The organism is Komagataeibacter oboediens (genome assembly GCF_018491655.1).
GTDB lineage: Bacteria > Pseudomonadota > Alphaproteobacteria > Acetobacterales > Acetobacteraceae > Komagataeibacter > Komagataeibacter oboediens.
The window spans coordinates 285,533-400,875 of sequence record NZ_JABLUU010000001.1 but is presented as its reverse complement, the minus strand read 5'-3'; the positions used below and the strand labels follow the sequence as shown (position 1 = coordinate 400,875).

Sequence of the window (115,343 nt, the reverse complement as noted above, 5' to 3'; positions counted from 1 at the left end):
AGAAGCTGCTGCCCGTGTGCGATATTCACGCCAACGCGGACGGCGACCTCAGCCAGACGGTCCAGAAGATGTTCATGCTGGGGTGAAAGAACCATGCGTCATCATATCCTGTTAATGTTGGCCGGTGCGCCGCATGCCTGCGACAGGGCGCATGCACGATAGACGACGCACCCCATTCACGTAAGATGGTAACTGCGCAGCAGGGGGGAAGGCATGGAGTCAATGAAACAGGCGTTACCGGGTTCCCGTCCCCTGTGCACGTTATCCGCCGCGCGTGAGGCGCCCCAGCGGGTCATGTGCGATGGCCGGGCGCTGGTGGTGTGGATGGTGGATGACGTGCTTCCCGCCGTGATCGATGACCGCTGCCCCCATGGCAATGCCCGCCTGTCCGCTGGTTACGTGCTGTATGGCCGCATTGTCTGTCCGCTACATATGTGGACCTTCGGTCCCGACGGGCGCGCGCAGGCCCCCGGTGGCCGGGTGGAGGCCGCAGGCCCGATGCCGCGTTCGTATGAATGCTGGATCAGCGGGGATCAGGTCTGGGCGCGGATTGCGGCGTAGCGGCCGCATCGCGCCGTATCCATTCCTGTATGACCGACAGGATATAGGCCTGCTGTGTTGCATCGAGCGGCTGGCCTGCAGGCATGGCGTGCCATTTGGCAACGCAGCCACGACAGCAGGTGCCCGTGGCATGCTGGGCGATGAAAACCGGGTGTCCCCGCCACGGGGTCTGCCGCCCGTCCTTTTCCGGGTGGGCGGGGGCGAGTCGGGTGGCGATGAAATCCGCCGCGTGCGTCATGACTTCAGGCAGGCCCCGCGTGGCCAGGTACTCCCGTTCCTTTGCCCCAAGGTGGAAGCGCGCGCGGAAACGTGAATAGGCCAGCCGTTCCCACAGTTCCGGCGGCACGGCAGGCAGCGGTGGCAGGCTGGCGGGCGCGGCGCGTGGGGATTCGGATGCGGGGGTGGAGGCAGGCGCTGCTGGCGCGAACAGGTCGGGCTGCTGTGCCTGCGCCCTGTCACGGCCTGCCTGCCTGCGTGTCATGGCCGTGTCCTTCAGGCCGGCTGGACCAGGATATGGCGCTTGCGGCCCGATGACAGCTTGAGCGCGCCGTCAATCAGGTCCCTGTCGGATACGACCTGCGCCTCGTCCCGGATCACCACGTCATTCACCCGTGCGCCGCCGCCACGGATCAGGCGACGGGCCTCCCCGTTGCTTGCGGCAAGGCCGGCTTCCACAAACACGCGGAAGGCGGGCATGCCTTCGGCCAGCAGTGCGGCGGGCAGGGACACGGTGGGCAGGGCGGCGGCGGTGACGGCCCCTTCCTCGAACGTGCGGCGTGCGGCCTCGGCGGCTTCCTCGGCGGCGGCGCGGCCGTGGCACAGGGCCGTGGCCTCGGTGGCGAGGACCTTCTTCGCTTCATTGATTTCCGCGCCGCCAAGGGCCGCGAGACGGTCACATTCCGCAATGGGCAGCTCGGTAAACAGCTTGAGGAAGCGGCCAACATCCGCATCCTCCACATTACGCCAGAACTGCCAGTATTCGAAAACCGGCAGCCGCTGCGCCGAAAGCCAGACGGCGCCCTGCGCCGTCTTGCCCATCTTCGCGCCGGAACTTGTGGTCAGCAATGGCGTTGTCAGGCCGAAGACCTGGGCGCCGTTCATCCTGCGGACAAGATCAATGCCCGAGACGATGTTGCCCCACTGGTCCGATCCCCCCATCTGCAGGGTCACGCCATGACGGCTGTTCAGTTCCCGGAAATCATAGGACTGGAGAATGGAGTAATTGAACTCCAGGAACGTCAGGCCCTGCTCACGTTCCAGCCGCGACCGCACCGAGTCGAAGGACAGCATGCGGTTGACGGAAAAATGGATGCCCACATCGCGCAGCAGGTCGATGTAGGACAGACGGTCCAGCCAGTCGGCATTGTTGGTCAGCAGCGGGTCGGCCGGCCCGGTGCCCAGCGGCAGGAACTGCCGCAGGCAGCCTTCCACCCCGCGCATGTTGGTGGCGATGGTTTCCGCCGTCATGAGCTTGCGCGCTTCCTCCCGGAAGGACGGATCGCCAATTTTCGCGGTGCCGCCACCCACCAGCGCCACGGCGCGGTGGCCATGGCGGTGCAGCAGGCGCAGCATCATGATCTGGATCAGGCTGCCCACGTGCAGGCTGTCCGCCGTGGGATCGAAACCGATATAGCCCCCCACCGGACCGGCCTGCATGGCCGCGTCAAGCGCGTCCATGTCGGTGCACTGGAAAATGAAGCCGCGTGCTTCGGCTTCCCGGAGGAATTCACTCTTGGGCATGATCTGTTCCGCGCTGTGATAGGCATCGCTGGCCGGGCCGCCCCGGCGCGGACCAGCCTCTAGCATGTTCACGGCCCATCATGGAACAGCCCGGCCCGACCGGGGTGGGTTGGGGGGATCAGTCGGCGGCCAGCGCCAGCGCCTTGCGGTTCATGACCGTGCTGACATGGTCTTCCAGCGCCTCGGCCACCTGGTCGGCATGGTTGGCGAAGACGTGGTCCGCGCCCTTGAATATGCGGTAGTCCACTGTCACGCCCTTCTGGGTGTTCAGCTTGTCCACCAGCTTGCGCACGGCGGGTTCGGGCACCAGTTCGTCATTCTCGCCCGCGATCATCAGCCCACCGCACGGGCAGGGGGCAAGAAAGCCGAAATCATAGTGGTTGGCCGGGGGGGCCACACTGATCCAGCCCGTGATCTCGGGGCGGCGCATGAGCAGCTGCATGCCGACGAACGCACCGAACGAATAGCCCGCGATCCACAGGCCGCTGGCGTTCGGGTTGACCATCTGCATCCAGTCAAGGGCGGCGGCGGCGTCCGAAATCTCGCCAATGCCGCCGTCATAGCGCCCCTGCGAGCGCCCGACCCCACGTGAATTGTAGCGCATGACCGAGAAGCCCATTTTCTCGAACGCGCGGTACATCGCATAGGTGATGCGGTTGTTCATGGTTCCGCCATGCAGCGGGTGGGGATGGAGTACCAGCGCAAGCGGCGCGTTGGGCGCGCTTGAATGATGGTATCGACCTTCCAGACGGCCATCAGGGCCGGCAAACATGACCTCAGGCATAGGTGTCCCGCATTTGCGTTTTCCCGCGCATTCCAGGCATTGCGGCAGGAAATGTTGCTGTTGCAGCCCGCCCGACCGGCGATGCCCCGTCAGGTCGGCAGGCAGAGAAAATGCTGTCTTTCGGTGTCAACTGTGCCGGAAGCTGGAATACACCGTGTATTCACCCGCTGGCGGTCACACGAAAAACAGAATTGATCCGGTCTGGTATGTCAGGCCGAAAGTATACCAACCCGCCTGATAATGGGCCTGTTGCCTACCGGACAAAAGTGCGTCTTCGGCAGGCGTGCCCTGCGCGGGGGGCAGATATGGTCATGCATCGTGTCCACCCGGCATGGGGATCAGGCTTTTTTCGGTGGCGGGCCGGGTGTGTCGTATCGGTTTGCTCTCCTTGCCATGCCCGGATGGCGGGCGGGCGACATTGAGGCAGCGGTATGGAAATGGTGTGTGCACCAGCCATAACACGTTGCAATAAATATTATGTTGCGCTGCCTTATAGCGGTGTGGATTCACAAAATGCCAGATAAATCGTAATCCATGTCGCAAAACGACTTGGCGTAACCATATGGCTGGATAGCATGAACACCCGACGCGACAGTTTTAGCTACCTCGACGCGAATGCGTCCGAACCCGTCCGGCCCGAGGCTCTGGCCGCCATGGTTGCGGCGGCGGACGTAGTGGGGAATCCCGCATCCGTTCACCGTGCGGGGCGTGCCGCGCGTGCCGTTCTGGAAACCGCGCGCGAGGGGCTGGCCGCCCTGTTCGGGGTGATGGCGGAAAACTGTGTCCTGACATCGGGCGGGACAGAGGCGAACGTGCTGGCCATTACCGGTCAGGCCCATGGCAGGCGGGTGCTGGTGGGGGCCAGCGAACATGACGCGGTCAGGGCGGCGGCACGGGCGCAGGTGGTGCCCGTTGGTCGCGATGGTGTGCTGGATACCGGCGCGCTGGAACGCATGCTGGCAGCCGATGGCGGCACGCCAGCGCTGGTCTGTGTCATGCTGGCCAATAACGAAACCGGTGTCATCAATCCCGTACGCGACATTGCTGCGCTGTGCCATGCCCATGGTGCGCTGGTGCATGTGGATGCGGTGCAGGCGGCGGGTCGCATTCCCTTCACCATGGATGGGCTGGGGGCGGACAGTATCGCCATTTCAGGCCATAAATTTGGCGGCCCGAAGGGGGCTGGTGCGCTGCTGCTGGCGGGTGCGCGGTTCCACGCCATCACCCCGCTGCTGGCAGGTGGGGGGCAGGAACAGGGTCGGCGTGGCGGCACGCCCGCGCTGCCCGCCATTGCCGGCATGACGGCTGCCGCCACGGTGGCGGTGGCGGATATGGCGCAGCAGGCCACCCGGCTGGCCGCATTGCGCGACCGGATCGAGGCGGCGGCGGTGGCGGCGGGTGCGCAGATCTGCGGCGCGGATGCCCCGCGCCTGGCCAATACGAGCAGCCTGCTGCTGTCCGGACGGCGGGCGCAGACGCAGCTGATCGCGCTGGACATGGCGGGGTGCTGCGTTTCGGCCGGGTCAGCCTGCTCATCGGGCAAGGTCACGCGTTCGCACGTGCTGGACGCCATGGGATTTGGGGAGGACGCGGGCTGCGCCATCCGTGTGTCCCTGCCATGGTCGGTGACACAGGCGCAGGTCGATGGCTTCATAGCCGCCTACACGGCCATGGCCGGGCGCCTGCCCGCGGTGCAGGCAGGTGCGGCATGAATGCGTATCCTGACCTGATCTACCTTGACTATCAGGCCACCACGCCATGCGATCCCCGCGTAATGGCGGAAATGATGCCGTGGTTTACCGAAAGCTTCGCCAATCCCCACAGCCTGGACCATGCGGCGGGGCGCGCGGCCCATGACGCGGTGGAACAGGCCCGGGCCGACGTTGCGGCGATACTGGGGGCAGACGCGCGTGAGATCGTGCTGACCTCCGGTGCGACGGAAGCCAACAACATCGCCATCAAGGGCGCGGTGCGTCACCTGCTGGAGCGTGGCGATCCGCGCAGGCGTGTCATCACGCTGGCGACCGAACATAAATGCGTGCTGGAATCGGTGCGTGACCTGGGCCGTGAGGGGTGCGAGCCGGTGATCCTGCCGGTCCGGCCAGACGGCACGCTGGACCCGGCCGTGCTGGAGGAGGCGCTGCATGTCCCGACGCTGCTGGTCAGCATCATGGCAGCCAATAACGAAACCGGGGTGATGCAAGATCTCGCGCACCTCGCCCCGCTGGTCCGCAAGGCGGGCGCCCTGCTGCACAGCGACCTGGCGCAGGCCGTGGGCAAGGTGGATGTGGACGTGCGGGCATGGGATCTCGACCTTGCATCCGTGTCCGGGCACAAGCTGTATGGCCCCAAGGGGGTGGGCGCACTGTTCGTGCGCCGCAGGCCGCGCGTGCGGCTGGCTCCGCTATTTTCAGGCGGCGGGCAGGAACGCGGTCTGCGGTCGGGTACGCTGCCTGCCCCGCTGGTGATCGGATTCGGGGCCGCGTGCCGGATCGCACGCAGCGAAGGGGCGGCGGAGCGCGCGCGGCTGGCGGGCCTGCGGGACCGGTTTCTGGCGGCGCTGCGGGCGGGATGTGAGGGCGTGCATGTCCATGGCAGCATGTCGGGACGGCTGGCGGGCAATCTCAACCTGCGCTTTGACGGGGTGCGGGCGCTGGACCTTCTGCGGGCTGCGCCGCAGCTGTGCCTGTCCACCGGGTCGGCCTGTTCCTCGGCCGAGGTGACGCCATCCTATGTGCTGACGGCCATGGGGCTGGACGGTGTTCAGGCCGCCGGAGGCTTGCGTCTGGCCGTCGGACGCTATACCTCAGCCGCCGATGTGGATCGCGCGGCGGCAATCATGTGTCAGGCTGTGGCACGGTGCCGCGCGACAGGCAGTTCTTCGCCATAGATCGGGCGAATGGTAGCAGGCAGGATGGAAAGATGGCGCATATAGTATTCATCGAGCGTGACGGCACCCGCCGTGAAGTTGCGGCCCCGCTGGGCCTGTCAGTTCTGGAAATCGCCCACAAGAACGGGATCGACCTGGAAGGCGCGTGCGAGGGCTCGCTGGCCTGCGCCACCTGCCACGTGGTGGTCGACCCCGAATGGGCGCCGAAGCTGACGCCACCGACCGAGGATGAGGAAGACATGCTCGACCTTGCCTTCGGTCTGGAAAAAACGTCCCGTCTGGGCTGCCAGATCGTGATGACCGAGGCACTGGACGGTCTGGTGGTGCGTCTGCCGCGCACGTCCTGACCGGCGCCTGTTATACACCGCGCGGAATGATACGCGCGCAACATGATGTTTGACGTGCGATGCCCGGGGGCGGATAGTCCTGCGGGCATTGCCTGTCATCGGGAAGTGGAACCAAGCCATGCGCATTCTTGTGGCCATGTCCGGCGGGGTGGACAGTTCCGTCGTTGCCGCCCGTCTGGTGGACGAGGGGCACGAGGTGATCGGCGCGACCCTCCAGCTCTATGACTCACGCGAGAGTACGAAAAAGGGCGCGTGCTGCGCGGGCCGTGACATTCATGACGCCCGTCGCGTGGCCGACAGGCTGGGCATTCCCCATTACGTTATCGATGCCGAACGCCGTTTCCATGACAGCGTGATCGGCACGTTCGCCGATGCGTATGCCGCGGGCGAAACCCCGGTGCCCTGCGTTGCGTGCAATCAGGGCGTGAAGTTTACCGACCTGCTGGGCATGGCCCGTGACCTTGGTGTGGACGCCATGGCGACCGGCCATTACGTCCGCCGCGTGGATGGCCCGGATGGCGTGGAAATGCACCGCCCCGTGGATGCGGGGCGTGACCAGTCATGGTTTCTGTTCGCCACTACGCGCGACCAGCTTGATTTCCTGCGCTTTCCGCTGGGCGACATGCCGGACAAGGCCGCCGTGCGGGCGGAAGCGGAACGTTTTGGCCTGGCGGTTGCGGGCAAGCCCGACAGTCAGGACCTGTGTTTCGTGACCGACGGCTCCTATGCCGGGCTGGTGGAAAAACTGCGGCCCGATGTGACGGGGGCGGGCGAAATCGTGGACCGGTCCGGTCATGTGGTGGGCCAGCATGAAGGTGTGACCCGCTACACCGTGGGGCAGAGCAAACGGCTGGGCAATGCCGCGATGCAGCATGGCGAACGCCAGATGGTGGTCGGCATCGAACCAGCCAGCAAACGTGTGGTGATCGGCCCGCGCGCGCAGGCCGTGGCCCGTACGCTCATGCTGCGCAACATGAACTGGCTGGTGCCTCCGCCGGGGCCGGAGGGCCTGCGGTGTGCCGTGCAGATCCGTGCGCGTGAAGCCGCCCGGCCTGCCACGGTCTGGCAGGCCCCGGATAATGGCGCGCGGGTGGAACTGGATGAAGGTGCGGTGCCCGCACCGGGGCAGGCCTGCGTGATGTATGATGGCACGCGGGTGCTGGGCGGTGGCTTTATCCGCCGGGTGGACGCGGTTCAGGCCGGAAGCGAAGGAAAGGCGGCATCATGAGTGACGGGATTCTGGTCATTGGCACGCGGCGGTATTCGTCATGGTCGCTGCGCGGGTGGCTGGCTGTGCGGCTGGCCGGGCTGGATGTGCGCGAACAGGTGATTCCGCTGGCGGATAATGGGGAAACGCCCGCCATCCGAACCATTTCGCCCAATGGCAAGGTGCCTTATCTGGAACATAAGAACATCGCGGTGTGGGAAAGCATCGCCATATGCGAATACTGTGCCGAACAGGCCCCCGGCCTGTGGCCGCAGGATGCGCGGCAGCGGGCATACGCGCGCAGCATCTCGGCAGAAATGCATGCAGGCTTCCGGGCAGTGCGGCAGGCCATGCCCATGAACCTCGGGCGGGACAGCCGCCCGCTCGCGGCGGGCACCACGCCGGATATTGATGCGGACATCGCCCGTATCGACGCCATCTGGACCGAAGCCCGGCTGGATTTCGGCAAGGGGGGCGCGTTCCTGTTCGGGGCGACATTCGGCATGGCGGACGCCATGTTCGCACCAATCGTCGCGCGTTTCCTGTCCTATGGCATCAACCCGTCACCGGAATCGCGGGCTTACATGATGGCCGTGCGCGCCCATCCGCTGGTTGATGACTGGTACCAGCAGGCCGCACAGGAACCCGCCGAATGGCGGCAGTCCCGTTTCGAGGACATCGCCTGAGACCCCGCCCGTGATCATGCCATGGCGCGTGGCCGTGGTCCTGCCCGCGCGTGAGGGGTTTTCCCCCGGTGCCGTGGGGGCGATCGGCCTTCAGGTTGCGGCTCTTGCAGGGTCACAGGATGTCATTATCGGGCCACCGCTGGCAGGACCGTCCCTGCTGCCGGGCCATGATTACAGCGCCGTGCAGCCCGGCCTGTGGCCACCGGGCAGGCGCAGCGTGCGGTACGCCGCCGCCGTGCTGCGCGCGGTGGCCGAAAGTGGCGCGGCGGTGGTGGAAGTCCACAACCGCCCCGATACCGCCCATTACATTGCCCGCCACCGCCCCGGACAGCGCGTGCTGCTGGTGCTGCATAACGACCCGCAGGGCATGCGGGATGCGGAAACCCCGGCCCAGCGGCGCAGTCTGCTGCGGCTTATGGACGTAGCCTGCGTGTCGGGCTGGTTGCGGCAGCGGTTCCTGGATGGCCTGCCCGATACCTGTGCGCGGCATGTGGGGCTGTCGCCCAATGGCGTGGCGTTGCCAGCAGCTGTTCCCCCCATGGCGCAGCGTGCCCGCTGCGTGCTGTTTGCCGGGCGCATCGTTGCGGACAAGGGGGCCGACCTGTTTGTCGCGGCCTGCGCACGGCTTGCGCAGATCCATCCCGACTGGAATTCCTGCATGATCGGCGCCGACCGCTTCCGGGCCGACGCGCCTGTGACCCCGTTCGTCTCCGACCTGCTGCCCAGCGCTGCGGCGGCGGGGGTGGAGATGGCCGGATACAGGCCACATGCACAGGTGCTGGCCGCCATGGCGCAGGCATCCATCGTGGTCGTGCCCAGCCGCTGGCCCGAACCGTTCGGCATGACCGCGCTGGAAGCCATGGCCGCGGGAGCCGCCCTGATCGCGGCCCCCGCGGGCGGATTGCCGGAAGTGGTGGGCAATGGCGGCCTGCTGTGTGCACCCGCCCCCGCGGCGGGGCTGGCACAGGCCATTGCCGGACTGATGGACGACCTGCCCGCGCGTGATGCCCTTGCCGCGCGCGGGCGCGCACAGGCCGCGCGTTTCAGTATTGATCATGCCCGCGCCTGTCGCGTGGCAATGCGTGATGCAGCCCTGCACCGGGGCGGGGCCTGACCGCCTTTTCCGTTTTTCTGTGCTGACGGGTATGGGACAGGTCGCCCCATGGCCCTATATCTGGGCAGACAAGGCTTAACGCCACGTATGATGCAGGCAATTTGAAAAGACCGGAGGCCATATGTCCGATACCGTTCAGGCGTCGCCCGACGCCGCAGCTCAGAACACCCTTGTGCCGGTGACGGTGCTGACGGGATTCCTCGGCGCGGGCAAGACGACGCTGCTCAACCATATCCTCACGGCGCAGCATGGCCGCAAATACGCGGTGGTGGTGAATGAGTTCGGTGAACTCGGCGTGGACAACGACCTCGTGGTGGATGCCGACGAGGAAGTGTTCGAGATGAACAACGGCTGCATCTGCTGCACCGTGCGCGGCGACCTGATCCGCATCCTCGGCAACCTCATGAAACGCCGGGCGAAGTTTGACGGCATCATTGTCGAGACAACCGGCCTGGCTGATCCCGCCCCGGTCGCACAGACCTTTTTTGTCGATGAGGACGTGCGCGGCAAGACCCGTCTGGATGCCGTGGTCACGGTGGTCGATGCCTACAACGTCATCCAGACGCTGGATGAAAGCCCCGAGGCAGTGAACCAGATCGCGTTTGCCGATGTCATCATCCTCAACAAAACCGACCTTGTGGATGACGTCGCGCTGGCTACCATCGAATCGCGCATCCGTTCCATCAACGCCGTGGCCCGCATCCACCGTGCGCAGCGTGGCGACGTGCCACTGTCCGATGTGCTGGACCAGGGCGGGTTCGACCTGCAGCGCGCGCTGGAACACGCGCCGCATTTCCTTGAGGACACCAGCCATTCCCACGAAGCGGACGTGACCTCCCTGTCCTATGAAGTGGAGGAACCGCTGGACGCGGCCAAGTTCCAGGCATGGATCGGCGCGGTGCTGCAGGAACAGGGTGCTGATATCCTGCGCGCCAAGGGGATCCTGAACTATGCCGGTGAAGACCAGCGCTTCGCCTTTCAGGCCGTGCACATGATGGCCGATGGCGGCTTCATCGGTCCGTGGAAGGAAGGCGAGCCGCGCGTTTCGCGCCTTGTCTTCATTGGTCGTAACCTCAACCGTCCGCAGCTTCGCCGCGGTTTTGAAAGCTGCCGTGCGAAATGAGCGATACCGTGAACGATACCATCCCGCCCACCGGCCTGCTTGAACGCCGTGGGGCCATGCGCCAGCTTGAAGGCCAGATCACCGGCTGCACCGTCTCACGTGACAGCCAGCAGGTGGCCTTCGTCACGGGTGAAGGCGACATCATGGTGGCGGACCGTAGCGACTGGGGCCAGTCGGATGCATGGACCGTCACGACCGTGCATGACGGCGCGATCCTTGCCATCGCGCCCGACGCCGGCCCCACCGGCTTCCTGACGGGTGGCGATGACAGCGCCCTGCGTCGCATTGCGGCCGATGGCAGCGTAAGCGACCTTGTGAAAGGCCGCCGCTGGATCGAACACATCACGACATGGAGCAGCGGCAAAGGCGGCGTGATCGCCTTTGCATCGGGCAAGCAGGTCGAACTGCGCGATGCGGACGGGCACACGACGCTGAAGGTGCTGGATCACCCGTCCACTGTCAGTGGCATCGTGTTTGACGCCAAGGGCAAGCGCATCGCGGCCTCGCACTACAATGGCGCGTCGATGTGGTTCGTGCAGGCGAAGGTGGATACCGTGCGTCCCCTGGAATGGAAGGGCAGCCATATCGGCATCGCCATCCACCCGGCAGGCGAGGCACTGGTGACCTCCATGCAGGAATCGGAACTGCATGGCTGGCGTCTGGCGGACGGGCACAACATGCGCATGAGCGGGTATCCGTCCAAGGTGCAGTCCATGGCCTTTACCCGGAATGGCAAATGGCTGGTGACCAGCGGGGCGGACACCATCGTGATGTGGCCGTTCTTTGGGGGGGGGCCGATGGGCAAGCCCCCGGCGGAGGCCGGGGGGCTGCCGGGCGTGATGTGCACCCGCGTTGCCTGCCATCCCGTTCATGACATCGTGGCGGCAGGGTTTGCCGACGGGTCGGTGCTGATGGCCGATACCGGGGCACAGCGCATCCTGCCGGTATGCATTGGGGGATCCGGTCCGGTGACGGCGCTGGAATTCAGTCCCGATGGCTGTTGCCTTGCCTTTGGTTCGGAAGATGGCCGCGCCTGCGTGGTGGATCTGAGCGCCAAATAAGCCGGATAATGAGTAAAGGAAGTTTTTGGGTGCCGCCTTTTTTCAAAAGGCGGCGTCTTCCTGAAGCTTTCTGAAGAATGCTTCGCCAAAAACTTTTGCATGAATTGCAGGACGTTATGCGCGTACTTCATGTCATGGCGGCCCGTGGCAATGGTGGGGCCGAACTGTATTCCACCGATGTCATGCTCAGCCTGCATGACGCGGGTCTTGCGCAATGCGTGGTCATGCACTCCGTAGCTCCCCGCTGCATGGAACTGCAGCAGGCGGGCGTAGCAGTGGAAACGGCACCGCTGCGCCTGCCCCTGCGCCCATTGGTCCGTCACGCGCTGCGCCGCCTGATTGCACGCATGCAGCCCGACCTGATCCATTGCTGGCTGCGTCGTGCGGCGGAACTTGTGCCCGCGCATACGGGTGTTCCCGTCATTGGCTGGTTTGGCAATTACAAGGACCTGCGTCCCTTCGCGCATTGCGACTGGTTTGTGGGCTGCACGCCGGACATGGCGCAGTCTATGCGCGAACGCGGTGCACCCGCGGACCGGGTGGCCTATGTCCCGACCTTTCCCTCTGTCACGCCCCAGCCGCCGGTTTTACGCCGGTCGCTGGATACGCCGGATGACGCGCCGGTGCTGCTGGTGCTGTCGCGCCTGCATCCGGCCAAGGGACTGGAGACGCTGCTTGATGCGCTGGCCCTGCTGCCGCGCTGCCATGTGTGGCTGGCGGGGGAAGGGGAACTGAAAGCGGCCCTTATGGCACAGGCGGCGCGGCTGGGCCTTGCGCAACGCGTGCATTTCCTTGGCTGGCGGTCGGATCGGGGGGCGTTGATGGCGGCGGCGGACATATGTGTGCTGCCGTCGCGGTATGAACCCTTTGGTACCGTCATTCTCGATGCATGGTCGGCGGATGTGCCGCTGGTCGCCTGTGCCACGGCAGGTCCCCGGGCGCATGTGCGCGATGGGGAAAATGGCATGCTGGTACCCATTGATGACGCGCCCGCGCTGGCCGCCGCCCTGCGGCGCGTGCTGGATGACCCGGCGCTGGCCGCGCGGATCGTTGCCGGAGGGCGGCGGGACTACGAAGCGCGTTTTACCCGTCAGGCGGTCACGGCACAGTGGCGTGCGCTGTATGACCGCGTGCTGTCAGCGCGCGGCGGGTAGGGGCGGCGCGGCCGGCGGGCGTGGTGTCGCCACCGGGGTGCGGGGTGCGGTGGCCATGCCATCAAGGAACGCTTCGGCCAGTGCGGCATAAAGTGGCTGCGAACAGATCATGCGCGAGACGCCATAGGCCAGGAACGACGTGGCCAGCAGCGCCAGCGTCACCTGCTGGTTGTCACACATTTCCATCACGATGACCGATGCGGTCAGCGGTGACTGCACCACGGCGGAAAAATAGGCCACGGTGCCCAACAGCACCACGGCGCCGGGCGTGGTATGCGGCAGGAACTGCGCGACCCACCCCCCGAACCCGGCCCCGATGGCCAGCGACGGCGCGAACAGCCCCCCCGGAATGCCCGAACAGTAGGAAATGATGGTGGCGATGAACTTCAGGATGAAGAAAGACGCGGGATAATGCGTCTTGCCTTCAATGATTTCATGCGCCTGTTCATAGCCGGTGCCATAGGTGATCCCGTCCGATGCGATGCCGATCACCGCCAGCAGCAGCCCGCACGCGGCGGCGAAGGCAACCGGCCTGCCGCGCGCAAACCGCCCCAGCCCGCCGGGCAGGCCGCGCGTGGCCCGGATCAGGATGGCGGAAAAGACCCCGCCCCCGATCCCGCCAAGGATGCCGCAGGTCGGCACGGCGATCCAGCTTATGCCGATTGGTACCACGACATCCGTATGCCCGAAATAGCTGTAGTTCCCCACCAGGGCGATGGCCGTGACACCCGACAGGATCACCCCCGTCAGCATGGTGCCGCTGGTGCGCTGTTCAAAGGAATGGCTGAGTTCCTCGATCGCGAACACGATACCGGCCAGCGGCGTGTTGAACGCAGCCGACACCCCCGACGCCCCACCGGCCAGGATCAGCCCGCGCCGCATGCTGACGGTGGACAGGTTCAGCCACCGTCCACAGGCATGCATGATGGCGGCACCTATCTGCACGCTCGGCCCCTCACGCCCGATGGAGCCACCAGCCACCAGGCCCAGCGTGGTCAGCACGATCTTGCCCGCCGCCACCCGCAGCGACAGCAGCCGGTCGATGATGGCGAAATTCTCAAGGTGCAGCGTGGCGATGGTCTGCGGTATGCCGCTGCCCTGCGCGCCCCGGAACCATGTGCGCGTCAGCCACGTGGACAGCGCCAGCCCCGCGGGCGTAAGCGCCAGCATGATCCATGGGCTGATGGCGATGATATGGTTGCGCAGCGTGGCCGCCGCATCCGCTGCCATGGCGAAACCCACCGCAACCACCCCCACCACGACGGCGGCTGCCCAGCATGCCAGCTTGCGCCGCCACTGTTCGGTGGTGATGCGGGCGGAACGGCGCAGGTGGCGCATATGCTTCCTGCGGATATCAGTAAGGTCGGTTCGCATTACCGGCAATGTACTTTCAGCAACGGCACTGACATGTAAAACCGGGCCGGGACAGTCCGGTTGCGGGGCCAGGGCAGCATTTATCGCAGGTCAGCCGACCATCTGGCGAACGGCCGGAGGATCCTATGGCAGTACCAGCACGCCCGTATGCTTGGCCTTGCGTTCAGGTTCGACGTGGATGTGGATCAGCGCATCCCCCACACCCGCGCGCAGCCCGTCCTCGATCCGGTCGCAGATATGGTGGGCATCCTCTACGCTCATGGCGCCGGGCACGACAAGGTGGAATTCGATGAATGTCATGGCGCCCACGATACGCGCGCGGATGTCATGCGCCTCGATCGCGCCGGTGGCGGTATGGGAAATGATGGAGCGGATTTCCCCCAGTGTCCGGGAATCCGGTGCTTCGTCCATAAGCCCGGCAATGGAGGTGCGCATCATGTCCCACCCCGTGCGCAGTACGTTCACCGCGATCATGGCCGCCAGCAGCGGGTCCAGCCACAGCCATCCCGTCAGCGGGATCAGGACGAAGCCGCAGATAAGCACCGCCGATGTCCAGACATCGGACAGCACATGGTGCCCGCTGGCCACAAGGGCGGGGGAATGGTGCGCCCGCCCCATGCGCATGAGAAACAGCCCCCAGCCGAGGTTGAGCAGCCCCGCCCCCCCATTGAGCGAAATGCCCAGCAGCGAATCCTCGGGCGGGTGCATGTGCATGAAGCCAACCCATGCCTCATGCGCGATGGTAAGGGCGGTGATGACCACCAGTACCCCCTCCGCTACGGCGGACAGGTATTCGGCCTTGTAATGGCCATAGGTATGGTTGTGGTCGGGCGGCAGGCTGGCCACCCGCAGCGCCCACAGGCCCGCCACGGCGGAAACCACGTTTATGATCGTCTCGATCGCGTCGGAATACAGCGCGATGCTGCCCGTAACCCGCCATGCCGCGTATTTCATGCCCAGCGCGATGATGCTGACCACGACGCTGCACCATGCCGCGCGTATCTTGGTGTTGGTATTGGAAAACATATCGGGCAGGGAACTCTGGAACCTAGACTGTACGGGCGTCGGCAAGGACGCAGTGATCGGCATCGCTCAGCGTTTCGATCTGGAAGGTGGGGTGGACGATGCCAAAGCGTTCACGCAGTTCATGGGCCGCGCGGTTCAGCAGTCCATCGGGGGCATGCCCGTTTTCACTGGCGCTGCGCACCAGGTGGACCGTCAGCGCCGTTTCGGTGGTGCTGATCGGCCATATGTGCAGGTCATGCAGGTCGCACACGCCGGGCAGCGTGCGCAGGAAGGCATCCACCTGTGCTGCGTTGATGCCACGGGGCACGCGGTCAAGCGCCATGTCCAGCGAATCCCGCAGCAGTGACCACGTCGCCACGATGATGGACAGCGACACCACAAGGCAGATGACCGGGTCGATTCGCAGCCATCCCGTCATCAGGATCAGGCCACCACCGGCCACTACCGCCAGCGACATGAGCGCATCCGACGCCATGTGCAGGAACGCGCCATGCAGGTTCAGGTCCGTCTTGCCCCCGCTGGCGAACAGCATGGCCGTCACCCCGTTGACCGCAATGCCGATGCCCGCCACCACCATTACGGCAACGCCGGCCACCGGGTGCGGGTGGATCAGCCGCAGCACGGCTTCCCACATGATCCCGCCGGTCACGACCAGCAGGGCAACGGCATTGCCCAGCGCGGCCAGTATGGAAGAACGGCGCAGCCCGTACGTGAAATCGCGGCTGGGTGAACGCCGCGACAGGATTTCCGCTAGCCACGCGGCCCCCAGCGCCAGCACGTCCGACAGGTTGTGCCCCGCATCCGCCAGCAGCGACAGCGCATGGCTGCGTACGCCCCATGCCGCTTCCCCGATGACGTAGACAAGGTTCAGGACGATCCCGATGGCGAAGGCCCGGCCATATGATGCGGGCGTGTGGACATGGTGGTGGCCAAACAGCCCCCCATGGTCATGCCCGCAGTCATGGTCCGCGTGATCATGGCTGTCATGGTCGTGGCCGTGGTCATCAAGACCATGATCGTGGTCATCAAGACCATGATCATGATTATGCTCATGGCGGTCATGATCGCCATGATTATGCTGGCACTCATCCATGGGGCCGCATCCATTCATCCGGGGGAACTGAAAATATGCCGCCTTCCTAGCAGAAGGTTACGGCACGTCACCAGCACTTAGCGCATTTTGTGCGTGAGACCACCGTGATATGGCATCGCCACGGCCCCATTGCCATGGAAACGCGACCCGATGATCCGACTGACCGAACTGCGCCTGCCAATCGACCATGATGCCACCGCCCTGACGAACGCGGTGGCCGACCGGCTGGGCGTGCCGGTTGCTGACGTCACAGATATACGCATATTCCGCCGGGGGCATGACGCGCGTCGCCGCCACCGTATCGTTCTGGTCTATACGGTGGACTGCGCCGTGCGGGACGAAGCGCGCGTTCTGGCTGCGCATGACGGTGCGCGCGACATCATGGCAGCGCCGGATACGTCCTATCATTTCGTGGTTGATGACGGTCCCGCCATGGCGCGACGTGCGGATTTCGTGCGCCCGGTGGTGATTGGCGCCGGGCCATGCGGGCTGATGGCGGCACTGGTGCTGGCACAGATGGGACTGCGCCCGCTGGTGCTGGAACGTGGCAAGGTGGTGCGCGAACGCACGGTCGATACCTTCGCCCTGTGGCGCAAATCCATCCTGAACCCCGAAAGCAACGTGCAGTTTGGCGAAGGGGGGGCAGGCACCTTTTCGGATGGCAAGCTGTACAGCCAGGTCAGTGACCCGCGTCACTACGGGCGCAAGGTGCTGGCGGAATTCGTGTGCGCTGGCGCGCCGGAGGAAATCCTCTACCTGTCCCGTCCCCATATCGGTACCTTCCGCCTTGTCTCGATGGTCGAGCATATCCGTGCGGAGATCGAGGCGCTTGGGGGCGAATACCGTTTTGGCGCGCATGTGACCGATTTCGTGGTGCACGATGATGGTGCGGGCGGCCGGCGCATCGCCGCCCTGCGGCTGGCGGACGGGGATGAAATTGCGGCACGCCACGTCGTGCTGGCCATCGGACACAGCGCGCGTGATACGTTTGGCTCCCTGCATGCCGCCGGGGTGGAGATGGTGGCCAAGCCGTTTTCGATTGGCGTGCGGATCGAACACCCGCAATCCATCATCAATACCGCCCGTTACGGGCAGCCCGATACCGTGCCGCTGCTGGGGGCCGCGGATTACAAGCTGGTGCACCACGCTGCCAACGGACGCGCGGTCTATTCCTTCTGCATGTGCCCCGGCGGTACCGTTGTCGCGGCCACGTCGGAGGAGGGGCAGGTGGTGACCAATGGCATGAGCCAGTATTCCCGCGCCGAACGCAACGCCAATGCAGGCATTGTGGTGGGGGTGACGCCGGAACGCGATTATCCCGGTGGCCCGCTGGCGGGTATCGCCTTCCAGCGCGAATGGGAACGCCGCGCGTTCGAGGCCGGGGGCGGCGCCTATTTCGCCCCGGCCCAGACGGTGGGGGATTTTCTGGATGGCAGGCCATCCACCACGCTGGGCGATGTCGTGCCGTCCTATAAACCCGGTGTCACGCCCACCGATCTCGCGCGCTGCCTGCCTGAATTTGCGGTGACCGCCATGCGCGAAGCCCTGCCTGCATTTGAACGCAAGATAGCGGGCTTTTCCATGCGGGACGCCGTCATGACGGGGGTGGAGACGCGCACATCCTCCCCCCTGCGCATTCCGCGCGGGATGGATGGGCAGGGCGTGAACGTGCGTGGCCTGTTCCCCGCGGGTGAGGGGGCAGGCTATGCCGGTGGCATCCTGTCGGCGGGGATTGACGGTATCCGCATTGCCGAGGCCGTGGCGCTGTCACTGGCCGGTCGCCCGGTGGAAGTGGCCATGCAGCGCGGCATGACGCACGCCACCGATGCGCAGTAAATCATAGGACGTTTTTGGTGAGGCTTTCCTCAAAAAAGCTTCGAGGAACACCGCCTTTTTGAAAAAAGGTGGCACCCAAAAACTTTTTCATCAAGCAATTAAAGGAACGAGACCGGATCGATATCCACGTCGATCCGCGCCCCGCGTTCGGGTTTCACGCGCGACAACCATTCGCGCACGATCGGCTGCACCGCAATGTTGCGTCGCGCGCGCAGCAGCAGGCGAATGCGGTGCCGCCCGCGCAGGACGGCCAGTGGCGCGGGCGCGGGGCCAAGCACCTGCACGCCATCAAGCCGTGGGGCGTTCTGGCCCAGCGCGCGCGCGGTCAGGTCCGCCGCGTCGGGTGTTTCGGCGCTGACGATCAGGGCCGCCAGCCTGCCAAAGGGGGGCCAGAAACCCGGGCGGCGCTGTTCGGCTTCCTGTTCCATGAAGCTGGCGAAATCGCCTGATACCAGCGCCTGCATGACCGGGTGGTCGGGCACGTAGCTTTGCAGCAGCACGCGGCCCGGCGCCTCGGCACGGCCCGCACGTCCTGCGACCTGATGCAGAAGCTGAACCGTGCGTTCGGACGCACGCAGGTCGCCACCGCCCAGTCCCAGGTCGGCATCCACGATTCCCACCAGCGTCAGATGCGGGAAATGCCAGCCCTTGGCCACGATCTGCGTGCCGATCACAAGGTCGATTTCGCGCCGTGCTATGCGCTCGACCGCGGCGGCGGTGGCGGCGGGACCGTTCAGCGTATCGCTGGCCATGACCAGTATCCGCGCATCAGGGAAGGTGGCGCGGGCTTCTTCCGTTATCCGCTCCACGCCCGGCCCGATGGGGGTCAGGCTGTCGGCATCGGCGCATTTGGGGCAGGTCTGCGGAATGGGTTCGTCATATCCGCAATGGTGGCAGGTCAGGATATGGCGCGCACGGTGTTCCACCAGCCACGCGGTACAGTTGGGGCACTGCATGCGGTGGCCACAGGTGCGGCACAGTGTCAGCGGCGCGTATCCGCGCCGGTTGAGGAACAGCATCGCCTGTTCGCCGCGCCCGATCGCGTCGTTGATCGCCCCGGTCAGCACCGGCGACAGGAACAGCCCGCGTTCGGGCGGGTCCGCGCGCATGTCCAGCGTTTCCACGTCTGGCATGCTGGCGTTGCCGTGGCGTGCGCCCAGTTTCAGGTGCCGGTACCGGCCCGCGCCAACATTGGCCAGGCTTTCAAGGCTGGGCGTTGCGGAAACCAGCACCACGGGCGCACGGCTCATGCGCGCGCGGACCACCGCCATGTCGCGGGCGTGGTAGGTGACGCCGTCTTCCTGCTTGAAGGCGGTTTCGTGCTCCTCATCGACAATAATCAGGCCAAGCTGGTCAAACGGCAGGAACAGCGCCGAGCGCGCGCCCACCACGACCCGCGCCGTGCCATCGGCCACTGCCCGCCATGTCACCCGGCGCAGGCGTGACCCGAGGTCGGAATGCCACAGGGCGGGTTCCGTGCCAAAGCGGCGGGAAAACCGCCCCGTCCATTGGGCCGACAGTGCGATTTCCGGCAGCAGCACCAGCGCCTGCCGTCCCGCTGCGATACATGCGGCGATGGCCTCCATGTAAATCTCGGTCTTGCCCGACCCGGTCACGCCTTCCAGCAGGGTGATGGAAAAGCTGTCTTCCGCCACGCGGGCACGCAGTTCGGTTGCGACCTCCGCCTGGTCACCTTCCAGAACGGGGGGACAATGCGCGGGATCGGGACGGGCGAAAGGTGGCGGCGGGGCGATTTCAACCGCCCGCAGCGCACCCGCCTGCGCCAGCCCCCGGATCATGGCAGCACCTGCACCCGCGCGGCGGGCCAGTTCCGTTGTGGTCAGGGGCGTTCCTTCGGCGGCGGCATCCAGCACTTTCTGGCGCGCGGGTGTCATGCGCAGGTCCGCAGGCAGCGTCGGGGCCGCGACCCACCCGGTTGCGGGACGTGGCAGCGGCGCCAGCGCATTGGCCCGCAACGCCATGGCCAGCACCATGCCCGGAGGGGAAAGGGTATAGGCCGCCACCCAGTCCACGAACTGCCGCAGTTGCGCGGGCAGTGGCGGCAGGTCCAGGCGGGCCGCCACGGGCTTGAGGCGCGATGTCGCCACCTCCTTCTGGGGGGAGGGGGTGAATTCGGGGGGCAGACAGGAGACCGCGTCCCATATCACCCCCGTTTCGGTGCGACGGCCCAGTGGCACGGTCACGATGTCACCCGGGCGGGCATCCGCCAGGCGCGGTGGCAGCAGGTAGTCCAGCGGCCCGGCAAAGGGCAGGGTCAGCATGACCCGCACGCGGCCATCGGCAGGGGCGGGCAGCAGGTCCGGTTGTGAAGGATTGCGATGCGGCATGTGTTTTTCTACCGTCGCCCGTCGCCCGTGTCTTGTCCATCATGGGCGCATGGCGCACACATCGTCATTAAGGCACGCGACAGCACGATGAAAGGGTGCGCGACATGATGGCAACCGGGGCGCGTGACGCCTTCCTGCACTGGATGGAGACCGAACGCAGGGCGTCCGCCCTGACGCTTACGGCCTATCGGGGGGATCTGGACCGGTTCCTTGCGTTCCTGACCATGCATCTGGGGGCGGAGCCGGACATGGGGGCGCTGGCGGGCCTGTCGCTGACCGACCTGCGGGCATGGCTGGCCCATGAACATGCTGCAGCACTGGGTGGACGGCGTCCCACTACGCAGGACCGCGCTGCGCGAACGCGCGCGCGCCGGGTGTCGGCGCTGCGGTCCTTCTATCGCTATCTTGCACGCTATCATGGCGTCGACAATCCGGCGCCGGGGCTGCTGGCCACGCCGCGTACGCGCCGCCCTCTGCCGCGCCCGCTGCCAAAGACGCAGGCGCTGGAAGTGCCCGAAGGGGTGTCGGACATTGCCCATACCCCCATGGCGCGGGTGCGCGACGGGGCGCTGTTCATGCTGCTGTATGGGTGTGGCCTGCGCATTTCCGAAGCTCTGGCGCTGGATGTGCGCGACCTTGATCTGGCACGTATCCTTGGTGATGGCACAAAAGGTGATGGCGTGCTGCGCATACGCGGCAAGGGGGGGAAGGAACGCATGGTGCCGGTGCTGCCACAGGTCATGCAGGCCCTGTCGCGCTGGCGCGGCGCACACCCGCTGCCACAGCCCGATGCGCCGTTATTCGTGGGGGTGCGTGGTGGCCGCCTGCAGGCGGGCATTGCCCAGCGCGCGATGCGGACATGGCGGCACATGGCGGGCCTGCCCGAACATGCAACGCCGCATGCGCTGCGCCATTCCTTTGCCACCCACCTGATGGAAGGCGGCGCGGACCTGCGTGTGATACAGGACCTGCTGGGTCATGCCAGCCTGTCGACCACGCAGCGTTATACGCTGGCGGATGAAGCCCGGCTTATGGATGTGTGGACACGTGCCCACCCCCATGCCACCGATACTGCACGATGAACAGGATTGCCCATGTCCCAGCGGTTCCCCTATCCCCCGATTGCCCCCTACGACCACGGCTGGCTTGATACGGGCGAAGGACATCGCATTTATTGGGAACTGTGTGGCAATCCCGACGGTATTCCCGTTGTCTTCCTGCATGGTGGTCCCGGCGGCGGCTGTTCGGCCTTCCAGCGCCAGATGTTCGACCCCGCGCGGTACCGCATCCTGCTGTTTGACCAGCGTGGCTGCGGGCGCTCGACCCCGCATGCGGCACTGGTCAACAACACGACATGGCACCTTGTCGCGGATATTGAGCGGCTGCGCGTCATGACGGGCGCGGATGCATGGATGGTGTTTGGCGGGTCATGGGGGTCAACGCTGGCGCTGGCCTATGCACAGGCGCATCCCGACCGCGTCAGTGCGCTGGTGCTGCGCGGTATCTTCACCCTGCGCCGGGCGGAACTGCTATGGTATTATCAGGATGGCGCGTCATGGCTGTTTCCCGATCTGTGGGAACAGTTTGTCGCCCCCATTCCCCCCGCCGAACGCGGTGACCTGATGGCCGCCTATCACCGCCAGCTGACCAGTCAGGATGCGGACGTGCAGATGAAGGCCGCCATTGCATGGAGTGTCTGGGAAGGGCGCACCATCACCCTGCTGCCTGCGTCCGATACTGTCATACAGCATGCTGACCCGCGTTACGCGCTGGCGTTTTCGCGTATAGAAAATCATTATTTCGTCAATGCCGGGTGGCTGGACGAAGGCCAGCTGATCCGTGACGTGGACCGGATACGGCATATTCCCGCCGTCATCGTGCAGGGGCGTTATGATGTCACGACCCCCATGCGCACGGCCTGGGACCTGCATCGCGCCTGGCCCGAGGCGAAGCTGCACATTATCGACACGGCGGCCCATGCCATGACCGAACCGGGTATCCTGTCCGCCCTGCTGGAGGCCACGGACACCATGGCCGGGCGACTGGCCTGATGGCCGGGGTCCGCGCATGGCTTGCGGCATGTGGTGCTGCCGCCGTTACGGCCTGCTGGCTGGCGGGCGTGCCCGCCATGGCGGCACAGGGCACGGAGCTGAGGCTGTGCAACCATGAACGCGTGGCGCAGGTGCCGCTGCGTGATGACGGGGGGTACCTGTCCATTGTCATCAGCATTGCCGGGCATGACCTGAGCGCGCTGGTGGATACCGGATCGGATGGCGGGCTGCTGACGCCGGACATGGTGGGCTACCTGCGTCTGCGGCTTGATCCCGACCACGAAACCGTCGTCCATGGCACTGGCGGGATTGCGCAGGCGACACCCAACGCCCTTGTGCCCGACCTGCGGGTGGGTGGGGTCGATTTCGGCGCGCGTTCGGTGCCGGTGGGTGAACTGCCGGGGCAGCCGATGATCCACCCCCCCGTTGCCGGGCTGCTGGGGGGGGATATCCTGTCGCGGTTCGATCTGGACATGGATGTGCCCGGTGGCACGCTGACATTGTGGAACATCCAGCATGGCTCCATGGCCTGTGCCCCGCCACCGGCATGGGACGGGCCATATGAGACCCTGCCGCTGCGCAGGCAGGACAACCGTTTCCTGCTGGAAGTGAAGCTGGATGGCAGGCCGGTCACGGCGCTGCTCGACAGTGGCGCGCGCTCGCGCATTGTCTCGCCGGAGGTGGCGCACCGCGCGGGTGTCAGCCAGTCACAGTTGGACCGCGATCCTGGCGGCGTGACCGCAGGCGTGGACGGGCACAAGGACATCTATCACTGGCACCGTTTCGACAACCTGCAGGTCGGTCATGAGCTGGAGCGCAATGTTACGCTGACCGTGGCCCCCCTGCGCGAACATCTGGAAATGCTGCTGGGGTCGGACTGGTTCGCGTCCCACCGGGTGTGGATATCCTATGCCACGAACCAGGCATTTGTCCGTCCCGCGCCACGGCAGCCGACCAGATAAGGGAATCTCCGGCAACGCCAGAGGTGTCCGGACCCCCCGTTTTTCATAAGGACGGCGTTGCCTGAAGCTTTCCGTAAACGCTTCACCGGGAACATCCCTGCATGATGGCAGGAGGCCGTTCGGGCAGGCTGTTCCGGCAGTTCCGGGAAAATCAGGCCCGGCATGGAATGCCGGGCCCTGCTGGCGTTGGGATGAGCGGAGGAGGATCAGCCCTTCAGCCGGGCGTTGCACACGCTGTAGTACCCGCCGCCACGCTGGATCCAGCGCAGGCCACCATTGGCGTTGGTGGCCTTGTTGGCGTTGTACTGGTCAAGGCAGGTGTGCAGGCGGGCCTTGCCGGCGGCTTCCTTGCTGTATTTGGGGGAAACGGCATCGGGCAGCGTGGCGTTGGTGGACACGGGGGCCGCAGCCGGGGCGGACGCCTTTGGCGCGGCTGGTGCGGCCGGTGCGGCAACGGGGCTGGCGGCGGCAGGGGCTGCGGGTTCTGCGGCCTTGGTTTCGGGGGCGGCCACGTCACCGCACTGGGCGGTCTTGAAATCCTTGTAACTCTGGCCGTTCAGCGTGCCTGCGGTGCGGGCGGTGGTAAATTTCTGGTGGCACGACTTGGAGGTTTCGCGTGCATGCGCGGCACCTGTGGACAGCGCGAGCGCGAGTACAGAAGCAGTTGCGATCCCGAAGCGGAAGGATGTGGTCATGGGGTTGGTCGGTCCTGAAATGACGGTTGTGAAAATATGCGGGTTACAGCGCGCTGTCGCCCGTCTCCCGCGTGCGGATGCGGATGACGCTCTCAAGCGGGGAGATGAAGATCTTGCCATCGCCGATCTTGCCGGTATGGGCGGCTTCCAGAATGGTTTCCACCGCCTGTTCCACCAGGTCGTCGGTCACGGCGACCTCGATCTTGATCTTGGGCAGAAAACTGACGTGGTATTCCGCCCCGCGATAGATTTCGGTCTGGCCTTTCTGGCGGCCAAAACCCTTGACTTCCGATACGGTCAGCCCCTGAATCCCCAGCGGGGTCAGGGCTTCACGCACATCGTCGAGCTTGAAAGGCTTGATGATGGCTGTGACAAGCTTCATCTCACCGCGTCTCCATTCTGCTGTCCGGCCGGGCTGACCGTGTGTGAAAGATAAAGTAACATCCCGTCTATACCCTGATCGGGTGATACATGTCATCCGCCTTCGCACATCCGATATGGTAAGCGCGCTTGTGCCTCCCCCGTGGGGGGGAGTAAATCCGACGGGCTTGCCGCACCTGCCCGCAGGGCCAGAACAGGAAACGAAATGACCGCGAACATGTCCTCCACCACCACGTCCGGACCCCTTGAGGTCGATGTCTGCATCGTGGGGGCGGGACCGGTGGGTGCAACGCTGGCCTGCCGCCTTGCCACAGATGGCATGAAGGTCGCGATCATTGACCGCGCGGCCCTGCCGCCCATGGAGCACCCGGCCTTTGACGGGCGCGCCTATGCCATTGCCGCAGGCTCGCGCCGCCTGCTGGAAGATGCGGGCGTGTGGCAGCGCCTGCCCATGGATTCGTGTGATATCCGCGAAATCCGCGTGACTGACGGCAGGCCGGGGCGTCCGCCGTCGCGCCTGTTCCTTGAATTCGGGCGTGAAGACGCCGACCAGCCCTTCGGTGCCATGATCGAGGCGCGTGCCCTGCGCGTGGCGCTGAATGCGTCGCTGCACGCGACGCCTGGCCTGCATGTTTTTGCCCCCGATGAAGGCGTGGTGACCCGGAACCCCGATGGCGCAGTCATCCGCACCACCAGCGGGCGCGTTATCCATGCGCGGCTGGTTGTCGCGGCTGAAGGGCGACGCAGCCCGCTGCGTGATCAGGCGCGCATTACCGTCACGCGCCTGCCTTACAATCAGTGCGGCATCGTCTGCGCCGTGGCCCATGAACGCCCGCATGAAGGCCGCGCGCTGGAGCATTTCCTGCCCGCCGGTCCTTTCGCGCAGCTGCCCATGGCGGGAACGGCCGAACACCCCAACCTGTCCGCCCTGGTCTGGACCGAAAGCGAGAAGGTGGCCCACCGTCTGGCCGAACTGTCGCATGACGCCTTCGCGCATGAAATCCGCCGCCGCATGGGCGATGACTGGCTGGGTGCGGTCAACCCGGTGGGGCGGCGGTGGGTCTATCCGCTTTCGGCGCAGTACGCGCAGCGTTATATTGATACGCGCCTTGCCCTGGTGGGGGACGCGGCGCACGGCATTCACCCCATTGCGGGGCAGGGGCTGAACCTTGGTTTCCGTGACGTCATTGCCATGACCGACATCCTGCGTGGCGTGCATGCCGGTGGCGGGGACGTTGGTGCGGCGGATGTGCTGCGCAGGTATCAGGCCCGCTGCCGGCCCGCCAACATGCTCATGCTGGTGGCGACCGATGCGCTGGAACGCCTGTTTGGCAATGACAACCCGGTCCTGCGGCTGGCGCGCGACGTGGGGCTTGCGACTGTCAACCGCATCACCCCGCTGCGCCGCAGCTTTGCCCGGCACGCCATGGGCCTGTAAAACGGGGACCGCGACGAATAACTGGGCCTCAGGGCCGGAACGGATGGCTTAATGTCTGAAAAGCAGCCTGCTGGCATTCCCATGGATACACGCACGCGTCCCGTCATGCCGCCAACGCTGGGGCATGTGGACCCGACCGCGCTGTGGCAGGAAATCGTGAACGGCGCGTGTGGGTGCAATGATCCGCTGGTCAAGGGACTGCTGGCCACCGGCATCCGCAACCATGCATCCTTCCGCTGTGCGCTGGCCGCCCTGATCGGACGCAAGCTGGGGGACCGTTCGGTGGCGGATGACGCGCTGGCCGAACTGGTGAGCGAGGTATTCGACGCTGATCCCGATATCGTCAGTGCGGCGGCGGCCGATCTGGTCGCCATCCGTGAACGTGACCCGGCCACGGCCAATTACGTGACGCCCTTCCTGTTCTTCAAGGGGTATCACGCGGTGCAGAGCTATCGCGTGGCGCACTGGCTGTGGCACAACAACCGCAGCTATCTGGCGCTGCATCTGCAAAGCCGGTGTTCCGAGCTGTTTGCCGTCGATATCCATCCCGCGGCAAAGCTGGGGCGGCGTATCCTGCTGGATCATGGCACGGGCATCGTGATCGGGGAAACCTCAGTGCTGGAGGACGACGTCTCCCTGCTGCAGGGCGTAACCCTTGGCGGTACGGGCAAGAATGTGGGCGACCGTCACCCCAAGGTACGCCGTGGCGTGCTGATCGGGGCGGGGGCCAAGATCCTGGGTAATATCGAAATTGGGGAAGGTGCGAAGGTGGGTGCCGGCTCCATCGTGCTGGAATCCGTGCCGCCCTATACCACCGTGGTGGGCAATCCCGCCCGGATCGTCGGCACGCGGCATTCCAGCCTGCCGGCCTTCACCATGGACCAGATGCTGCCGCCGATCGATTATATCATCTGATGACCGAATTCGTTTTCAGGCCGCATGTCGCGGTGATCGGCGGTGGCCCCGCCGGGCTTGCCGCAGCCGAAGTCCTGTCCGCCCATGGTTGTGGTGTCAGTGTGGTAGAGCAGATGCCCACTATGGGGCGCAAGCTGCTCATGGCCGGGCGGGGCGGGCTTAACCTGACCCATTCCGAACCGGCCGATGCCTTTGCCGCGCGCTATGGCGCCGCGCGTCCGATGATGGAGCGCGCCCTGCAGGCCTTTACCCCGCAGGACATGGTAAAATGGGCCGGGGAACTGGGACAGCCCTGCTTTACCGGCAGCAGCGGGCGCATTTTTCCCCGCGCCATGAAGGCGTCACCGCTGCTGCGGGCATGGCTGGCGCGGCTCGCGGCGCGTGGCGTGCGCCTGCTGACGCGCCACCGCTGGGAGGGGTGGGACGCGGATGGCAGGCTGCGGGTATCGGGTCCCGGTGGTCCGGTCTGCTGGCGCGTCAACGCAACGGTGCTGGCGTTGGGTGGGGCAAGCTGGGCGCGCCTTGGGTCGGATGGTGCATGGCGGGAGCGCCTGCTGGGCCTCAATGTCGATGTTTCTCCATTCGCGCCGGCCAATTGTGGTTTCGTGACCGGGTGGCGTGACGCGTTCACCAGCCGCTTTGCGGGCACGCCGCTGCGGGGCATCGCGCTGACGCTGGATAAGGGGGATACGGTCCGTGGTGAGGCCGTGGTCACCGGCATGGGTATTGAAGGTGGCGCGGTCTATGCCCTGTCGGCTGCGATTCGTGACCGGATTGCACGCAATGGGCAGGCGCTGGTCCATATCGACCTGCGACCCGCGCTGGATGTGGCGGAAATCGCCACCCGGATTGCCCGCGTGCGCTCACGTGAAAGCCTGTCCAACACATTGCGCAAGGCGTTGCGGCTGCCGCCCGTGGCTGTCGCCCTGCTGCGCGAAGGGGAAGGCGGACCGCCAGCGCGTGATCCCGCAGCCCTCGCCCGTCTGGTCAAGGCGGTTCCGGTGATGCTGCGCGCGCCTGCGCCATTGGACCGTGCCATTTCGGTGGCGGGGGGAATCGCGTGGCCCGGGCTGGATGAACATTTCATGCTGCGCGCGCTGCCCGGTGTTTTCGCCGCCGGTGAAATGCTGGACTGGGAAGCCCCGACCGGCGGTTACCTGCTGCAGGGCTGCATCGCGACCGGCCGCATGGCGGGGCAGGGTGCATGGGAGTGGTTGCGTGACTCGCAGCGCGGGCGGTATCCGTCAGCGCCATGAGTGTTGCGATCACGATAGGTGAACGGCGCGGGGCCACGGCAACCGATGCCCCCGTGACGATGGATCTGGCGGAACTGCTGTCCACCCGCCTGCTGGTGCAGGGTAATTCCGGGTCAGGCAAGTCGCACCTGCTGCGCCGCCTTCTGGAACAGTCGGCGCGCATGGTGCAGCAGGCGATCATCGACCCCGAGGGCGATTTCGTCAGCATAGCTGAACGCTTCGGCCATCTGGTCATTGACGCTGCTGAACATACCGAAGCGGCGCTGCAGGCGGCGGGCGAGCGGATGCGCATGCACCGGGCATCCGTCGTACTGAACCTTGAGGGCGTAGATGCGGATGTGCAGATGCGCCGCGCTGCCGCTTTCCTTGGCGGCATGTTCGAGGTGCCGCGGGATTACTGGTACCCCGTGCTGGTCGTGGTGGATGAAGCCCAGCTTTTTGCGCCTGCGGCGGCGGGTGAGGTGTCGGATGAAGCGCGCCGTGCCTCGCTCGGCGCCATGACCAACCTCATGTGCCGTGGGCGCAAGCGCGGGCTGGCCGGGGTGATCGCGACCCAGCGCCTGGCCAAGCTGGCGAAAAACGTCGCGGCTGAAGCCTCGAACTTCCTCATGGGACGCACTTTCCTTGACATCGACATGATGCGGGCCGCCGACCTGCTGGGGATGGAGCGGCGGCAGGCGGAAAGTTTCCGCGACCTTGAACGTGGTTATTTTGTCGCCCTTGGCCCTGCCATATGCCGCAGGCCGCTGGCGGTGAAAATCGGCCCGGTGGAAACCGAAAGCCGCTCGGCTGGTCCCACGCTCATGCCGTTCGAGCCGGTGCCTGCGGGCGAAGAAATTCGCGAACTGATCCTGACCCCCGTGCCTGAACGCGAGGTCCCGGCCCGTCCACCGCGCAGTTTCAGCCCGCCCCCCGATATTCTGGCCCAGCTTGCTGCCCACGCCGAAACCGCAACCGTGGAGGCGGCGGAAGACGAACCGGCCACCCCACCTGTGGATGCGGCAGCCCAGCGGCTGCGCTTTATCGAGATTCTGAGCGATATCCTGCGTGACGAGGATGCGGGCTTTCGTCCCGTGCATGTGCTGTATCAGGATTTCCTTGTCCGCTGCCGGATCGAGGGCATGGGGCGTGACGCGCTGGACATGCCGCGCTTTCGCCGCCTGCTGGCGGTGGCCAAGGCGGGCGTGGATGCGCAGACGGCGGAAAGCGGGCAGTGGCGGCAGGCCGAACAGATGGCTGGCGTGCTGCCCGATGACGTGCAGGGTATCTTCCTGCTGATTGCCCGTGCCGCCCTGCATGGCGAACCCTGTCCGTCTGACAGCCTGATCGCCCGTACCTACGGCACCCATTCGCTGGGACGCGCCCGGCGGCAACTGGCGTATCTGGAGGAGCAGAACATGATTGTTTTGCGCAATGACGGGCTGGGCCGGCGCAGTGCCGCCATTATCGGTCCCGGCTGGGAAACCGCCCCGGCCATGCCGGACGGGAACGGGTAGGACGTTTTTCAAAACATCTGATTCAACAGAAAGGCTTTTGGTGAAGCTTGGTTCAAAAAGCTTCAGGAAGCCTCACTGTTTTGAAATTGGATGACACACGAAAACCATTTCCTATCAATGAGCTGATTTCAGATATGCCCCGGTAGCATGGAATGGGACGAGACCACCCGCATGGCAGAATCCGCCATTGGCGAAAGAATGGTCCCGCTATTCTGTCAGTCGATTATTCACATGTAGGCTCGCTCGGACAATCCGTGCCTGTGACGTCAACGGTCATGGTGGAAGGTGATATAGGGATGCGGGCAGGATGGATTTCGGGCAATGCCATCGTCATTCACGACATGAGGCTATCCGGTTTTCCCGTAAGAACGTCTGGATAATAAAAAACCCTGCCTTCGCGTGAAGGCAGGGTTTTCTGTTGTTGGCGAAGCAGATGGCCTCAGCGCTTCCACCATCCCGTGCGACGGTGGGTGGTCGGGGTCGCATCCACGTCGACCGGCGTAATGGCCGTGTCCACCGGGGTGTCGGTGGCTTCCGCCGCCTCATCAGCCTTTTTGCGACGACGGCGGGTTGCCGTCGTGGTCGTGGCCGTCTTGCGGGTTGTGGTCCGCTTTTTCGGGGCGGGCTTTTCAGCCTTTTCCGCTTTGGCGTCCGCCGTTTTGGCCTCGGCCTCGACCGGGGTCGCATCGGCTGCTGCATCCGCTACGGGTTCAGCCTTCTTGCGGCGCGTGACACGACGGCGCTTGGGGGCTTCTTCCGTGGCGGGTGCGGCGGCTTCGGTCGTGGCGGGTGTTTCCACCACCGGTTCCTCGGCCTTGTCCGCCGTCTTTGCCGCCGTGCGGGTGGTGCGGCGGCGTGTGGTGGCCGTCGTGCCCGTGCTGCGGCTGGCCGCACGCTTGCGCGCAGGCCTGGCGGGGGCGGCTTCCTCAGCTGCCGGTTCGTCCACCGGTTTTGCCTTGGTTTCCTCTGCCGGTTCCTCGGTTACCGGTTCAGCAGCCTTGCGGCGGCTGGTCGTGCGGCGCGTGGTGGTCGTGCTGGCACGGCGGCGGCGCTTGGGCGCTTCTTCCGCAGCCGGTTCCGCAGGTGCGGGAGCAGCTTCGGGTTCGGCGGCTTCCGCTTCCACGGCCGGGACGGCAGGTTCGGCAACCGGGGCGGCCGTGGCCTCGGCGTCCTGTGTCACGGGGGCGGCCCCGTTTTCGACCGGGGTGGTACGACGGCGCGTGCGGCGACGCGTGCGGCGCGGCTTGGTGGTTTCTTCCTCGGCAACGGGGGGCGTGGCGGCTTCCTCCACTTCGACCACGACCGGATCGGCTTCGACAACCACTTCGCTCGGTGCGGTTGTCTGTTCGATCACGTCAAAGATGTCGATGATCGCATCGCCGTACGGATCGGCCGGGGTGGGGCCACGATAGACTTCGCGCGGCGCGGGTTCCGGTGCGGGCGTCGGCGCGACCGGAGCCGGTGCCTGTTCCGTAGCCGTATCCTCGGCTGCCTGCGTCTGTCCGGCCTGTGCTGCGGCACCACCACGACGGCGACGGCGACGGCGGCGACGGCGGTGGTCGGTACCCGATGCGATATCCTCATCCTCATCCGTCGTGGCGACGGCGTCTGGCGTGGCATCGGCTGCGGGCGGCTCGGCCTGGATCTGGATTTCACGCACATGGCTGCTTTCGGCCGGGGCGTGTTCGATCACCGGTGCGTCAAAGCGGGCCGTCTGCTGGCGTACGCGCTCGATCTTGCATTCCTGCGGCTGCAGGGCGGCATCGGGGGCGAAGGAAACCTGCATCTTGTGGCGGGTTTCGATTTCTGACAGCCAGTTGCGCTTGTGGTTGAGGATGTAGAAAGCGATTTCCGGCGCGACGCCAACGGAGATTTCCGCCGCCTTGCGCTGCATGCCCTCTTCCTCGATCGCGCGCAGCACGTGCAGTGCCGAGCTTTCGATCCCGCGCACGATGCCGGTGCCCTGACAGTGCGGGCAGGGCATGAAGGCGGATTCGGCAATGGAGGGACGCAGGCGCTGGCGCGACATTTCCAGCAGGCCGAAATGCGAGATCTGGCCAACCTGGATGCGCGCGCGGTCGGTGCGCAGGGCGTCCTTCAGCTTCCGCTCGACCATGCCGTTGTGCTTGCGGCTTTCCATGTCGATGAAGTCGATGACGATCAGCCCGGCCAGATCGCGCAGGCGCAGCTGGCGGGCGACTTCCTCGGCGGCTTCGAGGTTGGTGCGCAGTGCCGTTTCCTCGATATTGCGCTCCCGCGTGGCGCGGCCCGAGTTCACGTCGATCGCGACCAGCGCCTCGGTCTGGTTGATGACCAGATAGCCACCCGATTTCAGCTGCACGGACGGCGAGAGCATGGAATCCAGCAGCCCCTCCACCTTGTAGTGGGAGAACAGGGTCTGTTCATGGTCCTGCCACAGCTTCACCTTCTGCGCGTTCTGCGGCATGAGCATGCGCATGAATTCACGCGCGGATTTCCAGCCCGGCTCGCCATCGATCAGGATCTCGCTGACTTCGCGGGTGTAGATGTCGCGGATGGCGCGCTTGATCAGGCTGGCTTCTTCATAGATCAGCGCAGGTGCGACCGATTCCAGCGTATGCTGGCGGATGTCGTCCCACAGGCGCAGCAGGTATTCGCAGTCGCGCATGATTTCGGCGCGCGGGCGCTGGGCGCCGGCGGTGCGCACGATCATGGCCATGCCGCGCGGGATCTGCAGTTCGGTAATGATGTCACGCAGGCGACGGCGGTCGGCCACCGACGTGATCTTGCGCGAAACGCCCCCGCCACGCAGCGAGTTGGGCATCAGCACGCAGTAGCGGCCCGCCAGCGAGACGTATGTGGTCAGCGCCGCACCCTTGTTGCCGCGTTCTTCCTTGACCACCTGCACCAGCAGGATCTGGCGGCGGCGGATGACTTCCTGAATCTTATAGTTGCGCAGGAAGCGCGCGATGCGGCGCTGGGCCTGCGCTTCGTCGCCGGTATCGTTTTCGCCGCCTACGGTTTCGGGTTCGTCGCCGTCCTGATCAACCGGGGCGTCGGCCTCGTCCTCGGCGCGGGGGGCGTCGTCTTCCTCGTCATCGCGGGCGCGGCGTTCTTCTTCCGCGCGGCGTTCCTCTTCCTGCAGCGCCAGCAGCTTTTCGCGGTCGGCTACGGGGATCTGGTAATAGTCAGGGTGGATTTCACTGAAGGCAAGGAACCCGTGGCGGTTGCCGCCATAATCCACGAACGCAGCCTGAAGGCTGGGTTCCACGCGGATAACCTTGGCCAGATAGATGTTGCCCTTCAGCTGCTTTTTTGAAGCGGCTTCAACATCGTAATCTTCCAGGTGGTTACCATCCATCACGACCACGCGGGTTTCTTCCGCGTGGGTCGTGTCGATCAGCATGCGTTTGCTCATAAATAGGCGCACTCCGGTATGTCACGTTCCGGCATCCGGGCTGCGCGCGTCTTTTGTGGCGGCAGGGGGACGTAAGGGGAACGGACAGAAACATGAAAAAACGGGCGACCGGACCCGGACGGAACACCACCGCGCGGCGCGCGGGCGGACAGGCCATGGCTGACATGCGGATGCGGCGCCGTGGCGCCGCCCGCGTTCGGGCATGGGGTCATCGCATGTGCGGCAAAAACCCGCGTGGTGTTCAATCCATCCTCGGTCATGGCTGGGGAGGGCGCGGCCCGGCCTTATTGCCGGGGCGGGACCTTCCGTATCGACGGGTATGCCATCCGGTTTCCTGTCGATGGGGAACACCGGCGCGGCAGCGTCAGGTCGTGCGCGGCATGTGCCCCCACGCCGTGGCGTGGCCGGAAAAAAGCCGGTAAGCGTATGCCGCGCATGCATGATGCATGCCGGATGGAGAAAATCATGCCTTCTGGCATCCTGCCGTTTCGGACATGCCAGCAAGGCAGCCGGACTTGGCGTGGTCCATCACGGCTGGGAAGCATGGCGCAATGAATCCATTCCTGCAAGGGGGGCGTGCGTTTATCCCGCTGACGCCCGGCCCGTACGGTGATAAGGGAAGCGGACGGACCCATAACTGTTTTTGACCGGAACAAGATGCATGCCGACAGGCCGGCCGGATGGAAATGATGCCCACCCCCGCGCGCCATGGGGCGATGACGGGCATACGCGCGTGCCTGACTTGACGCGGCGCATGCTGGTGGGAGGGCTGACGGGGCTGGTGCCGTCCGCAGCACTGGCGCGGGTGACGGCGCATGCGCCCGTTCATGCCCATGTGCCCGCCGCAGCCGCCCGTCATGTCGCCCATCCGGCCCATGCGCCGCTGCACGCCCCCGCCATTGTGGGCCGCGCCGCGCCGCCAAAACCGCTGGTCATGCTGGATCCCGGCCATGGCGGCAAGGACCCCGGCGCGATCGGTATTTCCGGCACATATGAAAAGCATGTGGCGGAAGCCGCGGCCAGCGAACTGCAGCGCCAGCTTGAAGCCAGCGGGCGGTACCGCGTCGCGATGACGCGCGCGGATGACCGTTTCATCCCGCTGGAGGGACGGGTGGACATCGCCCACAGCCACAGGGCGTCGCTGTTCATATCCATGCATGCTGATGCCCTGACCAACCGCGCGGTGCGTGGGGCCAGTGTCTATACCCTGTCATCAAAGGCGTCGGACCGGCAGACGGCCATGCTGGCGCAGACGGAAAACAGCGCCGACCGCTATGGCGGCCCGCAGGTACATGCGGATTCGCCCGAAGTGCAGGAAATCCTCGCCAGCCTCGTGACCGAGGAAACCCGTCACGGTGCCGCCCACATGGCCAGCAGCATTGTCACCGCCTTCCGCCCGCGTATCGGGCTGTTGCAGCATCCTTCGCGCCATGCCTCGTTCGTGGTGCTGAAATCGGCCGATATCCCCTCGGTCCTGGTGGAGATGGGGTTCATGTCCAACCACATGGACGAAGCCGCCCTGCGCCAGGCCGCCCACCGCATGGTGGTGGCCGGCGCCATGGTGCAGGCGATCGACCGCTATTTCGCAACCGATAGCATGGTGACGCATGCCACGGGCTGACGCGGCGCGTGATGGGGAAAGCGGGCGCTTTTACGGTTGCAATCGGGGTTCGGGCCTGTATTGTGCGCGCCATGGTAGCGATAGCGCACATTGCTGGGGCTGGAACGGGCGCACACGCGCACCTGTCCGCGCGCGCATGTGCTGGTGCCGGGCTTCTTCGTCTTCGACTTATCCGCCCCTGAGCGATCAGGGCCGGCTGCGTGCCGGCGCGCCCAGGGGATCTGATCTCGCCGGTTCACGCCGGCCTGCGAACACGAATGACAGGGGCACGCAACCGTGCCGCCTCCCGTCCCACAAGAAGGTATTACCATGAGCATCGACCATCCTTCCTTTGGCCGTATCGACCCCAATCGCGTCATCATCTTCGACACGACCCTGCGTGACGGGGAGCAGTCACCCGGTTTTTCCATGAACCTCACGGAAAAGCTGCGCATGGCCGAAGCGCTGGAGGAACTGGGCGTGGACGTGATGGAAGCGGGCTTTCCCGTCGCGTCGAAGGGGGATTTCGACAGCGTCTACCAGATCGCGCAGAAGGTGAAGGACACTGTCGTATGCGCGCTGGCGCGCAGCGGCGGCAGGAACGACATCGCCAGCGCGGGCGAGGCGATCCGGCCGGCGAAGCGCGGGCGTATCCACAACTTCATCTCCACATCGCCGCTGCACATGAAGTACAAGCTGCGCATGGAGCCCGAAACGGTTCTGGAGGTGATCGAGGCCGGCAACCGCGCCGCCCGTCAGTTCACCGATGACGTGGAGTGGTCGGCCGAAGATGGATCGCGCACCGATCCCGATTTCCTGTGCCGCTGTGTGGAAACCGCCATCCGCGCGGGTGCGACCACCATCAACATTCCCGACACCGTGGGCTATTCCACGCCCGAGGACATGGCCCGCATCTTTGCCGACCTGCGCGCCCGCGTACCGGGCGCGGACGGGGTGATCTTCTCCACCCACAACCACAACGACCTGGGGCTGGGTGTTGCCAACACGGTCGCCGCGCTGAAGGCCGGGGCACGGCAGGTGGAATGCACCATCAACGGCATTGGCGAGCGCGCGGGCAACGCGGCGCTGGAGGAAATCATCATGGTGCTGCGCACGCGCCATGACGTGCTGCCGTTCACTACCGGCATCCATACCGAGCGCCTGCTGCGTACCTCGCGCATGCTGGCCACCATCACCGGCTTTGACGTGCAGCCCAACAAGGCCATCGTGGGCCGCAACGCGTTTGCGCATGAAAGCGGCATCCATCAGGATGGCATCCTGAAAAACGCCGCAACGTATGAGATCATGACGCCCGAAAGCGTGGGCTGGACCCGGTCGTCGCTGGTGCTGGGCAAGCATTCGGGGCGCGCGGCCTTCCGCGACAAGCTGAAGGCGATGGGCTACGACAATCTGGAAGAAGCGCAGTTCAACGAGGCTTTCAGCCGCTTCAAGGATCTGGCAGACCGCAAGAAAGTCATCTACGACGAAGATCTGGTGGCGCTGGTCGATGATGAGGTGCGTGATCACGCCCGCATCCGCTTTGTCTCGCTGGACGTGACCGCCGGATCCCGCCGTCCCGCCACGGCCGATCTGGTGCTGGAAGTCGATGGTGAGCGCAAGGAAGGCCATGCGGAAGGGCAGGGACCGGTTGACGCCGCGTTCAACGCGATCCGCGCCATTGTCGCCCATGACGCCACCCTGCAGCTGTATTCCGTTGGCGCCGTGACCGAAGGCAGCGACGCGCAGGCCCGCACCTCGGTCCGTCTGGAAGAGGGCGGCAAGCTGGTGGACGGGCAGGGGGCGGATGCCGATACGCTGGTTTCAGCCGTGCGCGCCTATGTCCATGCGCTGAACAAGCTGCTGGTCAAGCGTGATCGTGCGGAACCTGCAGCGCTGGATGCCTGACCGCCGCCTGCCGGGCCGCTTCTGGTAAAACACCCCGCCACGGGACAGTCCGTGGCGGGGTGTTCTGTTGTACGGGGCCTGCTTCGCGCGGGTCAGTAGCCGTCATATCCTGCGGGATACGCGCCTTCCTGCGGATAGGCGCCCTGCTGGGGATAGCCTTCCTGCCCGTATCCGGTGGACTGGCCGTAATACCCCCCCTGCTGCTGTCCGTAATAGCCGCCCTGCTGCCCGTAATAACCACCCTGCTGGGGATAGCTGGGCTGGGCATAGCCATAGCCGCCGCCCTGTTGCTGGGCGGGATAGGCTGCGCGCGGCGCGCCTGCGGCCTGCGGGCAGGACTGGGGGGGATAGCCCGGCGGCAGCACGCGCCCGTCGGGGCATATGGTGGACGGGGCTTCCGTGCGGGGGCGGCGCGGGGGTGTTGTCGCGGCCCCGATCGCAGCCCCGCCGGCGCCACCGGCCAGCGCGCCGATGGCCGCCCCGCGCCCGCCACCGGCCAGGCCGCCGATCAGCGCACCGCCGCCTGCGCCCAGCAGGCCGCCGCCAATGGCGCGCTGGCCGGGATCGCGGGTGTCCTCGCACGCGCCAAGGCCAAGGCACAGCCCCGCGGCAAGGAGTGCCGTCGGGCGGATGGTCATGCGGGGAAATGTAATCTTCATGTACGTTTTTCCGGTATCGCGGACATGGATGGCACAATGACATCCCTGCCGCCTGAGGCTTCAAAATGGTATGGCCCATGTGGTTTGGCCATGACGAAAGCGGGGCATTTTGTAACAATCGCCCAAAGTGTGAAGATTTTAACAAATTAAAATTGTCTGGCCTCTTGCCCCTCCCTGTCTGCGCCGGTAATCCCTCAACCTGATCCAGACGGTTTTCGACGTTACGCAGGTATGCCGTGAGGGCATGCATTGCCGGTCGGGATGTGGGACGGTCCTGTCTGGTGTTGTTGTCGGGAGTTCTGGATGTTTGCTCGTGTACTGGGTCTGCTTTCCGCTGACATGGCGATCGACCTCGGCACGGCGAATACGCTGGTTTACGTCAAGGGGCGGGGTATCGTCCTGAATGAACCGTCGGTCGTCGCGCTGGCAGAGGTACGGGGCAAGAAACAGGTTCTTGCAGTCGGTGAGGAAGCCAAGCAGATGGTTGGCCGTACCCCCGGCAATATCACGGCCATCCGCCCGCTGCGTGATGGCGTGATTGCGGATTTTGAAGTTGCGGAAGAAATGATCAAGCATTTCATCCGCAAGGTGCATAACCGCCGCATGTTCGCTAGCCCGCTCATCATCGTGTGCGTGCCCTCCGGCTCGACCGCGGTGGAACGCCGCGCAATTCAGGAAAGTGCTGAAAGCGCAGGCGCGCGCAAGGTGTTCCTGATCGAGGAACCCATGGCCGCTGCCATCGGCGCGGGCCTGCCCGTAACCGAACCATCGGGCAGCATGATCGTCGATATCGGTGGTGGCACGACGGAAGTGGCCGTGATCTCGCTTGGCGGTATCGTGTACGCCCGTTCCGTGCGGGTGGGTGGCGACAAGATGGATGAGGCGATCATCTCCTACATCCGTCGCAACCATAACCTGCTGATCGGTGAAAGCTCGGCCGAACAGATCAAGATCCACCTCGGCTCCGCCATGCCGCCTGATGACCCGGATGATCCGGGTCCGTGGCGCGAGGTCAAGGGGCGCGACCTGATCAATGGCGTCCCGCGTGAAGTCGTGGTGTCTCAGGCGCAGATTGCCGACAGCCTGGCCGAACCGGTCAGCCAGATTCTTGACGCGGTGACCACGGCGCTTGAAAATACGCCACCGGAACTGGCGGCCGATATCGTGGACAAGGGCATTGTCCTGACGGGTGGCGGTGCGCTGCTTTACCGTCTGGATGAAGTGCTGCGGCGTGAAACCGGCCTGCCGGTTACGGTGGGTGAGGACGCGCTGTCCTGCGTGGCGATGGGCACGGGGCGCGCGCTGGAGGAAATGAAGCGTCTGCGCAATGTACTGACAAGTATGTACTGACGAACGGGACAAGTGCGCTGCCTGCTGCGGATGGAGGGCAGCGTGCTGATGGGGGAGACGCAGGACGATGCAGGTCCGGCGATCAGGCAGTATTGGACGACCCGGCAGGCGTGACGTAACCGTTGCGCGTGGAAAGGTGGGCTGATGCCTGTTTCCATCCAGTTCCGTCAGGCGCTTGGCAAGCTGGTCCTGCCTGCGTTGATCCTTGTGGCCTGCGGGGTGATCCTGCTGGGCAAGGCAGATCGACCGCTTATTGAAAAACTGCGCATGCAGACGGCGGACCTGCTGGCCCCGGCCTACGGGCTGGTGGCGTGGCCGCAGGCGAAGCTGCGCTGGCTGTCGGGCAACCTGCAGGACATCCGCAACCTTGAAGCCGAGAATATCCGCCTGCGCGCCGAAAACGTGTCGCTGCGCCACTGGTATGACGTGGCGGCGGCGCTGGCAGATGAAAATGCCGCGCTGAAATCAAACCTGCACTGGATTCCTGATAACGCGCCTGCCTTTGTCACCGGGCGCGTGGTGCGTGATACCAGCGGGCTGTACGCGCGCGCCGTGCTGCTGGCGATCAATCCTGACACGGCAGTCCGCAAGGGCGGGATCGCGCTGGATGGATCGGGGCTGGTGGGCCGGGTTACCGAAGTGGGCAAGCGGTCGGTGCGGGTACTGCTGATTACCGATTCGTCCAGTCGCCTGCCGGTCACGCTGGAATCCAGCCACGCGGCGGCGATCATGGCGGGGGACAATACCGCCCTGCCGCGCATCATCTTCTATCCTCAGGACAATGCCCCGATCGAGGGCGAGCGTGTCGTGACCAACGGGGAAATCGAAAGCCTGCCCGCCGGCCTGCCGGTGGGGCATGTGCATTACCTGCGCCCGGGACAGCCGGTTGTGGTGCCGGCCGCCGCGCTGGACCATGTCGATATCCTGCGGATATTCGATTACGAGGACAGCGTATCCCCGCCGGATGCGCCGGGGCGCGTGCCGCTGCCGTCCGTCGGGCGCACGCTGTCCCTGCCGTCACAGTTCCAGTCTCACCCTGATCAGGGGCTGCATGGATGAAAAACTTCACGCCGCCCCCCATCCGGCCTGGCATCCACCCGCGTTCGGGGCTGGGTTACCTGATCGACAACGGCGTGCGCAGCAGCATACCGTGCCTGTTCGTGTTTTTCGTGACGCTGGTGCTGTCGGCACCGCTGAACCTGCCGGGGCAGGTGGAACTGATGCCGGCCATCATCATGGCCACCATTTTCCTGTGGTCGGTCTTTGTTCCCGCCTTCATGCCGTCGCTTGCGGTGTTCGTGCTGGGAATATGGGCAGATATCCTCAGCTTCGGGCCTGCCGGGGTCATGCTGTTGATGATGCTGATCGTGCACGGGGTCGCGCTGTCGGGACGCTATACGCTGGCACGGGTCAATTTTTTTGTACTCTGGTTTGTGTTTGGCGTGGTGATGGTGGGCGTTACGGCGCTACAATGGGTGCTGTGTTCCGCACTGGCATTGCATATTGTGGAGTTTCTACCCTTTGTTTTCGAGACAGTCCTGGCCATCGGCAGTTTTCCTGTCCTGTATACAGGGTTTGTCTGGACCTACCGTTTTGTCGTCAATAACGCGGATCCTTCCTGAAGCGGATGCGATAGTGCGCCCGTGCCGGATAAATGAATGAAGTTTCGTAAGAAGAAATCCGGCAACCGGCTCATGTCCCGTCCCGAGGAAGGCAAGAATCCTTCCCGTGGCGTATTCACCCGCCGTGCCCTTTTGCTCATGGCAGCGCAGGGCGCGGTGCTGGGTGCATTGGGGGAACGTCTGTACGGGCTTCAGGTTCTCAATGGCAGTCATTATGCGAAGCTTGCGGAAAACAACCGCCTGAGCAAACGCTTCTTCGCGCCGCCGCGCGGGCGGATCACGGACCGGTTCGGCATTTCGGTTGCATCCAACCGCATCAACTGGCGCGCGCTGCTGCTGGCGGAAGAAACCACCGATATTCCCGGCACGCTGGAACGCTTTGCCCAGCTTGTGCCGCTGGAACCGCGTGACCTGACGCGTATCGAACACGAATTGCGTCACAAGCGGCGGTTCATCCCGATCATGCTGCGTGATTTCCTGTCATGGGATGACATGGCGCGGCTGGAACTGAACATGCCCTCGCTGCCCGGCGTGCTGATCGACGTGGGCACCACGCGTGTCTATCCCTTTGGTCCGCTGCTGGCGCATGTGGTGGGATATGTCGCTCCGCCTGCGGAAAAGGACGTCGTGCATAATGCCGAGCTTGCGCTGCCGGGCATGCGTGTCGGTCGTTCAGGGATCGAGCAGACGCAGGACAGCAGTCTGCGCGGGCAGGTCGGCTCCGTCGAGATGGAGGTCAACGCCGTTGGTCGCGTCATGGCCGAACTGGACCGTGACGAGGGGCTGGCGGGTGACGAGATCGCGCTGACGATCGACAGCGGCCTGCAGCAGCAGGTGCTGGGCCGTATTGCCGACCAGTCGGCCAGTGCCGTGGTGATGGACTGCCGTAATGGTGAGGTGCTGGCCATGGTCAGCAACCCGTCCTTTGATCCCTCCCTGTTCGATAGTGGCGTAAGCCAGGCCCAGTGGATCGAATGGACCAACAACAGCCAGACCCCGCTGATCAACAAGGCGGTGTCGGGGCTGTATCCCCCCGGTTCCACCTTCAAGCCCGCCGTGGCCATGGCGGCGCTGCGCGCGGGCACGCTGTCACCGTCCGACCGGATCAGCTGCCCCGGTTACATTGACGTGGGCGGCACGCGGTTCCACTGCTGGTCGCGCTACGGGCATGGGTCGATCAACCTGCGTCAGGGGCTCAAGTATTCCTGCGACGTCTTCTTTTACGAAGTCGCGCGCCGGACGGGGATGGATGCGATCGCGGCCACGTCCGAACTGTTCGGGCTGGGGGCGAAACTGCCGGATATCGAACTGCCCCATGTGCGGCAGGGCCTGATCCCCACGCCAACGTGGCGGCGCAAGCATGGGCATCACTGGAATGGTGGCGATACCATTGTCAGTGGCATCGGGCAGGGATTCGTGCAGGTCACCCCGCTGCAACTGGCGACCTACGCATCGCGCATTGCCACGGGGCGGGACGTGCAGCCGCACCTGATCCGGTCCATCGCGGGACGCACGGCGGCGCTGGCCGATCTTGGCCATGCGTCGGGCATGGATATGCCGGATCATTTCTTTCAGGACATCCGTGCGGGCATGTACGCGGTGGTGAATGAAGAAGGCGGCACGGCGCCCAAGGCCCGGCTGGATATTCCGGGCGTGCAGATGGCGGGCAAGACCGGCTCGGCGCAGGTGCGTCGCGTGTCCCGCGCGATGCGTGAAAGCGGCCACTTCAATTCCGCCAACCTGCCATGGGAGTACCGCCCCCATGCGCTGTTCATCTGCTATGCCCCGTATGACGCGCCGCGTTACGCCACGGCGGTGGTGATCGAGCATGGCAATGCGGGCGCTGATGTCGCCGCCCCCCTTGCGCGTGATATCATGACCGATACCCTGCGCCGCGACCCGGTCAACCACCGTGAACCGCCGGGACAGGAAGTGGCGCAGGCCGAAGTGGACTGACCTGCCCCCAGGCACCTCCTGGGGCCAGCCATGCCATTGCCGTGCCAGATGTGGAGAATGGAATGAAATTCCAGAAGCGCCTTCTGCGTGCCGAACCCAATTTCCAGATCCTGACCAAGCTGTGGCAGGTCAACTGGCTGTACGTGCTGCTGATCTGCGCGCTGGCGGTAGTGGGATATGGGGCGCTTTATTCAGCGGGCGGCGGCACGTCGCGGCCGTTCGCGGGGCCACAGTCCATCCGCTTCTGCTTTGGCGTGGTCATGATGCTGGGCATTTCGTTGATGAGTCCGGCCATTCTGGTACGCATGGCGTGGCCGCTCTATATATTCTCCCTCATCCTGCTTGTGGCCGTGCTGCGCATGGGGCACGTGGGCAAGGGGGCGGAGCGATGGCTCATGCTGGGTGGCCTGCAGGTGCAGCCATCGGAACTGGCGAAGATTGCCCTCGTCCTGATGCTGGCGGCGTGGTTTCACAAGATCAGTTACCGCCGCATGGGCAATCCGCTGCTGCTGGTGCCCCCTGCCATCATGGTGCTGGTGCCGGTTGCTCTTGTGCTCAAGGAACCCAATCTTGGCACCGCCGTCATTATCGGCACGGTGGGGGCCTGCATGTTTTTCGCCGCCGGCATGCGGCTGTGGCAGATCGCGCTGCTGATCCTGCCCATGCCGTTTCTGGCCAAGATTGCCTATGGCCACCTGCATGATTACCAGAAGGCGCGGGTCACGACCTTTCTGCACCCTGAAAGCGACCCGCTGGGGGCGGGCTACAATATCATCCAGTCCAAGATTGCGTTGGGTTCGGGGGGCATGTGGGGGCAGGGATACCTGCATGGCACGCAGGGGCAGCTGAACTTCCTGCCTGAAAAGCAGACCGACTTCATTTTCACCATGATTGCCGAGGAATGGGGCTATGTCGGCGGCATTACCGTTATCGGCATGCTGCTGCTGCTGGTCTTTGGCGGCATGCTGATTTCCATGCGCAGCCGCAACCAGTTCGGGCGGCTGCTGGGGCTGGGCATTTCAGTCAACTTCTTTCTCTACTGCGCAGTCAACCTGTCCATGGTGATGGGGGCGATCCCGGTGGGTGGCGTGCCGCTGCCGCTGATTTCCTATGGCGGGTCGGCCATGCTCATGGTCATGTTCGGTTTCGGGCTGCTCATGTCCGCCTGGGTGCACCGGAATGATACCTTTGGCGAAACGGCGGACAAGAAGGACTGATGGCAGGTATCCTTCCCCCGACCGTCGCCGTTCACCGCGCCTATCGGCTGAGTACCTACCATGTGCCCGGCCTGCCGGTCATCCGCATTGGTCACAGGCCGCGCTGGCGCGGTCGGGCGCCAGAAGGGGATATCGTGCTGCTGAGCGCATGCAACCCCGGCGGCAGGCTGTATGCGGATGGCTGGAACCGGCGGATGATGCATGCGCTGGCGCAGTACCTGCGCGACGTACCCCATGCATTGGGGGAAGGGCGGCTGGGCCGGTGGTCCGAACCATCATATGCGGTGCAGGTGCCGCTGGCGCGCGGGCTGCGTCTTGCACGGCTGTTCCGGCAGAACGCGGTGGTCGTGCTGCATGGTGCGCGGCGCGCGCGGCTGGTGTATCTGGCCTGAGACCTGCGGACAGGCCGCAGTATCTTTCAGAAGTTTTTGGGTGCCGCTTTTTTTTAAAAAGGTGGCACCCAAAAACTTTTATCAGCAGGCTGTTCAGCCCTCGATCTGGCTGAAATCGGCGATCAGCACCGTCATGCGGCGCAGTTCCGACAGAAGCCGCAGGCGGTTCGCGCGCACGGCGGGATCAGCGTCATTCACCGTGACCTTGTCAAAGAACTGGTCAAGGGCGGGACGCAGGGCGGCCACGTCACGCATCGCGTCTTCGTAGCGTTCCTGTGCGATGGCCTGCTCAACTGCCGGAATGGTTTTCTGAAGCTGGTCAGCCAGCGCCTTTTCCTCGGGCTGGGTATACAGCGCGGGGTTGGGCGTGCCCTCATGCGGGCCGTCCTTGCGGTCCTCGATGCGCAGGATATTGGCCGCGCGCTTGGTCGCCGCCAGCATGTTGCGCCCGTCCTCTGTTTCCAGCATGTCGGCAATGGCCTTCGCACGCGCCAGCAGGCGCACGATGTCCGTATCCGTATTGCCAACCGATACGGCGGCCAGGATGTCATGCCGCGCGCCTTCGCCACGTAGCTGCACGCGCAGGCGGTCGGCCACGAATTCCGGCAACACGTCAAGGTCGGGGGCAAGGCGCATGGCTTCGGGCAGGCCCTGTGCCGCTTCCCAGAACACCTTGGCCAGATCCAGCCGCAGCCCGTTTTCGCGGATGATGCGGATAACCCCAAGGGCTGCGCGCCGCAGGGCGTAAGGATCGCCCGATCCGCCCGGTTTTTCACCCACGGCAAAGAAGGCGACCAGCATGTCGATCTTGTCCGCCAGCGCCACCGTGACCGAAACCGGGGCATGGGGCACGTCATCGTGCGGCCCGCGTGGCATGTAATGTGCGCCAATGGCATCGGCCACGGCGTCGGGTTCACCATCGTGGCGGGCGTAATAGGCCCCCATGATGCCCTGAAGTTCAGGGAACTCGCCTACCATGCCGGTGGTCAGGTCCGCCTTGCACAGCAGGGCCGCGCGTTCGGCCTGTGCCGTGTCCGCACCCGTCAGCGGGGCCAGCAGGCCGGCAAGGCGGACAATGCGCCGCACGCGCGCGCCCTGGCTGCCAAGCGATGCGTGGAACACGATCCTGTCCAGCGCGGGCGCGCGGCTTTCCAGCGTGCGGGCACGGTCAAGGTCCCAGAAATGGCGGGCATCGGCAAAGCGGGCGCGCAACACGCGTTCATTGCCTGCAATGGTCAGCGCGCCGCCGTCGCTGGGCACCAGATTGGCGACGAAGGCAAAGCGGGGCGCGGCCGATCCATCGGCATTGCGCAGCGCGAAATATCGCTGGTTCACGCGCATGGACACCTGCATCACCTCGGGCGGCAGGGTCATGAATTCGTCGTCGATCTGGCCAAGGAACGGCACCGGCCATTCGGTCAGTCCCGCCACCTCGTCAATCAGGCCGGGATCAGCCACGACGCTCAGCCCTTCCTCGGCCGCCAGGCCTGCCACACCTTCGGCAATGGTGGTGCGGCGCGCGGCGGCGTCGGGTTCGACCTGGTGTGCGCGCAGGCCATCCAGCCATTCCTTCGTGCCGGTTACGGCAAACGCGCCCGGGGCGGTGAAGCGGTGGCCTTCGGTCAGGTTGCCGGATTTCAGGCCATGGCCGTTATCCTCGCCTTCCGCCAGCGTGAAGTCCACGACCACGCCATCAAGGATGCATACGATCCGGCGCAGGGGCCGCACCCATGTAAAGGCGCTGCCAACACCCCAGCGCATGGATTTGGGCCACGGAAAGCGGCGCAGCAGGCCGGGCAGGACGGCTGCGATCTGCTGTGCCGCCGGAATGGCGGGAATATCCCGGTGCAGTACCCAGAATCCGTTTTCCGCCACCAGCGCGTCACGCTCCACCCCATGCTTGCGCATGAAGCCGGCCAGCGCCTTTTCCGGCGCACTTTCACGCGGGCCGCGTTCATTCACCGTGCCGCCGGGCACCATGGCATCCACCGTAAGCGACAGCGCGATGCGGCGCGGGCCTGCGAATGCCGTGGCATCGCGCGGGTTCAGCGGGGCGAGTGCCTCGCACACCAGGCGTTCAAGGTCCTGCGCCCCGCGTGCCTGCATGCGGGCGGGGATTTCCTCGGAAAAGAGTTCGATAAGAAGTTCGGGCATGTTCTTTTATTCCTCGCCCGCCAGCCACGCTTCGCAGCAGCGTTTGGCCAGCGTGCGGACGCGGCCGATATAGGATGCACGCTCGCTGACGCTGATCACGCCGCGTGCGTCAAGCAGGTTGAACAGGTGACTGGCCTTCAGGCACTGGTCATAGGCGGGCTGGGCCAGGCCCGCTTCGGCAAGGGCGGTGGATTCGCGCTCGGCATCGATGAAGTGGCGGTGCAGCATCTCCACGTCCGCCACCTCGAAGTTGTGGCGGGAATAGTCCTGCTCCGCGCGCAGGAACACGTCGCCGTATTTCAGGCCCTGGCCGTTGAAATCGAGGTCATAGACATTCTCGATTCCCTGCACGTACATCGCCAGGCGCTCCAGCCCGTAGGTCAGTTCGGTCGAGGGCATGACGGTGGGAATGCCGCCCACCTGCTGGAAGTAGGTGAACTGCGTCACCTCCATCCCGTCGCACCAGACTTCCCACCCAAGGCCCCATGCGCCGATGGTGGGGTTTTCCCAGTCATCCTCGACAAAGCGGATGTCGTGTTCCAGCGGGTCGATGCCGATGGCGCGGTAGCTGTCCAGCAGCAGCTTCTGGCTGTCTTCCGGCGTGGGCTTGAGCAGTACCTGATACTGGTAATAGTGCTGCAGCCGATTCGGGTTTTCGCCATAGCGCCCATCGGACGGGCGGCGGCAGGGCTGGACATAGGCCGCTTTCCACGGCTTCGATCCCAGCGCGCGCAGCGTGGTATGCGGCGACAGCGTGCCCGCGCCCACTTCCGTGTCATAGGGCTGGAGGATGGCGCAGCCCTGATCGGACCAGAACTGGTGCAGTTTCAGGATCAGCCCCTGAAACGACAGCGGGCGGGAGGATGTGGGTGATCGGGGCACGGGGGCCGGGTCCATGAACAAGATGCTCCGCAAAACGGGGACAGGTATGCACCATCTGGCGCAAAATCGCCGGACAGCATACCGTTATGCGGCCCCGACCGGAAGGTAGGGCGTGCCCTAAGCCCGGATCGGCCATGCATCGCCCGATCCGCCCTTGCTTATTGTGCCCGGACAAACCACATCGGCAGGGAAACGCTATCCCCAGCCCAAGGCAGGACAGACAGGATGAATGACCAGGAACGTCAACTGATCACACAGTTTTTTGCCCGCGTCGGGGGCAGTGCCCCCGGCAGCGTGCCCCAGACGGCCAACGCCCTTCCGCCAATCGACCCGCAGGCCGACCAGTATATCGGGGAGATGTTCCAGAAATATCCTGAAGCCCGCTATCGCATCACCCAGACTGCCGTGGTGCAGGAAGCTGCCCTGGCGGAGGCACAGAACCAGATTCGCCAGCTCCAGTGGCAGCTGCAGCAGGCGCAGCAGCAGATCCAGCAGCTTCAGCAGCAGCCTTCCCAGCCTTCGTCCGGTGGTGGCTTCCTTAGCGGTATGTTCGGTGGCGGGCAGCAGCGCGCGCAGGCTGCCCCGCCGCCGGGCTGGGGTGCAGCCGCACCGTCCGCCCCGCCGCCGCAGCCGGTCTACCCGCCGGGCATGCAGCCGGGCATGTTCCCCGCGCGTGGTTCGGGGTTCCTTGGCTCGGCCCTGACCACGGCGGCGGGTGTCGCCGGTGGCATGATGATGGGCAATGCGCTGACGGGCCTGTTCAGCGGCCATCATGACGCGGGCGGATTCGCCAGCGGCATGCCGCAGCCGGGTAGCGAGACGGTCAACAACTACTACGGTGACAGCGCAGCACCCGCTGCTGGCGCCGATCCGTTTGCCGGTGGTGGCACCAGTGCCGATTCCGGCTTTGACGCCGGTGGTGGCGATGATGGTGGTGGCTTCGGCGGCGGCGGTTTCGACGCAGGCGACGATAACAGCTTCTGATCGGCCCCACGGCATGTCAGGGAAAGGGGCACCCATCATGGGTGCCCTTTTTCGTTCGGGGGAGGGGATCGCACCATGATGCAGCACGAATTCATGCTTGATCCGCCACCATATGCGCACTCGCCGGAGGTGCTGGATACGGGGGCATGCGTACTGCGTGGCCATGCCGCGGGCCACGCGGCCGATATGATTGCCGGGATCAGGGATATCGCGCGGGCCATGCCATTCCGCCGCATGGCGACACCCGGCGGGGGACGGATGTCAGTCGCCATGACCGCATGCGGGGCAGGCGGATGGTGGAGCGACGAACGCGGCTATCGTTATGTCGCCCGGGACCCGGAAACCGGCAGGCCATGGCCCGCCATGCCAGATGCATGGCGCGATTTCGCCACTGAAGCTGCGCGACAGGCGGGATATGCGGGATTCGTGCCCGATGTCTGCCTGATCAACGGCTACCGCCCCGGTGCCCGCATGGGGCTGCATCAGGACCGGGATGAACGGCTGGACGCGCCGGTGGTGTCGGTTTCCTTTGGCCTGCCTGCAATATTCCAGTGGGGTGGGCTGCGCCGTACGGACCCGCTGCGTCGTGTGCCGCTACGGCATGGGGATGTGGTCGTGTGGGGTGGCCCATCGCGACTTGTCTTCCACGGTGTGGCGGCCCTGCGGGCGGGCGATCACGCCGTGACGGGACCGTGCCGGTATAACCTGACATTCCGTCGGGTGGGGTAACCGGTCATCCGGTGTTGAATATTGGGCGGGCATGAAAGTCTTTGGGTGCCGCCTTCATTTCAAAAAGGCGACATTTTCCGAAACTTTTTGCAAAAAGCTTCGCCAAAAACTTTCATCATCTGCCTGCATGTCCCGGCGGGGCTGGCCTGCCGGGTGTATGAAGGCGTCAGGCCGCGAGGGATGCAGCCTGCTTCGCGCGGGCCGTAATGGCCGCGACATCCGGCGTGCCTGCGGGCACCAGCCATGATCCACCCACGCACAGGACGGACGGCAGGCCCAGCCAGTCCGCGGCCGTATCGGCCTTGATGCCGCCGGTAGGGCAGAAACGCGCCTGACCAAACGGGGCGGACAGGGCTTTCAGCGCCGGAATGCCGCCTGCGGCGGTGGCCGGGAAGAACTTGAAATGCGTCAGCCCAAGGTCCAGCCCGCGCATGATGTCGCTGGCATTGGCCGTGCCGGGCAGCAGCGGGACTTCGCACGCATTCGCGGCATGGGCCACATTGGCGGTCAGGCCGGGGCTGACGATAAAGCGCGCGCCCGCGTCCACCGAACTTTTCAGGTCATCGCCGTTCAGTACGGTGCCAGCGCCGACCACGGCACCTTCCACCTTGGACATTTCGGCAATGACCTCCAGCGCGCATTCGGTGCGCAGGGTGACTTCCAGCGCGCGCAGGCCACCGGCCACAAGGGCCTCGGCCACCGGGCGGGCATGGGCGGGGTCGTGAATGACCAGCACCGGTATAACCGGGGCAAGGGTCATGATGTCTTCAATGCGGGCCATGTCAGCCTTCCTTTTTCACAACGGTTCGCGGCGCGTGCGCCGGGGTCAGGCGTCTTCTTGTGCGGCCATGTGGTCCATGGAGGCAAGGATGGCCGATGCCCCCTGTTCGGGCATGTCCACATTCCCGCGCATGAGCGCGAACAGTTCGCGCCCCGTGCCGAACTGCGGCGCGGGCGGACGGGAGGGGGTACGGTTCGCCAGCTCGGTGGCCGAAACCAGTGTCTCGACGCTGCCCGTCCGGGCGCATACACGCACGACATCCCCGTCACGCAGCAGCGACAGCGGCCCGCCGACATAGGCTTCGGGACCGATATGGATGGCGGCGGGCACCTTGCCGCTGGCACCCGACATGCGGCCGTCGGTCACAAGAGCCACCTTGTGCCCCCGGTCCTGCAGCACCGCCAGCGTGGGCGTCAGCTTGTGCAGTTCGGGCATGCCATTGGCGGCGGGGCCCTGGAAGCGCACGACAACCACCACGTCCCGGTCCAGCCTGCCATCACGGAAGGCTTTCAGCACGTCTTCCTGATGGTCGAACACGGCGGCCGGGGCCTCGATCGTCCAACGTTCGGGGGCGACGGAACTGGTCTTGTAAATGCCGCGTCCCAAGTTGCCTTCCATCACCTTCATGCCGCCATCGGCACGGAAGGGGTTGGCCGGTGCGCGCAGGATGGTGTCGTCGGTGGACGGACCGGCGTCTTCCCATGTCAATGCGTCATCGTGCATGCAGGGCTTCTTGCGGTATTCGGCAAAGCCGCCACGGGCCACGGTCATGATATCGGGATGCAGCAGTCCCGCATCCAGCAGCGAACCGATCAGGCTGGGCATGCCACCCACGGCGTGGAAGGCGTTCACGTCCTCGGACCCGTTGGGATAGACACGGGTCAGCTGCGGCACGATGGAGGACAGCTGGTCCAGGTCGTTCCAGTCGATCACGATCCCCGCCGCCCGCGCCATGGCCGGCAGGTGGATGGCAAGGTTGGTGGAACCGCCCGTAGCCAGCAGGCCCACGGCGGCATTGACGATGGCGCGTTCATCCACGCACAGGCCCAGCGGGCGGTAGTCGTCGCCACGCGCCCCGATCTCGTTCAGCCGGTGGATGGCGGCACGTGTCAGTTCCTGCCGCAGCTTTGTGTTGGGCGGCACGAAGGATGAGCCGGGCAGGTGCAGCCCCATCACTTCCATCAGCATCTGGTTGGTGTTGGCCGTGCCATAGAAGGTGCAGGTGCCCGCCGCATGGTAGGAATCGGATTCCGCATCCATCAGGCGGTCCTTGCCCACCTTGCCTTCGGCATAAAGCTGGCGGATGCGCTGCTTCTCGCTATTGGGCAGGCCTGAGGGCATCGGGCCGGACGGGATCAGGATGGCGGGCAGGTGGCCAAAGCGCAGGGCGCCGATCAGCAGGCCGGGCACGATCTTGTCGCAGATGCCCAGCATCGCGACCCCTTCATACATGCCGTGGCTCAGCCCCACCGCCGTGGACATGGCGATCACGTCCCGGCTGAACAGGGAAATTTCCATGCCCGGCTGTCCCTGCGTCACGCCGTCGCACATGGCGGGCGTCGCCCCCGCCACCTGTGCCGTGCCGCCTGCTTCGCGCGCGAACAGCTTGATCTGGTCCGGGTAACGGCCATAGGGCTGATGGGCGGACAGCATGTCGTTGTAAGACGTGATGATCCCGATATTCATGCCGCGTGCCGAACGCAGGCCCGCCTTGTCATCCCCGGATGCCGCGATGGCATGGGCCAGATTGCCGCAGGCCAGACGGGGGCGGCTGATGCCGTTTTCACGCTCACGCGCGATCAGTTCCAGATACGCCTTGCGGGTGCGGGCCGAACGGGAAATGACCCGTTCGGTCACGGCGGTCAGGACGGGATGCAGGGTCATGGACTCTCACAGACATTGGTAAGCCTGCCCATACATGCGGGGCGGGCGCGTTCGCCATCCATTGCACCGGCAACGATAGCGGGTTTAAAAGCGGCCGGAATGTGCGAATATCCTGTAACCGCATGGCGAAGGGTCATTTATTTGAAAAAATAGGCCAAGAGCAAGACATAAAATTATAAAATTAATCACAAATAGATAACTTAATTATTAAATCGAACATTCATAAACCTGCTGCATGGGTTGCAGGTTCCCGTTATCCCTTATGCAGGCTGGATTCAGGCTGCGATTTTCCCATGCATTTGCTGCCTGGGCAGGCCATAAACCATTCTATTTCAATATTTTGGGCTATAGATGTCCCCGGTTCGCATACCCACGCGCGAACGCACCCGCCCCGGTAACCGATGCCCGGACAGAAGACATGACCCCAAGGGGGAATGGCAGCATTGTATGGAAAGGGGAAGCAGGGAATGGTGAGCCGGGTGGGGTTCGAACCCACGACCATTCGATTAAAAGTCGAATGCTCTACCGACTGAGCTACCGGCTCACATCACCTGTATGAAGGGGCCAGCAACAGGGAAAAACCCGTGATGTGACGCCTTGGGCAGGTCTCTAAACATCCCCGGCGGGGGTGTCAACCTGTGCATGGCACGATCAGGCCAGCAAAACATGCTGTCGTGCCAGCCACCTGCCTTCGTAAAGGCAGGTGGCCGGATACAGGCCACTGACCGGGCAGGACGCCAAGGGGCGCCTGTCCGGTCATGGGTATCAATCAGGCTTCAGCGTCAGCAGGGCGCATCTTGATGATACGGTCGGGTTCCTGAACCATGCCGCTCTGGCCCGCGCCGCGCTTGATCTGGTCGATGTGGTCCATGCCTTCGATCACCTGGCCCACGATGGTGTACTGGCCATCAAGGTGCGGGGAGGGTTCGAACATGATGAAGAACTGGCTGTTCGCGCTGTCGGGGTTCATGGTGCGCGCCATGCCGACCGTGCCGCGTTCGAACTTGGCCTTGTTGGTGAATTCGGCCTTCAGGTCCGGCAGCTTGCTGCCCGACGTACCGGTGCCCGTCGGGTCGCCGCCCTGCGCCATGAAGCCGTGGATCACGCGATGGAAGGGGGTGTTGTCGTAAAACCCTTCCGCCGCCAGCGTGCGGATACGCTCGGCCGCAAGCGGGGCAATGTCGGGACGCAGGCGGATCACCACCCGTCCTGTCTTGAGATCCATGTTGATCAGGTCGGACTTGTTTTCTGTAGCAGACATTGTGATCCGTTTCGTAAAGTGAAGGAGTGGAAGAACGGGACCGATCCACGCGGTCCCGGTCCATCAGCCACGCAGGCGGCTCAGGATATGCCTGCGGGTAAAGGGGGGGACAAAACCGGAAATGTCCCCATCCAGCCGGGCGATTTCCTTGACCAGCCGGGAGGAGATGTACTGATGCCCCTCCCGCGCCATCAGGAACAGCGCGTCAATGTCCGGTGCCATATGCTGGTTCATACCAAACATCTGGTTCTCGTATTCAAAATCTGCAACCGCCCGCAGCCCGCGAATGATTGCATGCGCCCCATGCGTACGGGCCGCATGCACCACCAGCCCGGTAAAACCGACCACGGTAATAGGGATGGCGCGCCCGGCATTCAGCGGTTCGATGTCGGTGCGCAGGCACACAAGCCGTTCCTCCAGCGGGAGGAGGGGGTGCTTGTCACGGTTTTCCGCAACCCCGATCACCAGCCGGTCTACCAGCCCCGCCGCACGTTCGATGATATCCATGTGGCCACTGGTCACAGGATCGAACGTGCCGGGGTAGAACCCCGTGCGCAGGGTCGTGGCCTCAGTCATCATGGCCTGCGTCGCTGTCGTGCGTGGCGTCGGTTGCAGTGGCGTCGCCGCCCTCCCCGTCTTCGCCTTCGTCCCCGTCATCCATGACAGGGAAGACGCTGGTGACTTCTTCCGTATCGTTCAGGCGGAACAGGGTCACGCCGCTGGCCTGCCGTGACATGATGCGTACCTGATTGATGGGCAGGCGGATCAGGCGCCCCGCATCGGTCACCAGCATGATGTCCGTGTCCGCCAGCACCGGCAGCGTCGCCACGACGGCGTTGCCGCGTTTGTTGGCGGAGAAGGTCATGTTGTTGATGCCCTGCCCGCCACGCCCGCTGACACGGTAGTCATAGGCCGAGGACCGGCGGCCATAGCCCGCGTTGCTGACGATCAGCAGCACTTCCTCCGCCGCTTCAAGCTCGGCAAAGCGTTCGGGGGTCAGTGGCAGGTCGTCGGTCGGGGTGTCGCCGTCATCGGCTGCCGTGATCTCCTCCGCTTCCTCGCCTTCCTGCGCGGCTTCGGCGCGGCGGCGGGCATTGGCCATGCGCAGGTAGGCGGCGCGTTCTTCCACCGTGGCCTCGACATGGTTGAGTACGCACAGGCTGTTCACGCTGTCGCCTTCGGCCAGCCTGATGCCCCGCACGCCCGAACTGCCGCGACCGGCAAACACGCGCAGCGTGTCATCGGTGATCTGGAAGCGGATGCAGCGCGCGTTGCGCGTGCCCAGGAACACGTCCTGTCCCTCGCGGCAGGTGGCGACGCCGATCAGGCGGTCATCTTCATCCAGCTTCATGGCGATCAGGCCTGACGAGCGGATGTTGCGGAAATCGCTCAGCCGGTTACGCCGCACGCTGCCCGATGCCGTGGCGAAGACAAGGTGCAGGTTTTCCCACAGTTCCTCATCCTGCGGCAGGGGCAGGACGGCGGTGATCGTGTCGCTGCCAAGGTCAGGCAGCAGGTTGACCAGCGCACGGCCCTTGGCGGTGGGGCTGGCTTCGGGCAGGCGCCAGACCTTTTCGCGATACGCCTTGCCGCCGGAGGAGAAGAACAGCACCCACTGGTGCGTATGCGCGTTGAACGAGCGCACGATGATGTCGTCACCCCGCCGCCCCGCAGCCGTCCGGCCACGGCCGCCACGGTTCTGCGCGCGGAAGACATCCAGCGGCGTGCGCTTGATGAAGCCTTCACGCGTGATGGTGACCACCATCTGTCCCGGTTCGATCAGGCTTTCATCGGTCTGGTCGCCGGCGTAATCGGCAATGTCGGTTGCGCGCGGGGTGGCCAGTTCGGCGCGGATGGTGGCCAGTTCATTGCGCATGACCTCCATGCGCCGCGGGCGGCTGGCGATGATGTCCAGCAGGTCGTTGATCCTGACCGCCACTTCGGACAGTTCCTGCTGGATCTTGTCGCGTTCCAGCCCCGTCAGGCGCTGCAGGCGCAGTTCAAGGATGCCGCGCGCCTGCGCTTCCGTCAGGTGGACCTTGCCATCGATGATGACATTGCCCTCGTCATGGATCAGTTCCAGCAGCGGGGCGACATCAGCCGCGTCCCACGCGCGCGCCATGAGTGCCGCGCGTGCGGCCGCCGTGTCGGGGGCGGCGCGGATCAGCGCGATCACCGCATCGATATTGGCGACGGCAATCACAAGGCCGACCAGCAGGTGGCCCCGGTCACGCGCCTTGTTCAGGTCAAAGCGCGCGCGGCGCAGGATCACGTCCTCGCGGAAGCGGATGAAGGCTTCCAGCACGTCCTTCAGCCCCATCAGGCGCGGCTGGCCACCATCAAGGGCCAGCATGTTCACGCCGAACGAGGTCTGGAGCTGCGTGAAGCGGTAGAGCTGGTTCAGCACCACCTCCGGCGTGGCCTCGCGCTTGATCTCGATGACGATGCGCATGCCCGAGCGGTCGCTTTCGTCACGGATGTCGGAAATGCCCTCGACCTGCTTGGTGCGTACCAGGTCGGCAATGCGTTCCTGCAGCGTGGCCTTGTTCACCTGATAGGGGATTTCGGTCACGATGATGGCGCGGCGGTCCTTGCGGATTTCCTCGATCTCGGCCTTGGCACGGATGATGACCGACCCGCGCCCCGTCTCGAACGCGCTGCGGATGCCCGCCCGGCCCAGGATGGTGCCCCCGGTGGGGAAGTCCGGCCCCGGCACGTAGTCCAGCAGGTCGTCCAGCGTCATGTCCGGACGTTCGATCAGCGCCAGGGTGGCATCAATGATCTCGCCGGGGTTGTGCGGCGGGATGTTGGTCGCCATGCCCACCGCGATGCCGGATGCGCCATTGACCAGCAGGTTGGGGAAGGCGGCGGGCAGGATCTGGGGCTCCTGCTCGCTTTCGTCATAGTTGGGCTGGAAATCGACGGTATCGCGGTCGATGTCATCCAGCAGGAAGGACGCGGCCTTGGCCAGGCGCGCTTCGGTATATCGCATGGCGGCGGGCGAATCCCCGTCCACCGACCCGAAATTGCCCTGCCCGTCGATCAGCTTCACCCGCATCGACCATGACTGCGCCATGCGCACCATGGCGTCATAGATGGAGGAGTCGCCATGCGGGTGGTATTTACCCATCACGTCACCGACCGCGCGGGCCGATTTGCGATAGGGCTTGTCGTGGGTGAACCCGCTTTCGCGCATGGAATACAGGATGCGGCGATGCACCGGCTTCAGCCCGTCGCGCACGTCCGGCAGGGCGCGGCTGACAATGACGGACATCGCGTATGCCAGGTAGGAGGAGCGCATTTCCTCCTCGATCGTGACCGGCAGCATGTCGGACGGGGGCAGGGGATCGTCGGGTATCTCGGTCAAGGCAGTTCCGTCATGTCAGGGTTATCCACCCCCGTGGCCGTGTGGGCACGCGGGTGGAACGGAAGGCAGGCATGGCGCAGGTCGCGGCCATCATGTCCCTGCGTGATGTATAGCATGGACCACCCCCCGCAGCGAAGCGCCACGCGGGGGGCGGGACAGCGCTAGAACGGGATTTCGTCGTCCAGGTCGCTGCCGCCGGCGGGCGCATCCCAGCCGCCGCCATTACCGCCGCCGCCCGTGGCGGGGCGTTCGGTGCGCTGGGGCTGGCTTCGGGCGGGTGCGCTGTAGCTGCCGCCGCTGCCGCCACCATAGCCACCGCCATAACCGCCGCCCATGTCGTCGCCACCACCGGCGTCACCGCCACGGTTGCTGTCCAGCAGGACAAGGTCGCCACGGAAGCGGTCCACCACCACTTCGGTCGTGTACCGGTCCTGGCCGCTCTGGTCGGTCCATTTGCGGGTCTGCAGCGAACCTTCCAGATAGACCTTGCGGCCCTTGCGCAGGAAACGTTCGGCCACGTCACCAATGCGTTCGTTGAAGATGACGACACGGTGCCATTCCGTGCGTTCGCGCCGTTCGCCCGACGCGCGGTCATTCCATGTATCGCTTGTGGCCAATGTCAGCGAGACGATCTTCGCCCCGCTCTGGCTGGTGCGGACTTCGGGGTCCTTGCCCAGATTGCCCACCAGAATGACCTTGTTGACGCTGCCCGCCATATGCTGTCCTGCTGCAGTTCGAGTATGGGACCGGCGGGGCTGAACCGCCACCGGCTGCCGCCACACATCGCCGGACGGCGACAGTGGCGGAATAGATGCGGCGATCTTACCGGATGGCCGCACAAAATGCGAGTGTGCGGACGATGTCGCCATCAACCCCGGGGCAGGTCGCCAGATGGGGCGGGTGCGCCGCGTTGTCCGGGTCGCCATGGTGCGGCCCTTGTCGGAATGGACCGTCAGGACCAGATATGGGGTGGCCCGAAATGGCGGCCGGTATCCGCTTTCCCTTACGGGAACGGAACAGGGAGAGTTCATGAGCGTTTCTTCGCGTCCGGAACAGGTTCCGGCGGCACAGCATGTCAGCCCGCAATCCATCCGTGTGCGCGGGGCACGGGCACATAACCTGAAAAATGTCGATATCGACATACCGCGCGATGCGTTGACGGTCATGACCGGCCTGTCGGGATCGGGCAAGTCGTCACTGGCGTTCGACACCGTCTATGCCGAAGGGCAGCGGCGGTATGTGGAAAGCCTGTCGGCCTACGCGCGGCAGTTTCTGGAACTGATGGGCAAGCCCGATGTCGATTCGATCGAGGGGCTGTCGCCCGCGATTTCCATCGAGCAGAAGACGACATCGAAGAATCCCCGCTCCACCGTCGGTACCGTTACCGAGGTGCATGACTACATGCGCCTGCTGTGGGCGCGCGCGGGCGTGCCGTATTCCCCCGCCACCGGCCTGCCGATCGAGGCGCAGACGATCAGCCAGATGGTCGATCGCGTCATGGCAATGCCCGAGGGCACGCGCCTCATGCTACTTGCCCCGGTGCTGCGCGACCGCAAGGGGGAATGCAAAAAGGAACTGGCCGAACTGCAGCGCAAGGGCTTCACCCGCGTGAAGGTGGACGGCACGCTGTATACTATTGACGAGGTGCCCGAACTCAACCGCCGCCTGCGTCATACGGTCGAGGCAGTGGTGGACCGCATCGTGGTCAAGGAAGGCATCGAAAGCCGCCTTGCCGACAGTTTCGAGACAGCGCTCGGCCTGTCCGACGGGCTGGTCTATGCGGAAGAGGTGGTGAAAAACCTGCCTGAGGGGGAAGAGGCCCCGCGCACGGTGTTTTCCTCGCGCTTTGCCTGCCCGGTCAGCGGTTTTACGCTGGAGGAGGTCGAACCCCGCCTGTTTTCCTTCAACGCGCCGCAGGGCGCGTGCCCGGCCTGTGATGGTATCGGGCAGGAGACATTTTTCGATCCCCGCCTGATCGTGCCCGACGAATCGCTCTCGCTGGCGGGCGGGGCCATCGCCCCGTGGCGTAACAGCCAGAGCCCCTATTACACCCAGACGCTGGCCTCCATCGCGAAGCATTATGGCGTATCGATGGACACGCCATGGGAGGATCTGCCCGAAGGCGTGCGCGATGTGATCCTGGAGGGGGGGAAGGACCCGATCGAGTTTACCTACCGCGACGACCGCCGCGCCTACAGCCTGACCAAACCGTTCGAGGGCGTGGTCAGGAACCTGCGCCGCCGCATGGCGGAAACCGACAGCGTATGGGTGCGTGAGGAACTGTCGCGCTACCAGTCCGAAAAGCCCTGCCATGTCTGCGATGGCGCGCGCCTGCGGCCCGAAGCCCTGTCGGTGAAGGTTGCGGGGCTGAACATTGCGCAGGCCTCCGACATGCCCATCCGCCGGGCGCTGGACTGGTTCGGCACGGTGGAGGCGACGCTGACGCCACAGCGCGCCGAGATCGCACACCGCATATTGCGTGAAATCCTTGATCGCCTGCGTTTTCTTGATGACGTGGGGCTGGATTACCTGACGCTGTCACGCGGGTCGGCCACGCTGTCGGGCGGCGAAAGCCAGCGCATCCGGCTGGCCAGCCAGATCGGGTCGGGGCTGACGGGCGTGCTGTATGTACTCGACGAACCCTCCATCGGGTTGCACCAGCGTGACAATGAACGTCTGCTGGGCACGCTGGACCGGCTGAAGAAGCTGGGCAACACCCTGATCGTGGTCGAGCATGACGAGGACGCGATCCGCGCCGCCGACTGGCTGATCGACATGGGGCCGGGTGCCGGCGTGAATGGCGGCACGGTCGTGGCCGCGGGTACGCCGCAGGAAGTGGCCGAAAATCCCAACAGCCTGACGGGCGCCTACCTGTCGGGGCGCAAATGCATCCCCGTGCCGGAAAAGCGCCGGAAGATCGACCCGAAGCGCGAACTGGTGCTGCGTGGGGCGACGGGCAACAACCTGAAGGACGTAACGGCCCGGTTCCCGCTGGGCACGTTCACCTGCGTGACCGGGGTGTCGGGTGGCGGCAAGTCCACGCTGGTGATCGACACGCTGTACAAGGCCCTGTCGCGCAGGCTTATGGGATCGGGCCAGAACCCGGCCCCCTATGCGGCGATCGACGGGCTGGACCAGCTCGACAAGATCATCGACATCGACCAGTCGCCCATTGGTCGTACGCCGCGTTCCAACCCTGCGACCTATACCGACCTGTTCGGCCCCATCCGCGACTGGTTTGCCGAACTGCCCGAAAGCAAGGCGCGGGGGTACAAGCCCGGACGCTTTTCCTTCAACGTCAAGGGCGGCCGGTGCGAGGCGTGCCAGGGCGACGGTGTGCTGAAGATCGAGATGCACTTCCTGCCCGATGTGTTCGTGACCTGCGATACCTGCAAGGGGGCCCGCTACAACCGCGAGACGCTGGATGTGAAGTTCCGGGGCAAGTCGATTGCCGACGTGCTGGCCATGTCGGTGGATGAGGCGCTGCCCTATTTCTCCGCCGTGCCGCGTATCCGCGACCGGCTGGCCATACTGCAGAAGGTGGGGCTGGGCTATGTCGCCCTCGGCCAGCAGGCCACCACCCTGTCGGGGGGCGAGGCGCAGCGCGTGAAGCTGTCCAAGGAACTGGCGCGCCGGGCCACGGGTCGTACGCTCTATATCCTCGATGAACCGACCACCGGGCTGCATACCGAAGACGTGCGCAAGCTGCTGGAGGTGCTGCACGCGCTGGTGGACCAGGGCAACACCGTCGTGGTGATCGAGCATAACCTGGAGGTCATCAAGACCGCCGACTGGGTGATCGACATGGGACCGGAGGGTGGTGACGGTGGTGGCCGGATCGTGGCCTGCGGCACGCCTGAACAGGTGGCCGCCAGTCCCGACAGCCATACGGGCCGATTCCTGCGTCCACTGCTGGAACACGGGCCGCTGGTGCCGGTTCCCGAACCGGTGGAAAAGCCTGCGGGCAAGGGCAGGGCACGCGGCAAAAAAGCCACAGTGGCTAAAGGGCCGGACAGTTCCAGAAATGGTGGGAAACTGGCGAAAGCGAAGCGGAAACCCGCAAAATAGACGCGACTTTGCGCGGATGGGGCCGGTGGGTATGCAAAAAACTTTTCGCAGGCTGCGAAAAACACTTGCAACACGAGGCCCGCAGGCCCTATCAGCGCCTCTCTTGGCCCAAGGGGGCAATCTTGCCCAACAGGCTGTCTACTGGTTTGGGGGTACGTGATGAACGCACTTGCTCAACTGGGGATGGTCTCGGAACACCCGAGCGATAACCAGATCTCTTCAGCGCCGTTTTCGTCCGAGGACGACCGGAAAGATTACTTCGTCGAAAAAGACGGGATGAAGTTTGCGGGAACGCATCTTCTTGTCGATCTTTGGGACGCCCGGAATCTTGATGATCCCGAGCAGATCGACCGTACCCTGTGCGAAGCCGCGGTGACGGCCGGGGCGACGATCCTGCACAGCCACTTCCACCACTTCACGCCCAATGGCGGCGTGTCGGGCGTGGTCGTGCTGGCGGAAAGCCATATCTCGATCCATACATGGCCCGAGCGGAACTTTGCCGCCGTGGATATTTTCATGTGTGGGGCGTGTGATCCGCATCTTGCGATCCCCGTCATGCAGCGCCTGTTCCAGGCCGGTCGTATCGAGGTGGATGAACAGCGTCGCGGGCGCGTGCAGCTTTAACCGGCTGTGGCCGGGGCGTGCGGGTTCATGCCCCGGGGCATCTTTCACGAAAAAGAACAGAAGTGCCGGGCCGGATTGATTTCCGGCCCGCGCTTTTTCATGTGCATTGATTAGGACGGAAAAGGGGGATCGCAATGTCCCGTGAGTGGATCAGCGAAGGTCTGTACGAAGGCTGGCGGCAGGAACTGCGTGTGGACCGGATGCTGGCGCGCAGGAAAAGCGCGTTTCAGGATATCGCCGTGTTCGAGAACGTCGATCTCGGTCGCGTGCTGATGCTTGATGGCGTGGTCCAGATCACGGAACGCGATGAGTTCGTCTATCAGGAAATGCTGACCCATGTACCCCTGCTGGAACATGGCGATGCGAAGCGCGTGCTGATCATTGGCGCGGGCGACGGCGGCGTGCTGCGGCGCGTGCTGGAACATGGCACCGTGGAAAAGGCCGTGATGGTCGAAATCGACGGGGACGTGATCGCGCTGTCGAAGGAATTCCTGCCCTCCATTGCGGGGGATGCCTGGAACGACCCGCGTGCCGACGTGATCGTGGGCGACGGGATCGAATACGTGACCAACGCGGCGGATGGGTCGTTTGATGTCATCATCGTGGACAGCACCGACCCGATTGGCGTGGGCGAAGTGCTGTTTACCGATTCGTTCTACAGACACTGCGCGCGTATCCTGACGGCGAACGGCATTATCGTGAACCAGTGCGGCGTGCCGTTCATGCAGGCGGACGAACTGCGTGACACCAGCGCGCGGCGTGCGCAGTTCTTTGACCATGTTTCGGCCTATGTCGCCGCCGTTCCGACCTATGTTGGCGGGTTCATGACGCTGGGTGTTGCCGCCAAGGGGCACGTGCCGGGCCAGCAGCCGGTCGATGTGATCCGTGCGCGCGCGCACAAAGCGGGCATTACGGGCACGCGGTACTGGACGCCGGAAATGCACGTCGCATCCTTTACCCTGCCGCCCTACATCGCGCAGAACCTGCCGCGTTGAGCATAAGGGTCTTCCTGCCGCATCACCGACATATGCGGGGTGTGCCGTGGCAGGCTTCTGACGTTGTGTAAAAAAAGGCCGGGGAACATGATGTTCCCCGGCCTTTCTGCTATCTGCCGTAATCAGGCCGCGGGGGCCACGCGCACGGTCTTGCGCAGGCTGATCAACTGGGCACCCAGTTCCTTTACCCCTGCATCGAACACCTTGAAGTGAGGCGTGGCGAGATGGGTCTCGAAAGCGGCCTCGTTATCGTACACTTCAACCAGGATGATCGTCTGGGCATCGTCCAGCGGGCTGATGGCCTCGAAGCGCTGGCAACCGTCTTCATCCGCTACCGAACGTTCGCTGTCATAGGCGCACAGTTCCAGAAAACGCGCGCGGTTTTCAGCAGGAACGCGGAATTCGGCCACGATGGTAAGGGGGCGTGAGGGCATGGGAATCAATCCTTGTCTAAGCTGCCGTTCCACAACGGAATGGGTGCCGGACGTGCTTCCGGGCATCCTGAAGCCAGCATGGTTTTCATGGATTGACTTGGCGCATCCGGTCATGTCAAGTCAGCTTGTCGACACGGGAGAGACTGGCTTCACGCCAGCGCCGAAGGAGCAACCGCCCCGGAAACTCTCAGGCCAAAGGACCGGTCGGCCAAGACTTCTGGAAAGAGGTATCCGCAACCCGGATACCCGCCGACGGGATAGCGATCTCAGGCACATGCGACAGAAGGGGCACTTGGAATCCGACAGGATTCAACAGGAGTCCCGCATGTCCACGCCTTCCGCTGTCTTCACGCCCCTGTTTCCCATTTCCCGTTCCGCTGGCGCGTATCGTGCCCTGTCGCCCGCATGCCATGCATGTGGGGTTGCGTGCGTGCATGCGGACCTGAACAAGGCCCAGCCCGCATGAACCCGCCCCTGCTGCGTACGCCGCTGTACGACCTTCATCTTGAACTTGGTGCCCGGATGGTGCCGTTCGCGGGCTATGACATGCCGGTGCAGTATCCCGCCGGTGTCATGGCAGAACACCTGCATACCCGCGCAAAGGCGGGCCTGTTCGATGTCTCGCACATGGGGCAGGTGCGTCTTTGCGCCAGATCCGGCCAGCTTGCGGACGCCGCCCGTGCGCTGGAAGCGCTGGTGCCCGCCGATATTGTCAGCCTGAAACCCGGCCGGCTGCGTTATGCCCTGTTTACCACGGCGGATGGCGGCATAAGCGACGATCTGATGGTAGCCAACATGGGTGACTGGCTGCTGCTGGTGGTCAATGCCGCGTGCAAGGATGCTGATTTCGCGCATGTGCGTGATGCGCTGGGTGCGACCTGTGATGTGGACATGCTGGCCGATCGCGCCCTGATCGCGGTGCAGGGCCCCGCAGCGGAAGCAGCCCTTGCGGCCCTGAACCCCCGGGCCGCCGGCATGCGCTTCATGGATGTGGCGGAACTGGAACTGGCGGGTGTGGCCTGCATCGTTTCACGGTCCGGCTATACCGGTGAGGACGGATTTGAGATCGGCATGGCGGCCGGTGGCGCCGTCACCGTGGCCCGCGCCCTGCTGGCCCACCCCGATGTCGCGCCCGCGGGACTTGGCGCGCGCGACAGCCTGCGGCTGGAAGCCGGATTATGCCTGTATGGGTCTGATATCGACCTGACCACGACCCCGGTCGAGGCAGCACTTGAATGGTCCATCCAGAAAAGCCGCAGGCCCGGCGGTGCGCGCGCGGGCGGCTATCCCGGGGCTGCGATTGTGGCGGATCAGCTGGCCGATGGTACGACGCGCCGCCGCGTGGGCCTGCGCGCGCATGGGCGTGCGCCGGTGCGTGGCGGGGCTGACCTGTTTGCGGATGAAGCGGGTACGCAACCGGCAGGCCGCGTGACGTCGGGCGCGTTTGGTCCCAGCGTTGGTGGTCCCGTCGCCATGGGGTACGTGGCGGCGGATCATGCAGCGACCGGCACGCCCCTGTTCGCCAGCGTGCGTGGCCGGCTGCTGCCGGTGACGGTAACGGCGATGCCCTTCGTGGCGCCGACCTTCAGACGCTAGGTTTTCCCCTGTTTTTCAAACGTATTTCAAAGTGATGGAGCACGGATATGACCGTTTATTACACCAAGGAACATGAATGGCTGCGTGTCGAGGGCAATGTCGCTGTTGTTGGCATTACGGCCCACGCGGCGAACGAACTGGGCGAACTGGTCTTTGCCGAAGCCCGCGACCCCGGCACCACGGTGGAGCAGGGTGACAGCGTGGCCGTGGTGGAATCGGTCAAGGCGGCGTCCGACATCTATGCACCGGTAACGGGGGATGTGCTGGCGTTCAACGACGTGCTGACGGATGACGCCGCCCTGGTCAATCGCGACCCCGAAGGCGAAGGCTGGATCGTGCGCATGACCATTGCGGATGCAGGCCAGCTTGAGGGCCTGATGGACAAGGCCACCTATACCGCGCTGGTTGGCTGATTTTCCTGAACGTCCCTTTCTTTACGGAGTATGCAGGCCGTGACGTCTTCCCCCCCTCGTTCTTCTTCCCTGTGGCATGATCCGGGTGATGATGCCGGTGCGTTCTGCGCCCGCCATGTCGGGCCGGACGCGCATGATGTGGCGGACATGCTGCGTGTGGTGGGGGCGGACAGTCTCGATACACTCATGGCGCAGACGGTGCCGGGCAATATCCGCCTGTCGGGTGCCATGGGTCTTGGCGCTGGCCTGCCCGAACATGTCGCACTGGCCCGCCTGCGTGCCATTGCTTCGGAAAACCGGGTTCTGACATCGCTGATCGGGCAGGGATATTACAATACCATCCTGCCAGGCGTGATCCAGCGCAACGTGCTGGAAAACCCGGCCTGGTACACCGCCTATACCCCGTACCAGCCTGAAATCAGCCAGGGACGGCTGGAAGCGCTGCTGAACTTCCAGACGCTGGTGATCGAACTGACCGGGCTGGACGTGGCCAATGCCTCGCTGCTGGATGAGGCGACTGCGGCAGCCGAAGCCATGGCCATGGCCCGCCGCGTGGCCAGAACCAGAGCGAACGCCTTCTTTGTCGATGCTGACTGCCACCCGCAGACCATCGCCGTCGTGCGCACCCGTGCCGAACCCATGGGCTGGCAGATCGTGGTGGGCGACCCTGCCACCGACCTGGACCCGCAGGCCGTGTTTGGTGCGCTGTTCCAGTATCCGGGATCATCAGGGGAAATCCGTGACCCGCGTGCATGGATCGAAAGCCTGCACGCGACAGGCGCCATCGCCACCATGGTGGCGGACCCCATGGCGCTCATGCTGCTGGAAAGTCCCGGCGCGCTGGGGGCGGATATTGCGGTCGGGTCCATGCAGCGCTACGGCATGCCCATGGGGGCAGGTGGCCCGCATGCGGCCTATATGGCGACGCGCGATGCCTTCCGCCGCAACATTCCGGGGCGGATCGTAGGCGTGTCCATCGATTCGCGCGGCAATCCCGCCTACCGTCTGGCGCTGCAGACGCGTGAGCAGCATATCCGTCGTGAAAAGGCGACATCGAACATCTGCACAGCCCAGGCGCTGCCTGCCATCGTATCCTCCATGTATGCGCTGTATCATGGTCCGGAGGGGCTGACGGCCATCGCCACGCGCATCCACCGGCTGGCGTCCGTCATGGCTGCGGGGCTGCGCGCGCTGGGTGCGACAGTGAAAACGACGGCGTTCTTTGATACCGTCACGCTTCAGACCGGCACGGAGACGGATGCCGTCATGGCGCGAGCGCTGGACGTGGGCATGAACCTGCGCCGCGTGGATGCGACGCATGTGGGCATAAGCCTGGATGAAACCACCACGCCGGACACGGTGCGCGCGGTATGGGCCAGCGTCTGTGGCGATGCGGCAGCGGCGGCACGGGTCGAGGCCGACCTGTCTGATGTGGCAGGCACCGTCCCCACGGGCCTTGTCCGTACGGGGCGGCCGCTGAACCGGCCCATTTTCTCGGCCTGCCGGTCGGAAACGGACATGCTGCGCTACCTGCGCCGCCTGGCCGACCGTGATCTGGCGCTGGACCGTTCCATGATTCCGCTGGGGTCATGCACGATGAAGCTGAACGCCACGGCGGAAATGCTGCCGATCACATGGCCGGAATTCTGCGATATCCATCCCTTCGCGCCCGCGGACCAGATGCGCGGTTATGCCCACCTGTTTGCCGATCTTGAACGGATGCTGTGCCAGATCAGCGGCTACAGCGCCGTCTCGCTCCAGCCCAATTCCGGTGCGCAGGGGGAATTTGCAGGGCTTATGGCCATTCGCGGCTACCACCATGCACGCGGTGACGTGGGGCGCGACGTCTGCCTGATCCCGGCATCGGCGCATGGCACCAACCCGGCATCGGCCCAGATGGCGGGCATGCGCGTGGTGGTGGTGGCGTGTGACCCGCAGGGGAATGTCGATATCGGGGATCTGAAGGCAAAAATCGCACAGTATGCCGACCATCTGGCCGCGATCATGATTACCTATCCCTCCACCCATGGTGTGTTTGAAGACAACGTGCGTGAGATCTGCGCCCTTGTGCATGCGGCGGGCGGGCAGGTCTATGTCGATGGCGCGAACCTGAACGCGCAGGTGGGACTGGCGCAGCCGGGCGTGTATGGCGGTGATGTCAGCCATTTCAACCTGCACAAGACATTCTGCATTCCCCATGGCGGCGGTGGCCCCGGCATGGGGCCGATCGGGGTGGGGGCGCATCTTGCCCCCTACCTGCCGGGTACGCCGCAAAAGGGGGAGGCCAACGCCATTTCGGCCGCACCCTTCGGGTCCGCCGATGTGCTGCCCATTTCATGGATGTACATGGTCATGATGGGGGATGCGGGGCTGAAACGCGCGACCGAGGTCGCGATCCTGAACTCCAACTACATCGCGGCCCGCCTGTCGGATCATTACCCGGTGCTGTACCGTGGGGCGGACGGGCGGGTGGCGCATGAATGCATCATCGACCTGCGTCCGCTGAAGGACAGGGTCGGCGTTACGGTGGATGACATTGCCAAGCGCCTGATCGACCATGGGTTTCATGCGCCCACGGTCAGCTTCCCTGTTGCGGGTACGTTCATGATCGAACCGACCGAATCCGAAAGCCGGACCGAACTGGACCGTTTCTGCGATGCGATGATTGCCATCCGCGCGGAAATCATGGCGGTTGAAAAGGGGGAACTGGGCATGGACGACAGCCCCCTGCGTCACGCCCCGCATACCGTGCGTGACGTGACCGGCCCGGACTGGGACCATGTCTATGATCGCGCGCAGGCCTGCCTGCCCGGCGCGGTGGTGGCCGCCAGCAAATACTGGTCCCCCGTCAACCGGCTGGATAATGCCTACGGCGACCGCAACCTTGTCTGTTCATGCCCCGATATCAGCACCTATGCTGACTAGAAATTTTAAAAAATAACCGGGCGCCGTCTTTTTTCGACAAAGGCGGTGTTCCCCTGACACTTTTTGCAGAAAACCTGTTGCATTTTCAGGGCATGTCCGGGGGCGGGCTGGTGGAACCGGTCCCTTTTGGGCTGATTGTGTCCCGGTGGTTCGTGTATATATCTGTTTCGATATAATACATTGGGCCATGAGTAAGGGGACAGCACGGTGAATTGGGGCAGACGCAGGCTGAACATCGGGGCACTGGCGGGCATGGTTGTGGCGGGTGCGTCCGTCCTGTCGCCCGCCATGGCGCGGGAGGTGACGGACATGGCCGGCGTGACCCAGTCCGTGCCCGACCACCCGGCGCGGATTGCCGACCTGTGGTTCGCCCATAATGAACTGGTGCTGATGCTGGGCGGGGCAAGGCAGATCGTCATGACCGTGGATCGCCCGCAGGCGCGGCCATGGATGTATAAAGTCTTTCCTTCCCTGTATCAGGCCCGTGCGGTCAACGGCCCGCAGGTCAATGCCGAAACCCTGCTGCAGGACCATGTCGACCTTGTCTTCGTGCCCGATGCTACGGCCGCCATTGCGTCATTCCGGGGGGTGGGGGTGCCAACCCTTGTCGCCTCTTTCCGGGATGTCGATGGACTGCTGCGGGTGGTGGACATGACGGCAGGCGCACTGGGCACGGAACAGGCCCATGCGACCGCCACCCATTACCGCACCATGATGCGGCAGACCGTCAATGACGTGCATGACCGGCTGTCCGGCCTGACGGATGCGCAGCGCCCGCGCGTGCTGCATATCCAGTCGCTGCATCCCCTGAAGGTGGACGGGGCGGACAGCATTGTCGATGAATGGATCACCCTTGCCGGTGGCCGCAACGCGGCACAGGGCGTAAGCGGGAACATGAAGCCGGTTTCGGTTGAGCAGGTGGCGGCGTGGGATCCTGATGTCATCATCCTCGGCCCGGATTGCGGCACGCTGGACCCGGCGGCCAATGGCGGAATATGGCAACGTCTGCGCGCGGTGCGCGAGGGCAGGGTGCATAACAATCCGTCGGGTGTTTTCACGTGGGACCGCTACGGCAGCGAACTGCCGCTGCAGATCAGCTGGGCTGCGAAAACCCTGCATCCTGACCGGTTTGGCGATGTGGATCTGCTGACCCTGACACGCGATTTCTACCGCACCTATTTCCACTATGACCTGAATGCGGATGATGCCGGACGCATCCTTGCGGGCCAGCCACCACAGCCGGTGGCGGACAGGGTGCAGTGACCCTGCGCGGTAGCGTGGTCGGATGCCTGTGTGCTGCCGGTCTGGTGGTGCTGTCGGTGCTGTCGGCCTGTCTCGGGCGGTTTGCGCTGCAGCCGGGGCAGGTGCTGCATGCCCTGTTGACGGTGGGGCACGCCCCGGCAGGTGGCGACATGGTGCATACCGTCCTGTTCGGCGCGCGCCTGCCGCGGATCGGGGGGGCGATCTGCGTGGGGGCGGCGCTGTCGGTGGCGGGGGCTGCGTATCAGGCGGTGTTCCGTAACCCGCTGGTGTCCCCCGGTCTGCTGGGCGTGCTGGCGGGTGCGGGCACGGGTGCTGCGCTGGGCATTGTATGGGGTATGGGGCATGCGGGTGTGGCGGCCCTGTCCTTTCTGGGGGGGCTGGCGGCGGTGGCATTCGGTGTGGGCGTGGCGCAGATGTTCGATGCCGCATCCATGCTGATGCTGATATTCGGCGGGCTGATCAGTTCGGCGCTGTTTACGGCGTTCCTGTCACTGCTGAAATACGTGGCGGACCCGCAGAACCAGTTGCCCGATATCGTCTTCTGGCTGCTGGGCAGCCTGACGCAGGTGACGCCGCAGGCACTGGGCGTGCTGTTGGGGCCGGTTGTGGTGGGGATCGTGCTGCTGTCGGCCTGCGGGCGGATGCTCGATGGCCTTGCCATGGGGGATGAGGAAGCGCGCACGCTGGGCATTCCGGTCATGGCGCTGCGATACGGGGTAATTGGCGGGGCTACGGTGCTGGCGGCCATGACGGTCGCGGTGGCGGGCATGATCGGCTGGATCGGGCTGGTGGTCCCCCATGTCGCGCGCCTGCTGGTCGGGCCATGCAACATGCGGGTGCTGCCGGTCAGTGCGTGCGTGGGGGGGATGTTCCTGCTGGCATGTGATGACCTGGCGCGCACCCTGTCGGCGGAGGAAATTCCCGTGGGCCTGATTGCCGACCTGCTGGGGGTGGTGGTGTTTGTCGCCGTCCTGCCGCTGCTGCGGCGCGGGTGGCGGGCATGAACGGGTCGCAGCCAGTCCTGCGGCTGGACCACGTGGGCTTCCACCGGGGGCGGCGTGCGGTGCTGCATGATGTCTCGCTGGGTGTCCGCACGGGTGAGATGACCGCCCTGCTGGGGCCCAATGGTGCGGGCAAGACCACGTTGCTGCGCCTGCTGCTGGGCCTTGCGCGCCCGGATTCAGGGCAGGTCTGGCTGGATGGGCAGCTCATGGCGCACTGGTCCCGGCGCGAGGTCGCGCGGCGCATTGCCTACGTGCCGCAGGGGCATGCGCCGCTGTTTCCCTACAGCGTGCGCGATATTGTGGGCATGGGACGACTGGCGGAGGCGCCGTTCGCCCCCCGTCTGCGCGAAAGGGATCGTGATGCGGTGGCGCATGCGTTGGCGGAACTGTCCATTACACACCTGGCCGCGCGCGCCTATACCGAACTGTCGGGGGGGGAACGCCAGGCGGTGCTGCTGGCGCGCGCGCTGGCGCAGGGCGGGCATATCCTGATCCTGGATGAACCGGAAACAGGGCTGGATTACGGACAGAAACAGCGGCTGTACGCCCTGCTGCGCCGGCTGGCACAACGGGGACACGCCATTGTCGCCACCACCCATGACCCGGTTCAGGCGGCCCGGATATTCGACCGCGCCATCCTGCTGCGTCATGGACGCGTCATGGAAGACGGGTCTGCAGCCGCCCTGCTGGTCCCGGTCATGCTGGACCGGCTGTATGCCCCACAGGGGGGATCTGAGGAATAGGGGTGGTCTAGCGGTTGTAGGGGTTTGTATCGACGCGCACGGCCTTGCCGGTGCGGTCATAATACAGGATGGCGTTGCCGCGTTTTTCGGCATAGCCATCGGGTTCCCCCGTGGGCGTCCAGAACAGCAGCCGGTTCACGTCCGGCTGTTCCTTTATCTTGTCGCCCGGCGGGATGAAGCGGTACTGGCTGTAATCCATGTGCAGCCGGGGCAGGGGGGGGGCGCTTGGACAGCTGGTGCATGGAGAAATGGCGTTGCGAGGCCTCACCGGGGTCTTCATTGCCCGCATTGGCATGCCCACCGTCAGCCATCGCCACACCCGGCACGACAGGGGCGCATAATATGCCCAGCAGAACCACGTGCCGTAACCTGATTGACATAAGCGCTGGCCTTTCCCTCATTCCCGATCCCGGTCACCATCCTCCTTTTCCATGCCGGACGCAATATCCGCCACCGGATGGCGGGATTACTGGAATGGCAGGTAACGGAAATCGAAGAAGATTTCGCTCAGGCTGGTTGTGGGCGCGCCCCCCATGCCGCCCCATGTATGCACGCGCGAATAGGCCAGCTGCGTGCCCGCCTGCACCGTGCCGTACTGGCCGTGAATGAAGCGGTACCATGCGCCGATGGTGAATTCCTCCACCGAACGGATATTGGCGGTGCAATCGGCCGAACCTTCGGTTTCGCACCCGGTATTGTCGGCATTGGGGTTGCCATAGCCGTAGCTGCCGCCATCCGCATTAAAGTAGCTGCGCCCAGAACGCTGCATACCGAAATAGCCATAGACATCGATCACTTTGTTCGGGTGCGCGATCACGCCCGCAGTTGTCTGCGCGCTGGACAGCAGGGCGGGCGCGCCATTGGCCCGCAGCGTGGCATCAGGCAGCAGGACTGAGCCGTAGCGGCCGATGCCCCGGCCCGCCAGTCCCGCCAGCCGCACTTCCAGCCGGTGCGGAATGATCGGCAGGATCATCGACCCGCCCGCGCCCCATGCAATGGCGGTATGGTTTTCGCCCACGCCGTTGATGACGGACCGATCGTGCGGGAAGTGCAGCAGCCCCTCGATTTCGTAATGGCCCCATGTCGGGTCCCATGCCACCTTGCCGATGATGTCCGGGGCGATTTCGTTGGAATAGTTGGTGGTGTTGCTGCTCAGCCCCACGCCGTTCGAACCAACCTTCGCATAGTTGCTGCTGTTGCCAGGCAGGGCGTATTCCCCATTGTCGCCTGCACTGGAAAACCCGGTGGTGTCATAGATCGTCGCGGGATTTTCAATCGAGAAACCCGTCCAGACACGGTGGTGCATGAAATCCTTGACCACGCGCAGCTGCCACTGCCGCGACCATGTCTGCCCTGCCAGGATGGAGGATTCGATCGTTTCCGGCAGGCTTTCCTGTCGTGGCACGATGCCCACGCGGTCGGGTGTCAGCATGGTCCATGCCTGACCGATCAGGAAATGCATGTCGGCGCGTGAATCATCCAGCGTCAGGTACGCCTGCCGCAGCCGGGGGACGTAGGAGTTGCTTTCATACGGGTTGGTGGTTTCGGCACTGGCGCCAAAATCCGTTTCCACGAACCCCGCCACCGTCAGGTGCGGGTTCAGCTGCCCCCGCGCCATGAGCGAGAAGCGCGAATACCGCGCATCGCCATTGAAGTTGGTGGTGTGGAAATTTGAACTGTTACGGAAGGGAATGGCGTTCCAGTAGTTGAAGATGCCCGACGAAACCTGCCGGTTTTCCACCAGTGCCGCCGCATCGAAGAAACCGCCGAGGATGATGGAGACGGGGCCAAGGTGGAACACCTTGCTGCCCAGCGCACCCGCAGACTGCGCGCCCACCGTTTCGCGGTTGTGGGGGCCGACATTGTTGTTGGCCATGTGGGAAATCAGGTCTTCCTCACGGTGTGCCACCACGGATTCATAGGTCGGCTGATCGCCCAGTTCTGAAACCGGATCGGAATGACCGCCGATGCGCGGACGCGCCATGTGTTCGCCCTCCGCCATCTGGGAAGATGCGGGGGTGTGTCCTTCCACCGGGGTCCAGCCGCCATGCACATGCCCGCCCGAACCCGTGACCGCCAGCGGGTGGCCGCCATGGGCCGCGGTGCCGCCCATCTGGGCGCGGTGCTGGATGATCTGCTGGCGCATGGCCTGCAGGCTTTTCTGCAGCGCCATCTGCTGCTGCTGCAGCTGCTCCATCTGGCGCTCCATGATATCCAGCGATTCCGGATCTTCATCCGCCCATGCGGGAAGGGGGGCCAGAACGGAACACACCATCAGCGCCCGCGCGAAACGCACTGGCCGGGTTATGGAAAAGGACGGAATCCGCATGTATGGTCAGGAGGCCCCAAACTAGGTTTTGAACAATAATATGTCAAAACATGTCTAAAAGAAGGGGTAAATGATAATTTCTTTTAATATGTGACAGCGCGGCAACCCGTGCCGTGCATTCCGTCATAATACGCCGAAGCGGGCGGTAGTATTTGCCCAATGTTACAAAATGTCAGGACGGCGCGCCGTCATGGCATGCACGGCGTCATGCCAGAACAGGTCTTCAGGCGCTGGGGTGACATTGCCATTGTCCACCGGGCCGAAACCGGCGCGCTGCAGCAGCACCGACAGCATGCGGCGGCGGTCCCCCTCATCATCCAGCGCCTGCCACAGCGCCGTGGCCTTCTGGGGAATGAAGCGGTCCCCGAATGTGATGACGATCAGGCCGCCGGGCTGCAGCACCCGGGCGATTTCACGAAAGATGGCGACGGGCTGGCGCAGGTAGGGCACCACGTCGCATAGCAGGGCGGCGTCCATGCTTTCATCGGCCAGCGGGATGTCGGGGGTTTCGTTCATGTCCTCCACCACGCGGTCGGTCAGCCGCGGGTTGCTGTCCAGTGCCTGTGCATTGACCCCGATGCCGATCACGCTGTCGAATTCCATGTCGGGCGGCAGGTGGCTGTCGGGTCCGGCCATGACATCAAGGATATTGCCATCTTCGGGCAGCAGCGTACGGTACAGCGCGGTAATGGCCGTAAGCGCGCCCTGGTCCAGCATGGGCCCTGCAGGCCTGCGGGAATAGAAGAGCGTATCGGATTCAGCCGAGGCCGCCGTGAAGGAATGCGGGTGAAACCCGTGCAGGTCGTTCATGAATGTGCCAGACAGTACGGAAGTAACAACGCCATATGCGGTGGGCGTATTATCATGCGCGCCCCCGTAGGGAACAGGAGAAAAGCAGAATGGCCCGTATGATCCATTCGATGATCCGCGTGCGTGATGAAGCCGCAAGCCTTGCATTCTATGACACGGCCTTTGGCCTGAAAGTGGCCGATCGGCTTGTTTTTGACACCTTCACCCTTATCTACCTGTCTAATGACGAACAGACATTCGAACTGGAACTGACCATCAACCATGACCGCACCACCCCCTATGACCTGGGGAACGGGTATGGCCACCTGGCGGTATCGGTTGCGGATGTGGATGCGGAACATGCCCGGCTGACGGCTGCGGGCCTGTCGCCGCTGGCGATAAAGGACATGTCGTGCGGGGAGCGGTTCGTGGGCCGGTTTTTCTTCATGACCGACCCCGATGGCTACAGGATCGAGGTGCTGCAGCGCGGCAGGCCGGGGCGTTTTCTCTGATCAGGCTTGCAAGGCCGCGCGTGGGGTGCCATCCCGCTCCTTCATATGGGCGGGTTCCCTCTATACAGGACGGATGATGACCGGGTTTCTCAAGATGCATGGGCTGGGCAATGACTTTGTGGTGGTGGATGAACGCGTCCACCGCCATGACCTGACGCCTGCCCGGATCGCTGCATTATGTGACCGGCATACCGGTATTGGCTGCGACCAGTTCGTGACCCTGCGCCCTGCCTGTGCGGAGGGGGCGGACGTGTTCGTGCGGTTCTTCAATGCCGATGGGTCGGAATCGGGGGCATGCGGCAATGCGTCGCGCTGCATTGCCGATCTTGTGGCGCGTGAGACGGGACAGGAGCATGTCGGGCTACAGACCCGCGCGGGCGTGCTGCACGCCACCATTATCCGCCCCGGCCTGGTCACGGTGGATATGGGAACACCCGCGCAGGACTGGGCGGACGTGCCGCTGGCGGAAGCAATGGACACGCTGCACCTGCCAGTCGCGGGCGACCCTGCCGCCGTGTCCATGGGCAACCCGCATGCGACCTTTTTCCTGTCCATGCCGGATGCCATGGACCCATGCGTGGCGGGACCGGCACTGGAACATCATCCGCTGTTTCCCCAGCGCGCCAATATCGGCTTTGCCCATGTCACGGCACCCGATGCCATGCGCCTGCGCGTGTGGGAACGCGGCAGCGGCCTGACGCGGGCGTGCGGGTCAGGTGCGTGCGCCGCCGTGGTCAACGCCGTGCGGCGCGGGCTGGTGGAACGCACCTGCACGGTGGAAATGGATGGTGGCGAACTGACCATTACATGGCGCGAAGGCGACGGCCATGTGCTGATGACCGGCCCCGCGACAACCAGTTTCATGGGCACATTCAACCCGGAAGACTACCCCCGATGAAGAAGCCGGAAATCCTGACCTTCGGCTGTCGCCTCAATACGTATGAAAGCGAGGTGATGCGCAATCACGCGGCCGCGCTGGACAACGTGGTGATCGTGAACACCTGCGCGGTGACGGGGGAGGCGGAGCGGCAGGCCCGGCAGGCAGTGCGCCGCGCCCACCGCGAACGGCCCGACGCCCGGATCGTGGTCACCGGCTGCGCCGCCCAGATCGACCCCGACCGTTGGGCGGCACTGCCTGGCGTGACCCGCGTGCTGGGCAACCGTGAAAAGCTGGACGCCGCAAGCTGGAGCGAGATGGCCATGGGGCAGGGCAACGCCGTGTCCGACATCATGGCCGCGCGCGAGACGGCGCCGCATCTGGTCACTGAATTCGCCGGCCGCACCCGCGCGTTTGTGGAGGTGCAGCAGGGCTGCGACCATCGCTGCACTTTTTGCATCATTCCCTTCGGGCGGGGGCCATCGCGCTCGGTACCCGTGGGCGCCGTGGTGGAGCAGGTGCGCGCGCTTGTGCAGTCAGGCTACCGCGAGGTGGTGCTGACGGGTGTGGACATTACCTCATGGGGAGATGACCTGCCGGGCAGGCCGGCGCTGGGGCAGTTGTGCCGCAGGCTGCTGGCCCTTGTGCCCGAACTGGAGCGGCTGCGCCTGTCCTCGGTCGATCCGGTGGAAATCGATGAGGACATATGGAAGTTGCTGGAACACGAACCACGCTTCATGCCCTACCTGCACCTGTCGCTGCAGGCGGGGTGTGACATCATCCTCAAGCGCATGAAGCGCCGGCACCTGACGGCAGATGCGGCCGCGGTGGTGGCGCGGGCACGGACGCTACGGCCCGATATCGGCATCGGGGCGGACATCATCGCCGGTTTCCCGACCGAGGATGAGGACCTGTTTGAACAGACACTCGATTTCGTGCGCACGCACGCCCTGCCTTACCTGCATGTGTTTCCCTATAGTGAGCGCCCGGGCACGCCCGCGGCCCGCATGCCCGCCATTGCCGTACCCGCGCGCAAGGAGCGCGCGGCCCGGCTGCGGGCGGCAGGTGCGCAGGCGGCGCGTGATTTCCACGAACGGCTTATGGGCCGCACGCTGCAGGTGCTGATGGAAACGGACACCTCGGGACATAGCGAGGAATTCGCCCCGGTAAGGCTGGTGGATGGCGGGATGTCCGTGGTCGGGCGCATCGAAACGGTGCGGCCGGTGGCGGTTGACGATAACGGACTGGTTGCGGAAATTCTCTGATATGGCACTTGGTTTCTTCTCACGTCTCAAGGCGGGGCTTTCGCGCTCCACACAGAAGCTTAGCGGCGGGCTGAGCGCCGTCTTCACCCGGCGCAAGCTGGATGATCAGGCGCTGGAGGATCTGGAAGACCTGCTGATCTCCGCCGACCTTGGCCCGAGCGTGGCGGAAAAGGTGATCGAGTCCTTCCGCCGGTCCAAATTCGGCAAGGAAGTGACGGATGAGGAAGTGCGTCAGGCACTGGCGGAGGAAATCGCCACCATCCTCCAGCCGGTCGCCATTCCGTTTGAACCCGACCCCAAGCACAAGCCGCATGTGGTGCTGGTGGTTGGCGTCAACGGCACCGGCAAGACCACCACCATTGGCAAGATGGCCCGTTTTTATGGCGAGCAGGGCAAGAAGGTGATGATGGTGGCGGGCGATACCTTCCGCGCCGCTGCCGTCGAACAGTTGCAGGTATGGGGCGAACGCGTGGGCGCGCCCGTCATTTCCGGCAAACCCAATGCCGATGCGGCGGGTCTGGCGTTCGAAGCGCTCAAGCGCGCCACGGCGGAAAAAGCCGACCTGCTGCTGGTCGATACCGCGGGCCGCCTGCATAACAAGAGCGCGCTGATGGAGGAACTGGCCAAGATCATCCGCGTCATGCGCAAATTTGACGAAACCGCGCCCCATTCCGTGCTGCTGGTGCTGGACGCCACCACCGGACAGAACGCGGTGGAGCAGGTGCGCGTGTTCAAGGAACTGGTCAACGTGACCGGGCTGGTCGTGACCAAGCTGGATGGCTCGGCGCGCGGGGGGATCGTGGTGGCGCTGGCCGATGCCTTCGGCCTGCCGGTGCATCTGGTGGGCGTGGGGGAACAGGCCGATGACCTGCGTCCCTTCTCCGCCGAGGCATTTGCCAAAGGGCTGGTCGGGGACTCGATCAAGGTCATTGAACGCGACGGCATGCCCGCCGAAGGGCAGGCGGAAGATGCCGAAGCACCCCCGCCCGAGGCGGAACACCCGCCGCAGCAGGGCTGATCCCGCACGACCGTTCAGGTATAAAAAAGGGACCATCCCGGGGGATGGTCCCTTTTTCGTTGCAGTCCGGGACTGTCTGGAACCAGGGAAAAGTTTCTGGTGAAGCTTTTTTTAAAGCCTCGAAGAACGCAGCCTTTCTGAAAAAAGGCTGCGCCCAAAAACTTTTATGGCCTGCCTTCAGATCGGCATGGCACGTTCAAAGATGTTTTCCAGCGCCATGATGCCCGGCAGCGTCTTGCCTTCCATCCATTCAAGGAAAGCCCCGCCCGCGCTGGAAATATAGGAGATATGCTTCTCCACCCCCGCATGGCGCAGGGCCGAAACCGTGTCTCCACCGCCCGCGATGCTTTTCAGTGCGCCGGAATCGGTCAGGCGGGCGACGTCGCGCGCTACGGCATTGGTTGCCGCGTCGAACGGCGTGATCTCGAACGCGCCCAGCGGGCCGTTCCAGACCAGCGTCTTCAGTGTCGCGATCTTCTGCTCGATCAGCTTCACCGTTTCCGGCCCGACATCCAGCATCATGGCATCAGCAGGAATGGCGTTGACGGGCACGGTGCGGGTCGGGACATTGGCCTGGAAGTCGGTTGCAGTCACGGCATCAACCGGCAGCACGATCTCGCAGCCCTTTTCCTTTGCTTTCGCAAGGATGTCGCGCGCGGTGTCGTGCATCTCCGCTTCCTGCAGCGACCGGCCCACATTCACCCCCTGCGCCGCAAGGAACGTGTTGGCCATGGCGCCACCAATGATCAGCATGTCCACTTTTGCCAGCAGGTTGCCGATCAGGTCCAGCTTGGTGGAAATCTTGGCTCCACCCACGATGGCCCCGACCGGGCGGGCAGGGTTTTCCAGCGCGATGTTCAGCGCGTTGAGTTCCGTTTCCATCAGCCGCCCGGCAAAGGACGGCAGCAGGCGGGCCACGCCTTCGGTCGAGGCATGGGCGCGGTGGGCGGCAGAAAACGCGTCATTGACGTAATAATCGGCCAGCGACGCGAACTCCTTCGCCAGCGCGGGGTCGTTCTGCTCCTCCCCGGGGTAGAAGCGGGTGTTTTCCAGCACCACGACATCGCCATCCTGCATGGCGTCCACCGCCTGCCGGGCCTTCGGGCCGATACAGTCATCGACAAAAGTGACCGGGCGGCCCAGCGCGTCCCCCAGCGCATCGGCAATCGGGCCAAGCGACATTTCCGGCACGGGCCTGCCCTTGGGGCGGTCGAAGTGACTGACGACAATCACCTTCGCACCCTTCTGGGCCAGTTCCTGAATGGTGGGCAGCAGGCGCAGGATGCGCGTGGCGTCGGTGATCTGGGCATTGCGGACCGGAACGTTCAGATCGGCGCGCAGGAGGACCTTCTTGCCAGTGGCGTCGAGGTCATCCAGCGTCTTGAAGGATGTGGCGCCCATTACAGTGCCCCGAATACGGCCGCCGTGTCGGCCATGCGGTTGGAGAAGCCCCATTCATTGTCATACCAGCTGCAGATGCGCACCAGCCTGCCACCGTCGATCACGGCGGTCTGGGTCGCATCAAACGTGGATGACGCGGGGCAGTGATTGAAATCCGTGCTGACCAGCGGCGCGGTGCTGTAGGCGAGGATGCCCTTCAGCGGGCCGGATTCGGATGCCTTGCGCAGTGCTTCGTTCACCTCCTCGACCGAGGCCGGGGCCTTCTTCGGCACGAAGTCGAGCGAGACGAGCGAGACATTGGGCGTGGGCACGCGAATCGCGGTGCCATCCAGGCGGCCCTTGAGGTGTGGCAGCACCAGCCCCACGGCGCGCGCGGCCCCGGTGGAGGTCGGGATCATGTTCAGCGCCGCCCCGCGTGCGCGGCGCAGGTCCTTGTGCAGGGTGTCCACCGTGCGCTGGTCGCCGGTGTAGGAATGGATAGTGACCATGTAGCCGCATTCGATGCCGAACGTGTCATCCAGCACCTTGGCCACCGGGGCCAGGCAGTTGGTGGTGCACGATGCGTTGGAAATGACGGTCATGTCGGGCGTCAGCACATCCTGGTTCACGCCGAACACGATGGTGGCGTCCACGCCCGATGCGGGGGCGGACACGATCACCTTGCGCGCGCCGGCCTTGATCAGCTGGGCGGCCTTTTCCTTGTCGGTGAAGCGGCCGGTGCATTCCAGCGCCACGTCCACGCCCTGGAACGGCACCTTCGTCGGGTCGGCCTCGGCCGAGACGGTGATGGGGTCGTAGGTGCGGCCGTTGGCGGTAATGATGATCTTGTTGCCATCCACCTTCACATCGGCGGGGAAGCGACCGTGCACGCTGTCATAGGACAGAAGGTGTGCGTTGTCTGCCACGCTGCCGAGGTCATTGATGGCGACGGGCACGACATCGGTACGCCCGCTTTCGATAATGCCACGCAGCACAAGGCGACCAATGCGACCGAAACCGTTTATTGCGACTTTAACAGCCATTTTCTTATTTTCTCCGTAAGGTCAGACATTTCACACACTGACATCGGCCGATGTCATCCCGGGCGGCGCGCCGTTTCCTCCCGCCGGTTCAGTCAGGGTATCGGACAGGGGACGGACCAGACGCAGCGCGTCGCGGCAGATCCGTTCCGGCGTGATGTCAGTCGCGCTGTCAGGCTGGTCCGGGGCGGCCGTCCCGAACCCGTCAATGCCAACAAACAGCCCGTCTGTCCCAAGCCAGCGTTCCCATCCAAACCCTGACGCGGCTTCAATGCCGATCCGGGGTGCCGTTCCCAGCACGGCGGCACGATACGTCATTTTTTGCGCGGCGAACAGTTCCCAGCATGGAAGGGATACGACAGCCGCCGCAACCCCTGCGTCCTTCAACAGTTTGCGTGCCGCCAGCGCCAGTATCGCCTCGTGCCCCGTGGCGACCAGCGTGACCTGCCGCGTCCCTTCGGCTTCCGCCAGGACGTAGCCGCCGCGCGCGCACAGGTTGGTCAGCCCGTGCTGTTCGCGTTCCGGGGCGCCCGCCGTCGCCATCGCAGGGGCGGATTCCAGTGTCAGCAGGCTGGGTCCGCTGGTCCGCCGCAGCGCCAGTTCCATGCATTCCATCGTCTCGCGGTGGTCTGCAGGGCGGAAAACCGCCACGTTTGGCATGGCGCGCAGGCTGGCCAGCTGTTCCACCGGCTGGTCGCCCGCCGCGCCGTCGCCGCTCAGCAGGTCGTCATCGGTCAGCAGGTAGATCACCTGCAGGTCCGTCATGGCGGCATAGCGCAGGGCGGGGCGCATGCGGTCCACCGCGATGATGGTCGATGTGCCCGCCGCCAGCAGTCCGTCATGCATGGCGATGCCATTGAGCAGGGCCGCCATGCCATGCACCTGCGTTCCGCATGACAGGTCCGCCTCGCCGCCGTTGCGGCGGTTCGTGGGCAGGTCGGCCAGCATGCCCCGGCGCGAGCGCAGGCAGGTCAGTTCCGGCAGGAGTTCATGCAGCGTCTCGAGTCCCCTCCGGGCCGCGAACGTGGGGGCGACACGGGCGATGGCGCTGCCGTGTTCGCGCCATGACCGTTGCCAGTCGGGCTGCCAGAAGGCGGGGCGCTGGTTGTGGGCCATGCGTTCGAATTCGGCCTTCTGCCGGTCCTTGAGCAGCCGGCGTAGCCACGAGCGCCGCGCGCTGGCCCCACGCCGTGCGGCGCCCGCCCACAGGCCCGGATCATCGACAAAAGGGGGCGGCGGGTCGATTTCCGGTGAGGCGATGCATGCGATCAGGCAGGGCTTGTGCGTGCGCTGTGACGACGTGATGGCGGCCGCGATCTGTTCGGGGCTGTCGGCGTCCACCTTCCGCACCGACCAGCCCGATGCGCTGTAGCGCGGCAGGATGGCGTCCACGGCCTCGCGCTCGCTTGTCCACAGGCCGACGACCAGCGTGACCCGGTCCAGCCCCATCTGGCCCGCAAGCGCCGCACTTTCCAGCGCGACGCCGGTGGACAGTTCGGTCCAGCAGCCCAGCCCCCATATCCGGTGGTTGACCAGTGATCGCCCAAACCGTGCCGCCAGCGTCTGTTCCGCCAGCGCCATGCCGATCGCGGCCCCCAGTCCCTGCCCGCTGGGGCCGCAGGCCTGACGGTCATGCGGCGGGGCGGGGTGGTCACCCACGCGCGGTGGAAGCGGCGCCTGTCCCGACAGTTCGGCCATGATGCGCGGCAGCACGCGATAGCGGGGGGAGGACACCACGAAGCGGTCCCGGTCCGGCCACTCCGGGCTGGCGGGATCGAAGCGCAGGAAACGACTCCACAATACCGCGCAGAAACACGACATGACCCGGGCATGGGGGGCATAGCGGCGATTGGGTTCATGGATGCCGATGGCATGGCGGATGGCCGTCGTCAGCCGCTGCGGCATGCTGGGGGCTGCGGCTGGCAGCGTGGCGGGCGGGGTCATGCTGATCTGGTCTGTTGGCATCGGCATCGTCCTGGGGTCGGGGAATGATCGGTCGGGGCCGTTTCCGCATGACTACTGCGCTGCGCGGGCGGCGGCAATATTGCGCTATTGTCCCACTATGCCACGTGGGGGGGATACTGTATCGGTATGGGGTCATGTCCCGTCCGTTCCCGCGCCCCGTCCGCCGTGCCGTCCTTGCCGCCGCAGCCTGCCTGCCGGTGCTGGGCGGGTGCGCGCTGGTCAGCCAGAAAACATTCAACCGCCACGCGGGCGACCCGCCACAACTGCCGCAGCGCCCGCCGCCACCGGTGCCCGGCATGGACCGTCCCGCGCTGGTCACGATCGTGGCCGGGACGCCGGAAACACAGTGGAAACCCGCCGTCCGCGCCGCCGTGGCCGATGCCCTGTCGCGCAAGCCCAATGCGCTGTTCACCATTGTGGTCAGCGTGCCCGAGCGCGCCGATGGCAGCCTGCCGGACATGCCGAAGGTGGTGGATGCGGATGGCCAGCCTGTCCTGCAGGCGGTGATGGATGCCGGCGCGGGCGGGGGACAGACGGAAATGGACGCCCGCAGCGTGCCCGCGAACAGCGCAACGCAGGTCTGCATTTACGCGGAGTAGTTCAATGCGCTTTTGCAATCTCCGCCTCCATCATGCCATAAAGGGTGGTCCGCTGGCGGTTAACCCCCGGCGGTAGCGCCGCGTGAGGGGAGCATCATCCCCCCGGCGCGGGTCATCCGTAATGGTGACCGTAATGAATGAAGGCCCCGTGAACAGACCGGGGCGTGCATGGAGAAAAGCAGCAGTGTCCAGTAATCAAGTGGATGGGCATCCGTTCTTCCGGTTCTGCCGGACGGCGCTGGAGAATATACGCGCGCAGGGTCGCTACCGGCAGTTCACCCCACTGGCACGCCAGGCCGAGCGTTATCCCCTGTATGACCAGCCGGAAACACAGGCCACTCCGTCAACCCCCGCCTGCCCGCAGGACCGGGAAGTGGTTGTCTGGTCCTCCAATGACTATCTGGGCATGGGGGTCGATCCCGCCGTGGTCGAAGCCGCCATTCAGGCGATCCATGAACATGGCGCGGGGGCCGGCGGCACGCGCAATATCGCGGGTACCAGCCCTGTCCATACCGCGCTGGAAGCCGAAATGGCCGACCTGCACGGCAAGGAGGCTGGGCTGCTGTTCGTCTCCGGCTATGTTTCCAACCAGGCAACCCTGCAGACGATCCTGAGCAGCATGCCCGGCTGGATATGCTTTTCCGACCGGCTGAACCATGCCTCCATGATCGCGGGCATCAAGGGTGCGCGCGGTTCGACCACGGTCATCTACGAACATAACGACCTTGCCGACCTGGAAGCCAAGCTGGCCGCCGCCCCCAAGGATGCGCCCAAGCTGATCGCGTTTGAAAGCGTGTATTCCATGGACGGCGACATATCCGACATTGCCGGGACATGCGCGCTGGCGCGCAAATATGGCGCCATGACCTATCTGGATGAAGTGCATGCCGTGGGCCTGTATGGCGACCAGGGTGGCGGCGTGTCCGAACGCGATGGCGTGGCCGATCAGGTGGACATCATCGAAGGCACGCTGGCCAAGGGGTTTGGCGTGCATGGCGGCTATATCACCGCACGCAGCGATATTGTCGAATACCTGCGTCTTGCGGCGTCGGGCTTCATCTTCACCACGGCGCTGCCGCCTGCGGTGGTGGCCGCGGCGCTGGCCAGCGTGCGGCTGGTGCGCAAGGATGGCTGGCGTCGCGAGCGCATGTTCGAACGCGTCAATACCTTCCGCGACAAGCTGCGCAAGGCGGGCATCCCCTTCACCATGACACCCAGCCACATTGTCCCGATACCGGTGGGTGATGCCAAGCGCTGCCGGGAGCTGAGTGACCGGCTGCTCAATGATTACGGGATTTACGCCACCCCCATCAATTATCCCACCGTGCCGCGTGGCACCGAACGCCTGCGCCTGACGCCGGGGCCGTTCCATACGGACGAGATGATGGACGACATGGTGACGGCCCTGTCCCGCCTGCTGCGCATCAACGATCTTGCCGCGCAGCCTGTCGCAGCCATGGCCTGAACCACCGCCCGCGCCCGGCATGGCCGGGACGCGGGCTGGCCCGTCTGGCGGTACCCGGGGTCAACGGCTCTGCGCTATGGCCTTTTTCAGGTCGTCATAGCTGACGGCGCCGGGAATGATCTGCCGGGCGTTGAAGACAAAGGTGGGCGTGCCATCCAGCCCGATGGCGCGGGCAAGTTCCATGTTCGCCTGCAGGATGGACGTGACCTTGGCGCCGTTCATGTCACTGGCCAGCATGCCGGCGTTCAGCCCGGACTGGGTAGCCAGCGTGCGCATCCGGTCGGCGGTGGGGGTGACGGAATCATTCATGATGGCCGCCTGCATGCGGAAATACGCCGCCTGTCCCCCCTGCACGAATGCCGCCACCAGCGCCTGCGACGCGATCAGGCTGCTCTGTCCCAGAACGGGAATGACCTTTTCAACAATCCGCAGATCCTTGTCCTCCTTTACCAGACGGTCAAGGTCAGGCAGCACCTTGCGACAGTAGGGGCAGCGCGGGTCATAGAATTCCACCACCGTGGTATGGCCCGTGGCATTGCCCAGTATCGCATCGGTGGCCGCCGGGGTCAGCAGGTCGGTACGGTGGGAGTCCAGCGCATTGCGGGCCGCGTTCTGCTGGGCCGCGTTGGCGCTGTTGCGCAGGGCCGCGATTGCATCGGACAGGATGGTGGGGTCGGTTTTCAGCGCATTGCGCATGATGTCCACGATTTCCTGCCGCTGCGCGGGGGTGAAACTGCTGCTGGCGGCAGTGGCAGCGTGGCCAGCGCCGGGCGTGGTGGCTGTCGCGGTCATCATTGCCCCCGCGGCCAGCAGGGCGTTCAGCAGGCGCGGACGGTGCCGGCGGGGGGAAATGAATGTCACGGGTTTGCTCCGTTGTCATGTCGGGATAATGTGTCTGTAAATGATCGGGCACGGGAAAGGAATGGGCCATGGCGGCGGACAGGGCGGCCTGACCTGTTGCCGACGGCCCGTAAGGCCGTTAAGTCGTGATGGGTCTGCCATGATCGCGCGGTCGTGCGGAATCCGTTGAGTTTATCAAAGCCGACTGCCCATTGGAGAAGCGTTGCGTGCCTGAGCCTTCGATCACCCCTGTTGCCCGTCGGTACATGCGTACGGCGCTTTCGGCCGTTCTGGCAATTTCGGTTGCTGGGTGCGCCGGTCATCGTTATTCGCCCATGCGGCTTGTCTCGCACATGTTCGGTCCGTCGCCCGGGCCGCTGATCGGCACGGTTTCGTCGGACGAACCGCAGGCGACGCTGGTGGGACGTGATATCCTGCAACGCGGTGGCAACGCGGCTGATGCGGCCACGGCCATGGGGCTGGCGCTGTCGGTCACGCTGCCGTCGCGTGCATCACTGGGGGCTGGCGGGGCGTGCCTTGCCTATCGTCCGGGTGACCAGAATGGCGGGCGTGCCTTCATGTTCCTGCCCACCGCGGGGACGGTGGCGGCCCCCGACATGCCGCATGCCGACCGTCCGGCCGCGGTCCCGATGCTGGCGCGGGGGCTGTACCTCATGCACCTCCAGTACGGGTCGGCTGCATTTTCGGAACTGGTGCCCGATGCGATCGCGCTGGCGGCCAATGGCATCAATGTCAGCCGGCAGCTGGCCAGCGACCTTGCCGCCGTTCAGGTGCCGCTACTGGCTGATGCGGGCATCCGCGCGGTGTTCAGCCGCTCGGACGGCAAGGCGCTGGCGGAAGGTGATGCGCTGGTCCAGACCCATCTGTCCGGTGCGCTGGACCAGATCCGCAGCATGGGCGTGGGTGACCTGTATAATGGCGCGCTGGGGCAGTCCTTTGTCGCGGGCAGTCAGGCCGCCGGCGGCGGGTTGCAGATGACGGACCTGCGTCATGCCATTCCGTCCGAACGCCTGCCCATCAGCCTGACCAGCGGGGAAACGCAGATCGCCTTCCTGCCGCCGCCTGCCGATGGCGGCCTGGGCAGCGCCGTTGCATTCCGCGCCGGATCCTCGTCCGATGCGGCGACGCGCGCGCAGTCCAGCATCGCGGCATGGCGGGCGCAGAATGGCAACCACGCATCGGGTACGGGTGACGACCTGACGGCGCGCGCACAGGCATTCGTCAACAGCGGCGGGGGAAGTGGCGGCGGGCTGCCTTCGCTTCCGGCGTCCACCTCGTTCACCGTGGTTGATCATTCGGGCATGGCCGTGGCGTGCAGCCTAAGTATGGACAATCTGTTTGGCACCGGGCGTATGGCGGGCAATACCGGCATCGTGCTGGGGGCATCGCCTGCGCGCCTGCCGCTGCCGCTGTTTACCGCCGCCATCGCCAGCCAGGGCCGCGCCTTCCGTGCCGCGGTTGCCGGTTCGGGGCAGAATGATGCCGCTGCCGCCGTGGGTATCGCCATGCGGCAGATCATGGCGGGACAGACGCCCGACGCCCATCCCGTCACGGCCCAGGGCCGGGTCAATGCCGTGTCCTGCCCGCATGGCCTGCCGGGTGACGCCAGCACCTGTACCGCCGCGACCGATCCGCGTGGCGCGGGACTGGCCATGGGGCCGCGCTAGGCTACGGGCCCGGGCCTGCCGGGCGGTATTATTCCGGACGGGCAGGCATGGGGCCATTGTAAATGGTCCTGTTTTGTTCCATATTGCACTGCATGACCTGCCACCTGTTGCGGCAGGGGGCGCAGGGCAGGATGCCCGGTCTTGGTTTTTTCTTCTCAAACGTCAGGGTAGGCAGCAATGGCACAGGCTCCGGGTATAGACAAAAGCAAGGCCCTGGAAGGGGCCTTGAGCCAGATCGAGCGCGCGTTCGGCAAGGGATCGATCATGCGCATGGGCGAACGCCCGACCGAACAGGTGGACGTGATTTCCACCGGGTCGCTGGGTCTGGACATCGCGCTGGGGATTGGCGGCCTGCCGCGTGGCCGTATTATCGAGATCTATGGCCCCGAAAGTTCGGGCAAGACCACCATGGCGCTTCATGCCATTGCGGAAGCCCAGCGCAAGGGCGGCACCTGCGCCTTCATCGATGCCGAGCATGCGCTTGACCCCGGTTACGCCCGCAAGCTGGGGGTGGATGTCGACAACCTGCTGATCAGCCAGCCCGATGCGGGTGAACAGGCGCTGGAAATTGCCGATACGCTGGTCCGCTCCGGCGCGATTGACGTGCTGGTGGTTGACAGCGTGGCCGCCCTCGTGCCGCGCGCGGAACTGGAAGGTGACATGGGCGACAGCCATGTGGGCCTGCACGCGCGACTGATGAGCCAGGCGCTGCGCAAGCTGACGGGGTCTGTCTCGCGGTCCAACACCATGCTGATCTTCCTCAACCAGATCCGGCTCAAGATCGGTGTGATGTTCGGCAGCCCTGAAACCACGACGGGCGGCAATGCGCTGAAGTTCTATGCATCCGTGCGCATGGATATCCGCCGGATCGGCTCGATCAAGGACAAGGACGAGGTCACGGGCAACCAGACGCGCGTGAAGGTGGTCAAGAACAAGATGGCGCCCCCCTTCCGTCAGGTCGAATTCGACATCATGTATGGCGAAGGGATCAGCAAGGTCGGGGAACTGATCGACCTTGGTGTCAAGGCGGGCATCGTTGAAAAATCCGGGGCATGGTTCTCCTGTGATAGCCAGCGCATCGGGCAGGGGCGTGAGAACGCCAAGCAGTTCCTGCGTGATCACCCGGAAATGGCCGCCGATATCGAACGCCGCGTGCGTGAGCAGGCGGGCGTGGTGGCCGAAGCCATGCTGGTCGGCCCGGACGAGGACGGCGCCGAACATTGATCCCCTTGGCCTGTCCCGTTATGGCAGGCTATCGTTTTCCACCCGTGCGTTATCGTATCGGCGCATGGTGTGGAAACTGAAAAACGGGGATGAGGGCAGCCGGCATGAAACCGCGTCTTGCAATGATCGGATTGCTGGCGTGCCTTGCGGCCTGTAGCGCGGGGCATGACGACAATAATGATCCAGCCGATGTGGATGAGTCCCCGCCCCCGCTGGGTTCCCATGGGGGCGTACGCAGCAGTGCCGCCCATGCCCGCGATGTCCTGCGCCCGCTGTCGCGGCACCTGCCCAGACCGCCCGATCCCACCGATGAAACCGGCACCGAAGCCTATCACACCCCGCCTGATTCAGCGGCGATGCAGATGATCTCGTCAGGCTATGACCCCAATCAGGCCGGGGATGATGACAACGGGTCTGACAGTGATGATGGCAAGCACTTTGTCGTGCCCGATACGCAGGTCAGCTACGGCAGGCAAGGGCAGGGCAGCCACTAAAGCGCATATAGAAATCAGCAGAAGTTTTTGGGTGCCGCCTTTTTTCAGAAAGGCGGCGTTCTTTGGCGTTTTCTGCAAAAAGCGTCACCAAAAACCCCTTTAGACGACCAGCACCGCCCGGATATCGTTCACGTTGGTCAGGGTCGGGCCGGTCATGACCAGGTCGCCCGTCTGCTGGAACAGGGTGTAGCTGTCATGCGCACGCAGGCACGCGCGCGGGTCACACCCCAGCGCGCGGGCGCGGGAGAGGGTGGTGGGGGTGATGATCGCGCCTGCCGCGTCCTCGGTTCCGTCAATGCCGTCGCTATCGGCGGCAATGGCCCATATCCCCTCGTGCCCCTGCAGGGCGTTGGCCATGGACAGCAGGAATTCCGTATTGCGGCCGCCATGCCCCGGCGTGGGCTGGTCGGGTCTGATGGTGACCGTCGTCTCGCCGCCTGACAGCAGCACGGCGGGGCCTGCCACCGGCATGCCATGCTGGCGGGCGGACAGGGCGATGCCCGCCATCAACGTGCCCGCATCCCGGCTTTCCCCTTCCAGCGCGTCACCCAGCACCAGGGGCGTCAGCCCGTATTCGCGCGCGACGCTGGCGGCGGCCTGCAACGCCATGAATGGCGTGGAAACAAGGGTGTAGCGATTGCGCGGCGACAGGGTGCCATTGACCGGCGGCTGCATGAGCACACGCCGCACGGCATCGGATACGGTAATGCCATAATGTGCGACGATGGACCGGGCATCGGCAGCGGTGGTGGGGTCGGCCACGGTCGGGCCGCTGGCAATGGTCAGCGGATCATCGCCCGGCACATCGCTTATGGCCAGCGTGACCACGCGTGCGGGGCTGGCCGCCGCCGCGAGGCCACCGCCCTTTATGGCCGACAGGTGGCGACGCACGACATTCATGTCGCGGATGCTGGCCCCGGAATGCAGCAGGGCGCGGTTGACCGCGCGGATGTCATCCAGCGTCAGGCCATCCTTGGGCAGTTCCAGCAGCGCCGAACCCCCGCCGGAGATCAGGGCGATGACAAGGTCGTCCTGGCCCAGCCCCGCAACTTCGGACATCATGGCACGGGCGGCAGCCTCGCTGCGGCTGTCGGGGACGGGGTGGGCCGCTTCCAGCACGCGGATGCGGCGCGTGGGGGCCATATGTCCGTCGCGCGTGACCACGCACCCGGTCAGGTCCACATCCGGCCATGCCTGTTCCAGTGCCGCGGCCATGGACGCCGCCGCCTTTCCCGCGCCCACCACCACGCATCTGCCCTTTGGCCGGGGTGGCAGGTAGCGCGCCAGAACCACATCGGGCATGGCGCTGCGGATGGCGGCGTCCAGTATGCCCCGCAGGGTCGTGCGTGCGCGACCGTCCGTCCAGTCCGTGGCCGTGGTGGTACGGGCTGTAGCGGAAAACGGATGGATGGTGGTGTCGTTCATTACAGTATCCAGATCCTTCAGGCATGCGTCGGCACGCGGGCCGGGTTCATACCGTAACGCGCGGTGCGTGGACGGGATGCACGCTGGCCCTTGCGCCCGGTCCATATCATCCATGCGGTGGCGGACAGTGTGTCACAATTATCACGTCTCTATCAGGATGGGGGGAAAGTCCCGGCCCATGGGCGTTGCACACGCTAATTTGGGGGGCGGGTGTATGGATTGGTATGGGTGATGGTGATACGCGGCAGATGGCCTGCACCAGTGGGCAGGCGCCACAGCAGAAAGGACAAGGGCATGGAGAACTGTGTGCTGGACGCGCGTCCCGTTCCCTCCGCGCAGTCACCCCATGGCGTGGTGCAGCCTTATCTGATCTTTCCCCGACCGGAATGGGCGGCGTTGCGTGCGAATGTGCCCCAGTCGCTGGGGGAGGCGGACATCGCGTCGCTGCGCGGGCATAACGAGCCGGTTTCGCTGGAAGACATCACCGAGATCTACCTGCCGCTGTCGCGTCTGCTCAACCTGCATGTCATGGCGACGCGCAGCATGAACAACATGGTCAAGAGTGCCTTTATCGGCGCCCCGGCCGTGACCACGCCGTTCGTGATCGGCATTGCGGGCAGCGTGGGGGTGGGGAAAAGCACGTTTGCGCGCCTGCTGCAGGCAGTGCTGGCGCGCTGGCCGGACCACCCGAACGTGGCGCTGGTCACCACGGACGGCTTCCTGCATTCCACGCGGGAACTGGAACGGCGCAAGCTCATGCACCGCAAGGGCTTTCCCGAAAGTTACGACCTGCGGCACATGATCGCGTTCCTTGCCGCGCTGAAGGCGGGCGAGCGTAACCTGAAGGTGCCGGTCTATTCCCACGAAGCCTATGACATCGTGCCGGATCGCTATCAGGTCATTGACCAGCCTGACATCCTGATATTCGAAGGGCTGAACGTGTTGCAGACCGTATCCGAACAGCCGTTCATGGCGTCTGACTTCTTTGACTTTTCCATCTATCTCGATGCGGATACGCAGGTGATCGAGGATTGGTACGTCAGACGTTTCCTGTCGCTGCAGCAGACGGCATTCCGCAAGCCTACGTCCTACTTCCATCACTGCGCCGACCTGACCCGGGATGAGGCGGAACGCATGGCGCGTGACATCTGGCGGCGCATCAACCTGCCCAACCTGCAGCAGAACATCCTGCCCACGCGCGAACGTGCCCGTGTGGTCATGCACAAAAGCCCGAGCCACGCGGTCGATACGGTGTGGATGCGCCAGATATGAATGCACCCTGAATTCCAGCCGGTATGCGTATCAGCACCCGGTGGCATGAGATCGACAGAAGGGAACGGTTTCCGCGTGCCACCTTTTTTAAAGTGTCACCAGAAACGTTGTCATTGTCCCCGTACCATCACGGGGCGGTCCATCCGGTCATCCTGAACAGGGCATAAAAAAAGGCGGCCCGACATCATGTCGGGCCGCCCTGTCGCCGGAAGTCGGTCTTTATGCGTTCAGGTAAACGGTCTTGGTATCGACATAGGCTTCCAGGCCGTACTGGCCGTCCTCCCCGCCAATGCCGCTATCACCATAGCCATGATGGAAGCCCTGTGCTGCCTCACCACCTTCACGATTGACGTAGATCTCACCGAAGTTGAGTTCGTTGGTCATGCGCATGATGTTCTTCAGGTCCTGCGTGAACATGTAGGCCGACAGGCCGTAGCGCGAGTTGTTGGCCTGCGTGATGGCGTCGTCAAAATCCTTGACGCGGATCAGCGACAGCACGGGGCCGAACACTTCGTTCTGCACGATGTCCATGTCGCCCTTCACGTTGGTCAGCAGCGTGGGGGCATAGAAATTGCCCCTGTCATACGCGCCGCCTGTCAGGCGCTTGCCACCCAGTTCGACCTTCGCCCCCTGTTCCACGGCCTTGCGGACCATGGCATCGACCTTTTCAAGTTCCTGCGCGCTGATCTTCGGTCCCATGTCGGTGTCTTCATCCAGCGGGTTGCCGGTTTTCAGGGCCTCGACCTTCGTGCGCAGGCGCTTGAGGAACTCGTCATAGACCGCCGTATGGACATAGGTGCGTTCATTGGCGGTGCAGACCTGGCCACAGTTCATGAAGCGCGCGGCAACGGCGGCATTGACGGCAGCATCGATATCAGCGTCCTCCATGACAATGAACGGGGCCTTGCCACCCAGTTCCAGCCGGACTTCCTTCAGCCCTTCGGATGCTGCAGCCATGATCTTACGGCCTGCGGGCGTGCTGCCCGTCATGGTGATCAGCCTGGTGATCGGGTTGGTCACCAGCGCATTGCCCACCGTTACCCCGCCGCCGGTGACGACATTGAAGATCCCCTTCGGGAAACCGGCCTCAACCGACAGTTCCGCCAGCGCGAGGGTGGAAAGGGGGGTCAGTTCATGCGGCTTGATGACAAAGGTATTGCCCGCGGCCAGCGCCGGACCCAGCTTGCGCGCCGTCAGGGCAAGCGGGAAGTTCCATGCTGAAATGCCGGCCACGACGCCGTGGGGGATCTTTTCAATCAGGATCTTCTCGCCCGGGCGGCTGCCGGGAATGATGTTGCCTTCCAGCCGACGGACATTTTCAGCGGCGAAGCGGATCAGCTGGATGGCAAAATTGACCTCGATCCGGGCTTCCTTCAGCGGCTTGCCGTTTTCAGAGGTAATGATACGGGCCAGCTTTTCCGTATCGCGGCGGATCAGTTCAATCAGTCGGTACAGGTAATCCGCCCGGTCGGTCGCAATCAGGCCGCGCCACGCGGGAAAGGCGTCCTGTGCGGTCTGCAGGGCACGCTTGACATCGCTTTCGCCCGCGACGGCCACATGGGCCAGCACGTCCCCCGTTGCCGGATTGCGGATGGTATCGCGTTCGGTGTTGTCAGCCTTGGACCATTCGCCACCAATGAACAGGTCATGGGTTGTCGGCTTGGTCATGGGGTAATCTCCGTTTTCAGTCGGTTCTATGGATTGCCCGCCATATGGTAGGACGCCACGCGCGGCCGTGCCACCCGCCCCGGTCAGCTCCGGGGCAGGATGGGCACGTGCATGGGTCAGGCAGAGGCAGGCGAAAGGGGAATGGAGGAGAAGAAGGCCGTCAGGATGCGAGGAAGGGCCGACCTTCGTGGGCGACCAGCAGGTCATGCATGTCGGTCGCGTGGTCTTCTTCTTCCGCAAGGATCTTTTCAAGCATGATCCGCGTTGTCGGATCATGATCGGCAAAATACCGGATCAGTTCGCGATAATGTTCAATGACCAGACGTTCGGCCACCAGGTTCTGGCGCACCATTTCCACCAGGTTGCCGCCATCGCCGTATTCGGTGGCGGAACGGGTGGCCAGTCCTTCGGGTGACAGATTGGGCACGCCGCCAAGCTGGTCGATGCGGTCGGCCGCCCACATCATATGGGCGCGTTCTTCCTTGGCGTGGGTCGCGAATTCACTGGCCACGCTTTCGCTGGTAATACCCGTTACGGAAATGGAGTGCATGGTATAGCGCAGTACACAGACCAGTTCGGTCGCCACCACAGTCTGCAGCAGGTCGATTGCGGTCTGGACATTGCCCTGGTACGCGGGGGTCACGGCGCCCTTTTCAATCGATTTCTTCGCGCGTTCCCGCAGGGTCTGCACATCGGTCAGGAACGTATTTTCGCCTGCATCGGCCATGATGCTCTCCTTGTCTGTGGCGGGCATGCGGTGGGCTGCATGTCCGTTACGGATCGTTGCTGGTGTAACGGGCCGACGGGAAAGGGGTTCCCAAAAACCCGTGGCAGGGCGCAGGAGAGTCCGGCAACACTCTAAAATATGGCAAAAACGGGTTTTTCGTTGCCTCAGACGTTGCCATTCACGTCCAGATGATTATTGATCAGCATTAATAAGACCTATTTGCATTAAGGATGAAGTAAACGGCATGGTATCATTCAGCGCAGGCCAGTCTGACAAGCTTCCCCGCCGCGCGTTGAGCGACGACGCCTACGAGCACGTGCGTCGTGGGCTGATCCGCAGCCGTTATCGCTCTGGCGAACGGCTGGTGCTGCGACCGCTGGCGGCTGAACTGGGCCTCAGCCCCACCCCCGTGCGTGAGGCGCTGCTGCGCCTTGTGTCCGAACACGCGCTGGAACTCAACGACCGCAATACCGCCGTCGTACCCGCCATGACCCAGCGCAGCTTTGCCGAAATCCATGACCTGCGCGTTGATCTGGAAATGCGCCTTGCCGCCGCCGCGGCCCAGCGTGCGTCTGACCACGGGATCGAGGCGCTGGTCATCCTGCAGCAGCAGTTCATGAGTGCATCCCAGGCACGCGACGATGGGGGCATGGCGGCCTTCAACGCGGATTTCCATACCACGGTGGCGACATTGGCCGAACTGCCGCTGACCGCCACGATCCTGAAAAACCTGTGGATGCGGATCGGGCCGATCTATGCCCTGTCACGCCCCATGATCCAGATGCAGCACGAGGGACGCACGCACCCGCATGATGACCTGATCATGGCATTGCGGCAGCGTGACGTGGCGGCCGCACAGGAGGCGGTCACGCGTGATTTCGAACATGCGCGCCGCTGGATCGAACCCCGTCTGTCCTGACGGGGCGATCGGCAGTCGGGCCGCCCTAGCGGCGGCCCGGTGACTTGATCTGCGGTACCTCGATATCGATTTCCAGCATCGAGACGGAATTGCCCCGGTCCAGCTTTACCTGCACCTTGTCCTGATCGACGGGGATATGCCGTTTGATGACCTCAAGGATTTCGGCATGCAGCTTGGACAGCAGGTCGGATTCGTCACCGTTTCCCGTGCGTTCATGCGCCAGAAGGATCTGGAGCCTGTCACGGGCGACAGGGGCGGACGTTTTCGTGCCGCGACCAAAAAGGGAGCCAAACAAGCTCATCAGCTTTTCCCCTTGAACAGGCGGGCGAACAGGCCCTTGCGTTCGACCGGGACCGTGATCTCCAGCTTCTCGCCCTCCAGCCGGCGTGCGGCTTCGGCATAGGCGCGGGCAGGCGGGCTGTCGGGACTGCTTAACGTGACCGGCGCGCCCAGGTTCGAGGCGCGCAGCACTTCCTCGCTTTCGGGAATGATGCCCAGCAGCGGAATCGACAGGATTTCCAGAACATCCTCGATACGCAGCATTTCGCCACGCGCGGCGCGTGCGGGGTCATAGCGGGTCAGCAGCAGGTGCTTTTCGATCTTGCCGCCGCCCTTGGCCTTTTCGGTCGTGCTGTCCAGCATGCCGATGATCCGGTCGCTGTCGCGCACGGACGACACTTCGGGATTGGTGACCACGATGGCGTGGTCGGCATGGTACATGGCCAGCTGCGCGCCGCGTTCGATCCCGGCCGGGCTGTCACAGATCACCCAGTCGAACTTTTCACGCAGTTCCTGCATGACGCGGGCGACGCCTTCGGCCGTCAGGGCGTCCTTGTCGCGGGTCTGGGACGCGGGCAGGATGGACAGCGTTTCGATGCGCTTGTCACGGATCAGCGCCTGCGACAGCTTGGCGTCACCCTGAATCACGTTGATCAGGTCGAACACGACCCGCCGCTCGGCCCCCATCACCAGGTCGAGGTTGCGGAGGCCGACGTCAAAGTCAACAACGACGACATTCTGCCCGGTCTGTGCCAGTGCGGCGCCCAATGCGGCGGTCGACGTGGTCTTTCCGACGCCACCCTTGCCGGATGTGACAACCAGCACTTTTGCCATTGGGGTACTTCCTTGTCCGCTTTTAGGGGATGTTTTCTTGTTCATGACCTGATGGATACGGTTGGATGGGTTGGCACGCGTAAGAAGCGCGACGGGGGACTGGAGAAGGCCTGCCTAGCTTTTACGCCCTGAAAAGGCAGGCGGCACAAGCGGCTGGACCACAAGTGTGTCATTACTGAGGATGATTTGCGCGGGTTTTTCAACGTAGCGCGGATCAATTTCCTCAGCCGTAATGTAATAACCGTCAATGGCCAGCAGTTCCGCCTGCATGGAATGGGCGAATATGCGGGCGTCGGGCTGTCCGTTCATGCCGGCTATGGCGCGGCCACGCAGCGGACCATAGACATGGATCGACCCGCCCGCCGTCACTTCTGCCCCGGACCCGACCGAACCCACGATGATGATGTCGCCATCGGGGTTCATGATGACCTGCCCCGAGCGGATGGGCTGTTCGATGATCATGGAGGAAGCGCGTGGCGGCTGTGGCTGCACGGGGGTGGCATCATCGGGGATCTCGACCGCGCCGGACGCCCGGCCGCCCATGAAGCCTGCGGGCCAGTCCCATGCTGCGCAGGCGGGCCACGAGGCATCGCCGCCTTCTATGCCGATAATGCGGATGCCGCGCGCGCGCAGGGCCGGATACAGGTCGGCCAGCCCCTCGGTCGTGGCATCCAGCAGGGACAGGTCCAGAATGACCGGCTTGCCCGCGAAAAACGTGCTTGAGCGTGCGATCTGCGCATCCAGCCCCGCCAGCCAGTCGGCCAGAACGGGTTCGGGGGACAGCACCAGGGCAAGGAACGACCGGCCGCGTGCGCGGATTTTCGGTGTGGGACGCAGTTCGTCTGGCAACGTTATCCTGTCCTGTGTGGTGAATGGGGCGTGTTGTTTCCAGCTACCTTGCCATGCCGGAACTGTCGAGGGGAGGATGCCTTATTCATCCGTCATGCATCCATACTTTTTCATGCCTGCGTACTGAGGGCTTGGCGAAGGGCGGGACAATGCAATAAAGCGGGATCATGCGCATCCTGTACCATCTTCCCCTTTCGCCCTATTCCCGCAAGGTTCGCCTCGTGCTGGGGGAAAAGCGGCTGCCGTTCGAACTCAAGACCGAGCGTGTGTGGGAACGCCGCCCGGAATACCTTGACCGCAACCCTGCCGGCACGGTGCCCATGCTACAGGAAAGCAACGGGCTGTGCATTCCCGATTCGTGGGTCATCTGCGAATATCTGGAGGAAGCCTATCCCGACACGCCCCTGCTTGGCCGCACGCTGGCCGAACGGGTGGAGGTACGCAGGCTGGTGGTGTGGTTCGATGAGAAATTCGGCAGCGAGGTATCGCGCAACCTGCTTAATGAAAAGGTGATGAAGCGCATTTCGGGTAAGGGCAACCCCGATGGCGCGGCCCTGCGTGCGGGGTATGCGCATATCCGCACTCACCTGTCCTATATCGACTGGCTGGCGGAAACGCGGCAGTGGCTGGCGGGGAACATGCTGTCCATGGCGGATTTTGCCGCCGCCGCCCACCTGTCCTGCCTTGATTTCCTTGATGACGTGGACTGGTCGCGCGCCCCCGCGGCCAAGGACTGGTATGCCCGCGTCAAGAGCCGTCCCTGCTTTCGCGCCCTGCTGCAGGACCGCATGACCGGCTTTAACCCGCCCGCCCATTACGCGGATCTGGATTTCTAGGGATATGACTGCACGGACTGCCGGTTTCACCACCATCGTGCTGGGCGCGGGGGCGGCGGGCCTTATGGCGGCGGCAACGGCGGGGCAGGCAGGCGCACGCGTGCTGGTGCTGGACCATGGGCCCCATGTGGGCCGCAAGATCCTGATTTCCGGCGGCGGGCGGTGCAATTTCACCAATATGGACACCGGGGCAGGGCAGTTCCTGTCGGCCAACCCGCATTTCGCCAAATCGGCGCTGGCGCGGTACACGCCTGCTGATTTCCTCGCCCTTGTGCAGCGGCATCGCATCCCGTGGCATGAAAAGGCGGCGGGTCAGCTGTTCTGTGACCGCTCGGCGCGGGATATCGTGGACATGTTGCGGCGTGAATGTGCGGCAGGACAGGTGGACGTGCGCGTGTCGCACCGGATCATCGACGTGACGCGCGACGGGGCGGGGCAGTACCGGGTGGAAACGGACCACGGCATCTTCCATGCCCCCAACCTGATCGTCGCGACCGGCGGGCTGTCCATTCCCAAGCTGGGGGCGACGGGACTGGCCCACGACATCGCGCGCCGGTTCGGACTGCGTATCGTCGCACCAGCACCCGCGCTGGTGCCGCTGACATTTGGCGCGCAGGACCGCGAATGGATGGAACCGCTGGCCGGGCTGTCGGTCACGGTGGGCATTACCTGCCATGAAGGGGAGGGACGGCAGGCGCGGCAGGCCACCTTCCGTGACGGCATGGTCTTTACCCACCGTGGCCTGTCCGGTCCCGCCATCCTGCAGGCCTCGTCCTACTGGCAGCCGGGGCAGGTGCTGGACATCGACCTGCTGCCCGGCATCGACGCCGGCCGTCGCCTGCTGGAGATCAAGCGTGACCGCCCGCGCGCGGGCGGCGTGGCCATGCTGTCCATGCTGCTGCCGCAGCGTCTGGCCCAGCTTATGGCGCAGGCCCACCTGCCTGACGGGCAGCTGGCGGGCATGCCCGATGCGCTGCTGGCCAATGTCGGGCGTATCCTGTCGGGCTGGCGGCTCAACCCGCATGGCACCGAAGGCTACGTGAAGGCCGAGGTCACGCGTGGCGGGGTGGATACGGACTGCCTGTCGTCGCGCGACATGCAGGCGCGTGACGTGCCTGGCCTGTTCATGGTGGGTGAAGCGGTGGACGTAACCGGCTGGCTGGGTGGTTACAATTTCCAGTGGGCCTGGGCCAGCGGGCATGCGGCGGGGCAGGCGGTGGCGGAACGCGGCGGCTGATGCTGTTTGCGTCGCAGTCGTTCCTGATTGTTTTCCTGCCGCTGGTTCTTGGACTGTACTACGCCGTGGGCGACAGCCGGGCCGCGCGACAGGGTGTGATCATCGCAGCCTCGGTGCTGTTCTACGGGTTGTGGGACTGGCGGTTTGTGCCGTTTCTGCTGGCAATGGTCGGGTTCAGTCAGACGGTCGCCATCATGTGGGGGCGGACACGCCGGCGCATCTGGCTGCGCGTGGGGATCGTGGGCAATCTTGCCGTGCTGTTCGGCTTCAAATATGCCGACTGGCTGGTGGGCTGTGTCCTGCGCTGGTCGGGGCGGGAGCATGCAGCGTGGCCCATCGTGCTGCCGCTGGGGCTGTCGTTTTTCGTGTTCCAGAAAATCTCCTACCTTGTCGATCTGGGACGGGGGCAGGCGCGGGTGTACCGGCTGGCGGATTTCATGGAATTCGTCACGTTCTTCCCGCAGATGGTGGCAGGACCCATCGTGCGGCATAACGAACTGGTCCCGCAGTTCGACCGCAGCCCGCGCAATGCCGCGATGTGGGAAAATCTTGGCTGTGGCGGGCTGCTGCTGCTGGTGGGGCTGGGCAAGAAGGTGGGGCTGGCCGATACGCTGGGTGGCCTGTGCGCCCCGGTGTTTGACGCGGCCCATGCGGGCCATGTGCCGGGCATGGGGGCGGCGTGGCTGGCGGCGGTGGCCTACATGCTGCAGATCTATTTCGATTTTTCGGGTTATTCCGACATGGCCATCGGCATGGCGCTGATGATGGGGATTCGCCTGCCCTTCAATTTCAACGCGCCCTATATGGCGGTGTCGGTACGCGATTTCTGGCGGCGGTGGCACATGACGCTGTCGCGTTTCCTGCGCGATTACATCTATATCCCGTTGGGCGGGAACCGCTGCGCGCCGGTGCGGCAGGCGGCCAATGTCATGGTAACCATGGAACTGGCGGGTGTGTGGCATGGGGCCGGGTGGAATTTTGCCCTGTGGGGCCTGCTGCATGGCGCGGCACTGGCGGCAGCCCATGCGTGGGACCGGGCGGGCCGGGCCATGCCGCGCTCATGCGCGTACGTGCTGACCATGGGGTTCGTGCTTGTGACATGGGTGGTGTTCCGCGCGGCCGACCTTGCCACGGCGGGGCGGATGCTGGGGGCCATGGCGGGGCTGCATGGCATGGGCGCGACGGCCATCCACCACCCGGTCGTGCTGGGGCTGGCGGTGGTGGTGGCGGTAATGGGACCGTCATCGCAGCAGATGATACTGGACCGCGTGCGTCCTGCGCCATGGGTGGCGGTGGCGGCAGGTATCGCCTTCGTGCTGCTGGTGTTCCTGATCGGCGGGCGGCCGCCGGAACCTTTCATCTATTTCCAGTTCTGACATCGCGTGTCTTTGCCGTATGGGGCATGTATTGTGCTGCCGGCACTGGTATTGAAGCGCAACACTTCCCAAATCCAGCAATGGTCCGTCACACGGGACCGCTATGATGACAGGCAGGGGTATATGGCAGGCAGGCGTGACAGTATGGAGAATGGCCCGGCGGACCTGTTCGGCGCGCCCCCGCCGCAGCAGGACAGGCGGAACCCGGTCCCGTTTCCTGCCCATGAACCCAAGGCCCCGCCACGTACCCAGCCACTGGCCGACCGGTTGCGCCCCGCAACCCTGGATGATGTGGTGGGACAGGATCACCTGCTGGGGCCGCAGGGCAGCCTGCGGCAGATGCTGGCGCGTGGCTCGCTGGCCAGCCTGATCCTGTGGGGCGGTCCGGGCGTTGGCAAGACCACCATCGCCCGCCTGCTGGCCGATGCGGCGGGCCTGCGCTTCGTGCAGCTTTCAGCGGTGTTTTCCGGCGTGGCCGACCTCAAACGCGCGTTCGAGGACGCCCGGCGTACCAGTGCGAATGGCGGTGGCACGTTGCTGTTCGTGGATGAAATCCATCGCTTCAACCGCGCGCAGCAGGACGGTTTCCTGCCGGTGGTGGAAGATGGCACCGTGGTTCTGGTGGGGGCCACGACGGAAAACCCGTCCTTTGCGCTGAACAGCGCGCTGCTGTCACGGTGCCAGGTGCTGGTGCTGCACCGGCTGGATGATGCGGCGATGGAAAAGCTGCTGGAACGCGCGGAACTTGCGACTGGTACGGCCCTGCCGCTGACACCCGAGGCCCGCGCCACGCTGCGTGCCATGGCCGATGGGGACGGGCGCTACCTGCTGAACATGGTCGAGCAGCTTCTGGCCCTGCCACCGCAGAAGGCGGCACTGGACCCTGCTGCCCTGTCCAGCCTGCTGGCGCGGCGCGCGGCGCTGTATGACAAGGACCGCGAGGAACATTACAACCTGATTTCCGCGCTGCATAAGTCCATGCGCGGCTCGGACCCGGATGCGGCGCTGTACTGGTTCGCCCGTATGCTGGAAGGCGGCGAGGATCCACGCTACATCGCCCGCCGCCTGACCCGCTTCGCCGCGGAGGACGTGGGCATGGCCGACCCGCAGGCCCTGCCGCTGGCGGTGGCGGCGTGGGAAACGTTCGAGCGGCTTGGCTCTCCAGAGGGGGAACTGGCGCTGGCGCAGCTTGTGGTGCATCTGGCCACCGCCCCCAAGTCCAACGCGGTATACAAGGGCTACAACATGGCCCGCCGGGCAGCGCGCGCCACCGGCAGCCTGATGCCGCCGGCCCATATCCTCAACGCGCCCACCACGCTCATGAAGGATATCGGCTACGGCAAGGGGTACGAATATGACCATGATACGGAGGGGGGAATTTCGGGGCAGAACTACTTCCCCGATGGCATGCGCCGCCCGAAACTGTACCAGCCCACCGGGCGTGGATATGAACGTGAAGTGGCGCGACGGCTGGACAGTTGGAACAGAGTGCGCGAAAGCCGTGGGTCATGAGTGTCGTTACCCTTACCGTCAGTGATGACGAAGCCGATATCCGCCTCGACCGCTGGTTCCGCAGGCATTACCCCCATCTGACGCAGGGGGCGTTGCAGAAGCTGTGCCGCACGGGACAGGTGCGCGTGGATGGCAGGCGCGCCACCGCTGCCACCCGCCTTGCGCCGGGGCAGGCGGTGCGCGTGCCGCCCATACCCAATGCCAGCCGCCCGCCGCCGCTGGCCGTCAAGCCGCTGGATGAGCGGCAGGTCCGTGAAATCAACAGGATGGCCGTCTATCGTGATGACCACGTGATCGTGCTGAACAAACCCGCAGGCATCGCGGTGCAGGGCGGGCCGGGCATCACGCATCATATCGACGCGCTGCTGGACGGGTTGCGGGAAAACCCCGATGATCCGCGTCCGCGCCTGGTCCACCGTATCGACCGTGACACGTCCGGCCTGCTGCTGGTCGCGCGCACGCCCGGTGTCGCGGCCAAGCTGGCGGCGGCGTTCCGCGGGCGGGATGTGCACAAGGTCTACTGGGCCGTGGTCGTGGGCCGTCCCAGCCCGGCCACGGGCATCATCGACCAGCCCCTGACCAAGCTGGGGGCTGGCGCAGGCGCGATCAGCGTCGTGGCCGAACGCGGGGATGCGGATGCGGTGCATGCCCTGTCGGAATATGAAGTGCTGGATGCCGCGGGGCGCAAGCTGTCGTGGCTGGCGCTTTCGCCGCTGACGGGACGCACCCATCAGCTGCGCGTGCATTGTGAGGCACTGGGCAACCCCATACTGGGCGACCCGAAATATGGCGGTGACATAGCTCATGTCACGGGGTTTACGGATAAGCTACACCTGCATGCCCGCAGGCTGGAACTGCCGCACCCGGCAGGTGGCACGCTGGTGGTCGAGGCGGACCTGCCCCCCCACATGCGTGAGACGTTCCGGCAGATCGGTTTTGTCGCACCCGCCACGGCGCAGCCCCGCCGCAGCTAACGCGGCCAGAATGGTACAGGACAGGAATTGACATGGCACACAACGGAAATGGACGGCGCATCCTTCTCGGCTCCGTCGCGGCGCTGGTGGTGATCGCGGGCGGGGCGGGGCTTGCGGTCAAGTCCATGCTGGACCCGGATGCGCTGCGCACGAAAGCCATTGCCGCGATCGAAAAGCAGACCGGACGCAAGGTGCGCATGGGCGCGCTGGAACTGCATGTCCTGCCCAGCCTGTCCCTGTCTGTCAGTGATGTCGGGCTGTCGGACATGGCCGGTGGTGCCTATACCGACATGGTAACGGCGGACAGCCTGCAGGCCAGCATGGGGCTTATGGCGCTGCTGCACCATGAAATCCGCCTGGAGAACCTGAAGCTGGTCCACCCTGTCGTCCATCTGGAGCGTACGGACAGGGGTGAGGCCAACTGGCGCCTGTCGCCCACCGGCGCACAGGCCACGGCCACGCCCGAAGGTGGTGCCACGCAGGCCGCGTCCGACTGGAAGGTGCAGATCGGCAGCATCCGCATAACCAATGCCGATCTTGACTGGGACGACCGGATGTCGGGCAGCCGGGGCAAGGTGGTGCTGGACCATATCAACCTGTCGGATGTTGATGGCGCGAAGCCCGAAATTGATGTGGCGGGTCATAACGACAGCGGCAGCTTTACGCTGGCCGGGCATACCGGGGCGATCAACCTGACATCCACCGCGCGCGCCAGCTGGCCGGTTGCGCTGCAGGCGGCATTCAGGGCTGGCGGGCAGCAGGTGGGGCAACTGGCGGTGGATGGCACCGTGGCTGATCCCGACCATATGAAGGGCTACAATATCAAACTGGATGGCAATATCGCCAGCCTGAAGGCGATCGAGGCTTTCGTGCCGGGGATGAGCCTGCCTGACGTGCGCCGCCTGTCGCTGAAAGCCAATGTGGTGGACGGTAGTGCCGCGGACAAGGCAGGCAGCACGCCGCTGCTCAATTCCCTGCATCTGGATACGGGCGCGGTTGACGCGGGACAGTACCTGTCCGGCCTGACGCTGCAGGGGCTGTCGGTTGACGCGCCGGGGCCCAAGGACGCCGTGACCATCCGCAGTCAGGGTGCATGGCAGGGGCAGGGGCTGAAGCTGTCCGGCACGCTGGGATCACTGCAGCAGGTGGAACAGGCGGCGCTGTCGCATCTGGCCGATCCACTGCCGCTGTCGCTGGACATGTCGGGTGATCCGGGCAGCCTGCGTATCGCGGGCACGCTGGGCGGGTCGCGCGCGGTGGTGAATGTCAACGCGTCCGCAGGCAGGCTGCCGCTGCCCAATGGCGCGGTGATCGACCATCTGGACGCCTCGACCCATCTGGTCAGCGAGGATAACGGCGCGCATTTCCAGCTTTCGGATATTGTGGTCAAGAGCACGCAGGTCTCCCTCAAGGGGGCGCTGGACCTGTCGGTTCACGGTGGGCATGCGGGCGTACCGCTGGTCAGTGGCGCGCTTGATGCAAGCTGGGTCAATGCCGATGCCCTGATGGGCAACGCCACTGCCGGCAAGGCCGACGCCAGCACCACCACGCCTGCGAATGCCAGGGACAGCAATGACGCGCTGCCGTTTGACCGGCTGCGCAAGCTGGATGCAGACCTGCGCCTGACCGCGGCGCAGCTGGAATTCGAAGGCGATGAATACCACAACGCCCTGAGCCATATCAGCCTGCGCAACGGGCTGCTGAAGGTTGACCCGCTACAGGCCGAAGGCACGGGCCGCCGCGTATCGGGACAGTTTGAGGTCGATGCATCGGGCAGCGTGCCCACCGTATCGGGCAAGATCGGCACGCTGGTGCTGCCGGCGACATGGCTGGAAAGCAAGGCGGGTCTGTCCAACATGGTGCAGGGGGCGCTGCAGGTTGTCGGTGAAGTGCGTTCGCAGGGGAATACCGCGGCCGAACTGCGTACCGGCATGACCGGACACCTTGGCGTGTCCATGGTCAACGGAACGGTCAGCGGCAGTGCGCTGGGTGAACTGCTGGGGGATGCGGCGCGCGGCGCGCTGGGCTCCGGCCCGATCGCACTGCGCTGCTTTGGCCTGCACATGAGCATGGCCGACAGGCAGGCGAATGTTGACACCATTGGCGTGCAGACCAATGCGCTGACCGTGACCGGCAAAGGCACGGTGGGCATGGCCTCGCAGGCGCTGGACCTGCATCTGGTGCCGCAGGTCATGATCAGCGGGACAGGGGCCAGCGTGCCGCTGCGCGTGGGGGGCACGCTGTCCGCACCGCGCCCGAAAATGGATGGCGGCGCGGATGGCCGCTATGCCATCGGCCTGCTGCTGGGTGGATCGAAGAGCAATGCGGTGGCCGATCCGTGCCCCGCAACCCTGAAGGCCGCGCGTGAGGGACAGGCAGGCCCCGAACCCACGACGGCAGCACCCAAGGCGCAGTCGTCCGGTGGTGCAGCAGGTCTGCTGGGCAATTCCAAGGCCTCGCCGGATGTGAACAAGGCGGCGGGCCTGCTGAAGGGGCTGGGCATCCTGAAATGACACAGGATAATGCGATGAAGGACGGGGTGCGTCCGCCCACGCCCCAAACGCCTGGCAGGCGCAGGCGGTTCTGGACGCTGGCCGCCGCCCGCCCGGCGGAGGGGGGATTCTGTGTCGAGCTTGACGGGCGGGGCATCCGCCTGCCCGGTGGCACGCCGTTATGTGTGACGTCACGGGCGCTGGCTGGCGCGATTGCCGATGAATGGGCGCATGCCGGTGGGGAAAAGGGCGGTGATTTTACCCCCGACGACCTGCCGATGACACGCATAACCGGCACCATGATCGAACGCGTCGCCCCCGATCCGTCGGCGCAGGTTACGGCCCTGCTGCAGTATGTGGATGGAGAACTGCTGTGCTATCGCGCGGATCATCCGGCACTGCTGTGCGCACGGCAGAAGGCGGAATGGGATCCGCAGCTTGCGTGGCTGCAGGCGCGCTACGGCATTGCCATGGCGGTGACGCAGGGCATCATGCCCCTGTCGCAATCGCAGGCGGTACAGGTGGCATGGCAGGGCATACTGGACAAAATGGATAACGCCACGCTTGCGGCACTGGGCGTGATGGTGCCTGCCATGAAAAGCATCGTGCTGGGGCTTGCGGTCGTGACGGGCGCGCTGTCGGCGGCGAAGGCGGCTGAAGTCGCATCCGTGGATGAACGCACCCAGATGGACATATGGGGCAGGGATGACAAACAGGCTGAAAGCCTGCGCCTGCTGGCGCTGGAGGTCGCGGACGCATCGCGTTTCCTGCGCCTGTGCCACATGACCTGAGACGCATCACATCTGTTGAGAACAGATAAAGGCTTCACCAGAAACTTTGTGCGGAATGCAAAACGGCCCGGTGTGACACCGGGCCGTTTTTTTTTGTCTCAGGCGATCAGGGCACCAGCACCGTGGCGCTGGCCAGGCAGGCAATGCCTTCCTCGCGCCCGGTAAAGCCAAGGCGTTCGGACGTGGTGGCCTTGACCGAGATGCGGTCGACATCAACCTTCAGCAGGTCGGCCAGACGGGCACGCATCGCTTCCGAATGGGGACCGATCTTGGGACGTTCACAGATCAGCGTCACGTCGGCATTGACCAGCATGCCACCACGCAGGCGGATGCGTTCGCCCGCATGCACCAGGAAGCGTGCGCTGTCGGCGTCCTTCCATTCATTCTGGCTGGGCGGGAAATGGCGGCCGATGTCACCTTCGGCCAGCGCGCCGTAAATGGCGTCGCACAGGGCATGGATGCCCACATCCGCATCCGAATGGCCCGCAAGGCCACGCGTATGGGGCACGTTGATGCCGCACATGATCAGGGGCCGGTTTTCGGCAAAGGCATGTACGTCGTAGCCCATCCCGGTGCGCGGCAGCAGGGTCGGGCCGATCAGGCGTTCCAGGCGCACCAGATCCTCCTTGTAGGTCAGTTTGATGTTGTCTTCCGAACCGGGAACGATGGCTACGTGATGTCCCGCCTGTTCCAGCAGGGCAGCGTCATCGGTGGCGTCCGCCGCATCGGCCGCGCGGTGCAGGTCGCGCAGCAGCGCAAAACGGAACCCCTGTGGCGTCTGGGCGCGGAACAGGTCGGTGCGGGGCACGGTATCGGTAATGATGCCGTCCTTCGCGCGCTTGATGGTATCGGCCACCGGCACGGCGGGAATGACGCCCGCATGCTGTTCCAGTGCCGCGATCACGCCCTGCGTCACGTCGGCGGGCACATAGGGACGCGCACCGTCATGGATCAGCACCAGGTCGGGCCGCCGTTCTTCGGGCAGGCGGTCGAGGGCTTCCAGCCCCGCGCTGACGCTGGCCTGTCGCGTGGCCCCGCCCGGTACGACCGGTAGGACCGTGCAGCCGGCGGGGGCGAACCCCTCCAGCGCACCGGTCAGCAGGGCGGGATCGCCCACGGGCTGGATCATGCCGACATGAGGGGCAAGGGCATCCGCCGCATGACGGATGACGGGCCGCCCGCCGAGCGTGACATACTGCTTGGCGAGGGGTGTCGCGGTCTGGGCGCTGTACCGGCTGCCCTGGCCCGCGGCGAGAAGGATGGCTGCAACACGCATGATGCGGAGCAATGCGGCCATGTGGCCCGCGCGTCAAGCACTGAGCGTCGGGAACAGTCCCGCGCGGGGCGGGGGACACGCAGTAAAATGTTTCCCGAATGCACCGAACCTGATTGCACGGGGCGACGGGAGAGGGTATTCTGCCTAAATCATAAGCATTATTGATGGATATTGTAGCCGGCATGCCTTTCTGCCGCCATCGGGCGCGGCTGGGGTTTTCGGCGGGGAAGCGTGGTTCATGTCGTCTCAGCTGCTGTCACCCATTGATCTGGGGGGGGGGGTCGTCCTTAAGGCACCTGTCATCCTGGCGCCCATGGCCGGGGTGACCGACCTGCCGTTTCGCAGGCTGGCGCGCAGGCTGGGCGCGGGACTGGTCGTGTCCGAAATGATCGCGTCATGGGCCATGATCCGGGAAAATGAAAATACCCTGCGCATGGCCGAAGTGGCGGATGATGGCCCCAATTCCGTACAGCTTGCCGGTTGCGACCCCGACGCCATGGGGCAGGCCGCGCGGATCGCGGTCGATCGCGGGGCGGATATCATCGACATCAATTTCGGCTGTCCGGTGAAAAAGGTGGCGGTGGGCCAGCTTGCCGGTTCAGCCCTCATGCGTGACGAGGTACAGGCCGGCCGCCTGCTGGAAGGCGTGGTGCGCGCGGTGGATGTGCCGGTCACGCTGAAAATGCGCATGGGCTGGGACCATAACAGCCTGAACGCCCCCACGCTTGCGCGGATTGCACAGGAATCGGGCATACGCATGGTGACGGTCCACGGCCGCACCCGTCAGCAGTTCTATAACGGCACGGCTGACTGGTATTTCGTGCGCAACGTGGTGGATGCGGTGGACCTGCCGGTGATCGTCAATGGCGACATCCTGACGGTGGAAGATGCCCGGGTGGCACTCGAACGCTCCGGCGCGCGGGGCGTCATGATCGGGCGCGGCTGTTATGGCCGCCCGTGGTTCCTGGCACAGGTGGCGCGCGCGCTCATGCATGGAGAACACGTGCCCGAGCCTGATCTTGTGGCGGAAAAGGCCATCGTGCTGGAGCATTACGGCATGATGATCGACCATTTCGGCGCGCATCCCGGCCTGCGCCTGGCGCGCAAGCATGTGTCGTGGTACTCGGCTGGCCTGCCGGATTCCGCAGGCTTCCGTGCCGCCGTCAACCGTGTCGATACGGTGGATGCCGCGATTGGCATGATCAACGAATTCTATGACCGCCAGATTGCGGCGGGCAATGTACGCGGGCCGCGCCCGTCCACCGTGGGAGCGGAAAGGGCCGCAGCACAGGCGGCATGAAGATGGGCCCGCTTTCCCCCATGCCCCATGTGCCGTGTGCGCCCGATAACGTGACGGGCAACGGGCGTGTGATCCTCGACTCGCTGGCGCTGCCGGTCATGATCGTGCGGGCGGATAACGCCATCGGGTATGTCAACAGCGCCGCGGAACCGTTTTTCGGCATGTCGCGCGCGCATCTGGTGCAGATGCGCCTGACGGACATCCTGCCCGGTGACAGCCCGCTTTTCCTGCTGATGGAACAGGTCCGCGCGCAGGACCATACGGTGGTCGAGCACGAGGTCACGCTGGACAGTCCCCGCCTGCGCCATGATGGCGTGACGGTGCAGGGCGCACCGGTCATGGAAGAGCCCGGTTCGGTCGCGCTGACATTCCATGATTTTTCCGCCGTCCGCGTGTTGGACCGGCAGCTGACCTTCCGCTCCGCCGCCCGCAGTGTCGCGGGCATGGCGGCCATCCTCGCCCATGAGGTCAAGAACCCGCTTTCCGGTATCCGGGGCGCGGCACAGCTGCTGGAAACATCGGTCGGCGAAGCCGACCGGGAACTGGCGGTGCTGATCCAGGACGAGGTCAACCGCATCCGGGACCTCGTGGACCGGATGGACATGTTCAGCGACCGGCCGATTGAACGCAGGCCCGTCAACATCCACCGCGTGCTGGAACATGTGCGCCGGCTGGCGCAGCAGGGCTTTGCCGCCGATATCCGCTTTCACGAAGTGTATGACCCTTCGCTTCCGCCGGTATGGGGAAACCGCGACCAGCTGGTGCAGGTGCTGCTCAACCTCGTGAAGAACGCGGCCGAGGCCCTGCACACCAATCCCGATGATGCGGCGCCGCCCGAAATCACGCTGACCACCAGCTACCGTCCCGGCATATGGGTTTCCACCGGGGCGGGCAGCCAGCGCGTGCAGCTGCCGCTGCTGGTGTCGGTGCGCGATAACGGGCCGGGTATTCCTGAAAACATCCGGCCGCACCTGTTCGAGCCCTTCCTGACAACCAAGACCACGGGCAGTGGGCTGGGGCTGGCGCTTGCCGGCAAGATTGTGGGGGACCACGGCGGCGTGATCGAGGTGGAAAGCCAGCCCGGTCGCACCGAGGTCCTGCTGCACCTGCCTGTCGTGACCGAGGGCCGGGACACGCCCTGATGTTCCCCCACTGGACCTGAGAGATTTATAGCGTATGTCGCTGCCGACCATTCTTGTTGCCGATGATGACCGCTCCATCCGCACTGTGCTGAGCCAGGCGCTGGGGCGTGGGGGCTACCAGGTCCGCACCACCGGCCAGGCGTCCACCCTGTGGCAGTGGGTGGAGGAGGGCGAGGGCGACCTTGTCATCACCGATGTCGTCATGCCCGATGAAAACGGGCTGGACCTGATCCCGCGCATCCGCCGTATCCGCCCTGATCTGCGCGTGGTGGTCATGAGCGCGCAGTCCACCCTGATGACAGCCGTCAAGGCGACCCAGCGCGGCGCGTTCGAGTACCTGCCCAAGCCGTTTGACCTCAAGGAAGTGCTGGCGGTGGTTGCCCGCGCGCTGGCGACCCCTGCCACCCCGGTGCAGCCGCTGGCGCCCCCGCAGCCAGACGAACAGATGTCGCTGATAGGGCGTTCGGTGGTGATGCAGGACATCTACCGCATCATCGCCCGCCTGACGACATCGGACCTGACGGTGATGATCAACGGGGAAAGCGGCACCGGCAAGGAACTGGTGGCGCGTGCCCTGCATGAATACGGGCGCAGGCGGACGGGGCCGTTCGTGGCCATCAACATGGCCGCCATCCCGCGCAACCTGATCGAAAGCGAACTGTTCGGGCATGAACGCGGCGCCTTTACCGGGGCGACCAGCCGTGTCGCCGGGCGGTTTGAACAGGCGGCTGGCGGTACGCTGTTCCTTGATGAAATCGGCGACATGCCGCCAGAAGCCCAGACGCGCCTGCTGCGCGTGCTGCAGGACGGGGAATTCACCACCGTGGGTGGCACCGTGCCGATCCGCGCCAATGTGCGCATCATCGCCGCGACCCACCGGGACCTGCGGCAGGCGATCCGCGCGGGCACCTTCCGCGAGGATCTGTACTACCGCCTGAACGTGGTGCCCATGCGCCTGCCGCCTCTGCGTGAACGGGTGGAGGATATTCCCCTGCTGGCGCGGCATTTCCTGAATGAAAACGCCGAGGGCGCAGGCAGCGTGCGCGTGCTGGATGACGAGGCGATGGCCCAGCTTCAGGCCTATCGCTGGCCGGGCAACGTGCGCGAACTGGAAAACCTCATGCGGCGCATCACGGCGCTGCATCCGCAGGAAAGCATTGGCGCGGACATCATCGCCGCCGAACTGGCGGAAACCAGCAGCGTTGCGGCACAGGGTGAAGGCGGCAGCGGGGCGGCCGAGACGCTGGCCGAGGCGGTGGAGCGGCATCTGCGCCGCTTCCTGTCATCGGGGCAGGACGGCATGCCGCTGAGCGATATTTATGACAAGGTGATTGCCGAGGTCGAACGCCCGCTGATCACCATGACGCTGGCGGCCACGCGCGGCAACCAGATCCGGGCCGCGGCCATGCTGGGGCTGAACCGAAACACGCTGCGCAAGAAGATCCGGGACCTGGACATTCCGGTGGTCCGCGGCGGCGCATGACCATGAACGCGACACAACGCTCCAGCGTGGCGTACCGGCTGGCCCGGCGGGTGCTGGACATGCTGGTGCGGCGCAATGTGGCGCTGGTTCTGGTGCTGCTGGCGCTGGTTCTGGGGGTCGCGACATTCGTGGTGCTGTCGGGTGGCAAGTCGCTGGCCCATCACCCGCAGCTTCAGGCGCTGGTCTTCATCCTGAACTTCCTCGTGCTGCTGCTGCTGGCAACCTCGCTTACGGAAAAGATCGGGCGGGTCCTGGCCGAACGGCGCAGCGGGCTGGCGGGGGCGCGGCTGCATGTACGGCTGGTCACGCTGTTTGGCATTGTCGCGGTGGCGCCCACCATCGTGGTGGGCACGTTTGCCGCCGTCTTCTTCCATTACGGTATCCAGATCTGGTTCAGCGACCGGGTGAACACCGCCCTGAACGAGGCGCTGGAGACATCGCGTGGCTACCTGCAGGAACATAACGCCAATATCCGTACGGAAGCGTTCTCGCTGGCCAATTACCTTGTCAGTGCGCAGAACGGGCTGTCGGGGTCGGGGGGCGACCTTCTGCATGACCCGGATGCGCTGTCGCAGGTGCTGGATTCACAGGCCACGCTGCGCGGGCTGGATGTGGCGGTGGTGTATGATCCGTTCACCAATACCGTCGTCGCCTCGGGCGGGCTCATGGGGCGGACGGCCAACCGCAAGGACCTGCCGCCGCCTGCCGCCACCCTCATGGCGCGCACGAACGAAATCGCGATCCTTGATTCCCCCGATGAAAAGACTGTCCGCGCCGTCGTGACACTGGGCGATACGCCGTCGCTCATGCTCATGATCGAGCGTCCGGTGGACCCCGACATCCTCGAACACATGCATCGTACCGAACAGGTGGTGGCCGATTACCAGCGCCTGAATGGCAACCGTGCCAAGATCCAGTTCACCTTCGTGCTGATCTTCGCCCTGGTGGCCGTGCTGGTACTGGGGGCGGCGATCCTGATCGGGCTTATGCTGGCCAACCAGATCGTGCGCCCGCTGGGACTGCTGATCCTTGCATCCGAACGGGTCAGCAAGGGCAACCTGGACAGCAACGTGCCCGAGGGCGAGCGTGATGACGAGGTCTCCAGCCTGTCGCGCGCCTTCAACCGCATGACCACCCAGCTTGCAACCCAGCGCGCGGAACTGGTCAACGCCACCAACCAGATCAACGAACGCCGCAGGTTTACCGAAGCCGTGCTGTCCGGCGTGTCCGCAGGTGTGATCGGGCTGGATTCGCATGGCATGATCGAACTGCCCAACCGCGCCGCCAGCGTGCTGCTGCAGCGTGACATGTCGGCATGCGTGGGACAGTCGCTGACGGATGTGGTGCCGGAACTGGGTACCATGCTGGGGCGCATCGCGCAGGAAAAGGGGCGCGAACTGACCGGCGAGGTGCAGGTGCTGGCCGGTGGGCGCGCGTGTACCCTGCTGGTGCGAATCGGCGCGGAAATGCAGAGTACCGTGACCGGCGATTTCGCAGATGGCTACGTTGTGACGTTTGATGACATAACAGCCCTGCAGGTCGCGCAGCGCAAGGCGGCCTGGGCCGATGTCGCCCGCCGCATCGCGCATGAGATCAAGAACCCGCTGACCCCCATCCAGCTTGCGGCCGAACGGCTCAAGCGGCGTTTCCTGCGGGAAATATCATCCGATCCCGACACGTTCGTGCAGTGCGTGGACACCATTATCCGCCACGTGGGTGACATCGGGCGTATGGTCGACGAATTTTCCGCCTTCGCGCGCATGCCGCAGCCTGTGATGCGGATGGAGGATCTGTCGCGCATCGTGCGCGAGGCGCTGATCCTGCAGCGCAATGCCCATCCGGAAATCCGCTATGAGGTCAACCTGCCGGACCGGGGGCCGCTGGTGAAATGTGACCGCAGGCTGGTGGGGCAGGCACTGACCAACCTGCTGCAGAATGCGGCGGATGCGATCGCCATGCGACCGGACCCGGGCACGAGTGGCGGGGATGGCGTGATCGGCACGATCCGTATTACATTGACCCGGCATGACCCGGATGTCGTCCTGAGCGTTGAGGATGACGGCATCGGGTTGCCGGTGGAGGATCGTGCCCGTTTGACCGAGCCATATGTGACCCACAAGCCCAAGGGAACCGGACTTGGCCTTGCGATCGTCAAGAAGATTCTTGAGGATCATGGCGGTAGCATCGGGCTTGCGGATCGCGCCGGGAGCAGGGGAGCTGTGTCGACATTGATTTTGCCGATAAAGGACGACCATGGGGCATGAAATCCTGATCGTCGATGACGAGCCGGATATACGGCTCCTTATCGAAGGTATTCTGGCTGATGAGGGATACGAGACGCGGCTGGCGGCGGATTCCGATTCCGCCATTGCAGCCTTCCGGGAACGTCGGCCTTCGCTGGTGGTGCTTGATGTATGGCTGCAGGGGTCACGGCTGGACGGGCTGGGGATCCTGAATGTCCTGCATAAGGAGGAGCCGTCCATCCCGGTCATCATGATATCGGGGCACGGCACGATCGAGACCGCCGTCGCCGCCCTGCAGCACGGCGCGTACGACTTTATCGAAAAACCGTTCCAGGCAGATCGCCTGCTGGTTGTTGTGCGTCGTGCGCTGGAGGCGTCGCGTCTGGCGCGCGAAAATGCGGAACTGCGCCTGCGCGCGGGGTCCGGCACCGTGCTGGAGGGGCGTAGTGCTGCGATTACCGCCGTGCGCAACCAGATCGACCGCGTGGCGCCCACCGGGTCGCGCGTACTGATTTCGGGGGCGGCAGGCACTGGCAAGGAAGTGGCGGCGCGGATGATCCACGCCAGTTCCCGCCGGGCGGAAGGGCCGTTCATCGCGCTGAACTGCGCGACCCTTGCCCCGGGTCGGTTCGAGGAGGAACTATTCGGCATCGAAGGGGGCGAGGACGGCGCCGGTCGCCGCACCGGCGTGCTGGAACGCGCCCATGGCGGCACGCTGGTGCTGGACGAAGTGTCGGACATGCCGCTGGAAACGCAGGGCAAGATCGTGCGCGCGCTGCAGGACCAGACGTTTGAACGCCTTGGCGGTGCGCGACGGGTCAAGGTGGATGTGCGCGTGCTGGCCACCACCAACCGCGACCTGCAGGCCGAAATTGCGCTGGGGCGCTTCCGCGAGGATCTGTACTACCGCCTTGCGGTCGTGCCGCTGCGTATTCCCAGCCTGCGTGAACGGCGCGAGGACATACCCGAACTGGCGCGCATGTTCCTTGACCGCGCGGCAGAAAACGCGGGGCTGCCGCTGCGCGAACTGTCGGGAGACGCGATTGCCGCATTGCAGAGCTATGAATGGCCGGGCAACGTGCGCGAACTGCGCAACCTGATGGAGCGCCTTCTGATCATGATGCCGGGCAACAGTTCGGACCCGATCCGTGCCGACATGCTGCCATCCACCGTGGGCGAAGGCGCACCCGCGCTGCTGAAGTTCGATTCTGACGAGGATGTGATGAGCCTGCCGTTAAGGGAGGCCCGCGACCTGTTCGAAACCCAGTACCTGCAGGCGCAGCTGCTGCGTTTCGGGGGGAACATCAGCCGTACCGCGGGGTTTGTGGGGATGGAGCGCAGCGCGCTGCACCGCAAGCTCAAGCAGCTTGGCGTGACATCCGAGGACCGCAATGCGGGATGAGCTTTTGCCCACCTGGCACATGACTGCTAGACAACGAACTGTGATACGGACGGTGGCAACGCCGTAGCATGACACGCGACTGTGCCGTGTGATTCCGCCCAACAAGCAACAAGTAAGGCCCTGCCGTGGCAAAAGAACCTTCACAGAATGTCCAGGACGTGTTTCTCAACCACGTCCGCCGGTCGAAAACGCCGGTTACCATTTTCCTCGTCAATGGCGTCAAGCTGCAGGGAATCATTACCTGGTTTGACAACTTCTCCGTCCTGCTGCGGCGCGACGGGCATACGCAGCTTGTGTACAAGCATGCGATCAGCACCGTCATGCCCGCGACGCCCGTCAGCCTGTTCGAACCCCCGGCCGAAGCCGAGGGCACAGAGGAGCGTGCACCCACGGATGGCAGCCCGTCGTGACGGCGGGGCTGCCTTCCTCCGCCACCCGCGCCGCCGTCATCCTGCCGTGGGAACGCCCCGACCGGCATGATGATGCCCGCGCGGCCGAAGCCCGGCTGGAAGAAGCGGTGGGTCTTGCCGCGTCCATCGGGCTGGTGGTGGTCTGTCAGGCGGTGCTGCTGCTGCGTGCGCGCAGGCCCGCGACCCTGCTGGGTGGCGGGCAGGTGGATTCGCTCAAGGAAACGGTCAAGGCGGACAACATCACCGTTGTCATCATCGATTCCCGCCTGACGCCGGTGCAGCAGCGTAACCTTGAACGCGCGCTGGGTTGCAAGGTGATCGACCGGACCGCGCTGATCCTTGATATCTTCGGTGAACGCGCCGCCACGCGTGAAGGCACGCTGCAGGTCGAACTCGCGCATCTGGAATACCAGCGCAGCCGTCTTGTGCGGACATGGACCCATCTTGAACGCCAGCGTGGCGGCTTCGGCTTCCTTGGCGGTCCCGGTGAAACCCAGATCGAGGCCGACCGCCGCATGATCGGCGACCGGATCGTGCGTCTCAAGCGTGAACTCGAACAGGTCCGTCGCACCCGTGGTCTGCACCGGCAGGCCCGCAGGCGGGTGCCGTTCCCCATTGTGGCGCTGGTTGGTTATACCAATGCGGGCAAGTCCACCCTGTTCAACGCCTTGACCGGGGCCAGCGTGTATGCGCAGGATCAGCTTTTCGCAACGCTGGACCCCACCATGCGCGGTATCCAGCTGCCATCGGGGCGGCGGGTGATCCTGTCGGATACGGTGGGGTTCATCAGCGACCTGCCGACCGAACTGATCGCCGCCTTCCGCGCGACGCTGGAAGAAGTGGCGGAAGCCGACATCATCCTTCATGTGCGTGATGTCTCGCATCCCGACAGCGCATCGCAGCGCACTGACGTGATTGAGGTGCTGGAGGGCATGGCCCGCAATGGTACGATCGAGCAGGACTGGCAGTCCCGCGTGATCGAGGTGCTGAACAAGGCCGACCTCGTGGGCGGACGTGACGCGGTGGGCGCACGACCGGGCAACGTGGTCATTTCCGCCATTACCGGCGATGGCCTGCCCGACCTGCTGGCCGCGATTGACGAACGCATGACGCGGGCGATGGAAGTCGCCGCCTATCGCGTGCCGCTGGCCGAAGGGGCCGCGATGGCGTGGCTGTATGAACATGGCGAGGTCACGCAGCGCGAGGATGGGGAAGACGGGGTAGAGATGACCGTCCGCCTGTCCCCCGCCAACCGCGCGCGGTTCGAGATGCAGTTCGGCCGTGTCGTGACCTGCCTGCAGGATTAGGCCGGAGACTGGTGCGCTGACTGTCCTGTGACCGCGGGCGGGGTGGAAAACATCTCCCTGCGGGCGCATGGATAGGCACCGGTAAACGACTGACATGCATGGCGGAGGGACAGCAATGACGGCACGGATCACACTGGCGGACATGCACAAGGTGGTGGATATGATGCGCGGCGCGGCATCGCGCCATGTCATGCCGTCCTTCCGCTGTCTGGACCGTGCCGACATCCGCAGCAAGAGCGGCCCGCTGGATATCGTGACCGTGGCCGATGAAGCCACTGAACGCGACCTGACCGCGGCCCTGCGCGCCGCATGGCCCACCGCACTGGTGCTGGGGGAAGAAGCGGTGGCGGCCGATCCCGCC

98 protein-coding genes, 1 tRNA gene, 1 pseudogene and 1 riboswitch (2 of these 101 running past the window's edge) are annotated in these 115,343 nt (G+C 64.8%); of the genes and pseudogenes, 64 read left to right on the top strand and 36 right to left on the bottom strand.

Going from position 1 to position 115,343, the window contains the following annotated elements:
- Positions 1-95, bottom strand: partial view of an aminopeptidase gene (locus HNO79_RS01755; protein ID WP_200410379.1) — the start only. The gene continues 1,153 nt to the left of window position 1, outside the view; the window shows 95 of its 1,248 coding nt (coding positions 1-95); its start codon is at positions 93-95; its stop codon lies beyond the left edge, outside the window.
- A 127-nt stretch (positions 96-222) separates the two neighbouring features.
- Here HNO79_RS01755 and HNO79_RS01750 point away from each other — a divergent pair, with 127 nt between their 5' ends.
- Positions 223-561: a Rieske (2Fe-2S) protein gene (locus tag HNO79_RS01750; RefSeq protein WP_010515084.1), complete on the top strand. Its 339-nt coding sequence runs from the start codon at positions 223-225 to the stop codon at positions 559-561.
- Here HNO79_RS01750 and HNO79_RS01745 read toward each other — a convergent pair.
- From HNO79_RS01745 to HNO79_RS01735, 3 genes are all read right to left on the bottom strand, one after another.
- Positions 524-1,042, bottom strand: coding sequence for a DUF4186 domain-containing protein (locus tag HNO79_RS01745; RefSeq protein ID WP_214164259.1), 519 nt, complete (start codon positions 1,040-1,042; stop codon positions 524-526). The two genes, HNO79_RS01750 and HNO79_RS01745, sit on opposite strands and share 38 nt — an antisense overlap.
- Positions 1,043-1,053: 11 nt before the next feature.
- A complete protein-coding gene (tyrS, locus tag HNO79_RS01740; protein ID WP_029329564.1) occupies positions 1,054-2,301 on the bottom strand; it encodes a tyrosine--tRNA ligase in 1,248 nt (415 codons plus the stop codon).
- 118 nt (positions 2,302-2,419) lie between these two features.
- On the bottom strand, positions 2,420-3,085 hold the full coding sequence (locus HNO79_RS01735) for an alpha/beta hydrolase (RefSeq protein WP_010507247.1): 666 nt from the start codon (positions 3,083-3,085) through the stop codon (positions 2,420-2,422).
- Positions 3,086-3,660: 575 nt separating this feature from the next.
- Between HNO79_RS01735 and HNO79_RS01730 the strand changes: the two genes are divergently transcribed.
- The 9 genes from HNO79_RS01730 (at position 3,661) to HNO79_RS01690 (ending at position 12,667) form a co-directional block, all read left to right on the top strand.
- A complete protein-coding gene (locus HNO79_RS01730) occupies positions 3,661-4,797 on the top strand; it encodes a cysteine desulfurase family protein (RefSeq protein WP_214164260.1) in 1,137 nt (378 codons plus the stop codon).
- On the top strand, positions 4,794-5,975 hold the full coding sequence (locus tag HNO79_RS01725) for a cysteine desulfurase family protein (RefSeq protein ID WP_214164261.1): 1,182 nt from the start codon (positions 4,794-4,796) through the stop codon (positions 5,973-5,975). The genes HNO79_RS01730 and HNO79_RS01725 overlap by 4 nt, the downstream gene beginning before the upstream one ends.
- A 32-nt stretch (positions 5,976-6,007) precedes the next feature.
- Complete coding sequence (locus HNO79_RS01720; RefSeq protein WP_010515078.1) at positions 6,008-6,322, top strand: ferredoxin family 2Fe-2S iron-sulfur cluster binding protein; 315 nt, start codon at positions 6,008-6,010, stop codon at positions 6,320-6,322.
- Positions 6,323-6,440: 118 nt separating this feature from the next.
- Complete coding sequence (gene mnmA, locus HNO79_RS01715) at positions 6,441-7,550, top strand: tRNA 2-thiouridine(34) synthase MnmA (protein WP_010515076.1); 1,110 nt, start codon at positions 6,441-6,443, stop codon at positions 7,548-7,550.
- Positions 7,547-8,215, top strand: coding sequence for a glutathione S-transferase family protein (locus HNO79_RS01710; RefSeq protein ID WP_010515075.1), 669 nt, complete (start codon positions 7,547-7,549; stop codon positions 8,213-8,215). Before mnmA ends, HNO79_RS01710 begins: the two co-directional genes overlap by 4 nt.
- A gap of 16 nt (positions 8,216-8,231) precedes the next feature.
- The gene (locus HNO79_RS01705; protein WP_214164391.1) at positions 8,232-9,329 is read left to right on the top strand and encodes a glycosyltransferase family 4 protein; all 1,098 of its coding nucleotides are present in this window, start codon (positions 8,232-8,234) and stop codon (positions 9,327-9,329) included.
- Between the two features lie 121 nt (positions 9,330-9,450).
- Positions 9,451-10,452 (top strand): CobW family GTP-binding protein, encoded by a 1,002-nt coding sequence (locus tag HNO79_RS01700; protein ID WP_200410384.1) that lies wholly within the window; start codon positions 9,451-9,453, stop codon positions 10,450-10,452.
- Complete coding sequence (locus tag HNO79_RS01695; protein ID WP_214164262.1) at positions 10,449-11,513, top strand: WD40 repeat domain-containing protein; 1,065 nt, start codon at positions 10,449-10,451, stop codon at positions 11,511-11,513. Before HNO79_RS01700 ends, HNO79_RS01695 begins: the two co-directional genes overlap by 4 nt.
- 116 nt (positions 11,514-11,629) lie before the next feature.
- Entirely contained in the window at positions 11,630-12,667 is a 1,038-nt protein-coding gene (locus tag HNO79_RS01690) for a glycosyltransferase (RefSeq protein ID WP_214164263.1), read from the top strand.
- Here HNO79_RS01690 and HNO79_RS01685 read toward each other — a convergent pair.
- The 3 genes from HNO79_RS01685 to HNO79_RS01675 form a co-directional block, all read right to left on the bottom strand.
- A complete protein-coding gene (locus HNO79_RS01685) occupies positions 12,650-14,005 on the bottom strand; it encodes a chloride channel protein (protein WP_010515069.1) in 1,356 nt (451 codons plus the stop codon). The two genes, HNO79_RS01690 and HNO79_RS01685, sit on opposite strands and share 18 nt — an antisense overlap.
- A 159-nt stretch (positions 14,006-14,164) precedes the next feature.
- Positions 14,165-15,067 (bottom strand): cation diffusion facilitator family transporter, encoded by a 903-nt coding sequence (locus HNO79_RS01680; protein WP_010515068.1) that lies wholly within the window; start codon positions 15,065-15,067, stop codon positions 14,165-14,167.
- 22 nt (positions 15,068-15,089) lie between these two features.
- Positions 15,090-16,160, bottom strand: coding sequence for a cation diffusion facilitator family transporter (locus HNO79_RS01675; RefSeq protein WP_214164264.1), 1,071 nt, complete (start codon positions 16,158-16,160; stop codon positions 15,090-15,092).
- A 150-nt stretch (positions 16,161-16,310) separates the two neighbouring features.
- Between HNO79_RS01675 and HNO79_RS01670 the strand changes: the two genes are divergently transcribed.
- The gene (locus tag HNO79_RS01670; RefSeq protein WP_214164265.1) at positions 16,311-17,996 is read left to right on the top strand and encodes an NAD(P)/FAD-dependent oxidoreductase; all 1,686 of its coding nucleotides are present in this window, start codon (positions 16,311-16,313) and stop codon (positions 17,994-17,996) included.
- A 98-nt stretch (positions 17,997-18,094) separates the two neighbouring features.
- On the opposite strand, the gene HNO79_RS01665 is transcribed toward HNO79_RS01670, so the two are convergent.
- The gene (locus HNO79_RS01665) at positions 18,095-20,344 is read right to left on the bottom strand and encodes a primosomal protein N' (RefSeq protein ID WP_214164266.1); all 2,250 of its coding nucleotides are present in this window, start codon (positions 20,342-20,344) and stop codon (positions 18,095-18,097) included.
- Positions 20,345-20,448: 104 nt separating this feature from the next.
- On the opposite strand from HNO79_RS01665, the gene HNO79_RS01660 reads away from it, so the two are divergent.
- Genes HNO79_RS01660 through HNO79_RS01650 form a run of 3 tightly spaced genes read left to right on the top strand, consistent with a single transcriptional unit; the run spans position 20,449 to position 23,357 of the window.
- Positions 20,449-21,426: a tyrosine recombinase XerC gene (locus tag HNO79_RS01660; RefSeq protein ID WP_214164267.1), complete on the top strand. Its 978-nt coding sequence runs from the start codon at positions 20,449-20,451 to the stop codon at positions 21,424-21,426.
- Between the two features lie 12 nt (positions 21,427-21,438).
- Entirely contained in the window at positions 21,439-22,395 is a 957-nt protein-coding gene (gene pip / locus HNO79_RS01655) for a prolyl aminopeptidase (protein ID WP_048855622.1), read from the top strand.
- On the top strand, positions 22,395-23,357 hold the full coding sequence (locus HNO79_RS01650; RefSeq protein WP_110507003.1) for a retroviral-like aspartic protease family protein: 963 nt from the start codon (positions 22,395-22,397) through the stop codon (positions 23,355-23,357). Before pip ends, HNO79_RS01650 begins: the two co-directional genes overlap by 1 nt.
- A 206-nt stretch (positions 23,358-23,563) precedes the next feature.
- On the opposite strand, the gene HNO79_RS01645 is transcribed toward HNO79_RS01650, so the two are convergent.
- Both HNO79_RS01645 and HNO79_RS01640 read right to left on the bottom strand, forming a co-directional pair.
- Entirely contained in the window at positions 23,564-24,052 is a 489-nt protein-coding gene (locus HNO79_RS01645; RefSeq protein WP_214164268.1) for a hypothetical protein, read from the bottom strand.
- 43 nt (positions 24,053-24,095) lie between these two features.
- Positions 24,096-24,434 (bottom strand): P-II family nitrogen regulator, encoded by a 339-nt coding sequence (locus HNO79_RS01640; protein WP_010515060.1) that lies wholly within the window; start codon positions 24,432-24,434, stop codon positions 24,096-24,098.
- Positions 24,435-24,638: 204 nt separating this feature from the next.
- On the opposite strand from HNO79_RS01640, the gene HNO79_RS01635 reads away from it, so the two are divergent.
- The 4 genes from HNO79_RS01635 to HNO79_RS01620 all read left to right on the top strand — a co-directional run bounded on the left by HNO79_RS01635 (position 24,639) and on the right by HNO79_RS01620 (position 29,538).
- Complete coding sequence (locus HNO79_RS01635) at positions 24,639-25,871, top strand: UbiH/UbiF/VisC/COQ6 family ubiquinone biosynthesis hydroxylase (protein WP_214164269.1); 1,233 nt, start codon at positions 24,639-24,641, stop codon at positions 25,869-25,871.
- Positions 25,872-25,976: 105 nt separating this feature from the next.
- On the top strand, positions 25,977-26,786 hold the full coding sequence (gene cysE / locus HNO79_RS01630) for a serine O-acetyltransferase (RefSeq protein ID WP_234448394.1): 810 nt from the start codon (positions 25,977-25,979) through the stop codon (positions 26,784-26,786).
- Positions 26,786-28,042 (top strand): TIGR03862 family flavoprotein, encoded by a 1,257-nt coding sequence (locus HNO79_RS01625; protein ID WP_214164270.1) that lies wholly within the window; start codon positions 26,786-26,788, stop codon positions 28,040-28,042. The genes cysE and HNO79_RS01625 overlap by 1 nt, the downstream gene beginning before the upstream one ends.
- Entirely contained in the window at positions 28,039-29,538 is a 1,500-nt protein-coding gene (locus tag HNO79_RS01620) for an ATP-binding protein (RefSeq protein WP_048855619.1), read from the top strand. Before HNO79_RS01625 ends, HNO79_RS01620 begins: the two co-directional genes overlap by 4 nt.
- A 439-nt stretch (positions 29,539-29,977) precedes the next feature.
- On the opposite strand, the gene HNO79_RS01615 is transcribed toward HNO79_RS01620, so the two are convergent.
- Positions 29,978-32,935, bottom strand: coding sequence for an Rne/Rng family ribonuclease (locus tag HNO79_RS01615; RefSeq protein ID WP_214164271.1), 2,958 nt, complete (start codon positions 32,933-32,935; stop codon positions 29,978-29,980).
- 661 nt (positions 32,936-33,596) lie between these two features.
- On the opposite strand from HNO79_RS01615, the gene HNO79_RS01610 reads away from it, so the two are divergent.
- Together HNO79_RS01610 and HNO79_RS01605 are read left to right on the top strand one after the other, a co-directional pair.
- On the top strand, positions 33,597-34,556 hold the full coding sequence (locus tag HNO79_RS01610) for an N-acetylmuramoyl-L-alanine amidase family protein (RefSeq protein ID WP_214164272.1): 960 nt from the start codon (positions 33,597-33,599) through the stop codon (positions 34,554-34,556).
- A gap of 309 nt (positions 34,557-34,865) precedes the next feature.
- Entirely contained in the window at positions 34,866-36,440 is a 1,575-nt protein-coding gene (locus HNO79_RS01605; RefSeq protein ID WP_010515052.1) for a 2-isopropylmalate synthase, read from the top strand.
- Positions 36,441-36,532: 92 nt separating this feature from the next.
- Here the strand turns inward: HNO79_RS01605 and HNO79_RS01600 are convergent, their stop codons facing one another.
- Positions 36,533-37,099, bottom strand: coding sequence for a hypothetical protein (locus HNO79_RS01600; RefSeq protein WP_214164273.1), 567 nt, complete (start codon positions 37,097-37,099; stop codon positions 36,533-36,535).
- A gap of 303 nt (positions 37,100-37,402) precedes the next feature.
- On the opposite strand from HNO79_RS01600, the gene HNO79_RS01595 reads away from it, so the two are divergent.
- From HNO79_RS01595 to HNO79_RS01570, 6 genes are all read left to right on the top strand, one after another.
- Complete coding sequence (locus HNO79_RS01595) at positions 37,403-38,449, top strand: rod shape-determining protein (RefSeq protein WP_010515049.1); 1,047 nt, start codon at positions 37,403-37,405, stop codon at positions 38,447-38,449.
- Positions 38,450-38,593: 144 nt separating this feature from the next.
- Positions 38,594-39,508 carry a rod shape-determining protein MreC gene (gene mreC, locus HNO79_RS01590; protein WP_010515047.1) on the top strand — a complete coding sequence of 305 codons (915 nt, stop codon included), beginning with the start codon at positions 38,594-38,596 and terminating at the stop codon, positions 39,506-39,508.
- Positions 39,505-40,071, top strand: coding sequence for a hypothetical protein (locus HNO79_RS01585; RefSeq protein ID WP_010515045.1), 567 nt, complete (start codon positions 39,505-39,507; stop codon positions 40,069-40,071). Before mreC ends, HNO79_RS01585 begins: the two co-directional genes overlap by 4 nt.
- 36 nt (positions 40,072-40,107) lie before the next feature.
- Positions 40,108-42,027: a penicillin-binding protein 2 gene (gene mrdA, locus HNO79_RS01580; RefSeq protein ID WP_048856171.1), complete on the top strand. Its 1,920-nt coding sequence runs from the start codon at positions 40,108-40,110 to the stop codon at positions 42,025-42,027.
- 62 nt (positions 42,028-42,089) lie between these two features.
- Positions 42,090-43,244 carry a rod shape-determining protein RodA gene (gene rodA, locus HNO79_RS01575; RefSeq protein WP_048856172.1) on the top strand — a complete coding sequence of 385 codons (1,155 nt, stop codon included), beginning with the start codon at positions 42,090-42,092 and terminating at the stop codon, positions 43,242-43,244.
- Positions 43,244-43,636 (top strand): DUF3293 domain-containing protein, encoded by a 393-nt coding sequence (locus HNO79_RS01570; RefSeq protein WP_214164274.1) that lies wholly within the window; start codon positions 43,244-43,246, stop codon positions 43,634-43,636. The genes rodA and HNO79_RS01570 overlap by 1 nt, the downstream gene beginning before the upstream one ends.
- A gap of 93 nt (positions 43,637-43,729) precedes the next feature.
- On the opposite strand, the gene glyS is transcribed toward HNO79_RS01570, so the two are convergent.
- Both glyS and HNO79_RS01560 read right to left on the bottom strand, forming a co-directional pair.
- Positions 43,730-45,790 carry a glycine--tRNA ligase subunit beta gene (glyS, locus tag HNO79_RS01565; protein WP_214164275.1) on the bottom strand — a complete coding sequence of 687 codons (2,061 nt, stop codon included), beginning with the start codon at positions 45,788-45,790 and terminating at the stop codon, positions 43,730-43,732.
- Between the two features lie 6 nt (positions 45,791-45,796).
- A complete protein-coding gene (locus HNO79_RS01560) occupies positions 45,797-46,687 on the bottom strand; it encodes a glycine--tRNA ligase subunit alpha (RefSeq protein ID WP_010513984.1) in 891 nt (296 codons plus the stop codon).
- A gap of 210 nt (positions 46,688-46,897) precedes the next feature.
- On the opposite strand from HNO79_RS01560, the gene HNO79_RS01555 reads away from it, so the two are divergent.
- Positions 46,898-47,656: a DUF2076 domain-containing protein gene (locus HNO79_RS01555; protein ID WP_048856175.1), complete on the top strand. Its 759-nt coding sequence runs from the start codon at positions 46,898-46,900 to the stop codon at positions 47,654-47,656.
- Between the two features lie 75 nt (positions 47,657-47,731).
- Positions 47,732-48,385 carry a DNA oxidative demethylase AlkB gene (gene alkB / locus HNO79_RS01550; protein WP_214164276.1) on the top strand — a complete coding sequence of 218 codons (654 nt, stop codon included), beginning with the start codon at positions 47,732-47,734 and terminating at the stop codon, positions 48,383-48,385.
- A 166-nt stretch (positions 48,386-48,551) separates the two neighbouring features.
- Here the strand turns inward: alkB and eda are convergent, their stop codons facing one another.
- From eda to ssb, 7 genes are all read right to left on the bottom strand, one after another.
- Positions 48,552-49,166 (bottom strand): bifunctional 4-hydroxy-2-oxoglutarate aldolase/2-dehydro-3-deoxy-phosphogluconate aldolase, encoded by a 615-nt coding sequence (eda, locus tag HNO79_RS01545; protein WP_010513981.1) that lies wholly within the window; start codon positions 49,164-49,166, stop codon positions 48,552-48,554.
- 45 nt (positions 49,167-49,211) lie between these two features.
- Positions 49,212-51,050 carry a phosphogluconate dehydratase gene (gene edd / locus HNO79_RS01540; protein WP_010513980.1) on the bottom strand — a complete coding sequence of 613 codons (1,839 nt, stop codon included), beginning with the start codon at positions 51,048-51,050 and terminating at the stop codon, positions 49,212-49,214.
- A gap of 468 nt (positions 51,051-51,518) precedes the next feature.
- Positions 51,519-51,594: transfer RNA gene (locus HNO79_RS01535), tRNA-Lys, on the bottom strand.
- Between the two features lie 225 nt (positions 51,595-51,819).
- Positions 51,820-52,311 carry a peptidylprolyl isomerase gene (locus tag HNO79_RS01530; RefSeq protein ID WP_010513973.1) on the bottom strand — a complete coding sequence of 164 codons (492 nt, stop codon included), beginning with the start codon at positions 52,309-52,311 and terminating at the stop codon, positions 51,820-51,822.
- Positions 52,312-52,374: 63 nt separating this feature from the next.
- Entirely contained in the window at positions 52,375-52,887 is a 513-nt protein-coding gene (gene coaD, locus HNO79_RS01525; RefSeq protein WP_029329394.1) for a pantetheine-phosphate adenylyltransferase, read from the bottom strand.
- Complete coding sequence (gene gyrA, locus HNO79_RS01520) at positions 52,880-55,678, bottom strand: DNA gyrase subunit A (RefSeq protein WP_200410401.1); 2,799 nt, start codon at positions 55,676-55,678, stop codon at positions 52,880-52,882. The genes coaD and gyrA overlap by 8 nt, the downstream gene beginning before the upstream one ends.
- A gap of 161 nt (positions 55,679-55,839) precedes the next feature.
- Positions 55,840-56,394 (bottom strand): single-stranded DNA-binding protein, encoded by a 555-nt coding sequence (ssb, locus tag HNO79_RS01515; protein WP_214164277.1) that lies wholly within the window; start codon positions 56,392-56,394, stop codon positions 55,840-55,842.
- A gap of 313 nt (positions 56,395-56,707) precedes the next feature.
- Here ssb and uvrA point away from each other — a divergent pair, with 313 nt between their 5' ends.
- The 3 genes from uvrA (at position 56,708) to speE (ending at position 61,365) form a co-directional block, all read left to right on the top strand.
- Positions 56,708-59,746: an excinuclease ABC subunit UvrA gene (uvrA, locus tag HNO79_RS01510; RefSeq protein WP_214164278.1), complete on the top strand. Its 3,039-nt coding sequence runs from the start codon at positions 56,708-56,710 to the stop codon at positions 59,744-59,746.
- A gap of 159 nt (positions 59,747-59,905) precedes the next feature.
- Entirely contained in the window at positions 59,906-60,370 is a 465-nt protein-coding gene (gene speD / locus HNO79_RS01505) for an adenosylmethionine decarboxylase (RefSeq protein WP_025437442.1), read from the top strand.
- 134 nt (positions 60,371-60,504) lie between these two features.
- Complete coding sequence (speE, locus tag HNO79_RS01500) at positions 60,505-61,365, top strand: polyamine aminopropyltransferase (RefSeq protein WP_214164279.1); 861 nt, start codon at positions 60,505-60,507, stop codon at positions 61,363-61,365.
- 122 nt (positions 61,366-61,487) lie between these two features.
- Here the strand turns inward: speE and HNO79_RS01495 are convergent, their stop codons facing one another.
- Positions 61,488-61,799: a putative quinol monooxygenase gene (locus HNO79_RS01495; RefSeq protein WP_214164280.1), complete on the bottom strand. Its 312-nt coding sequence runs from the start codon at positions 61,797-61,799 to the stop codon at positions 61,488-61,490.
- Between the two features lie 124 nt (positions 61,800-61,923).
- Positions 61,924-62,011: riboswitch (glycine riboswitch) on the top strand.
- Positions 62,012-62,124: 113 nt separating this feature from the next.
- Here HNO79_RS01495 and HNO79_RS01490 point away from each other — a divergent pair.
- The 7 genes from HNO79_RS01490 (at position 62,125) to HNO79_RS01460 (ending at position 69,743) form a co-directional block, all read left to right on the top strand.
- Positions 62,125-62,265, top strand: coding sequence for a hypothetical protein (locus tag HNO79_RS01490; protein ID WP_198133908.1), 141 nt, complete (start codon positions 62,125-62,127; stop codon positions 62,263-62,265).
- Positions 62,262-63,395: a glycine cleavage system aminomethyltransferase GcvT gene (gcvT, locus tag HNO79_RS01485; RefSeq protein WP_214164281.1), complete on the top strand. Its 1,134-nt coding sequence runs from the start codon at positions 62,262-62,264 to the stop codon at positions 63,393-63,395. Before HNO79_RS01490 ends, gcvT begins: the two co-directional genes overlap by 4 nt.
- Positions 63,396-63,442: 47 nt before the next feature.
- Positions 63,443-63,808, top strand: a complete 366-nt coding sequence (gcvH, locus tag HNO79_RS01480) for a glycine cleavage system protein GcvH (RefSeq protein ID WP_010513963.1) — start codon at positions 63,443-63,445, stop codon at positions 63,806-63,808.
- Positions 63,809-63,838: 30 nt separating this feature from the next.
- Positions 63,839-66,733 carry an aminomethyl-transferring glycine dehydrogenase gene (gene gcvP, locus HNO79_RS01475; protein WP_214164282.1) on the top strand — a complete coding sequence of 965 codons (2,895 nt, stop codon included), beginning with the start codon at positions 63,839-63,841 and terminating at the stop codon, positions 66,731-66,733.
- A gap of 252 nt (positions 66,734-66,985) precedes the next feature.
- A complete protein-coding gene (locus tag HNO79_RS01470; RefSeq protein ID WP_234448395.1) occupies positions 66,986-67,996 on the top strand; it encodes an ABC transporter substrate-binding protein in 1,011 nt (336 codons plus the stop codon).
- A gap of 2 nt (positions 67,997-67,998) precedes the next feature.
- Positions 67,999-69,000, top strand: a complete 1,002-nt coding sequence (locus tag HNO79_RS01465; RefSeq protein WP_408885694.1) for a FecCD family ABC transporter permease — start codon at positions 67,999-68,001, stop codon at positions 68,998-69,000.
- A complete protein-coding gene (locus HNO79_RS01460; protein ID WP_214164284.1) occupies positions 68,997-69,743 on the top strand; it encodes an ABC transporter ATP-binding protein in 747 nt (248 codons plus the stop codon). Before HNO79_RS01465 ends, HNO79_RS01460 begins: the two co-directional genes overlap by 4 nt.
- Positions 69,744-69,750: 7 nt before the next feature.
- Here HNO79_RS01460 and HNO79_RS01455 read toward each other — a convergent pair.
- The 3 genes and pseudogenes from HNO79_RS01455 to HNO79_RS01445 all read right to left on the bottom strand — a co-directional run bounded on the left by HNO79_RS01455 (position 69,751) and on the right by HNO79_RS01445 (position 72,882).
- Positions 69,751-70,054, bottom strand: a pseudogene (locus tag HNO79_RS01455) (hypothetical protein).
- 155 nt (positions 70,055-70,209) lie between these two features.
- Positions 70,210-72,072, bottom strand: coding sequence for a hypothetical protein (locus HNO79_RS01450; protein ID WP_214164285.1), 1,863 nt, complete (start codon positions 72,070-72,072; stop codon positions 70,210-70,212).
- 162 nt (positions 72,073-72,234) lie between these two features.
- A complete protein-coding gene (locus HNO79_RS01445; protein ID WP_154220993.1) occupies positions 72,235-72,882 on the bottom strand; it encodes a class I SAM-dependent methyltransferase in 648 nt (215 codons plus the stop codon).
- Positions 72,883-72,971: 89 nt separating this feature from the next.
- Here HNO79_RS01445 and HNO79_RS01440 point away from each other — a divergent pair, with 89 nt between their 5' ends.
- The 4 genes from HNO79_RS01440 (at position 72,972) to ftsY (ending at position 76,533) form a co-directional block, all read left to right on the top strand.
- Positions 72,972-73,373: a VOC family protein gene (locus HNO79_RS01440; protein ID WP_048856186.1), complete on the top strand. Its 402-nt coding sequence runs from the start codon at positions 72,972-72,974 to the stop codon at positions 73,371-73,373.
- A 73-nt stretch (positions 73,374-73,446) separates the two neighbouring features.
- Positions 73,447-74,271, top strand: coding sequence for a diaminopimelate epimerase (gene dapF / locus HNO79_RS01435; RefSeq protein WP_214164286.1), 825 nt, complete (start codon positions 73,447-73,449; stop codon positions 74,269-74,271).
- Entirely contained in the window at positions 74,268-75,515 is a 1,248-nt protein-coding gene (mtaB, locus tag HNO79_RS01430; RefSeq protein WP_214164287.1) for a tRNA (N(6)-L-threonylcarbamoyladenosine(37)-C(2))-methylthiotransferase MtaB, read from the top strand. Before dapF ends, mtaB begins: the two co-directional genes overlap by 4 nt.
- A gap of 1 nt (position 75,516) precedes the next feature.
- Complete coding sequence (gene ftsY, locus HNO79_RS01425) at positions 75,517-76,533, top strand: signal recognition particle-docking protein FtsY (protein WP_010513948.1); 1,017 nt, start codon at positions 75,517-75,519, stop codon at positions 76,531-76,533.
- Positions 76,534-76,710: 177 nt separating this feature from the next.
- On the opposite strand, the gene HNO79_RS01420 is transcribed toward ftsY, so the two are convergent.
- From HNO79_RS01420 to HNO79_RS01410, 3 genes are read right to left on the bottom strand one after another with little or no spacing between them, the layout of a single operon-like run.
- Positions 76,711-77,934 carry a phosphoglycerate kinase gene (locus HNO79_RS01420; RefSeq protein ID WP_010513947.1) on the bottom strand — a complete coding sequence of 408 codons (1,224 nt, stop codon included), beginning with the start codon at positions 77,932-77,934 and terminating at the stop codon, positions 76,711-76,713.
- Positions 77,934-78,956, bottom strand: a complete 1,023-nt coding sequence (gap, locus tag HNO79_RS01415; RefSeq protein ID WP_200410413.1) for a type I glyceraldehyde-3-phosphate dehydrogenase — start codon at positions 78,954-78,956, stop codon at positions 77,934-77,936. The genes HNO79_RS01420 and gap overlap by 1 nt, the downstream gene beginning before the upstream one ends.
- A 30-nt stretch (positions 78,957-78,986) precedes the next feature.
- On the bottom strand, positions 78,987-80,918 hold the full coding sequence (locus HNO79_RS01410) for a transketolase-like TK C-terminal-containing protein (protein ID WP_010513945.1): 1,932 nt from the start codon (positions 80,916-80,918) through the stop codon (positions 78,987-78,989).
- A gap of 134 nt (positions 80,919-81,052) precedes the next feature.
- On the opposite strand from HNO79_RS01410, the gene HNO79_RS01405 reads away from it, so the two are divergent.
- Together HNO79_RS01405 and hemA are read left to right on the top strand one after the other, a co-directional pair.
- Positions 81,053-81,517, top strand: a complete 465-nt coding sequence (locus tag HNO79_RS01405; RefSeq protein WP_010513944.1) for a hypothetical protein — start codon at positions 81,053-81,055, stop codon at positions 81,515-81,517.
- A 133-nt stretch (positions 81,518-81,650) separates the two neighbouring features.
- Positions 81,651-82,982, top strand: a complete 1,332-nt coding sequence (gene hemA, locus HNO79_RS01400; protein ID WP_408885693.1) for a 5-aminolevulinate synthase — start codon at positions 81,651-81,653, stop codon at positions 82,980-82,982.
- Positions 82,983-83,042: 60 nt separating this feature from the next.
- Here the strand turns inward: hemA and HNO79_RS01395 are convergent, their stop codons facing one another.
- Entirely contained in the window at positions 83,043-83,843 is an 801-nt protein-coding gene (locus HNO79_RS01395) for a DsbA family protein (RefSeq protein WP_200410415.1), read from the bottom strand.
- A 245-nt stretch (positions 83,844-84,088) separates the two neighbouring features.
- Here HNO79_RS01395 and HNO79_RS01390 point away from each other — a divergent pair, with 245 nt between their 5' ends.
- The 3 genes from HNO79_RS01390 (at position 84,089) to HNO79_RS01380 (ending at position 87,228) form a co-directional block, all read left to right on the top strand.
- The gene (locus HNO79_RS01390) at positions 84,089-85,510 is read left to right on the top strand and encodes a gamma-glutamyltransferase (RefSeq protein WP_048856191.1); all 1,422 of its coding nucleotides are present in this window, start codon (positions 84,089-84,091) and stop codon (positions 85,508-85,510) included.
- A gap of 177 nt (positions 85,511-85,687) precedes the next feature.
- Positions 85,688-86,734 (top strand): recombinase RecA, encoded by a 1,047-nt coding sequence (gene recA / locus HNO79_RS01385; RefSeq protein ID WP_010513938.1) that lies wholly within the window; start codon positions 85,688-85,690, stop codon positions 86,732-86,734.
- Positions 86,735-86,856: 122 nt separating this feature from the next.
- The gene (locus HNO79_RS01380; RefSeq protein ID WP_029329388.1) at positions 86,857-87,228 is read left to right on the top strand and encodes a hypothetical protein; all 372 of its coding nucleotides are present in this window, start codon (positions 86,857-86,859) and stop codon (positions 87,226-87,228) included.
- 99 nt (positions 87,229-87,327) lie between these two features.
- On the opposite strand, the gene HNO79_RS01375 is transcribed toward HNO79_RS01380, so the two are convergent.
- Positions 87,328-88,653, bottom strand: coding sequence for a glycerate kinase type-2 family protein (locus tag HNO79_RS01375; RefSeq protein ID WP_048856212.1), 1,326 nt, complete (start codon positions 88,651-88,653; stop codon positions 87,328-87,330).
- A 294-nt stretch (positions 88,654-88,947) separates the two neighbouring features.
- On the opposite strand from HNO79_RS01375, the gene coaA reads away from it, so the two are divergent.
- Entirely contained in the window at positions 88,948-89,925 is a 978-nt protein-coding gene (gene coaA / locus HNO79_RS01370) for a type I pantothenate kinase (protein ID WP_200410417.1), read from the top strand.
- Positions 89,926-90,144: 219 nt separating this feature from the next.
- Here coaA and aldA read toward each other — a convergent pair whose 3' ends face one another.
- A complete protein-coding gene (gene aldA / locus HNO79_RS01365) occupies positions 90,145-91,593 on the bottom strand; it encodes an aldehyde dehydrogenase (RefSeq protein ID WP_048856192.1) in 1,449 nt (482 codons plus the stop codon).
- A 160-nt stretch (positions 91,594-91,753) separates the two neighbouring features.
- Entirely contained in the window at positions 91,754-92,320 is a 567-nt protein-coding gene (locus tag HNO79_RS01360) for a ferritin-like domain-containing protein (RefSeq protein ID WP_048856213.1), read from the bottom strand.
- 244 nt (positions 92,321-92,564) lie between these two features.
- Here HNO79_RS01360 and HNO79_RS01355 point away from each other — a divergent pair, with 244 nt between their 5' ends.
- Positions 92,565-93,239, top strand: a complete 675-nt coding sequence (locus tag HNO79_RS01355; protein WP_010513931.1) for a GntR family transcriptional regulator — start codon at positions 92,565-92,567, stop codon at positions 93,237-93,239.
- 25 nt (positions 93,240-93,264) lie between these two features.
- On the opposite strand, the gene minE is transcribed toward HNO79_RS01355, so the two are convergent.
- From minE to minC, 3 genes are all read right to left on the bottom strand, one after another.
- Entirely contained in the window at positions 93,265-93,540 is a 276-nt protein-coding gene (gene minE, locus HNO79_RS01350) for a cell division topological specificity factor MinE (protein WP_048856193.1), read from the bottom strand.
- The gene (gene minD / locus HNO79_RS01345; RefSeq protein ID WP_010513928.1) at positions 93,540-94,352 is read right to left on the bottom strand and encodes a septum site-determining protein MinD; all 813 of its coding nucleotides are present in this window, start codon (positions 94,350-94,352) and stop codon (positions 93,540-93,542) included. The genes minE and minD overlap by 1 nt, the downstream gene beginning before the upstream one ends.
- Before the next feature lie 114 nt (positions 94,353-94,466).
- Positions 94,467-95,201: a septum site-determining protein MinC gene (gene minC / locus HNO79_RS01340; protein ID WP_048856194.1), complete on the bottom strand. Its 735-nt coding sequence runs from the start codon at positions 95,199-95,201 to the stop codon at positions 94,467-94,469.
- A gap of 167 nt (positions 95,202-95,368) precedes the next feature.
- On the opposite strand from minC, the gene fzlA reads away from it, so the two are divergent.
- The 7 genes from fzlA to HNO79_RS01305 all read left to right on the top strand — a co-directional run bounded on the left by fzlA (position 95,369) and on the right by HNO79_RS01305 (position 104,419).
- Positions 95,369-96,037, top strand: coding sequence for an FtsZ-binding protein FzlA (gene fzlA / locus HNO79_RS01335; RefSeq protein WP_010513925.1), 669 nt, complete (start codon positions 95,369-95,371; stop codon positions 96,035-96,037).
- 4 nt (positions 96,038-96,041) lie between these two features.
- A complete protein-coding gene (locus HNO79_RS01330) occupies positions 96,042-97,274 on the top strand; it encodes a BaiN/RdsA family NAD(P)/FAD-dependent oxidoreductase (protein WP_010513924.1) in 1,233 nt (410 codons plus the stop codon).
- A complete protein-coding gene (locus HNO79_RS01325) occupies positions 97,274-98,650 on the top strand; it encodes an MBOAT family O-acyltransferase (RefSeq protein WP_244987390.1) in 1,377 nt (458 codons plus the stop codon). The genes HNO79_RS01330 and HNO79_RS01325 overlap by 1 nt, the downstream gene beginning before the upstream one ends.
- Positions 98,651-98,773: 123 nt before the next feature.
- Positions 98,774-100,162: a replication-associated recombination protein A gene (locus HNO79_RS01320; RefSeq protein ID WP_214164290.1), complete on the top strand. Its 1,389-nt coding sequence runs from the start codon at positions 98,774-98,776 to the stop codon at positions 100,160-100,162.
- The gene (locus HNO79_RS01315; RefSeq protein ID WP_214164291.1) at positions 100,159-101,136 is read left to right on the top strand and encodes an RluA family pseudouridine synthase; all 978 of its coding nucleotides are present in this window, start codon (positions 100,159-100,161) and stop codon (positions 101,134-101,136) included. Before HNO79_RS01320 ends, HNO79_RS01315 begins: the two co-directional genes overlap by 4 nt.
- 32 nt (positions 101,137-101,168) lie before the next feature.
- The gene (locus HNO79_RS01310; RefSeq protein WP_214164292.1) at positions 101,169-103,649 is read left to right on the top strand and encodes an AsmA family protein; all 2,481 of its coding nucleotides are present in this window, start codon (positions 101,169-101,171) and stop codon (positions 103,647-103,649) included.
- Entirely contained in the window at positions 103,646-104,419 is a 774-nt protein-coding gene (locus HNO79_RS01305; protein WP_200410424.1) for an ATP12 family chaperone protein, read from the top strand. The genes HNO79_RS01310 and HNO79_RS01305 overlap by 4 nt, the downstream gene beginning before the upstream one ends.
- A gap of 106 nt (positions 104,420-104,525) precedes the next feature.
- Here the strand turns inward: HNO79_RS01305 and ispF are convergent, their stop codons facing one another.
- Complete coding sequence (ispF, locus tag HNO79_RS01300; RefSeq protein ID WP_029329383.1) at positions 104,526-105,695, bottom strand: 2-C-methyl-D-erythritol 2,4-cyclodiphosphate synthase; 1,170 nt, start codon at positions 105,693-105,695, stop codon at positions 104,526-104,528.
- A gap of 238 nt (positions 105,696-105,933) precedes the next feature.
- Between ispF and dusB the strand changes: the two genes are divergently transcribed.
- The 8 genes from dusB to HNO79_RS01260 all read left to right on the top strand — a co-directional run.
- Entirely contained in the window at positions 105,934-106,995 is a 1,062-nt protein-coding gene (gene dusB, locus HNO79_RS01295; RefSeq protein WP_010513916.1) for a tRNA dihydrouridine synthase DusB, read from the top strand.
- A 2-nt stretch (positions 106,996-106,997) separates the two neighbouring features.
- Entirely contained in the window at positions 106,998-108,137 is a 1,140-nt protein-coding gene (locus tag HNO79_RS01290; protein WP_214164293.1) for a two-component system sensor histidine kinase NtrB, read from the top strand.
- A 34-nt stretch (positions 108,138-108,171) separates the two neighbouring features.
- A complete protein-coding gene (gene ntrC, locus HNO79_RS01285; RefSeq protein WP_010513912.1) occupies positions 108,172-109,620 on the top strand; it encodes a nitrogen regulation protein NR(I) in 1,449 nt (482 codons plus the stop codon).
- Positions 109,617-111,884, top strand: a complete 2,268-nt coding sequence (locus HNO79_RS01280) for a sensor histidine kinase NtrY-like (protein WP_010513911.1) — start codon at positions 109,617-109,619, stop codon at positions 111,882-111,884. The genes ntrC and HNO79_RS01280 overlap by 4 nt, the downstream gene beginning before the upstream one ends.
- Positions 111,874-113,265 (top strand): nitrogen assimilation response regulator NtrX, encoded by a 1,392-nt coding sequence (gene ntrX, locus HNO79_RS01275; RefSeq protein ID WP_010513910.1) that lies wholly within the window; start codon positions 111,874-111,876, stop codon positions 113,263-113,265. Before HNO79_RS01280 ends, ntrX begins: the two co-directional genes overlap by 11 nt.
- Before the next feature lie 125 nt (positions 113,266-113,390).
- Positions 113,391-113,675: an RNA chaperone Hfq gene (hfq, locus tag HNO79_RS01270; protein ID WP_039735503.1), complete on the top strand. Its 285-nt coding sequence runs from the start codon at positions 113,391-113,393 to the stop codon at positions 113,673-113,675.
- On the top strand, positions 113,672-114,982 hold the full coding sequence (gene hflX, locus HNO79_RS01265) for a GTPase HflX (RefSeq protein WP_010513907.1): 1,311 nt from the start codon (positions 113,672-113,674) through the stop codon (positions 114,980-114,982). The genes hfq and hflX overlap by 4 nt, the downstream gene beginning before the upstream one ends.
- Positions 114,983-115,097: 115 nt before the next feature.
- On the top strand, positions 115,098-115,343 hold the start of the coding sequence (locus HNO79_RS01260) for an inositol monophosphatase family protein (protein ID WP_048856201.1). It continues 594 nt past the right edge of the window; 246 of the gene's 840 nt are visible here — the first part of the coding sequence; its start codon is at positions 115,098-115,100; its stop codon lies beyond the right edge, outside the window.

Bases quoted from the DNA above. Each gene is read 5' to 3' on its own strand.
- HNO79_RS01355 (WP_010513931.1), top strand. From the start codon at position 92,565: ATGGTATCATTCAGCGCAGGCCAGTCTGACAAGCTTCCCCGCCGCGCG.
- HNO79_RS01640 (WP_010515060.1), bottom strand. From the start codon at position 24,434: ATGAAGCTTGTCACAGCCATCATCAAGCCTTTCAAGCTCGACGATGTG.
- HNO79_RS01470 (WP_234448395.1), top strand. From the start codon at position 66,986: ATGGTTGTGGCGGGTGCGTCCGTCCTGTCGCCCGCCATGGCGCGGGAG.
- eda (WP_010513981.1), bottom strand. From the start codon at position 49,166: ATGGCCCGCATTGAAGACATCATGACCCTTGCCCCGGTTATACCGGTG.
- HNO79_RS01700 (WP_200410384.1), top strand. From the start codon at position 9,451: ATGTCCGATACCGTTCAGGCGTCGCCCGACGCCGCAGCTCAGAACACC.
- HNO79_RS01420 (WP_010513947.1), bottom strand. From the start codon at position 77,934: ATGGGCGCCACATCCTTCAAGACGCTGGATGACCTCGACGCCACTGGC.
- HNO79_RS01610 (WP_214164272.1), top strand. From the start codon at position 33,597: ATGCCGACAGGCCGGCCGGATGGAAATGATGCCCACCCCCGCGCGCCA.
- uvrA (WP_214164278.1), top strand. From the start codon at position 56,708: ATGAGCGTTTCTTCGCGTCCGGAACAGGTTCCGGCGGCACAGCATGTC.
- HNO79_RS01440 (WP_048856186.1), top strand. From the start codon at position 72,972: ATGGCCCGTATGATCCATTCGATGATCCGCGTGCGTGATGAAGCCGCA.
- cysE (WP_234448394.1), top strand. From the start codon at position 25,977: ATGCCGCCAACGCTGGGGCATGTGGACCCGACCGCGCTGTGGCAGGAA.
- HNO79_RS01735 (WP_010507247.1), bottom strand. From the start codon at position 3,085: ATGCCTGAGGTCATGTTTGCCGGCCCTGATGGCCGTCTGGAAGGTCGA.
- HNO79_RS01490 (WP_198133908.1), top strand. From the start codon at position 62,125: ATGTCCACGCCTTCCGCTGTCTTCACGCCCCTGTTTCCCATTTCCCGT.
- HNO79_RS01680 (WP_010515068.1), bottom strand. From the start codon at position 15,067: ATGTTTTCCAATACCAACACCAAGATACGCGCGGCATGGTGCAGCGTC.
- coaD (WP_029329394.1), bottom strand. From the start codon at position 52,887: ATGACTGAGGCCACGACCCTGCGCACGGGGTTCTACCCCGGCACGTTC.
- HNO79_RS01625 (WP_214164270.1), top strand. From the start codon at position 26,786: ATGACCGAATTCGTTTTCAGGCCGCATGTCGCGGTGATCGGCGGTGGC.
- HNO79_RS01605 (WP_010515052.1), top strand. From the start codon at position 34,866: ATGAGCATCGACCATCCTTCCTTTGGCCGTATCGACCCCAATCGCGTC.
- HNO79_RS01645 (WP_214164268.1), bottom strand. From the start codon at position 24,052: ATGACCACATCCTTCCGCTTCGGGATCGCAACTGCTTCTGTACTCGCG.
- ispF (WP_029329383.1), bottom strand. From the start codon at position 105,695: ATGCGTGTTGCAGCCATCCTTCTCGCCGCGGGCCAGGGCAGCCGGTAC.
- HNO79_RS01530 (WP_010513973.1), bottom strand. From the start codon at position 52,311: ATGTCTGCTACAGAAAACAAGTCCGACCTGATCAACATGGATCTCAAG.
- HNO79_RS01615 (WP_214164271.1), bottom strand. From the start codon at position 32,935: ATGAGCAAACGCATGCTGATCGACACGACCCACGCGGAAGAAACCCGC.
- HNO79_RS01695 (WP_214164262.1), top strand. From the start codon at position 10,449: ATGAGCGATACCGTGAACGATACCATCCCGCCCACCGGCCTGCTTGAA.
- HNO79_RS01310 (WP_214164292.1), top strand. From the start codon at position 101,169: ATGGCACACAACGGAAATGGACGGCGCATCCTTCTCGGCTCCGTCGCG.
- HNO79_RS01315 (WP_214164291.1), top strand. From the start codon at position 100,159: ATGAGTGTCGTTACCCTTACCGTCAGTGATGACGAAGCCGATATCCGC.
- HNO79_RS01660 (WP_214164267.1), top strand. From the start codon at position 20,449: ATGATGGCAACCGGGGCGCGTGACGCCTTCCTGCACTGGATGGAGACC.
- mrdA (WP_048856171.1), top strand. From the start codon at position 40,108: ATGAAGTTTCGTAAGAAGAAATCCGGCAACCGGCTCATGTCCCGTCCC.
- gcvP (WP_214164282.1), top strand. From the start codon at position 63,839: ATGCAGGCCGTGACGTCTTCCCCCCCTCGTTCTTCTTCCCTGTGGCAT.
- gcvH (WP_010513963.1), top strand. From the start codon at position 63,443: ATGACCGTTTATTACACCAAGGAACATGAATGGCTGCGTGTCGAGGGC.
- HNO79_RS01305 (WP_200410424.1), top strand. From the start codon at position 103,646: ATGACACAGGATAATGCGATGAAGGACGGGGTGCGTCCGCCCACGCCC.
- HNO79_RS01360 (WP_048856213.1), bottom strand. From the start codon at position 92,320: ATGGCCGATGCAGGCGAAAATACGTTCCTGACCGATGTGCAGACCCTG.
- HNO79_RS01690 (WP_214164263.1), top strand. From the start codon at position 11,630: ATGCGCGTACTTCATGTCATGGCGGCCCGTGGCAATGGTGGGGCCGAA.
- HNO79_RS01320 (WP_214164290.1), top strand. From the start codon at position 98,774: ATGGCAGGCAGGCGTGACAGTATGGAGAATGGCCCGGCGGACCTGTTC.
- mnmA (WP_010515076.1), top strand. From the start codon at position 6,441: ATGCGCATTCTTGTGGCCATGTCCGGCGGGGTGGACAGTTCCGTCGTT.
- fzlA (WP_010513925.1), top strand. From the start codon at position 95,369: ATGCGCATCCTGTACCATCTTCCCCTTTCGCCCTATTCCCGCAAGGTT.
- dapF (WP_214164286.1), top strand. From the start codon at position 73,447: ATGATGACCGGGTTTCTCAAGATGCATGGGCTGGGCAATGACTTTGTG.
- edd (WP_010513980.1), bottom strand. From the start codon at position 51,050: ATGACCCTGCATCCCGTCCTGACCGCCGTGACCGAACGGGTCATTTCC.
- minD (WP_010513928.1), bottom strand. From the start codon at position 94,352: ATGGCAAAAGTGCTGGTTGTCACATCCGGCAAGGGTGGCGTCGGAAAG.
- ssb (WP_214164277.1), bottom strand. From the start codon at position 56,394: ATGGCGGGCAGCGTCAACAAGGTCATTCTGGTGGGCAATCTGGGCAAG.
- hemA (WP_408885693.1), top strand. From the start codon at position 81,651: ATGAATGAAGGCCCCGTGAACAGACCGGGGCGTGCATGGAGAAAAGCA.
- ftsY (WP_010513948.1), top strand. From the start codon at position 75,517: ATGGCACTTGGTTTCTTCTCACGTCTCAAGGCGGGGCTTTCGCGCTCC.
- speD (WP_025437442.1), top strand. From the start codon at position 59,906: ATGAACGCACTTGCTCAACTGGGGATGGTCTCGGAACACCCGAGCGAT.
- HNO79_RS01750 (WP_010515084.1), top strand. From the start codon at position 223: ATGAAACAGGCGTTACCGGGTTCCCGTCCCCTGTGCACGTTATCCGCC.
- HNO79_RS01745 (WP_214164259.1), bottom strand. From the start codon at position 1,042: ATGACACGCAGGCAGGCAGGCCGTGACAGGGCGCAGGCACAGCAGCCC.
- ntrX (WP_010513910.1), top strand. From the start codon at position 111,874: ATGGGGCATGAAATCCTGATCGTCGATGACGAGCCGGATATACGGCTC.
- HNO79_RS01555 (WP_048856175.1), top strand. From the start codon at position 46,898: ATGAATGACCAGGAACGTCAACTGATCACACAGTTTTTTGCCCGCGTC.
- aldA (WP_048856192.1), bottom strand. From the start codon at position 91,593: ATGACCAAGCCGACAACCCATGACCTGTTCATTGGTGGCGAATGGTCC.
- HNO79_RS01325 (WP_244987390.1), top strand. From the start codon at position 97,274: ATGCTGTTTGCGTCGCAGTCGTTCCTGATTGTTTTCCTGCCGCTGGTT.
- coaA (WP_200410417.1), top strand. From the start codon at position 88,948: ATGGAGAACTGTGTGCTGGACGCGCGTCCCGTTCCCTCCGCGCAGTCA.
- HNO79_RS01560 (WP_010513984.1), bottom strand. From the start codon at position 46,687: ATGGACCCGGCCCCCGTGCCCCGATCACCCACATCCTCCCGCCCGCTG.
- rodA (WP_048856172.1), top strand. From the start codon at position 42,090: ATGAAATTCCAGAAGCGCCTTCTGCGTGCCGAACCCAATTTCCAGATC.
- HNO79_RS01675 (WP_214164264.1), bottom strand. From the start codon at position 16,160: ATGGATGAGTGCCAGCATAATCATGGCGATCATGACCGCCATGAGCAT.
- HNO79_RS01460 (WP_214164284.1), top strand. From the start codon at position 68,997: ATGAACGGGTCGCAGCCAGTCCTGCGGCTGGACCACGTGGGCTTCCAC.
- HNO79_RS01405 (WP_010513944.1), top strand. From the start codon at position 81,053: ATGTCCCGTCCGTTCCCGCGCCCCGTCCGCCGTGCCGTCCTTGCCGCC.
- HNO79_RS01380 (WP_029329388.1), top strand. From the start codon at position 86,857: ATGATCGGATTGCTGGCGTGCCTTGCGGCCTGTAGCGCGGGGCATGAC.
- tyrS (WP_029329564.1), bottom strand. From the start codon at position 2,301: ATGCCCAAGAGTGAATTCCTCCGGGAAGCCGAAGCACGCGGCTTCATT.
- HNO79_RS01445 (WP_154220993.1), bottom strand. From the start codon at position 72,882: ATGAACGACCTGCACGGGTTTCACCCGCATTCCTTCACGGCGGCCTCG.
- HNO79_RS01635 (WP_214164269.1), top strand. From the start codon at position 24,639: ATGACCGCGAACATGTCCTCCACCACCACGTCCGGACCCCTTGAGGTC.
- HNO79_RS01375 (WP_048856212.1), bottom strand. From the start codon at position 88,653: ATGAACGACACCACCATCCATCCGTTTTCCGCTACAGCCCGTACCACC.
- speE (WP_214164279.1), top strand. From the start codon at position 60,505: ATGTCCCGTGAGTGGATCAGCGAAGGTCTGTACGAAGGCTGGCGGCAG.
- HNO79_RS01670 (WP_214164265.1), top strand. From the start codon at position 16,311: ATGATCCGACTGACCGAACTGCGCCTGCCAATCGACCATGATGCCACC.
- alkB (WP_214164276.1), top strand. From the start codon at position 47,732: ATGATGCAGCACGAATTCATGCTTGATCCGCCACCATATGCGCACTCG.
- ntrC (WP_010513912.1), top strand. From the start codon at position 108,172: ATGTCGCTGCCGACCATTCTTGTTGCCGATGATGACCGCTCCATCCGC.
- dusB (WP_010513916.1), top strand. From the start codon at position 105,934: ATGTCGTCTCAGCTGCTGTCACCCATTGATCTGGGGGGGGGGGTCGTC.
- pip (WP_048855622.1), top strand. From the start codon at position 21,439: ATGTCCCAGCGGTTCCCCTATCCCCCGATTGCCCCCTACGACCACGGC.
- HNO79_RS01410 (WP_010513945.1), bottom strand. From the start codon at position 80,918: ATGCCAACAGACCAGATCAGCATGACCCCGCCCGCCACGCTGCCAGCC.
- gcvT (WP_214164281.1), top strand. From the start codon at position 62,262: ATGAACCCGCCCCTGCTGCGTACGCCGCTGTACGACCTTCATCTTGAA.
- gap (WP_200410413.1), bottom strand. From the start codon at position 78,956: ATGGCTGTTAAAGTCGCAATAAACGGTTTCGGTCGCATTGGTCGCCTT.
- HNO79_RS01585 (WP_010515045.1), top strand. From the start codon at position 39,505: ATGAAAAACTTCACGCCGCCCCCCATCCGGCCTGGCATCCACCCGCGT.
- HNO79_RS01330 (WP_010513924.1), top strand. From the start codon at position 96,042: ATGACTGCACGGACTGCCGGTTTCACCACCATCGTGCTGGGCGCGGGG.
- HNO79_RS01730 (WP_214164260.1), top strand. From the start codon at position 3,661: ATGAACACCCGACGCGACAGTTTTAGCTACCTCGACGCGAATGCGTCC.
- HNO79_RS01600 (WP_214164273.1), bottom strand. From the start codon at position 37,099: ATGAAGATTACATTTCCCCGCATGACCATCCGCCCGACGGCACTCCTT.
- glyS (WP_214164275.1), bottom strand. From the start codon at position 45,790: ATGCCCGAACTTCTTATCGAACTCTTTTCCGAGGAAATCCCCGCCCGC.
- HNO79_RS01390 (WP_048856191.1), top strand. From the start codon at position 84,089: ATGCGTACGGCGCTTTCGGCCGTTCTGGCAATTTCGGTTGCTGGGTGC.
- HNO79_RS01725 (WP_214164261.1), top strand. From the start codon at position 4,794: ATGAATGCGTATCCTGACCTGATCTACCTTGACTATCAGGCCACCACG.
- HNO79_RS01570 (WP_214164274.1), top strand. From the start codon at position 43,244: ATGGCAGGTATCCTTCCCCCGACCGTCGCCGTTCACCGCGCCTATCGG.
- HNO79_RS01280 (WP_010513911.1), top strand. From the start codon at position 109,617: ATGACCATGAACGCGACACAACGCTCCAGCGTGGCGTACCGGCTGGCC.
- recA (WP_010513938.1), top strand. From the start codon at position 85,688: ATGGCACAGGCTCCGGGTATAGACAAAAGCAAGGCCCTGGAAGGGGCC.
- HNO79_RS01665 (WP_214164266.1), bottom strand. From the start codon at position 20,344: ATGCCGCATCGCAATCCTTCACAACCGGACCTGCTGCCCGCCCCTGCC.
- HNO79_RS01685 (WP_010515069.1), bottom strand. From the start codon at position 14,005: ATGCGCCACCTGCGCCGTTCCGCCCGCATCACCACCGAACAGTGGCGG.
- HNO79_RS01290 (WP_214164293.1), top strand. From the start codon at position 106,998: ATGGGCCCGCTTTCCCCCATGCCCCATGTGCCGTGTGCGCCCGATAAC.
- HNO79_RS01495 (WP_214164280.1), bottom strand. From the start codon at position 61,799: ATGCCCTCACGCCCCCTTACCATCGTGGCCGAATTCCGCGTTCCTGCT.
- HNO79_RS01705 (WP_214164391.1), top strand. From the start codon at position 8,232: ATGCCATGGCGCGTGGCCGTGGTCCTGCCCGCGCGTGAGGGGTTTTCC.
- mtaB (WP_214164287.1), top strand. From the start codon at position 74,268: ATGAAGAAGCCGGAAATCCTGACCTTCGGCTGTCGCCTCAATACGTAT.
- HNO79_RS01595 (WP_010515049.1), top strand. From the start codon at position 37,403: ATGTTTGCTCGTGTACTGGGTCTGCTTTCCGCTGACATGGCGATCGAC.
- HNO79_RS01710 (WP_010515075.1), top strand. From the start codon at position 7,547: ATGAGTGACGGGATTCTGGTCATTGGCACGCGGCGGTATTCGTCATGG.
- minE (WP_048856193.1), bottom strand. From the start codon at position 93,540: ATGAGCTTGTTTGGCTCCCTTTTTGGTCGCGGCACGAAAACGTCCGCC.
- HNO79_RS01620 (WP_048855619.1), top strand. From the start codon at position 28,039: ATGAGTGTTGCGATCACGATAGGTGAACGGCGCGGGGCCACGGCAACC.
- HNO79_RS01450 (WP_214164285.1), bottom strand. From the start codon at position 72,072: ATGCGGATTCCGTCCTTTTCCATAACCCGGCCAGTGCGTTTCGCGCGG.
- mreC (WP_010515047.1), top strand. From the start codon at position 38,594: ATGCCTGTTTCCATCCAGTTCCGTCAGGCGCTTGGCAAGCTGGTCCTG.
- HNO79_RS01720 (WP_010515078.1), top strand. From the start codon at position 6,008: ATGGCGCATATAGTATTCATCGAGCGTGACGGCACCCGCCGTGAAGTT.
- HNO79_RS01650 (WP_110507003.1), top strand. From the start codon at position 22,395: ATGGCCGGGGTCCGCGCATGGCTTGCGGCATGTGGTGCTGCCGCCGTT.